This is a genomic window from Actinomyces sp. S6-Spd3, from assembly GCF_000758755.1.
In the GTDB taxonomy this organism is placed as follows: Bacteria; Actinomycetota; Actinomycetes; order Actinomycetales; family Actinomycetaceae; genus Pauljensenia.
Genome location: NZ_JRMV01000275.1, coordinates 57,148 through 172,490, shown reverse-complemented (window position 1 = coordinate 172,490; position 115,343 = coordinate 57,148). Strand labels below are relative to the sequence as shown.

Genomic DNA, 115,343 nt, shown 5'->3' with positions numbered 1-115,343 from the left:
AACATGACCGAAACCCAGACTCATGGGGATAATCACCAGGCTCCCCACACTCGCGCGCGAATTCTGGTGACGTATTTCGACGGCGCGATGGATGCGGGCGCTTCCGGCCGAATGGCTGTTGAACAGATGCTTCGCTCCCTTCCCGCAACGCATGTTGCAGACTTTGATGCTGAAGACTTCATTAACTACCGTTCGCATCGCCCGGTCATCACAGTGAAGAGCTGGGTGACGGAAGAGGTAGAAACTCCGAAGATCTCTCTTGACCTTTTGCGTGATGACCGCGGAGAGTCTTTCCTGCTCCTCCATGGTCCTGAACCCGATTACCGCTGGGAGACTTTTGCATCCCGCGTTCGAGAAATCATTACCGAGGCCGGGGTTGAGGTGGTTTTCGGGATGACCGGGATCCCTTCCGGTGTTCCTCACACGAGGCCGACTCCCGTCCACGTCCATACGACCGATCCTTCGCTTGTTCCCGCGCAGCCGCATATGTCGGCGCGAATCCAATACCCCGGGTCGATGGTGTCTTTCCTTCAGTGGCACCTGAAGAAAGCCGGGATCGATGGAATGACTCTTCTTGCGATCGTTCCCTATTACATGTCGGAATCGGCCTATCCCGCGGCTTCTTCTGCTCTGCTTCGTAAGCTCTCCGAGTTTTCAGGTCTCTCGCTTCCCGTGGGGGATCTTGAACAGGGAGCAGCGGAGGACTTTGACGCTTTTGCTGCCCTTGTGGATGCTAATCCCGAGGTTCAGCACACAGTCCGTGCCCTTGAGGAACACTACGATTCCTTCTCCGGCGACGGCTTAGGGATTCCTCTTAATGCGGTGCCCTCAGCATTTACCGTTGGTTTAGGGGCTGAAAAAGAAACTGAGATAACGGGGATCTCCGATGCCATCGAGGCCTATCTTGCCTCAGTGACCGAAGGGGCGACGGGAAACACTGAGCCCTCTGAATCCGACGAGAAAGTTATTGAAGAAAAGCCCTCTGTTGACGATCTTCTTGCCGAGGCCCTCAAACGCGTTGCCGAGCGCAAAGAAGGCTCCGACTCGGCCGTGGGTGCACACGTGCCTCGCCACCGCGGCAGTGCTTCCGCTGCGGAGGACAGTCCCGAACGCGCCGAAGGGCCTGCGCCAGAGAGCCAAGAGGGCTCTGCCGAATAAACCCGAAACTAGGTGCCTGCCAACTCGCGGGGCGCCGGGGAATCTCTGTGAAGGCTAGGCCTCGTCGGATCCCCAGCCGATTTCCGCGTCGCTCATGGCCCGCGTCCCAGCCTGCCACTTCGATAGGTCTTTGCCGCGCAGAGGGCGAGCGGGAAGAGGAAGCTTGCGAAGAAGACGGTCGAGCTCGGCCTCGTTAACGGATTGCGGCGAATACTGAGCGAGGAAGACGATATTTCCTCGTCGTGCTCCGCGCCCGACTTTGGGGTCGCACAGGGCTTGGACATCTGCGAAGCTCTCCCGCATACCTGCCAGGTCAATGCGTGCGTTGTCGCTACCTCCGTGCGCGCTGTTGGCCAGCAGAAGACCACCTTCGCGAAGAACGCGATGACACTGCGCAGTGAACTCAAGGGTTCGCAGCTGAGAGGGGACAGATTCCCCGGCGAATGCGTCGCGGACAATGACATCAAAGGAAGAGCCTCGAAGAGAATCAATGACCGCGCGCGCCTCGCCGATTCGTATTTTGAGGATAGGAGAGCGTGGAAGATCGAAGGTCTCGCGCGCAAAGCTTGCGATCTTTGGAGAAATCTCAACAACCGTATGACGCGATGAGGGAAAGAGTAGCGACCATGCCCAGGGGAGCGCGCAGGCCGCGCCTCCCAAATGAAGAACGCGTAGCGGTGCGGACGAAGGAAATGTTGCTTGGAGCGCACAAGTTGCGTGCTGCATGTACTCAAAATCGAGATAAGTGGGGTCCGACGTGTCGATGCAGGATGATTCGGCGCCATCGACAAGAAGTGTTGCGCGCGGGCCGTCCCACCGTACCTCAAGTGATGGGGAGTCTAGAGTACTCATAGAACAACTCTAAGCGGGAAGGAGGATCCGATGTCGAACGCTCCGCGCGATAAGCGTCGCAAACGCTTTTGGGGAGACGATGATTCTCAAACGAATATCTTGCACATTGACATGGATTCTTTCTTCGCGCAGGTTGAGATTCGTCAGGACCCATCGCTTGTCGGTAAGGCCGTCATCGTGGGGGGAAGTGGGAATCGAGGGGTTGTCACTTCTGCGACCTACGAGGCCAGGGGCTTGGGTGTGCGCGCCGGCATGCCTATTGCTCGTGCACGTGCACTGTGTCCGACAGCAGTATTCATTCCTGGGCACTTCGAGCTCTACCGCATGTATTCGCGCAAAGTCATGGAGATCATCGGGCGTTTTAGCCCGCTTGTTGAGCAAGTGAGCGTCGACGAGGCTTTTGTTGACGTCAAGGGGTCAAGGCTTCGTTTCGGAACCCCCACTCAGATCGCGCGAGATATCCGTACCCAGATTCGAGGGGACCTCGGCCTGCCGGCGTCGGTGGGGATCGCCTCGACGAAGTCTGTGGCAAAAATCGCCTCCTCGAATGCGAAGCCTGACGGGCTTTTGTTGATCCCCGCCGAGGCCACCATTGAATTCCTTCACGGACTTCCAGTTGGCGCCTTGTGGGGAGTGGGAGCCAAGAGCGGGCAGATCCTTGAACGTGAGGGGATTCAAACCATTGGGCAGCTTGCTGAGCATCCTGTGCAGCGCTTGGCTCGTCTCCTTGGGGCCGCGGCTGCGCACCAGCTTCATGATCTTGCGTGGGGAATTGATCCGAGGCCAGTTTGCGTCTCGCGTGAAGAAAAGTCAGTTGGTATGGAGAGAACCTTCGAGCTTGATATTCGTGATCGAGGCGTTCTTGAGCAATTTATTACCAAGGCTGCACATGAATGTGCCCGCCGATTGCGCGAAGGCGGGTGGGTATGTCGTCAAGTTGCGATCAAAATGCGCGGTGCGGACTTTTCAACGATCACTCGTCAGCAGCGCCTGGCTGCTCCTACTGACTTGGGAAGAGAAATTTCGAGGATTGCGCGCGAATTATTTGCTCGTGAGACTCTTCCGAGCGGGGGAGTGCGACTTTTTGGGGTGCGAGCAGAAGGACTCATTGCTCGAGAAGAAGGTTTTGAAGTCACGCTTGATCAGGACGAACGCCCTGAAGCTGCTGAGCGCGCCATGGATCAAATTCGTGGGAAGTATGGGGCAGGGGCAATCTCGATTGCATCTTTGCTTGACGAAAACAAGTAGAATGACCCCATGGCACTTTCTGATTACGAGAAGCAAGTTCTTGAGGAGATGGAAGCACAGTTCGACCATCAGCCTTCCTCCTTCCGTGATCACGTGCGCGAAGACGCTCATTCGCCGCGTTCTTCTTCGAAACTTTCCCCCAAGCGGGTTGCTGTTGGCTCCTTGATGATTGTCGCGGGTTTGCTGATTTTGGTTGCCGCTGTCTCTCTGGGGTACTCGGTGCTCTCTTTGATCGTTGGGGTCGCGGGTTTTCTTTTCATGCTTGGTGGTGCTTGGTATGCCTTGCAGGCTCCGCGGGTTTTGCGCCCTGGAGCGAAGAGGTCTTCTTTTATGCAGCGTCAAGAGGAACGTTGGGATCGCCGTTCCGCAGATGAATAACTGATTTTTTTCGGGTGGATGTCTGGTGAGTGTGCTCGCCAGGCATCCATTTTTTGTTATCGGGTTACGGTCACGCGGTAGGCCGCAGCGTTTCCCCACTTTCCTCCACCTCTAGTTGCTTGAGCATATTTGTGCTGGTCAGAAGCGATTCCTGGGTTTTTTGACGAGAAACGCTGAAAATTTCCCCCACTTTCCTCCACTCCTATTTTTCATTGATATTCCGCCGATTTGTCTAGTTAATCTGTTGGTTCAGTGTGGGAAAAGGTCCCAAAATGGCAAAACGTGGAGTAAAGTGGGGGAAGATGTCACGGAGGGGAAGGCGGTGAATGATGTTCCTTGGCACTTACGAGCCCAAGCTCGACGACAAGGGACGCGTGATTCTGCCTGCCCGATTCCGGGAGGACATGGAAGGTGGCATTGTTCTGACTCGAGGTCAAGAACACTGCATCTACGCCTTTCCCGCCCAAGAGTTTGAGCAGATGACGGTGGAACTTCGACGAGCGCCACTGTCATCCAAACAAGCGCGCGACTATGTTCGCGTGCTGCTCTCGGGGGCGTACAAGGAGGTTCCGGATAAGCAAGGAAGAATCACTCTTCCCCCGGATCTTCGTAAATACGCCGGTCTTGACCGCGAACTCACCGTCATTGGTGCCGGGTCGCGCGCAGAGATCTGGAATTCACAGGCGTGGAACGACTACCTGTCCGTCCAGGAAGACGTGTTCTCACAAACTGAAAACGAAATTATCCCAGGAATGTTCTAGCCCGTCATTCCAGGTCTCCTCCCGATGTTCTGACGTCACTTCCCCGATGGCAGAGCACGGTGGGGGACCTGGAACGACGGGTACCCATCACACAGAAGGAGGGCAGAAGTGTCTGCTGACCGCGATGCCTCGCGCTTGCACGTTCCTGTCCTCCTCAACGAGTGCTTGGACATGCTTGCTCCCGCTATTGAAACTCCCGGAGCGGTCCTCATTGACGCGACCTTGGGGATGGGTGGCCACACCGAAGCAGCGCTCAAGCGTTTCCCTCAACTGACCGTCTTCGGCATCGATCGTGACCCCGCAGCAATTGAGCTTGCATCAGCAAGGCTTGCGCCCTTCGGCTCCAGGTTCCGAGCATTCCATACGACTTACGACAACATGGCTGAAGTTGCCGATGAAGCGCCGGGAGCAATGGTTGATGGCATTCTCATGGACCTCGGCGTTTCTTCTCTTCAGCTCGACGAAGAAGAACGTGGCTTCTCGTATTCGCACGACGCACCTCTCGACATGCGAATGAATCCCACCGTCGGAGTGAGCGCTGCCCAGCTCTTGGCCTCGGCCTCGAAAGACGAAATTACGCGGATCCTGCGGGTTTACGGGGAAGAGAAGTTCGCCTCGAAGATCGCTGCGCGCATCGTTCGTGACCGGGAAACTCAGCCGCTCACGCGAACCTCACAATTGGCGCAGATCGTTCGAGACTCGATCCCGGCGGCCGCGCGACGCACCGGAGGAAACCCCGCGAAGAGGACCTTCCAGGCCTTGCGAATTGCGGTCAACGATGAGCTCACGATTCTCGAGGCCGCACTTCCCGCAGCTCTCGAACGACTTCGTGTGGGCGGAAGAATCGTCATCGAGTCCTATCAATCTTTGGAAGATCGCTTGGTCAAGGACATCTTTCGACGTGGGGCAACAGACCAAGCCCCCGCGGGGATTCCCCTCATCCCCGAAGAACTTCAAGCTCGCTTGCAACTCCTTACTCGAGGAGCGCAGTTGGCTGACGACACAGAAAAATCCCATAATCCGCGTTCCGCATCCGTGCGGATGCGCGGCGCACAGATGATACGTCCCTGGAAGGAAAGACCATGAGCGGAGCCACCGCGCGCGCACGCGCGACCTCTCGTCCGGCCTACGTAGGTGAGGAAATTCGACCACTTTTGACGGTGGTCAACTCCACGCGTCCTCGTCGCTCGGTCATTCCCATGACGATCATCGCGCTGGTCATGATCGCAATCGCTATTGTGGTTCCCATGGTGATTAACACCCACATGGCGCAGACCTCGTACGAGATTCGCGAGTACCAGATTCAGCTCAATGAGCTTGAAGCACAGTCATGGACTCTGCAGACTCAACTTCAAGAAAAGGCTTCTCCCGTTGAACTGGAGAAGGCTGCGAAGGCACAGGGAATGGTACACGCCGGCAAGCTCGGCACTATTCGTCTATCCGATGGCACAGTTGAGGGCGGTGTCGCCGCGCGATGAGGTTGTGGCAGCGCACACGCAAAGCGAGTGATACCACTGCGAATCGCGCCCGTGGAATCGGGAGGATGTTCACCGTCCTCTTTGCGTTATGCGTTCTTCAGCTATTGGTTATCCAAATTTTCCAAAGCGCGACTCTTTCATCGGAAGGCGAAAGAGTTCGCACAGCTGTCAGTGAAATCGGTGCAAAACGCGGCAACATCCTCGATGTGAATGGCGTTGTCTTAGCAGATTCAGTTCAGGCCTATCACATTGCCGTCAACCAGCGAGCAATCACGACCTACGAACACAAAGACGACGACGGTAAAGTAGTCGGTCGAGGCCCAGCAGAAGCAGCCAAGCAGCTCGCCCCGCTCTTAGGGATGAGTCGCGCCGAATTGGGCGGCATGATGCTGGGGGATTCCACGTATGTCTACCTCAAGAAAAATGTCGATGCGGTGACATACCGTGAGATCCGCAAGCTCGATATCACTGGAATTGAATGGGAGTCGGTCTTCGACCGCGTCTACCCGAACGGTAATACCGCTGCTCCGATCGTTGGCGCGGTCAATGCTCAAAGCGATGGCGTTTCAGGGCTTGAAGCGTACTTCAACAATTTCCTCCAAGGAACAGCAGGGGAAGAAGCTTACGAGATCTCGCCCAACGGTGCGATTATGCCCGGTGGGAAGCGCACGACCAAAGAGCCTCAAGATGGCGGTTCAGTACGGACAACCCTCCACGCTGACCTTCAACACCTCGTTCAAGACCGTCTTGACGAACGCGTGCGTAAGCACAATGCAGACTGGGGAGTCGTCGTCATTTCTGATGTGTCGACGGGACGTATTCTTGTTCTTGCCGATTCGGGGTCCACGACGCCGGATGCCGCAAAACCTCAATCTGTCATGGGGGTGCAGGCTCCCTACGAACCGGGTTCGGTGGGCAAGCTGCTAACTGTGGCCTCGGCCCTGGAAAAGGGAACGACTACGCCAACGAGTCAATACAGCGTCCCGTATAGCATTAACCCTCCCGATGCCGGCGGTCCGATCAAGGATTACCACGAGCACGGAACTGAGACTTTGACGTCGACCGGTATCCTTGCGGAATCCTCGAACGTTGGAACGATTGAGATTGGCGAGCAGGTGGGCGATCGTGATCGCTACGACTTCATGACGAAGATGGGTCTTAACCAGCCCACTGGAATCGAGCTGGCGGGCGAGTCTCAGGGCATCATGCGAGATTTCGACAATATTCAAGGCCGAGATCGCTACACGATGATGTTCGGGCAGTCCTACGCTGTTACCGCGGTCCAACAGAATCAACTCATTCAGGCAATCGGAAACCGTGGTGTGATGATTGCGCCTCGAATTATCGACTCGACGGTCGATTCGCAGGGGCGTGCCGAGAAAGCTACGGCTCCTCAGCCGAAGCAAGTCATGTCGGCGGATCGCTCAAAAGAACTCATCACCATGATGGAGTCTGTTGTCACTGATGAATTGGGTACTGGCCAGCTAGCAAAGGTCGAGGGCTACCGCATTGCTGTGAAGACGGGTACGGCAGACATCAAAGTCAATGGAGCTGACGCGGTCGTATCAAACACTGCCGGTTTGATTCCCGCGGAATCTCCGCGTTTGGCAATTTCGGTTGTTTTGTACAACCCGCGTGTGGGCGGTTTGTCTTCGGATTCTGCGGCTCCTTTGTGGGGAGAAGTAGCAACTGAGGCAGTGCGAAACCTGGGAATTCCTGCATCTACAGAAACCGCCCAGCTGTATCCCACGAGGCCCTAGTACGCTAGTGTGCAGTAAATGGGTGAAACCCTAAGGAGAAGCATGCATAGGTCCAGCAAGTGGATCGCTCAAGCATTGGGCGCACAGCTCCACGGCACTGATGTTGACGTGACCGCGACAGTTGAAACGGATTCTCGAGAAATTACCCCGGGTTCTCTTTTTGTCGCTCGTCGCGGTGAGACAAGCGATGGGCACCAGTATCTTGAAGCGGCGGCTTCGCGTGGTGCAGTGGCAGCAATCGTTGAACATGTCTGTGATTCGCCGCTTCCCCAAATCGTTGTTTCAGACTCAACCTTCGCCTTGGGAGAGCTTGCTCGCGCCTATCTCAGCGAGTTGCGCCAGTCCCAGCCGCTGGACGTGATCGCAGTGACGGGTTCGGCTGGTAAAACCACGACAAAGGATCTTCTCGCCGCGATCATGAGCGAGGATGCGCCAACCGTTGCTCCGCAATTGTCTTTCAATAACGAGGTGGGGCTTCCCCTGACAGTTTTGCGTGCCGATGAATCGACGCGTCACCTGGTCCTCGAAATGGGCGCGTCGGGGCCCGGTCACATTGATTACCTCACGCGTATCGCGCCCCCTGACGCCGCGATTGAACTCATGGTGGGACACGCGCACTTGGGTGGCTTCGGCTCTGTTGAGGGCGTTCGCGATGCAAAGGCAGAATTGATTCGAGGCCTCGTTCCTTCGGGGGTGAGCATTCTCAATCGCGATGACCCGCATGTGATGGAGATGGCTCCACAGGCTCCGGGACGTATCGTCACTTTCTCTGCTGCCGGAAATGCGGAGGCTGACCTCTGGGCTGAAGACCTTCACCTTGATGAGCAGGGGAGGGCTGTCTTTAATCTTCATCTCGACGGCTTGACTTTCCCGATGCATCTTGGCTTGGTCGGTATCCATCACGTCTCAAATGCTTGCGCGGCAATCGCAGGCGCGTGGGTTTTGGGTATCGCGCCGGAAAAGGCTTGCGCGGCTGTTAATGGCCAAGGGGCGTCGAGTCCTCATCGCATGAGCATTCACGAACTCGAGCTTGACGGTCGCCACATCACTCTCATCGACGATTCCTACAACGCGAACTTGGATTCCTTCCGAGCAGGATGCCGTGCTGCTGCGGATCTGGCAGTAAGGCGCCCCCTGGTCATTGTCGCCGGTGGAATTCTTGAACTTGGCGAGGCCTCGGAAGAAACGCATCGCGAAGTCGCGCGGTTCTTTGAAGATGCGGGTGCGCGCTGCGTGCTTGCTCTCGGCGATGAATCTCAGTTCTACTTCAGTGAGCGAGGCGAGGACGACACACATCGTCGCTTCCGGAATGTTGACGAGGTAATCGACGCTCTGCGCGGCATACTGGAAGATAATGCCGTCGTATTCATTAAGGGATCCAACGGCTCCGGTGCATGGAAAGTTGCCGATCGCCTAGTGGAGGAGGGCACTTTATGATTGGGCTCATTATTGCCTTTGCGGTTGCTTTAGTCCTTTCGATTTCCCTCACCCCGGTTCTGATCCATTACCTGATCCGGCACCAATACGGGCAGTTTATTCGCCAAGACGGGCCGACCGCGCACATGACAAAGCGCGGGACACCCACAATGGGTGGCCTGGTTATTATCCTGGCGACGGTCATCGCCTGGCTGGCTGGAAACCTGATTAATGGCCATTCGCCTTCTTGGTCAGGCTGGCTTCTTGTTTTCCTCTTTGTTGGTATCGGATTCATCGGTCTTCTTGATGACGCCCTCAAGATCATGCACCAGCGCTCTCTGGGGTTGCATGCATGGGCAAAGATCGTTGGTCAGGTTGCTATTGCCTCACTCTTCACGTGGGGAATCTTGGTCAGGCCGAATGTTCATGGTCGTACTCCTGGAATCTTCGATATCTCAATGACGCGCCCCCTGGGATTGACCTTCACGCAATGGGGAATTCTCGCTGCCGTGGTTCTCATTGTCATTTGGGTGAATTTCATCGTCGCCGCATGGTCGAACGCAGTGAACCTGACAGACGGCTTGGATGGCCTTGCTGCTGGTGCGGGTATCTTTGTTTTCGTCTCCTACACCTTTATCTCTTATTTCCAGCTGCTCCAATCTTGTTGGGGCGATACGGTCAATATTTCCGCTTGCTACACCACACGTGATCCTCTTTCGATCGCAATCTTCTGCTCATCTTTGGTTGGTGCTCTTGCCGGGTTCCTGTGGTGGAATGCGTCTCCTGCTCAAATCTTCATGGGAGATACCGGCTCGCAAGCAATTGGTGCGGCGCTCGCCGGAGTGTCGATTCTGACCGACACAGAGTTCCTTGCCGTACTGATCGGCGGTCTCTACGTTCTGACAACGCTCTCCGACGTTATCCAGATCAGCGTCTTCAAGATGACCCACAAACGAGTCTTCCGTATGGCTCCTTTGCATCATCACTTTGAGCTCAAGGGCTGGAAAGAAATCACGATCGTTATTCGTTTCTGGCTCATTGCCGCGCTCTTCGCGGTGATGGGTGCCGGTTTGTTCTATGCAGAATGGGTGTCTCGACTGTGAATTGGCAGGGCCGTTTCGCAATCCTTGGGTGGGGAGTATCAGGAAAGGCATCTGCTCGCGCGCTGCTTGCGCGTGGCGCGCAGCTGCGTGCGTTTGACGGGCGTAGCCCCGATACCTCTTCTCAGGGTGAAGCGCAGACTCCCGCTCAGCCAGACGAGCTGACTGGCGTTGAGGTCGTCTACAAGGCGGATGCTCAGGCCCTCTCACGCGAGGCAATTGCATGGAACCCTGATTGCATCGTTGTTTCTCCTGGAATTCCCGCACACCACCCGATTTTTTCTGCTTCTCAAGATGCAGGAATCCCTGTCATCGGTGAGGTTGAACTTGCGTGGCGTCTACAAGAAGATTCTTCTCATGCGGGACGGCCCTGGCTGTGCGTGACGGGGACGAACGGCAAGACCACGACCGTTGGCATGCTGGGTTCTATTTTGCGTGCCTCCGGAGCTCGAGTCGCTGAAGTTGGCAACATTGGTTTGCCGATTTGCGAGGCCGTTGATACCGACGCGGAGGTTTTCGCCGTCGAGCTTTCCTCCTTCCAGTTGCACACGGTTTCTACGGTTTCTCCTTTGGCTTCGGTGTGCCTCAATGTTGACGCTGATCACCTTGATTGGCACGGTAGTGCGGAAGCCTATGCGGCGGACAAAGCAAAGGTCTACCACGCAACGCAAGTAGCTTGCTTCTATCCCTCTTCTGATATCGAGATCGAGCACATGGTCGCCGAGGCAGACGTCATTGAAGGTGCTCGCGCTATCGGTCTGACCCTTGGGATTCCGTCGATTTCTCAAGTGGGATGGGTTGAAGATGCGCTGGTGGAACGAGCTTTCGTGGAAAGGCGCCATATGCAGGCGCAATTCCTCGCCGAAGTTGATGACCTGCGTATTGCATACCACGATGGGGTAACAGATGCCGCGCGCATGGATGCCACTGCCGCCGCTGGCCTCGCTCGCGCTTATGGAGTGAATCCGGAAGCAGTTGCTCAGGGGCTTCGTGACTTCCATCCTGCTGATCACCGACGTGCGGTGATCTCTCACGCCGCGGACGTTACGTGGATTGATGATTCCAAGGCAACAAATGCTCATGCCGCTGCGGCTTCTCTGCGTGGAATTACTCCAGGAACAGCTATCTGGATTGCCGGGGGAGATACAAAGGGCCAAGAATTTGGCGACCTTGTCGCAAAAATTGCTCCTCAACTGCGCGGAGTCGTTGTCATTGGGGAAGACCGCAGTGCGATCCTTCGTGCGCTCGCGCAATATGCGCCGACAGTTCCCTTCGTTGAAGTTGATGGACACGAAGACTGGATGTTCTCCGTTGTGAATGAGGCCGTTGCCCTCTCGCGCCCCGGAGATACTGTTGTGCTTGCACCGGCCTGTGCGTCGTGGGATCAATTCCGCTCTTACGCCCAGCGCGGGGAGGTTTTCCGCGAGGCGGTCGCGCGCCTTGAAGCTAATTGGGCTGCCCAATGACCTCTCTTCTTGAGCGTCTCCATATTCCTCGCTTCGAATTTGCACGGCGAAATGAGGAAGATAAGGTCTACTCGCCTGTAGCGACCTACTATCTCATTGCTCTACCTGCACTGATTTTGACGCTATTCGGCTTGGTCATGGGCTTTTCTGCATCAGCAGTTACGACGATCTCCCAAGGTGGTAGCCCATACAGTACCTTCGCTCGTCAGCTCGCAATTACCGGAATCTCATTCTTAGTCGCAGCGATCATCATTCAACGTATTCCCTCATCGCTGTGGTACCGAGCGGCACCTCTGGTTTTCCTGATCGCACTCGGTTTTCAAGGCCTCGTCTTGACTCCTTTGGCTGCTTCTCAAGGCGGCAATACCAACTGGGTGTCTCTCCCAGGGCTGGGAACCTTCCAGCCATCTGAGTTCCTCAAGCTTGCTCTGATCATCGCCCTTGGAAGGGTGCTGACTCGAGAAGGCGCAAGGCGCCAAGACTGGAAGCAAATGGCGGTCACGGTGGGCGGCACTGCATTTCTCGCTCTTGTTGACGTCATGCTGGGCAAGGACATGGGAACCGCAATGGTCATGGCAGCGGGAGCTGCCGGAGCAGTGTGGGTTGCAGGATTGCCCAAGCGGTGGTTCCTCACCATCGCAGCAGCTGTGATTCCTTTGGGAGTATTCCTTGTCTTCCAAAACCCAACGCGTTTGAAGCGTATTGCTGCGGTCATGCCGTGGAATCGTCCCGCACGGAACCTGTCTGCTCCCGAACAGATTGACCACGCGCTGTGGGCATTGGGATCAGGCGGCCTGACCGGTCTTGGGCCGGGGGCATCGCGCGAGAAATGGAATTATCTCCAGGCCGCGCACACAGACTTTATCTTGGCGATTATCGGCGAAGAGTTTGGCCTTTTGGGGTCCCTCACCGTTATTACGTGCCTGTGCCTCATGATTTGGGGAATGCTGCGGCTCATTCGCACCACGAATTCATTCTTTGCCGCCATCATCACCGGTGGCGTTGCAACGTGGATTGGGATCCAGGCCTTCATTAATATCGCTTCCGTGACAGGGATGGGTCCCGTTATTGGTGTTCCTCTTCCCCTTGTTTCATATGGCGGATCCTCATATCTCTTTACGGTCTCTGCGATTGCCGTCGTTGCTGCCTGCGCACGCGAGAATGCAGGGATGACAATGGGCCTGAAATTCTCGAGTTTGCGTGACCCCCGCGTCTCATCGCGGCGTCGTCATCCCGGAAAGAAACGTCAACGCTCCACGGAAGGAACACGATGAGTGAGAAGATCGTTCTTGCTGGCGGAGGAACAGCGGGGCATGTGAACCCCCTGCTCGCAACGGCCCTTGAACTGCGTTCACGCGGGTACGAGGTCGTCGCGCTTGGAACGAAACAGGGCTTGGAAACGACCCTTGTTCCGGCAGCGGGGATCGAACTTGTGACAATTGAACGCGTTCCGCTTCCCCGGAAGCCTTCCCTGCAGTTCTTCTCATTGCCGCGTCGCATGAAGCAAGCCATTGCTCAGTGTCGCTCGGTCCTCCAGGGAGCGCAGGCACTTGTTGGTTTTGGCGGATATGTGTCCACGCCTGCTTATCTTGCCGCCCGTAAAATGGGCATTCCGATCATCATCCACGAGCAAAATGCGCGGCCGGGTTTGGCTAATCGCGTGGGTGCTCGCTGGGCCTCGGCTTTGGGCCTGACTTTCCCCTCGACACCGCTGATTGCCAAGCAAGGAATTACGGAAGTGACGGGCTTGCCGCTTCGCCCTGCCATCCAGGAGCTGGCCGCTACTCGCTCCAGTGAGGAAGGACGCCTCGCTGCACGCGAGCAGGCGGCCTCGAGGTTGGGAATTGATCCGAAGATGGAGACTCTCCTCATCACCGGAGGATCTCTTGGCGCTCTCAACGTTAATCGTGCGATGATTGCCGCTGCCGCGCAGCTTCCGCCAAACGTGCAAGTGCTTCACTTGACTGGGAAGGGCAAGGATCAGGAAGTTTCTCAGGCGGTGTCTGCAGCTGGCGTTGCACAACGCTGGCACGTGATTGATTACCTCTCAACAATGGAAGACGCGCTAGCTGTCGCTGACCTTGTTGTCTGCCGTTCAGGAGCAGGCACTGTCGCCGAGATGACCGCACTGGGATTGCCGTGCGTATATGTTCCGCTTCCTATCGGTAATGGAGAGCAGAAGCTTAATGCCGCTGACCACGTTGCTCACGGTGGTGCTCTTCTCGTTGCGGACTCGGATCTGAATTCCCACTACGTTTGTGAGAAGATCTTCCCCCTGCTCGGAAGCGCAGAATTGCAGCAGATGGCGCAGGCATCGCGAGCTCTGGCTCAACCCGATGGCGCGCTTAAACTTGCCGACCTGATCGAATCGACTCTTCATGGGAAGAAGGCTGAAAAGTGAGTACCTCACATCGCTTCCACCTGATCGGTATCGGCGGCGCTGGAATGTCAGTGGTCGCAGAGCTTTTGAAAGATCGAGGCCTTGAAGTCTCGGGATCCGATCAAAAGGATTCACCGGTCTTGGACCACCTACGCAGCGTGGGTGTGAAGGTTTTCGTCGGCCACGATGCTTCGCATGTTCCCGCAGATAGCGTTGTTGTCGTTTCGACCGCTGTCCGAGAGACAAATCCAGAACTTGCTTATGCCCGCAAAGAAGGGCTGAGGGTTATCCATCGATCTCAAGCTCTTGCTCTGGCCGCTAGCGGAATGCGTTTCGTTGCGGTTGCAGGCGCTCATGGAAAAACGACGACCTCGGGAATGCTCTCAATGGCCCTGCGTCAGGCGGGCGCAGATCCTTCGATTGCGGTTGGGTCTGTCATCCCTGAACTTGGTTCGGGAGCTCACTTGGGCAGTGGAGATATTTTCGTTGCCGAGGCCGATGAATCCGACGGCTCTTTCCTGAACTACACGCCGTGGATCGAAATCGTTACCAATGTCGAGCCCGATCACTTGGACCGCTATGGAAGTCGCGAGGCCTTTGAACAAGTTTTCGTTGACTTCGTTGGGTGTCTTCGTGAGGGCGGAACACTTGTGTGCTGCGGTGAGGACGCGGGGAGCGCTCGCCTTGCTCGTTACGCGAAAGGACGCGGTATTGATACCGTGACCTACGGGCGTGAAGGACAGGAAAGCCCTGAACTTGGTGCGCCCTGCGATGTCGTCATCAAAGACGCGACAACCGATGGACACATCGCATCGGCTCAAGTTTTGTGGAACGCAGAAACGGTCGAGATTAATCTGCGCGTCCCGGGCCTGCACAACATTGTGAATGCGGTGGCCGCGTGGATTGCTGGCGTTCGTTTGGGTATCGAGGGGCATCTCATGGCTTCCTCGCTCACTGCTTTCAGCGGGACTTCTCGTCGTTTTGAATTCAAGGGGGAAAACGGCGGACGTCGGCTTTACGATGACTATGCGCATCATCCCACTGAGGTCGCAGCAGCCATTACCCAAGCCCGCAGTGCAGCCGGGAATGGGGAAGTAAGCGTTGTCTTCCAGCCTCACTTGTATTCGCGAACCCAATCTTTCGCGGGGCGTTTTGCTGATGCGCTTTCGCATGCTGATCACGTCTATGTCTGTGATATCTACGGAGCACGTGAAGACCCCGTTCCGGGCGTTGACTCGACTCTCATCACTTCGCACCTGCCGAAGGCACGCTACGTCCCTGACATGCATGAGGCCGCTCGTCTGGCTGCTCGAGAGGTTACTGAAGGGGGAATTCTCCTGACCATGGGTGCCGGATCGATTACCCAATGCGATCAGGATGTACTCGATGAGTGGGAACACGACGGCGCTGGGAGCGCTCAGTGAAACAACCCCCTCGTCCTCGTCGCAGCCGCGCCTTTCCTCCTCAAGAACCGGCGAGCGCTCCTGAATCCGCTCCCGAAGACGATCGCCGAGGCGCAGCTGAGGTGGTCGAGGCCCCGCAGGCCTCGATGCGGGGTGAAGAAAGCGGAAGTGAGCGTGAGGCTCATTTTTCAACGGGTGCACGTGCTTCGCGGATTCGTCGGGGGAGCGAAGCGCGTGATGAGCGCACGGCGAGACGTGAACGCAATCGTGAGTTGCGTCGTTCGCGACGCGAAGCAGCAGCTCGTCCAACCAGTGGTGACCTTCTTCGCCGTCCTATCGGTCAGTCGGATGCTGCGACAGTTTTAGGCTCGAGTGATGAGAGCGCGACTGCAGACTTGGGCGAGCGCCGAAAAGAGCGTCAGTTAGCGCAGCGTCGATTAGTGCTCACTCGGATCGCGACGGTATCTGCTGTATGCGTAGTGGTTGCTGCGCTTGTGTGGGGGATCTTTTTCTCTCCGCTTTTCGCGCTGGACACGTCCAAGGTTTCGATTGAGGGCTTGGGCGAAGATGGTGCAACAACCTCTGAGGTGCAAGCCGCGATTCAGCCTTTTGCTTCTACTCCGCTCCCACGTCTATCGACCTCAAAAGTGAGTGCTGCTATTGGCCAGGTGCGTTTGGTTCGTGAGGCTCAGGTTGAGCGCACGTGGCCACGAGGCCTAAAGATCACGGTGCGCCCGCGTCAGGCGGTTCTTGCGGTAAAGGAGGGGGCTGCTTGGTCCTTGGTGGACGATCAAGGCGTGAGTTTGTCCTCCTCTCCTTCCATGCCCGAAGGAATGGCGCCGACAACTCTGCCTGATGGAGACGAGCGTTCGCGTGCTGCCGGTGAGGTTGCTGCAATTTGGGCGGCAATGGGAGACGAATTGCGTTCTCAAATCACGATGATCACTCATGACGGTCAGACCGTATCGATGACATTGTCGAACTCGCGGACTTTAAATTGGGGAGTCGCTAGCGAGAATGATCTGAAAGCAAAAGTGGCTCAGGTTTTGGTTTCGCAGCGTCAGGCGCGCACCTACGACGTGTCTTCTCCCGTGCATCCTGTCACTTCTTAAGTTCGAGAAGCGACACGCCCACAAATGACCTTGAAGAAGAGGTGTCCTACCCCTACCGTCTTTCCGTCTAAAAGCAGGTCAAACATCAACCTTCCACTTGAGGTTTAAGGTTGGTGCGCAGAAAGAGGGCAGGGTTATGGTCGCACCGCAGAATCATCTGGCGGTTATTAAGGTCGTCGGAGTCGGTGGTGGCGGTGTGAACGCCGTCAATCGAATGATTGAAGTGGGCTTGAAGGGCGTTGAATTTATCGCCGTGAACACGGACGCGCAGGCGCTGCTCATGTCCGATGCAGAAACCAAGCTTGATATCGGTCGCGATCTCACGCACGGCCTCGGCGCTGGCGCAGATCCTGCGGTCGGTCGCCAGGCTGCCGAAGACCACATTGACGAAATCACCGAAGCCCTCGAGGGGGCAGACATGGTCTTCGTGACCGCGGGTGAAGGCGGCGGTACCGGTACGGGCGCAGCCCCCGTCGTTGCAAAGATTGCGCGCACCGCGGGTGCACTGACCGTCGGTGTCGTCACTCGTCCCTTCTCCTTCGAAGGAAATCGCCGTGCTTCTCAGGCGGATGCAGGTGTGGAAAAGTTGCGCGAAGAAGTCGACACCCTCATTGTGATCCCCAACGATCGCCTCCTGCAGATTTCTGACGCGAATATTTCGGTTCTTGAAGCTTTCCGCGCTGCTGACCAAGTCCTCCTTTCAGGTGTCCAGGGCATCACTGAACTGATCACGACTCCGGGTCTGATCAACGTTGACTTCAACGATGTGAAGTCCGTGATGAAGGATGCCGGTTCTGCCCTCATGGGTATCGGCTCTGCAACCGGTGAAGATCGCGCTCTGCGCGCGGTTGAGTCCGCAATTTCTTCGCCCCTTCTCGAGGCCTCGATCGATGGTGCGCACGGCGTCCTCATGTTCTTCCAGGGCGGTTCCGACCTTGGTCTGCAGGAGATCTACCAGTCCTCGCTCCTTGTTCGCGAGGCCGCGCACCCCGAGGCGAACATCATCTTCGGCTCGGTTATCGACGATTCGCTGGGCGACGAGATCCGCGTGACAGTTATCGCTGCAGGCTTTGATGAGGTTGCGACGCAGGCAGGCCCGATCAGTGAACCCGTCATCGCGCCTCGCCCCGTCCAGACTCGCCCCGAAAAGAGCGAACAGCAGCCGGCACCGCAGCGCCGCCTCGGTGAGGTTGCCTCGACTCATACCGCTGCACACCGCGCAGATCCGGAACTGCCGACTCGTACCAACCAGATTCCGATCGCGCGTCCTACCGAAGAAGACGGATCGAAGGAAGTTCCTTCTTCCCTCGAAGTTCCTCGCGTCTTCGAAGAGGAACAGCATTCGGATGTCTTGGACATTCCGGACTTCCTGCGCTGATGAAGCATACTGACCTGCCCGGTGCCCGCGTCTTCTTCACTGAAGTTGGCGCGGGCACCGACCCATACCGGGACAACTATGGCGCGCATGTTCCCGATGACCCTCGGCTTGTTGAAGAACGGCGTTTCGGACTTTTTACTCAGATCGGGGCACCAATCGTTTGGATGAACCAGACTCACTCGGCCACTGTTGAGATTCTTGATCCTGCGAAGATCTCTTGTTATGACTCTGGGCGCATGGGGGAGTGGGGTCCCATCGAGTCTGACGGAATCGTCGTCGATTCTCGTCAATGGGAAACCCCGCCAGCCCTTGCGGTAATGACAGCAGATTGCATGCCGGTATTGTTGAGTTCACGCCAGGGAGTCATCGGTGCGGTTCACGCTGGTCGGGTCGGCTTCCTTCACGGAATCTTGTCGCACGCCCTTGATGCTTTTCGTTGCTGCGGCGTGCAAAATGAAGAAATCTCTATGCTCATCGGTCCGTGTATCTGCGGCAAATGCTATGAAGTTTCGCCGCAGATGAGAGAAGAAAGCGCCGCCAGCTGCTCCGCCATTGCCTCGCAAACGTCATGGGGCACCGAGGCCTTAGATTTGCCGGGTGCTGCCTTACAGTGGGCCCGCGAACGTGGAGTTAGCGCGTCTTGGGTGGGCGAGTGTACGCTCGAGAACCCGGCCTACCATTCCTACCGTCGTTCCCCCGAATGTGGGCGTTTTGCGTCGGTAATTGCGACATGCCGACACTCTTAAGCTGAAGCGATGCTCTGGGGCATTACCTTGTGCACAGGTCCCATTATTTCAAGGAGAGCATGATGTCAGGCTTCGGAGCGAAAGCACGCCAATTCATGGGTTGGTACACCCCGGAAGAGGTCGATGAGAGCACTTTGGACTTCCTTCCCGAAGAGTTTGAGGAGACAGAGGTGGCTCACATTACGCCCACTCCCGCATCGAATGTCACTCCGATCCACCGCGAGGAGCGTCGTAGCTCTCAGCAGGCCGATCTTTCTCGCATCGTGACGGTTCGCCCGCTGAACTACAATGATGCTCCCGCAATCGCTGAGCCCTACCGTGACGGTATTCCGGTGATTATGAACCTCTCGGAGGTTTCCGATAAGGATGCGCAGCGCTTCATTGATTTCGCTGTCGGTCTGACCTACGGACTCCAGGGTGTTTTTGAGCGCGTGACCGATCGCGTCTTCCTCCTGTCGCCCCACAGCGTTGAAGTTACTGGCGACGTCACCGGCTCCAATCGTTCGGCTACCGCGCTCTTCGGACGCTGACAATGCTGTTCCTGCGGTTGGGAGGAGCGATTGCTCTTCTTGCCGGTCTTTACATGCTCGTGCTGATCACGCGCATGATTTTTGACTGGATTCGCCTCCTTTCGCCGTTATGGCGGCCACGGGGAATCATTCTGCTGATCGCGAATGTGAGCTACTTTCTCACAGACCCTCCGATAAAGTTTCTGCGCAAGATCATTCCGCCTGTTCGTTTGGGAGGAAACCTCTCTATCGACACAGCCTTCATGATCGTCTTCTTAGTGACGATCCTGTGTGAAAACCTTGGTGTTTTTATTCGAGGCTTCGGTGTTTGATCTGTGCAGCTGACGCGCGCTCTCGATCCCGTCGCGCTTGCGTGTCACCCGAGTAATAAGTGAAATATGGGGAAATTGGTGTTATTGTGACGCTAGTTCCGCTATTATTCCAGTGTGTAGTTCGGGTCATCCTCATCGGTGATCCGGTGGTGTAAGTGCACTTGCGCCACGTAACAAGTACCGAGAGGTAAACAAATGGCTCTGCTCACAACCGAAGATGTTTTGAACAAAACCTTCAACATCGTTAAGTTCCGTGAAGGATACGACCAGGTCGAGGTCGACGATTTCCTTGATGAAGTTGTCTCCACGATCTACACCCTCCAGGCTGAGAATCAGAACCTGCGCGAAGAGCTTGAAGCAGCTGAACGTCGCGTAGCCGAGCTGTCGAACGGCCAAGCCACCACCTTCACGGCACCCGAAGAACCCGAACCCGTCGTCGAAGAGGCACCTGCCCCCGCAGCTTCTGTCACCGAGACTGTCGTTGCCGCTCCTGTCGCCCCCGCGACCCCGGAGAGTGCAGAATCTGCAACCTCGATGCTCGCTTTGGCTCAGCGTGTCCACGACGAATACGTGCGCGATGGTCGCGAAGAGTCCGACCGAATCATTGCTGACGCCAACGCAAAGCGTGATGAGATCATCGCCGATGCCCAGAACCAGCACCAGAACATCCTCTCCCAGCTGGATCAGGAGCGCTCGCTGCTCGAAGGAAAGATCAACGAGCTTCGTTCCTTCGAAGCCGAATACCGTGCGAACCTGCGTGACCACCTCGAGGGCCTGCTCAAGGAAGTAAACGCCGGTACGCAGAACTGATTGTCTTTTCGACATCCGTTATCTTCCCTATGACGGTGGCGCCTGAGCGGCGTCACCGTCATAATCTTTATGTGAAGAAAAATAACCGCGCAATGCTCATTTGGGCCTACCTCATTGCAATCCTTGCAATCGCACTCGATCAAGCCTCGAAGTTTTGGGCGTTGAAGAATTTAGGAGACGGCACTGTTCGTCCGCTTCTTGGATCTTTTCTCCGCCTTGAACTAACCGCCAATCCGGGCGCTGCGTTTTCACTGGGATCTCATACAACGATCATCTTCACATGCATTGCCTGCGTCGTTGTTACTGCAATCATTATGTATCTTCCCCGCGTTCGTTCGCGCTTCCTTGCCTTTGGCTGCGCTCTTCTCTTGGGCGGGGCAGCGGGCAACCTCATCGATCGATTTATCCAAAACCCAGGCTGGGGTAACGGACACGTTGTTGATTTCATTGGTTACGGGAACTGGTTCATCGGGAACGTCGCCGATATCTGGATTGTCTGCGCTGTCATCCTTCTCTTTATCGGTAGCTTTATCGGCCCCAAACGTAGCGCTCACTGATCATGCCTGAAACTCGCCTCATGCCTGTTCCTGACGCTCTCGTGGGAGAGCGTATTGACGCAGCTCTTTCGCGAATTCTTGGACTCTCGCGCTCGCGCTGCACTGATCTCATCCTTGAGGGCCACATTCGAGTCAATGGGAATCCAGCTTCAAAGTCACTCAAACTTGGCGATAGTGACCTCCTCGAAATCACCATCCCAGATCCGGAAGTTCCTGTCACTCCCGTTGTTGGTATGGATATTCTCTATGACGACGATGACATCGTCGTTGTGAATAAACCCGTCGGGGTTGCTGCTCACTCTGGTCCCGGCTGGACGGGCCCGACAGTTGTTGGCAATCTTGCAGCAGCGGGATATCGCATCACGACACACGGTCCTGTTGAACGTCAGGGAATCGTTCACCGCCTCGATGTGGGAACCTCAGGTGCGATGATGGTTGCTAAATCGGAACTCGCCTACTCGGTCATGAAGCGCGCATTCAAGGAGCGCACAGTCCGAAAGATTTACCACGCGGTTGTTGCCGGGCATCCCGATCCGGCCTCGGGAACGATCGATGCACCCATTGGTCGTCACCCTTCGCGCGAGTGGCGGATGGCTGTGATCGACGGGGGAAAACACGCGGTGACGCATTATGACACCCTCGAGTTGATGGCGGGTGCGGCGCTGCTCGAAGTCCACTTGGAGACCGGGCGTACGCATCAGATTCGCGTTCACATGGCGGCTGTCGGGCATCCTTGCGTCGGAGATGTTTTTTACGGGGCGGATCCGACGAAGGCGGAGGAACTGGGCTTGGAACGTCAATGGCTTCATGCCGTTGAACTTGGCTTCACCCATCCGCGCACTCAACTTCCTGTAACTGTTCGCGCGCCTTACCCGGATGACCTTCAAAGAGCTCTTGATACTTTGCGTGAAGCCTAAGGCTTGGACTCTCGATTCAATCAGTACGGCCTGAAGAGAAACACTAGACTGGAAACATGGCACCTGTGGACTCGTTCGTGCACCTGCACAATCACTCGGAATACTCGATGCTCGATGGAGCTGCGCGAATCAAACCGATGGTGGCAGAAGCCGTACGTTTGGGGCAGCCCGCAATTGGTCTGACCGACCACGGATACCTCTTTGGTGCCTATGAGTTCTACGACGCAGCAACGAAAGCCGGCATTAAGCCCATCATCGGACTCGAAGCCTATGTGACCCCCGGGACCTCTCGTTTTGATCGCCAAAAAGTCACTTGGGGTGAGCCCTGGCAGCGCTCGGACGACGTATCGGCCTCGGGGTCCTACAATCACCTCACGTTGATCGCCTACTCAACCGAGGGAATGCACAATCTTTTCCGCTTGGGATCTTACGCCTCGGTAGACGGACAATTCGGTAAGTGGCCGCGCGCAGATAAAGAACTCCTCGAGCGCTTCCACAAAGGATTGATTGTCTTCACCGGCTGCCCCTCCGGAGCTGTGCAGACCCGCATGCGTTTGGGACAATGGGACGAGGCCGTGGCGGAGGCTGCGGAACTACGCGATATTTTCGGACCCGAGAACTTCTACGTCGAAGTCATGGATCACGGGATTGAGTTTGAACGCCGTACCCAAAAGCAGCTCCTCGAACTAGCCAAGCTCATGGATGCTCCGCTGGTAGCGACCAACGATGCGCACTATGTGAAGAAAGAAGACCGCGGGATCCAAGACGCGCTCTTGTGTATTAACTCGGGGTCGCGGATTTCTGACCCTGATCGCTTTAAATTCGACGGCGATGGCTACTACATTCGTCCCTCCGAAGAGATGCGCTCGATATGGAAAGAACTTCCCCAGGCGTGTGACTCGACACTTGAGATTGCCGAAAGATGCGAGGTCCACTTCCGTACCACCGCGGAAGGCGCCTCGTATATGCCTGACTTCCCGGTGCCCGAAGGAGAAGACAAGACCTCATGGTTCATCAAGGAAGTTGAAAAGGGACTTCAGGAGCGATTCCCGAAGGGAATTCCAGACGCTGTGCGTAAGCAAGCAGAATACGAGGAAGACGTCATCATCAAGATGGGTTTCCCCGGTTACTTCCTGACGGTTGCGGACTACATCAACTGGGCGAAGAGCCAAGGAATCCGCGTGGGGCCGGGCCGTGGTTCCGGTGCAGGATCCATGGTCGCCTACGCGATGAAGATTACGGAGCTTAACCCCCTCAACCACGGGCTCATCTTCGAACGCTTCTTGAACCCCGAACGTATTTCGATGCCCGACTTCGACGTTGACTTTGACGAACGTCGTCGCGATGAAGTCATCGAGTACGTCAAGCAAAAGTACGGCGAAGACCGTATTTCTCAGGTCGTTACCTACGGTCGAATCAAGACGAAGCAGGCTTTGAAGGACTCCGCGCGTATTTTGGGGCGCGACTTCAAAGTGGGGGAGCAGCTGACGAAGGCCCTGCCGCCATCGGTCATGGGCAAGGACATTTCTGTTGCGGGCATCTTCGACGAGAATGACAAGCGCTACGCCGAGGCGGCGGAGTTCCGTAAGTATTACGAAGAGAACCCGGACATTCACGAGGTCGTCCAATATGCCCTGGGCCTTGAAGGACTGACGCGTCAGTGGGGTGTGCACGCCTGCGCTGTCATTATGTCTTCGCATACGCTCACGGACATCATCCCGATCATGAAGCGCCCGCAAGACGGCGCAATCATTACGCAGTTTGACTATCCGACCTGTGAAGGGCTCGGCCTGCTCAAGATGGACTTCTTGGGCCTGAGAAACCTCACCGTCATCTCAGATGCTTTGGAGAACATCAAGCTCAACGGGAAAGAAGATCCAGATCTAGACCATGTGGCGCTGGATGACCCGGCAACCTACGAGCTATTGGGACGCGGAGACACTCTGGGTGTTTTCCAGCTTGATGGCGGTGGCATGCGCGATCTTCTCAAGCTCATGAAACCCGATAACTTCGAAGACATCTCGGCTGTCGGTGCGCTGTATCGCCCGGGGCCCATGGGCGCAAATTCCCACACGAACTACGCGCTGCGTAAGAACGGGCGTCAAGAGATCACCCCTATTCACCCCGAGCTCGCGGAGCCACTCGAAGACATTCTTGGCACGACTTTCGGTCTGATCGTCTACCAGGAACAGGTCATGCAGATCGCCCAGAAGCTGGCAGGCTACTCTCTGGGACAGGCAGATATTCTGCGTAAGGCCATGGGTAAGAAGAAGAAGGAAGTTCTGGACCAACAGTTCAAGGGCTTCCGCCAGGGAATGATCGATAACGGGTACTCCGAGGAATCGATTCAAGCTCTGTGGGACGTCGTTGTTCCCTTCTCTGCCTACGCTTTTAACAAGGCACACTCTGCGGCATACGGTTTGGTGTCCTACTGGACTGCTTACCTGAAAGCGAATTACCCGACCGAATACATGGCAGCCCTGCTGACCTCAACGAAGGACAACAAGGACCGTCGTGCTCTCTATTTGGCGGAATGCCGTCACATGGGCATCACGGTGCTTCCTCCGGATGTCAATCATTCGATGGGAACCTTTGCTCCTGATGGGCAGGATATTCGTTTCGGTTTGAACGCTATCCAAAACGTTGGAGCCAACGTCGTTGATGCCATCGTGGAGACCCGAAAGGAAAAGGGAAAGTTCACCAACTTCCAAGACTTCCTCGACAAGGTTCCCCAGGTTGTGTGTAATAAGCGCACCATTCAGTCCTTGATTCGTGCGGGAGCTTTCGACTCGCTTGGCTACACCCGCCGTTCGCTTCTCGCCCGCTGCGACGAGGCCGTGGATGCAGTGATCGACCTCAAGCGCAACGAGGCAATCGGGCAGTTTGATCTTTTTGGCGGCATGGGGATGGGAGATGAGCCGGGTTCTTCACTGGCCATCGAAATCCCGAATCTGCCTGAATTCGACCGCCGCCAAAAGCTCGCCGAAGAACGCGAGATGCTGGGTCTGTACGTCTCGGACCACCCTCTGCGCGGCCTCGAAGGCGCGCTGGAGAGACACCAAGACGTCGAAATTGCGCAGATCGTCGGTGGGGAAGAATCCATGGTCGACCGAACGGTGAAGATCGCGGGATTGGTTTCCGCGGTCCAAACAAAGGTCACGAAGCAGGGCAATCCTTGGGCAATTGCAACGATTGAAGATCTGAGCGGTTCAGTGGAAGTCCTCTTCTTCCCCCGTGCCTATGAGACTGTCCAGACTTTCCTTGCTCCCGACTTGGTTGTTCAGATTGAAGGGCGCGTCAATACGCGTGACGAACAGGTATCGATCTACGGACAGTCCATGAATATCCTGGAATTGCGCGAGGACGGTAATGTTCCCCTTGACCTGGAATTGGCAGCATCGCGCTGCACACCTGAGCTTTTGCGTGAACTCAAGGAAGTCCTAGAGACTTTCCCCGGGTCGTCACCCGTCCGACTGCATCTGCGTGAACCCGGACGTGTCACCATCGTTGAGCTGGACTCTTCACTTCGAGTCACGCAATCGGGCCCCTTCTTTAGCCACGTGAAGGCGGTTGTCGGTGCGGATGGTGTTCTAACCTCGCACTGATCGCACGAAACCCGGTAGAAAACGCCGCCAATGGGGGAGCGCGGCATCTTTGCGTGGTGGCCGGTGGCCTCGTCGCTTAATCGACGACGCTCACGCGCGCCGCGTAGGTCCCCGTGGCGGTGTGAAGCTCGACGAGTTCTCCATCCTCAAGGGCATGTCCGCGCCTAGTCTCTACCTCGCCATTGACGCACACATCGCCACTTTGGATGAGTTCGCGTGCCTCGGCCCCATCTTCAACAAGGCCAGAAAGTTTCAGGAACTGTCCAAGGCGGATAGCCCCGCGAACCTCGATTGTGGGGACCGATGACATATAGACTCCTAGGTTTCCAAAGTCTTCTTTTTGCTTCGTATTATCACACGCGCCGCGCACGCGATACGATAGGCCAAGTAATCAACACGAAGTGGGAGGGCCCTGTGTCTGAAGACCAGAATCGGGATCTCGATGCGCAATTTCGCGATCTAGTCGCAGGCATGGAAACCGATTTGGACGCGGGCGGTGTGCCGGAAGATGCGGCGGCCAGCCAGAACCCAACCACTGATGATCTTGACACTCCCGTTGATGAGGCTCTTCACCTTGAGGGGGGAAAGCTCTCCGTCGCATTGATCCTCGCGCCGATTCCTTCCGCTGAGGCCCTGCACTCCCTTCTTGCCCTTTCCGGAATTCACGAGGCCGTGGTCCGTCTGAAACCGTGGACGGGAGTTTGGCTTCGCGTGCAGACCCAGACGACGCAAGAAGACGAACTGAACGTCCTGCTCACTGGGCGTCGAGCGATGCCCGCCGAGGTCGACAAGGTTGCTTCTGTGATCTCGCGACTTTCGAAGTATGGAGCAGTTGCGATCATGTCCTGGCTCGTTGAGGGCGATGGAATCGAACCGGGAGTCTCGGGGCAAATTACCGCTCAACGCTACGTCAATGGCCATAGTGAAGACGATATTCCAGCGGGGCTTTTGCTTGGAGCAATGCCTCAGGCAACCGAGGATTTACTTCTTGGGCGTACGGTTCCCGAAGACTATCCCGATTCGATTCAAGCCGATGGTAAAGGCGGCAAACGAGGCCGTTTCATGTGGTTCAGGAAGCGTTGATGGTGGATATCGGAGAGGCGCAGAAGAACCGTTTGGCTCAGCGCTTAGCGATGGCTTCTCACAACCGTGAGGATTCTGGTCAGCTCTTGGAAGCAACCGCGCGGGCTCTTCAAAGCGGTGAAGACGGTAGTGCGTCTCAGCTTGAGGCACTGGTTCATGCCTTCGAAAACGAACGCGTAATTGTCCCGATCCGCGTTGAAGAAGATCCTCGGGTGACAGGGATTCACGCGGGGGAGGCCGGACATGATCCCGTCGGATTTCTTCGCGTTGAAACGGTGGCAGGGCCAGCGATTGCTGCCTTTACCTCCGCGCAGTCACTGGGCGCGTATGACCCGAATGCTCGTCCCATGGCGCTGAGCTTTCGCCGCCTCGCATTGGCTGCATTAGTTGAGAGCGCAGGCAAGGTTATCGTGGATCCTAGCAGCCGCGATATTCTCATCCCTCGCAGTGCAACGAGCGCGCTTGCTCAGGGAGATCATTGGCTCCCAGCATGGAAAGATCAGGAACTACGGGACCTTCTTTTCCGGCAGGCACAGGATGAATGCTCATCGATTATTGATCTGAGCGTCGAGTATGCGGGAATGGGTGTATGTAGGGTCAGCCTCGTCATTGATCCGCAAGCAGTGGAAGAAGCGGATCGTGCGCAGTTGCGCGAAAGAGTCTTGCACACGATCGACGTTCTGAATTCGAATAAGCGTCTGAGAGCCGTTGCTGATGATATTCAGTGGGTTCCGCGCTGGGGGACACTAGCCGGATAGGGGCATCACAGGGCGAGCATGTGAGAGATTCCATCGCTGTGGCTTGTGAAGGGCCTTCGCGTTGAATGGAATCTTTTGCTAAGATTGTTTCGACCAATCGGGGATTTCGCCCCGATCGTGCAAGCGGAGTTTCTCCCACCTTGATTCCCGCCCGGGTTACCGGGTTGCCCACGTAGAGCCAGGGGATCGGGTTAAACGGTAGCATCCGGACGGATGTTGTTGCCGGGATAAGCCTTCGTGCGCACAGTGGCACGGAGGCATTTTTCGTGTCACGGATACGACTGTGGAAGGAGCCACTCATTAGCGAGCCTCGCATCAATGAGCGGATTCGAGTTCCCGAGGTACGTCTCGTGGGACCCGGAGGAGAACAGGTTGGTGTTGTCCGCGTGGAAGACGCACTGCGTCTTGCCGAAGAAGCGGGCCTCGACCTGGTCGAGGTTGCACCCGACGCTAAGCCGCCGGTTGCAAAACTCATGGACTACGGAAAGTACAAATACGAAGCGGCCCAGAAGGCCCGTGATGCTCGCCGTAACCAGGCGAACACCCAGCTGAAGGAAATCCGTTTCCGACTGAAGATTGATGACCACGATTTCTCTGTTAAGAAGGGACACGTTGAGCGTTTCCTTTCTGCCGGTGACAAGGTCAAGGTCATGATCATGTTCCGCGGTCGTGAGCAGTCACGACCCGAAGCGGGCGTCCGACTCTTGCAGCGTCTGGCTGAAGAGGTGGGAGAACTCGCCACCGTCGAATCTATGCCTCGTCAAGATGGCCGCAACATGACCATGGTTCTTGCGCCTACGAAGCGCAAGTCCGATGCGGTGAACGAGCAGCGTAAGCGTCGTGAAGCCGAGCGTGAAGAACGCCGCGGTAAGCGCGCTGAACGCGCCAGTAAGGACCAAGCTCGTGCGGCCTCGCAAGAGGCTGATGCACAGAAGTAGTGAAGGCAGGGGCTCAGCCCCCGTCCGGAAGAAGAAGGATCAAAATAATGCCGAAGAATAAGACGCATTCCGGTGCAAAGAAGCGTTTCCGCTTGACCGGAAAGGGCAAGATCATGCGCGAGCAGGCAGGCGCACGCCACCTCCTCGAGCACAAGTCCTCCCGCAAGACCCGTCGTCTGGCCACCGATCAGGTTCTGGCCACCGCCGATGTCAAGCGCGTCCGTTCCATGCTGGGCAAGTGACCCGCACCTTCGACAAGGAGATTTAGAAAATGGCACGTGTTAAGCGTTCTGTTAACGCCAAGAAGAAGCGTCGCACCGTACTTGACCAGGCATCCGGCTACCGTGGCCAGCGTTCGCGCATGTACCGCAAGGCCAAGGAACAGGTCACGCACTCATTCGTGTACTCGTACCGTGACCGCAAGGCGAAGAAGGGCGATTTCCGTCGCCTGTGGATCCAGCGCATCAACGCTGCTTCCCGCGCACAGGGCATGACCTACAACCGTTTCATCCAGGGTCTGAACCTGGCAGGCGTTGAGGTCGATCGTCGCATGCTGGCCGAACTGGCCGTCAACGACATTGCCACCTTCAACGCTCTCGTTGAGGTCGCCAAGAAGGCTCTGCCGGCAGACGTGAACGCCCCCAAGGCCTGAGCTTTTGGTGAATAACTTTTCTGAACGCCCGTCCATCCTCGATAATCCTCATGCTGAACGCGTGAAGAAAGTCGCGGCTCTGGCCGGGCGTTCGGCGCGTTTCAAGCACGGGAAAATTCTGGTTGAGGGCCCGCAGGCAGTTCGTGAACTGGTCCGGCATCGTTCCTCCTTCGTCGAGGACGTGTATTACTCTGCATCTGCAGCGCGCCTACACAGCGAGCTTATTTCCGAGGCAACGCAGGCCTGCCGCTGGGTTCATGAAGTCAGTGATGAAGTCGCCCAAGCAATCAGCCGCGACAGCCAGGGAATTTGCGCAGTTGCACGTGCAGAGGCAATTGAGACGTCCCTGCCCGAAATCCAAAGTGGGGATACCCTCGTCGTCATTGCTCAGGGGAGAGACCCGGGTAATGTCGGCACCATCATGCGTACCGCAGATGCGATGGGGGCTCGGGCAATTATCAGCGTCAAGGGAAGTGTTGATTCTTCCAGTCCAAAGGTCATTCGCTCCTCTGCTGGCTCGGTTTTCCATCTTCCCATCGTCCCCGCTGCATCTTTTGACGAGGCCTGCCAGACTTTGCGCGGCATGAATGCTGCAATCCTCGGGACTTCCGGTGCGCAAGGTGCCTACAGCCTGAGCTCATTAATGTCGTATGCCGCCTGGGAAAGACGCGGCTGGCTTGCTCAAACCCACGCATGGGTCTTCGGAAACGAGGCACAGGGAATGAGCGATGATGAAATGGCCGCATGCGATGCTCTGGTGATGATTCCGATGAGCGGCCAGGCAGAGTCCCTCAACGTTGCAAGCGCCGCTGCGATGTGCCTCTTTGCGTCGCAGAGCGTTCGCCTAGGCTAGGTCTTCTGCTGGGACGAAGAATCATTCATAAAAGTGCCCGGTGTTTCTTTTGAAACACCGGGCACTTGGTATATGCGAGAGTGAAGGCTACTTGACCTTCTTGATGCGCATGATGAGCCATGCGGCGACCAAAACGACGATGATCGCAACGATGAAAACGACCGTGTAGGCCGATGTCGGCGTTGTTGTCGTATGAGTGATGTTCTTGACGATGACGACAATTGCAGAGGTCATCAGTGAGCCGATGACCATCGACAGTGTGTTCGCCAGGTTCAAAATTCCTAGGTCCTTACCGGCCTCATCAGGGTTGGGGAGTACCGAAACGTTGAGTGCTTGATCAATTGCGTTGTAAACGCCGTAACCGAGCCCTGCGATGCCTGCGAAGAGGTACATGCCCATCTGGGTATGGAAGATCAAGGGCATTGCGGAACCGATGGCGAAGAGGACGCTTGCAAGCGCCACGGGGAGCTTACGACGGCCGATGTAGTCGGTAATCGGACCCGCGCCTAAAGCCGCGACCAGTGAGACTACCAGAGTAATCACTGCCATCGAGGCAATGAGCTCCGCCGCAAGTGTGGTTGCATTGGAATTACCTGCGAAGATGTAGTCCTTAGCGATGTAGAGCAGGTAGGTGTTGATCATCCAGTAGCCGCCCATCATCAAGGTGCGGCCAACAAGTGCGTAGTAGAAATCAGGAGCGTTCTTAGGTGGACGGAAAGATTCTAGGATGCGCTTCACCGAGAAGCTCTCATCGGATTCGCCTCGGTTGTCGCCTTCGCGAGGCCAGATAATGACGGTGACAATACCGATAGCAGCGAAGACGGCTGCACCGAGGAGCCATCCGTGTGTCAGCCCGTTATCGACTTTCAGTAGGCGCGCGCCAACAAGGTTACCAATGGTCTGTCCAGCGGCGATGCCTGCACCGTAGAAGCCCGAGATCGTGCCTCGAACCTCGTCGGGGATGCGGTCAGACATTGTTGCCACAAAGGGAGCAAGCATGACGTTGTATCCCAGCTGGGCGGTGCACCACAGCAATAGGATCATCGGGAAGGAGTTCTGGTTCAGTGCAAGCAGGGCCATTGCACCACCAGCAATCAAACCGCCCAGAATGATCCACGGAGTGCGCTTACCGAAGCGAGAACGCGTCAGATCAGAGAAAGTACCGAAAATAACGTTCGCAAGAAGTGCGACTACGGAACCAACGGCGTTGATCGTACCCAGCATCGACTCTTTGCCAGCGGCGTTAATGTTCTCAAGAACGGCCGGTAAAATCACGGAGGTCAAGGCAACCCAGGGGATCGCGCAGGCAACCGCGCTCAAGGTAAAACCAATGCTCAAGCGAATGAGCTTGATTCGCTTTGTCCTCGATTGAGGAGTGCTTGTAGCCATGATGAGTTCCTTCGGGGATGACTAGTTAGCGACGGGAGGATTGGCAAGAAGATCATCGGTCGTGTGCTCGCCTTGGCCATCAGTCCACGACAGCGAAGCAATAGAACCGGTTTCCGACGGGGCGGCCGGATTGAAAGTGAGCTTTGCACTCGTGCCGGCGCCTTCCCACGCCAGCGTCAGCACTTCGCCATCTCGCTGGTAAGAGAAGGTTCCGTCAAAAGCTGGAAGAGTATTGCGGAACGCGCACAAAGCGTTGAGCGCCTGAACAACTGGGCGCTTGAGGTTCTCTTCAACTTCTTGTGCCGTGTAGTAGTGGCGGTTGATGTCACGCCCGACATTGGTGCGCTTGAGCAGTTCCATGTCATTGGCGCCGGCCATTGCACCCACGTAGTAGACCTGGGGGATTCCCGGGAGGAAGAACTGAACTGCACGAGTTGCCAGGTAATGCTGGTCATTGCAGCCCAATGCCGAGTAGTAGGTCGAATTGACCTGGTAGAGATCCAGATTCGAGGCCGCAGCCCCCGTTGCTTCGCGAGATTCTCCTTGGGTGTTTGCGTGGATTGTTTCGACGAGGCGGTCAACATCAGGATCGGGAACCAGTCCCTTGAGGGAGCGATCCAGCTGGTCTGAACCGATGTCGATGACGCCGATTCCGTCGTGAGTATCCAAAACGGTCACGGCGTTATTCGGACGCACGTTGATCCAGTGCTCAAGAGCATCGACGCTGCCCGAGAAGATTGAGTGGAGCAAGAGCGGAGGAAGGGCGAAGTCATAGACGCGGTCGACCTTGCTGGCAATGTCGATTTGCTTCTTGTAGTAGGAGTGAACCTCAATAAGGGTTTCGAGGCCCCTCTTTGCGCCCTCTTCCTTGATACGTTCGATCAGTCTGAAGGTCTTAGGAATCATGAAGCAAGATGTACGCGCTTCCTTCGCCCCGTAGCCTACGGCGTCGAGGCGAATTGAAGAAACATGGCTTGCCCCGAGCTGATCGAGGATTGACATCAGGTATCCCCAGCCCTGGTCAGAATCGGTATCGATGTCAACCTGTTGCGGAGTGAAAGTTGTCCAGACCAGTCGTGTCTTATTGCCCCATGTGTAATGGGTGAGGGGAAGACCGGGGCGAGGGCGATAGATGCCAGCGACTTCTTCTTCGGTCACGCCTTCGGGGAAGACGCTGGACAAGGTCAGGAACATCGGGGCGAAGGGGCTGTCTTCGCCGTTCTTCATGACATCTTGGAACTGTTCTGATTCCCAGGAAACGTGATTGACGATGGTGTCAACCATGATTTCGTGGCTCTTTGACAGTTCTGCAACGTCGTCCCAAGATCCAAGCCTTGGATCAACCTTGGTGTGATCGACGGGGTCAAATCCTGCATCGGCGCCATCAAAGGGAGTGAAGAAAGGGAGAATGTGAACGCCTTCGTACACCCCCGAGAAATGCCGACGCAGTGTTTCCGTCAGCGAGGAAATCGTCTTGCCGCCGAAACGATCGGCGTAGGTGATGAGCTGAACCTTATTTTGCATGGTTTTCCCTATTCTGGTGGTGTGCGATCAGCGCACAGGCCTCCTCAAAATGGTGTTCCCAAACACATAACATCTGTGAACGTTTTTAGAATAGCGGTTAGTTAACTAAATGCTTCATGGAGTCCACGATCTGCAGCAAGCAAATAAATGCATTTTTGCTGGAAAACTTCTGGGAAGAGTATCTCTTCATCTCTCAAACCGTCTTTGACCTGCACTTTCAGGGAATGGGGTTGCTCAGGTTGATTCTATGGTGGCTGGGATCAAAGGCAGGGTAGTGGAGAGAAGGTAAAGAAAAAGGCCGAACTCGCAAAGCGAGCTCGGCCGATCTCAGTCTGAATCAGGCAGCGCGAACGACTCGATCAGACTTCAGGCACTTGGTGCACACGTTCAGGCGCTTGGGCGTCCCATCGACCAGGGCGCGAACGCGCTGAATGTTCGGATTCCACCGGCGGTTGGTACGAACGTGCGAGTGCGACACGCTCTTGCCGAAGCCGGGTCCCTTACCGCACACGTCACAAACGGCAGCCACGATGTTCTCCTCGGTTTTTCTTACACGATTAGTTGTCTTGACCTTGAAGATCAAGAGGCCATTGGTGACAGGTCACCGCAGGCAACTATGACACCTTATCTGATTTCGCCTCAAATAACCAAGTCCACGGGGGAAATATGCGTGTCAGGTGGCACACATGTGTGTGGGCGCGAAACAATGTCATCATCCCCTTCAACCCACAACAGTACGTTACAAGACGTCGATCAAAGGATAAGTGGTGTCTTTAGACTCTGGAGTGCTCGCACGCAGCTTTCGCATTGCAGCAGACGAGATGACAAAGCTTGCGCCTTTTATCGATGACCTCGATGGTGTCGGTGGTGGCGATTGCGATACGGGAACAAACGCCCGAGTCACTTTTGAAGCTCTCGCCCATTCCCTCAGTGGATTTCCCGAAGATGATCCTTTGTCTGTCGGGCTGGATGTCGCACTCCAAGCCGGAGTACGTGCTTCCTTGGGACACTGCGGAATACTGATCGTCTCCATCTTGCAGTCTTGGCGTGTGGCTCTTGGAGAACAAGAACTCACCCCCATTCGCCTGCGACGTATGCTCGTCGCAACCGCATCTGCCTCCTCAACTATCAACGGTCACACCGCGGCCTTCGATGCGATGATCGCTGAAGCTTCCTCAGAGCTCATGGGACTTGGAGATACTCTGCCAGAAATTCCCGAGGAACTCTCCGCCTTCTGTGCCGCTGCGCAATTTGGCCTCGTCGAGGCCACCGGTGCTTCGACGGGAACAATCGATGCAGGAGCCGCTGTCGTCGCACTCATGCTCAGTGCTCTTGACGCAGCATGTCGCGATGATCTCGGAATGCTCGAGTCTCTTGCCGCGATGCTTGCTGAACTTGCCGGACAAACTGCGAGCCGCGTGCGTCCCGGCGCTCCCGCTCCCGATCGTGCCTTCACCGTTGACGTGATTCTTCAAGGAACTCAAGACGATTGCGAGGCGCACTGTCGTCACCTCGATGCTTTAAACGCCCGCTACTCGTGGATCGGTCAGTCTGATCTCTTCGGGCTGGGGGAGTGGCGCTTCCATATTGATACTGCCGCGCCTCTTTCTGTTCGCCCGCACCGAGGACGCACCCTGCGTTTCCATGTCGCCGATGCGCGGCCTGACGAAACAATCGGTATCGATACTTTGGCCGATGGCGTGACGCACCGCGGGATCCGACTCCTCGAGCGCCAACCGATCCGCCGAGTAGAACGCGCTGCAGTAGTGGCTTGCACTCGCATCCCCGGAATGGTTGAAGACCTTGCACTGTGCGGTGCGCACGTGTTCCTCGACCCTCAGCTTGAAGACCTCGAAGCCTTAGTCCAGCCCGCCCGCTGTGCCTCCAGTGGTGTGGAATTGATCGTTCCTAGTGATCGTGACTGTCTTGCTTTGGCGCAGAGGATCAGCGTGTCTTACGAGCGCTTGGGTGCAGAGCCGGAACTGAGCGTTCTCATCGCCTCGTCGCACAATGAATTGGAAGCACTCGCGGTCAGTCGCGCCTGCGCACCCCTTTTCGTTCCCCAGCCCGGGGGACGGCAAGTGGCTCCAAGGCTTTGCGCGCTTGTTGAAGAAAACGCGCAAAGCGCATTACTCGCCCAGCATTCCAGGCCGATCGAAGCGGATTGGCAAGTCGAGGACATCTCACGTGCTGTGCAAGAACTTATCTCCTACGCCCCTTCTCGGTGGGCTCTCCTAGCCGGTAGTGAAGACTCAGGCACTCTTATCGCCGTGCTGCGCCAGCTCTTAGACGGATTAAACCTCGAAGTGAGCGGTGCAGATCTTGAGGTCATCGACGCTTCTCCCCAGGTGCATTCTCTTGTGCAGGCCCTGTCGTGAATCCGCTTGATACCCCGCTGAATCTGCGCCTTCCTGCCAAGCTCGCGAAGAAACTTGAGAAGGCGGGGATCAATACTGTCGGAGACCTGCTTCTTGAAGCGCCGAGGCGGTACTACCACTGGGGTGCGCTGACCCCCATGCATATTTTGCGCAGCGGTGAAGACGTCACAATCTTGGCGGAAGTCGTCAGTACTCGCCTGATCCCGAATCGCTCGCGGGCAGGAGTGCGCCTCGAAGTGCTCCTCACGGATGGCACAAGCCAGATGAGTGCCACCTTCTTTGCTGCAAATCCCTACAAGCTCAGCGTTCATGAACGCCTACTTCAACCGGGAGAACACTTTCTTTTCGCCGGGAAGGTCGGATCATATCGCGGGAATCTGCAGCTGGTGCATCCCGAATTCGAGGGAGTCGAAGACGATCAAGATGATCGTTCCCTCCGTGAGAGATCGCACCGTCCAATCCCCATTTATTCCTCTAAAGGCGGCATCACCTCGTGGGTGATCGCCCGAGCGATTGCTGTTCTCCTTGAATCGATTGATCTCGATTCAATCCCAGACCCTATTCCGGATAGTATCCGCAGACGCTACGATATTGATCCCCTTGGCCGGTCACTCCTCCTTCTTCACCAAGGAACAAGTGACGAAGAAGTGGCACGAGCGAAGAAGAACTTGCGGTGGAGGGAAGCCTTTATCCTCCAGGCTTTTCTTGCGCACAGACGTCTAGGCAACAATGCGATGCAGGCATGCGTCTCGCCGCATTCCTCGCCCGAATTGACCGCCTTCTTGTCCTCTCTTCCCTTTACCCTGACCGATTCCCAAAAGAAGGCGATTGAACATATCGGCGCGGGACTGGCGGATTCTCACCCGATGCAGCGTCTCCTTGAAGGAGACGTCGGTTCTGGGAAAACCGTCGTTGCACTGGCCGCACTTATCCAAGTTGTCGCTGCCGGGCATCAGGGTGCTCTTCTAGCTCCGACCGAAGTTTTAGCTAAGCAGCACGTGGATTCTTTGCGCGCTTTGCTTGCCCCTCTTGAAAAGGCCGGTTTTCCAATCGACCTGCGCCTTCTCACGTCCTCGACACCCGCTCCAGCTAGGCGCGAAATTGAACGCTTGCTTGCCTCCGGGGCGCCGCTCATTGTCGTTGGCACCCACGCCTTGCTTTTTGCTCGTAATCTCTTCGCCGACCTCGCTTTGGCAGTGATCGACGAGCAGCATCGTTTTGGTGTCCAACAGCGCGATGCCCTTCGTGAAAGCCGTAGTGATGGCTTGCTGGTCCACCAACTGGTCATGACTGCAACGCCAATCCCAAGAAGCGTCGCCATGACGATTTTCGGCGATCTCGATGTCACCGTCATGAAGGGACTTCCCAAGGGACGTCAGCCCGTCGCCACCTACGTCGTTGACGCGGGGAATGAAGCGTGGATGAGTCGAATGTGGCAGCGCGCTCGTGAGGAAATCGACGGAGGTGGACGCGTTTATATCGTCTGTCCCCGCATCGACGACTCTGATACGAGCGATGCGCTCGTCGATTCTGAATCTTCTGTTCCCCTGGCCTCGGTTTCCCAAACCCTGCTCGGCCTTTCCAAGATCGAACCCTTACGCGGGATTGGTGCAGCAACTTTGACTGGGCGTGACAGTGGCGAGGATAAAGAAGCCATCATGAGTGCCTTCGCAAGTGGTGAGTGCCCGATTCTTGTGGCTACTACCGTCATCGAGGTCGGAGTCGACGTTCCCGAGGCGACCATGATGATCATCTTGGATGCGCAGCAATTTGGCCTTTCTCAGCTCCATCAATTGCGCGGGCGCGTTGGGCGCTCCTCTCGAGCGAGCGTGTGCATGGCAGTTCATCCCAGCGCGATCACCGATACTTCCGCCAAGCGCCTCGAGGCTTTCGCCTCCACGACAGACGGCTTTGTCCTTGCCGAGGCCGATCTTGCGTTGCGTAGGGAAGGGGATGTTTTGGGATCGGCTCAGTCTGGAAAATCCTCTCGTCTGCGTTTCTTAAGCGTTGTTCGCGACGGGGAGATTATTGAGGAGGCGCGTTCGTGCGCGCAGGAGCTTCTTGCCTCCGATCCTGACCTGAGTGAGCACACCGAGTTGCGACAAGCTCTCAATGACGCTTCAAGCGAAGAGCTCGTGTGGATGGAGCGTAGCTAACGTAGTCTTAAACCATGACTCGAATTATTGCTGGCACTTTGAAAGGACGAATCCTCCAGGTTCCTCCTTCAGGGACTCGGCCGACCTCCGAACGCGTGCGTGAGGCAATTTTTTCGCGTCTCGAACACATGGGCGTTATCGAGGACGCAAGGGTCCTTGATCTGTATGCGGGAAGTGGTGCTTTAGGTTTCGAGGCCATCTCGCGGGGGGCTACATCCCTGACCTTGGTGGACTCATCAGCGGCAGCGATTCGCACTTTAAAGAAAAACCTTCCGCTTGTGCCCGAAGCCCTGGTCATTGGCGCAGATGCTCTTTCTGCGGTCTCTAATCGCCTGAGTGGTTCATTTGACCTGGTCTTTGTTGATCCGCCCTACGATGTGGCAAGCCAGGACATCACTGAACTTTTAAAAGCTCTGCTTCCTTTATGTTCTCCAGATGCCTCCATCGTTGTGGAACGATCGACGCGTTCTCCCGAAGTTGAGATTCCAGAGGGATTGATGTGTGAAGACCGCAGGGACTGGGGAGAAACTCGAGTCTTTTTCCTTGCGCCTCCACTTGACGAACAGGACCACGAGAGCGAATGAAAGCCGTTATTCCAGGGAGTTTTGACCCCCTTACAGTGGGACACCTCGACATCATTACGCGCGCTTCGCGCATTGCGGATCACGTGATCGTTGCGGTCGGGGTGAACCCGGCCAAGGCCTCGGCAAGCGAAATGAAATGCCGGCTTGAAAGCGCTAGAGCGGGGGTTGCTCATCTGCCCAATGTTGAGGTTCTCCCGATGCGCGGACTGCTTGTTGATTTTTGCGCTGAAAATGATGTTGACGTAGTCGTGAAGGGGATTCGCACCAGCGTGGATATGGACTCCGAGATGACTCAGGCCGTAACGAATAGGGAAATCGGTGGGGTAGAAACACTGTGGATTCCTACCGATCCGCGCTATCAGCATGTCTCCTCGTCATTAGTGCGTGAACTTTTTGGCTGGGGAATGGATGTTTCTCGGTATGTTCCTTCCTCAGTTTTGACTCTGTGGGGAGAAAATAGAGACGTAGTGTACGCGCATCGAGCAACAGGAGGACACAATGACTGAGACCCACGATGAGCAGGCGGATTCGGCGCAGCAGTGGGAGGACCAGACAGTCTACGGTCCCTCGACCGTCATTGCTGCTTTGGATCGAATCGAAGATCTCCTTGAAGCTGCGCGTGCAGTCCCGCTTTCGGCGTCCGTTATGGTTAACCGAGCCGAGCTATTGGATCTTCTTGACCAAGCACGTGAAGCTCTTCCCGATGATTTGAAGGCTGCGGATGCGGTTGTGGCCGATGCCGACGCCGTGCTGGTGCGTGCTGACTCAGCTGCGGAAACAACTATTGCCGAGGCGAACGCGCGTGCTCGTTCGACAATCGACGAGGCCCGTGAGAAGGCGGACCAGCTGGTCGCCGAGGCTGAAGAGCAAGCGCAGCGTACCCGTGAAAAGGCCGAGGAAGAAGCAGCTCGAGTTCGCGCGCAGGCCCAATCGGATGCGGAGAATACGCTGGCCGATGCAAACGCCCAAGCGGAGCGCTTGATCTCAAGCGAAAACATCAAGCAGATGGCCGAGGAACGCGCGCGTGAGATCGTTTCGCAGGCTCGTGCCCAGGAAAAGCAGATGCGTACCGGCGCTGATGAGTACGCCTCGGCTTCGCTCAGTGAGCTGTCCTCGCTGCTCCAAGAACTCCAACGCCGCACCGATGCCGGTCGGCGCGCCATTGCCGAGCGCAATGGTCGTGATTTGACGAATGTGACTTTAGAACATGAGTGAACGTCCTCTAGAAATTTCCCTTCGCGATCTTTCTCGCTCGCCGGGATCAATGCGCGACTATGAGCTGATGTGGGAAGTCCCCGAGGACCTGGGGACCTCCATCATGCGTGTTGCTCCGGGCAGTGAGCTTCCTATTGATGTTGCAATCACCTCGGTTGATGACGGTGTTTTGGTGCGTGTACACGCTGACGTCGACCTTGAAGGTGAATGCGTACGATGCCTTGACGAGGTGCATCGTCACCACAGCGTCGATATTGATGAGCTATTCTTCGAACCCAAAGCTGCCCAGCGCCTTCGCCAGGAAAACGATGAAGAAGCCGATGACTTCCTGACGATCTCGGCGAAAGATACGATCGATATCGAATCGATTGTGCGCGATGGGATCGTCACTTTGATGGAAGACCGGCCACTGTGCAAGCCCGATTGCCAGGGACTGTGCCCGGGGTGCGGAGAAAAGTGGGAGGATCTGCCCGAAGATCACGAGCACGTCGTGATTGATCCGCGCCTTGCGGGGCTCGCGGGGCTTTTTGATCAGCTCTCGCACCGGGATGAGAACTGATGGCTCGTCGATCTAAACTCCCAGTTCCACCACGCCCTCAAACCGATACGTTGCTTGAAGCATGGGGGACCCCGGTACGCCAAGATCTCTTGGACCTTGCACTCATCCATCGCTCCTACGCAAACGAGGCAGGGGGCATCGCGCATAACGAGCGTCTGGAGTTCTTGGGAGACTCTGTTCTTTCCATCGTTATTGCCGATGAACTTTTCCATCGTCACCTTGATGTACCGGAATCTGAGCTCTCACGCATGCGTGCCGCAACCGTTTCTCAGGAACCTCTTGCGCAAGCTGCGAGGCACATTGAGCTGGGGGAGTACATTTACCTTGGTCGCGGGGAAAGCACACACGGAGGACGCGACAAGGATTCGATTCTTTCCGATACCTTTGAAGCTCTTGTCGGGGCAACCTATTTAAGCGTTGGCCTTGAAGGAGCCAGAGAGACGATTTTGCGTCACCTTGGTTTCCTTCTCGTGCATGCAGTCGAACGCGCCGCAGAACAGGACTGGAAGACGACTCTCACCGAGTTTGCCTTCACCCACGATATGGGGGCTGTGACCTACGAAGTGGAGGGCGAAGGCCCCGACCACCAGAGGGTGTTTACTGCACACGCGCACGTCGCCTCGCGAACTGAGCAGGTTGGCCAGGGTGTCGGATCCTCAAAGAAACATGCTGAAAATGCTGCTGCTGCGGACGCTGTTGCCCGTCTGACCAGGCAGCGCTCGCGGAAGAAAAAAGAAGGAGAAGCCCGTGGCTGAAACAGAAGAAGCAATTGAAACTCCCATCCGCGTCATGATCGTTGATGATCATGAGATCGTTCGCCGAGGTATCGCGGAGATCGTCGATCGTGCAGATGACCTTGAAGTCGTTGCAGAAGCTGGAACGGTCCAAGATGCCCTGCGTCGAGCGCAATTGGTCAGTCCCGATGTCATCCTTGTCGATCTTCAACTCCCCGACGGTACCGGGATCGACATCATGGAATCCCTCGGTCAGACAACCCCTGAGATCCGTCCGATCGTTCTGACTTCCTTTGATGATGACGAGGCCTTGGCTGAGTCCCTCGCGAAGGGCGCACGTGCCTACGTCCTCAAGACCGTCCGTGGTGCGGAAATCACCGATGTGATTAAGGCGGTGGCGGAGGGACGTATTCTTCTGGATGAGCGCACGCTGACGCGTCGACGTGCAGATCACGATGATCCGACGGCTGATCTGACTCCTTCAGAACGTAAAGTTTTGGAGCTGATCGGGGACGGACTGTCGAACCGAGAGATCGGTGCAAAACTTGGGGTTGCTGAAAAGACCGTCAAGAACCACATCACGTCTTTGCTCTCGAAAATGGGGCTGCAACGCCGCACTCAAGTAGCAGCGTGGGTTGCCGGGCAGCGCGCTGCCGCTTGGCGTAACTGAAAACTCCGTTTAGGACAGGGGGACGCGCCAGGTAATCCTGGTGCCTTTCCCCTCTAAGCCTGTCCCCAAAGTGAATGTCCCACCGTTCAGGCGCGCGCGTTCTGCCATGTTCGCAAGCCCTGAATTCCGTGTGTGTTCGGGGTCGATTCCAACCCCGTCGTCTGCAATGGACACAGTGAGGCTTCCTGAGTTTGTGTCTCCGTGAAGGTCAACACTGACAGCGCCAGCCGTTGCGTGAGCATGACGGGCAATGTTTGACAGTCCCTCACGAACGACAGCGACCGCGTCATCACTGCGTGAGTCGTCGACCCTAGAATCCACCAATTCCACGAGGCAATCTTCGCTCTCTGCTTGCTCGTTGACGGCTTGGCCATCAACGGATATCAACAGTGAGGGGGCAAAACCCAAGAAAGAACGCGAAAGAGAAGACTCTCGGCGGATACGCTCCACTAGGCCCACATTGGAATCTGGCTCACGCAGGTTGTGAACGATCGCGCGGATCTGGCGCACGGCCTCGTCAATGGAAGCCAAGGAGAGGTCGAGGGCGTGAATGACTTCGCTGACCTCAAGCTGTTCTTCACTGACTTTTTGCTTGGTAGCGTCCAACTGCATTCCCGCAGCAAAGAGCTGTTGAATTGCGAAATCGTGAAGATCCCGACCGATACGGTCGCGCTCATCCAGAAGCGAGGCGACGTCTTCCGCGTGACGCGCTGAAGCAAGTTCCAAAGCAAGAGCAGCTTGAGCAGCGAGGGACTCAGCGAGGGCAAGTTCGGAGTAGTCGAATTCTGGTTTGCCTGGTAAGCGGAGCAAAATGAGGACTCCCGCAGGCTTTCCTCTCCCGCGTAGAGGAGCATAAAGCGCAGGTCCGAATTCGGTGAACTCGGGGATACGCATAGTCTGAGCGCGGGCGAGGGAATCAACGATCATGCCGGTTCCCTCATTAAGCACCGACATCGCGCGGCCCTCGGGTGGGAACATCACGCCGAGGAGGCGATCCGCGTGATGCCCATCGGTGATTTCCGCAGCCCACGTGTCTTTGACCGAAGGCAGAACGATAATCGCCGTATCTGCTTGCGAAACCTCGCGAACGGTCTGGGCAATCAGAGTAAGGCCTTCTTCTTCATCCGCGCCCTCAAGCATCGAAGTCGTGAGCTGTTGGGAAGCGCGGATCCACCTAGCGCGGCGTCGCGCATCTGCATACAGGTGAGCGTTTTCAACAGCAATTCCCGCGGCGGATGCTAGCGTCTGGACAATGCGTAGCGCGCTCAGTCCAAATCCTCCCAGGCGATTAACCAAATACAGGCGGGCATAGACCTGGCCTTGGAAGGTCACTGAAACGCCGAGGAAATTCTCGAAACCCGGGAGGTTTTCAAGCAGGCTCGGATCGTTCAAAATAACGTAGCCCTCGTCGGTAATACGCTCGACGAGTTCGTCGGGAAGCTGGTCCGGTGAAGCGTTTCCGGCGGGGGCATCACCGAATTCGACGGACATCGTCGTATCGCCCCAGGTGTCCAGAACTGACAATCCTGCGTAGCGCGCACCGGTTAATGCGCATGCGCGTTCGACGAAGTTTTCCAGAATTCGCTGGAGGTCGAGGCTCGAGGTCACATCGAGTGCGGCCTCAAGAAGTCGAGAGTCGGTCCTCTCAGGGCTCATTGGTCCTCCTGACTCAGTGCCCAACGGAAGTGCTCGTTGTTTTGAACGAGCTGCTCGAAAGTTCCTCGCGCAGTGATCTGCGCTGGGCGCTTGCGAGGATCTCCATCGGGATACCCCATCAGGATAATCTCATCGGCCAGTTGAAGAGCACTCAAACGGTGCGTGACGATGAGTAAGCCGCGCTGACGGGTACGTTGCGCCAAAGTGCGCATGAGCGCGTCGGCTGATTGGGGATCCAAATGCTCACTGGCCTCGTCGATGAGAATGATAGGCGCGGGGGAAGCAAGAGCTCGTGCGACCAAGAGTCTGCGGCGCTCTCCACCGGAAACTCCAGTCGCGCCGGCGCCTATGAGGGTATCGATTCCTTCCGGCAAAGAAGCGCACCACTGCTCGAGGCCGACTGCGCTGAGTAAGTCGAGGGCCTGTTGTTTGTCCAGATCTGGGTTTGCGACGCGGAGGTTCTCAAAAATGCTTGTCGCGAAAATATGGGCATCTTCAGCGGTCACTTGGAGAACTGATGAGCTCTCCTCGTGGGGAATGTCCGTGAGACTGACATCGTTGAGGGTAAGGCTTCCCTCTCGCGGCGGAATGAGACCCGCAAGAGTGTAGAGAAGTGTTGTTTTCCCGATCCCCGAGGGGCCGACAATTGCTATGGACCGTCCACGCTCGACTTCGAGGTCGAGTCCTTCAACAAGCTCGGGGCTATTCGGCCACGCGATCGAGAGGTTTTCAGCACGCAGAAGCGGCGAGCTCACCATTTCTGGCGTGATCGTTTCCTTGTGCTTTCCCGAGGCCGCGTGGGCGCCTTGCGTGGAGTCAGCTGTTTCTTGGCCAGCATTCTTTGCAGATAGAAGAGCCCTGGGCCCGATGAGTTCATCAATGCGCGCTGCTGCCTGTGCAGAACGCACGAGCTGGGCGACAGCGGAATTCATTTGAGAGGATGCTTCGAAAGAAGACAGGGGAGTGAGTGCAATAACGGCTAAAGCCACCGCACTGAGGATCTGAGCGTTGACGCTGGGGATCCCTACGAGCAAGGCTCCGACAACGGCGCATCCCATTGCTGCTCGATCAATGAACTGAGCCCAAGCGGAGGCGCGCGCTGCGCCCTTTCGTGAGGACTCAATACGGTCCTCAGCGCGTTCAAGCTCTGCCTGAGCGCGGCCGACCAATCCATTGATCGCCAACTCGTCATAACCGTCAATAACTGTGACAAGGGCAGAACTCAAAGAGCTACGTGCCTCAATACCTTCGACTTGGGCAGCTCGTTGTGCGCGAGCGGTGACAAGAGGAGCGAGCACACCCGAAGCGATAAGACACAGTGCCAAGATCACTGCCGCCCCCGGTGATAAGAGCGCCAGGGCCCCGACGGTTCCACAGCCAACAATGGCTGCGACCCCGGCCGGAAGAGCCGATTTCACGATAAAGTCGCCGACTTCATCAACATCGGAACCGATGCGTGCAAGAAGGTCTCCGCGACGCAGGGAAGTGACGTGGCTCAGATCTGCCTGCGTAATTTGGTCATAGAGGTGCAGACGAAGGTGATCCATTCCCTCGAGAGCGACTCGATGGGAGACAAGGCGTTGAATGTAACGCAGGAGTGCACGTGAGACACCGAAGAGGCGCACCGATGTAGCGGCAACGGAAAGAACCAGAACAGGGGGCATCTGGGAAGCACGCGCAATAAGCCAAGCAGAAGTGGCACCAAGTGCAATCGAGGACCCAATGCCCAGACTTGCAAGAAGGAGAGCAGAGACAAAACGCCATTTGTCAACGCGCAGCAAAGAAATAGCCCAGCGTAGGGAGGAGCGTTCTTGAGGAGTGAGGATCCGCATGACTACTTGCCTCCTTCCACTTCTTCGAGTTCTTCTTCGTTCATCTGCATGCTGTGGATCTGAATAATCTGATCTGCTGCCTCGATTAACGCCTGCCTGTGTGCGATAGCGATGACCGTTCGGCCTTGACCGCGCAGGGTTTCAATCGCGCGGAGAACAACTTCTTCACTGGCGGCATCGAGGTGCGCGGTTGGCTCATCCAAAATCACGATGGGCGTGGTGGCCAGGAGCGCACGCGTCAGGGCAAAACGTTGTCTTTGCCCAACGGATAGGCCAATACCTCCCTGGCCAATAGGGGTATCCCACCGAAGAGGAAGCGAATCGAGAACGTCGCTGAAAGCACACAGGGAGGCTGCGGCCTCGAGATCATCATTCGAGGCCGGGGGAAGCTGCTCGCGCAAAGTTCCCGGAATCAAAGTGGGGTGTTGCGGAACCCAGGTGATGGTCTTCCACCATTGCTCGCGACTAAGAGCACGCACATTGATATCTGCGCCCGAGGCTTGAGTGCGTAAACAAATCTCGCCGTGATCTGGATCGATGAGCTGCATCAGTGCATAGATCGTGCTGGTCTTTCCTGCGCCCGAAGGTCCGACGAGAACATTGAGCTTACCCGGAAGGACAACGGCATTGGCACCGGCAGGCGCCCACACGCCGCGAGCAGCAATCGAGAGATCGCGGATCACAATCTGCGTCCTCGACCAGTCAATTGAGTCGAGAGTAGAGGGAGACAGTGAATCTTCCTCAGTGACTGCGGAGGTTTCGAGGATGTCAAAGGCTCGCTCGGCTGCTGCGACGCCGTTCGCGGATGCATGAAATTGCGCACCAACCTGGCGAAGAGGCTCGAATACCTCTGGGGCTAGCATGATGACCGCGAGGCCCGTGAAGAGATCGACGTTCCCGAAAACCATGCGCATACCGACTTCAACGGCTACCAGCGCGACGCATAAGGTGGAGAGGAATTCAAGAACTGCGCCCGAGAGGAAAGCAACGCGCAAAGTCCCCATAGTTGCTCGCGTGTTCGAGGCGGACAGTGCGGCAAGATGCTTTCGAGGGGCACCTTCGCGACCGAGTGCTCGAAGGGTGGGTAATCCGGCAATGAGATCAAGCATCTGCGCGCCGAGTTGTTGCATTGATTCAAGCTTTGCTGAGGATGCATCCTGCGTGAAACGGCCGATTAGCGCCATGAAAATGGGAATTAAAGGAACGACGATCGCTGCAATGAATGCCGACCAAAAATCCAGATAGAGAATCGTGGCCAAAGCGAGGGGAGTGACGGTCGCAGTAAGGACAAGCTGGGGTAGGTAGTCGACGAAGTAGGGAGAGAGATCACTTAAGCCACGCGTAAGAAGTGTCGAGGCCTCGCTGCCGTTTGTTGCTCGCCAACGTGGACCCAATTGCGCGATGTGGTCGATGACGCGTGCACGTAACTCGCGGATCGTTCGGTCTGCAGCGCGGTGGCCAAGGGCCTCGCGAATCCCGATGAGGGCTGCCCGGAGTGCAACTATTACGGCGAGGATGCACAAGGGCATGCGCAGTTGTGCAAGAGTTGCCCCAGAAGTGACCGCGGGGGATAGGGCTGCAGAAAGCGCAAGAGTCTGTGCGATCACAAGAAGCGCCGTCAAAATGCCAAGGATCGAAATGACGATGATGTGGCGACGGGCGCTTCGTGCGTATTTGAGCAGTCGAGGGTCCAGGGGGCGCATTCCTCTATTTTCTTTCCTTTGAGGGGGAGATGCTCGCTGAAAAAACTGGTGGCCCCGGTTTCCCGAGGCCACCAGCTCTGCGGGGATCAGCCCGCGAGGAAATTCTGATCCAGTCTGATCTTGTCGAAGATCAAACCGGTGTCCGTTGACACGTCCTTTGTTGAAACGCGTGAACGGAACTTCCAGTAGGACCACACAGTGTAGGCGAGAACCACGGGGACGAGGCACAAGGCCACGATCGACATAACGATCAGCGTTCCCTGGGTCGAGGATGCCTGCTCGATGGTCAGTGAGTAAGCGGGGTTGATACTCGACTTCATCACCGCGGGAGCCATCGCAGAGAAGATCCACGCGACAGCACCTGCCATTGCAACGCAGGAGAAGAGGAATGCCAATCCTTCACGACGCAGCACCTTCTGAGAGAAGGCTGCCTGGGCGATCAAGCACAGGGCTGCAACGAGAAGCGGGAGCCATGCGAAGACATTCGTCGAGTATGCGAATTGTCCCCAGATGACCCAGATTGCTGCCAGAGCGGTGGCCGCAACCGAAGCGGGAGCCGCAAATGTATTTGCTCGCTCGCGCAAGTCGCCTTCGGTCTTGAGTGCCAGGAATTGTGCACCGTGTGCCAAGCACAGGGCAACCAGTACGACTCCACCAAGGAGGGTGTAGGGGGTGAGGAGAGAGAAGAACCCGCCGGTGAGCTGGTGAACAGCCGTTGCCAAAGATGCAGGAACATCCTCGGGGGCAACCACCGCGTTGGTGCCGTGGGTGACAACTTCGATCTTCATTCCCTGAACCAGGTTGGCGAAGGCAACACCGAAGAGGAGCGGAACGAGGAGAGCTGATACTGCGTGGGTACGATCCCAGACGCTGCGCCACTTCTCGGACTTGATCTTCGAACGCCACTCGATTGCGCACACACGCACGATGAGAGCGAGGAGGATCAGGAAGAGTGCCAAGTACATTCCGGAGAACATCGTGGCGTACCACTCGGGGAACGCTGCGAAGGTCGCTCCACCGGCGGTGAGAAGCCACACTTCATTGCCATCCCAGTGGGGGCCAATGGTACGGAGCGCTTGAGTGCGTTCGCGATCGTCGCGGGCGAGGAATCCTTGGAGCATTCCAACGCCGTAGTCGAAGCCCTCGAGAACCAGGTACATGGTCCACAGGACGGCGATGAGGATAAACCACAAAATACTAAGTGTCATGGGTCTTCCTTTCCTCAGTACCCGAAGGAGAGTGCACCAGCGGTCGCTTCCTCATCGGATGCGTCCTTGGAGCGGGAGTGGAGGCCTTCGGCGGCGTAGCGCTTCATGAGGATGAACCAAATGACGCCGAGGACTGCGTAAACGATCGTGAAGACAACCATCGAGAAGAGAACCTGCCAAGCAGGGACAGTGCTGGAGACACCAGCGGAAGTCATCATCATGACCGAGCCGATGGGATCGCCGCTTTCAAGTCCTGCGAGGTTAGGAACAACAACCCAAGGCTGGCGTCCCATTTCAGTAAAGATCCAACCGAAGGAAGCAGCCAGGAAGGGCATCGGGATGGAGACAAGCGCGAAAGTTCCCAACGCCTTCGATGCAGAAACCTGTCCCTTGCGTGTTGCCCACAGGCCCCACAGCGCCAAGAGAGCTGAGAAAGCACCCAGGCCGATCATGATGCGGAAAGACCAGAAGGTCACCATCTGCGGGGGACGGAAATCATATTGGGATGCATCGCCATAGGTCTTGACGAAGTCTGCATTCGAATTCAGGAGTTCGACCATGCGCTTTTGCTCGTCGGCAACGCCCTTGACGTTGGCCGAGAAAGAATTGTGCGACATGAAGGCGGCAACGCCGGGAACTTCGATGAACTTGGTGGGCTGAGCACCATCCTCACCCAGCGGGCATTCGCCGAACTGTGCAACGGTGAATGCTGCGCCCTGAGTGTCGACACAGACACCTTCTGCAGCTGCCATCTTCATGGGCTGAATCTCGACCAGCTCCTGGCCTTGGAAGTGGCCGGTTGCTGCAGTTCCGATTCCACCGATCAGGATGACGGCGAGGCCGAAGCGCGCGATCGGGCGCCACATGCGTGCGGCTTCCTTTGCGCCTTCTTCACCGCCGAGGCGCTTTGCGCGAGTCATCCACCACACGGAAAGACCTGCAACGAAGGTACCGGCAACGAGCCATGCGGAGGTAATGACGTGGGTGTATTCCCACACAAGAACCGGGTTGGCAACGACCTTGAGGAAGCCTGCGGCTCCATCCAGTTCTGCGCGTCCGGTTTCGGGGTTGAATCGTGCGCCCACGGGGTGTTGCATCCAGGAGTTTGCTCCGAGGATCCACAGGGCGGAGATCATGGTTCCGATCGATGCCAACCAAATGCAGGCAAGGTGCCAGCCCTTGGAGAGGCGTCCCCAACCGAAGATCCACAATCCCAGGAAGGTTGATTCAAGGAAGAAGGCCAAAAGGGCCTCGACAGCGAGCGGAGCACCGAAGATGTCGCCAACGTAGCGGGAATACTCCGACCAGTTCATGCCGAATTGGAATTCCTGCACGATACCGGTGGCAACACCGAGGGCAAAGTTAATCAAGAGCAACTTGCCGAAGAAACGGGTTGCCTGAAGCCATTCCTCTTTACCTGTCTTGTGCCACACGGTCTGCATAATTGCGACCAGGAGCGACAGACCGATGGTGAGAGGAACCAAGACGAAGTGGTAAACGGTCAGGATACCGAATTGCCATCGTCCCAGTGTCAGCGCATCGAGTGCAGCTGGAGCAAAGGTCATGGTCATAATCCTGTCTCAGGGAAATTGTGTTCAGGGTGTGTCATAAGTTCGTCACAGATGTGGCAAAACTTTAACGACGTTGTGTCAACAAATATAGAACGCAACCGTCTAAAATGCTGCTTTTCTGAATAATCAGGGCACTGTGTCGTTTTCTTCAGCGGTGCCATGGGTGACGCATTGAGCTCGGCGCGAACCGCCGAATGGCAGCTCAAGCATGCCTGCGCACCCTATGAGACAATAGGGAAGACGAAATGGTTGGAGCGCACTCTCTGATCATCACAGCGCTTGTTTCTATGAAAACGCGCATGCCTGTGGTCGCCTCATGCGACTTCGAAGAGACTTCCGCTTAAACGCGTGTAAATACAGACCCAGCAGTGCGAGCTCGGTCAACATACTGACATTGTGAAAGAAGAGGCCATGCCTGAAACGCCAGCAGCAACCCTGCTTTTCCAGGCTCCGACATTCCAGGAACCGACTTTTTCTGCACCGCCAAGTGTGCCCCAGCAAGAAAGTGAAGAAAAACCTCAGCGTCGTTCACGCACCCGCGCGGCGCGGAGTGAAGAAAATGCTGAGGAAGCGACGCCCAAAAAGCGTACGCGTACGCGCAAGAAGGTAGCTGAGGAAGAAGCTTCAACCGAAGCTGTGCAGACGAAGCGTCGTCGTGCCAAGCGCAAGGAAACAGAAGAAGAAGCTCCGGCCTCGGAAAAAGAAGCGGTAACGCAGGACGCTCAATCTTCGGAAAGCGAAGAAAATGCAGAAGGCGGCGAAGAAACAAGCCGTCGTCGCCGTCGTCGCCGCGTACGCGCATCCGAAGCTCAAGACGTTAACGATGAAGTTCAAGCCCTTAAGGGCTCGACGCGTCTGGAAGCAAAGAAGCAGCGCCGTAAAGAAGGGCGCCGCGAAGGACGTCGTCATCACCGCATCACCGAGTCCGAGTTCTTGGCTCGACGCGAGTCCGTGAACCGCAAGATGGTCATTCGTGACCAAGGTGGACTCGACCAGATCGCAATCATCGAAGACGACCTCTTGGTTGAGCACTATGTTGCGCGCCGTACCCAAAAGACTGCCGTCGGCAATATCTATATGGGACGCGTTCAAAACGTTCTTCCCTCAATGGAAGCTGCCTTCGTTGATATTGGCAAGGGGCGCAATGCGGTCCTGTATGCAGGCGAAGTCAACTGGGATGCTGTCGGCTTGGAAGGAAAACCTCGCCGCATTGAATCTGCTCTTAAACCGGGCGATCCTGTCCTTGTTCAGGTGACGAAGGATCCCATCGGGCACAAGGGTGCGCGTTTGACCAGCCAGATCACCTTGGCGGGACGCTACCTGGTTTTGATCCCCGGTGGTTCCATGATGGGTATTTCCCGCAAGCTCCCCGAACGTGAGCGCATTCGCTTGAAGAAGATCCTCAAGCAGGTCGTCCCTGACTCTGCGGGCGTGATTGTGCGAACGGCTGCCGAAGGTGCAAGTGAAGAACAGATCCGCGATGACGTTCGTCGTCTGAGCAAGCAGTGGGACGATATTGAGTCCAAGCTTTCCTCGACGAAGAATGCGCCGGTCCTTCTGCGCGGCGAACCGGAGCTTGCTGTCCGCGTTGTTCGTGACATCTTCAATGAGGACTTCTCCGAACTCATTATTGAAGGTCATGAGACCTATGAGACGGTGAAATCTTACGTTGATGAGCTTTCGCCCGAGCTTTCTGACCGAGTTCACAAGTGGGTCGGAACCGAGGACGCTTTCCACGCCTACCGTGTGGACGAGCAGCTTGCCAAGGGAATGGATCGCAAGGTGTGGCTGCCCAGTGGCGGTACCTTGATCATTGACCGAACCGAGGCAATGACGGTTATCGACGTCAATACCGGTAAGTTCATCGGTGCTGGCGGAACTTTGGAAGAAACCGTTACGCGCAACAATCTCGAGGCCGCAGAAGAGATCGTCCGTCAGCTGCGGCTGCGCGATATCGGCGGCATCGTCATCATCGACTTTGTCGATATGGTCTTGGAATCTAACCGAGATTTGGTTCTGCGTCGCTTGGTTGAATGCTTGGGACGCGATCGGACTCGTCACCAAGTCACCGAGATTACCTCTCTTGGTTTGGTGCAGATGACGCGTAAGCGTGTGGGGGAGGGGCTCGTTGAAGCCTTCTCAACCACCTGCGAGGCGTGTGAAGGTCGTGGCTTCATTGTTCACCAGCATCCCGTTGAAATCCAAGGGGCCACTGAGGAAGCACCGAAGCGTTCGAAGAAGACTCAAACCCGCGCCCGGGTCGAGGAATCTCCCGAACATGAACGCGCTCGAGAAGCGCTCACTGCGATTGCTGCGGCGACTGTGCGCGATGATTCCTCGTCCCACCAGGAATCAGGTGCTCACAGTGAACAACCTTTGGCAAAGGACTCTGATTCCAGCGTTCATGAGGCTGAAGAATCCACGCCGAAGGATGAGGCCACAGTGGATGAACAGTCTGGGGTGAACGCCCCGTCGGCAAAGCGTCCGCGTCGTTCTCGCCGGGCAACGCGTCCTCAAGTGGAAGAAAGCGCCGAGGTCTCTACGCCTGAAGAAAAGCCTGAGGCGGCACCTGTAGCGCAGGATGATCCCGCCCAGCTCGCGAGTGACTCTGAGCGTGAGGAAAACGGAAGTGCACAGTCGGTGGCTGCCTCGTCGCAGACTCGGGAAAAACCAGCACGTCCAGGACGAAGCCGCAGGCGTCGTGCAGCAATCGAAGCAAGTGAACCAGTAACGGTTCATCTTGATCTTCCTGAGCCGGCTGCTCCTGTTGCTGCAGTCCAAAGCGTTCATGACATTGTGATCGATGTGCCTGCTCGCTCCGAAGACAGCGCTCCCATTAAGCGCTCTCGGAGGCGTCGGGTCGCTGTTAGTGCGCCCGCCGCACCGGGTGAAGAACAGTAACAGTGCCCAAGCACACACCCAAATTCTGAAAGTTTTCGCTCTAGCGGTTTGCTTGAGAGTCGATTTTCAGCTAAATTTGATCGTCGGCGCAACGAGCGCCAACGGGCTTAGTGTTTCTTGAAGAGGAACGTTGTTCGAACGTGGAAGCCAAGTCCGTCCAAGTTTTCGAGAAGAGATGAGCTTCAACGTGGTCTACGCGATCGTCAAGGCCGGCGGCCGGCAGGAAAAGGTGTCCGTCGGTGACGTCGTCGTCGTCGACAAGCTGGCAGATGAAATTGGTGCCAGCATCGAACTCCAGCCTTTGATGCTGGTCGATGGCGATGCAATCACCGTCGAGCCCAGCGCACTGGAGAAGGTCACGGTCAAGGCAGAGGTTGTTGACTCTGCTAAGGGCCCGAAGATCTCCATTATTAAGTACAAGAACAAGACCGGTTACCGTAAGCGTCAGGGCCACCGCCAGAAGCTCTCGGTTATTAAGATCACTGAGATCGCCTGAACCGTTCGATATAGAAAGTAGACGTCGAGATGGCACATAAGAAGGGCCTTGGCTCCTCCCGCAACGGCCGCGACTCGAACGCCCAGCGACTGGGCGTCAAGCGTTACGGCGGCCAGCTGGTCAACGCCGGCGAAATCATCGTTCGTCAGCGCGGCACCCACTTCCACCCCGGTGAGGGCGTTGGTCGTGGCAAGGACGACACCCTCTTCGCGCTGCGCGCGGGTGCGGTTGAGTTCGCAACCCGTCGTGACCGTAGGGTTGTCAACATCGTTGAGCCGGTCTCTGCCTGAGACCGACCGCTGATTGGGGGCGTCCGGCACAAGGCCGGATGCCCCTTTTCACTATCCTGATTCGCGCTGGTGCGCACTGGCCAAGACGGGGGACACCACAGTGGCAAGCTTTGTCGATCGAGTAACGATTTTCGCCCAGGGAGGCAACGGCGGCCACGGCGTTGCCTCGGTCAAGCGCGAGAAATTTAAGCCCCTGGGCGGCCCTGATGGTGGTAACGGCGGTAACGGCGGCTCCGTCATCCTCGAGGTAGACCCGCAGGTGACCACTCTTCTGACCTATCACCGCAATCCCCACCAGCGAGCGGAAAACGGTACTCAAGGCATGGGTGACTTCCGTCAGGGAAGGAACGGCGCGGATACAATCCTCCCGGTTCCAGACGGCACTGTCGTCAAGTCAAAGCGCGGTGAGCTGCTTGCTGACCTCACCGGCGCGGGAAGTCGATTCGTCATTGCCGAAGGCGGCCGAGGAGGCCTGGGCAATGCGGCGCTCGCCTCGAAAAAGCGTAAGGCTCCCGGGTTCGCGCTCCTTGGAGAGCCAGGGGAAGAACACAATGTCGTTCTTGAACTCAAGTCTGTTGCTGATGTTGCCCTTGTCGGCTACCCCTCGGCAGGCAAATCCTCACTGATCGCAGCGATGTCCGCTGCGCGCCCTAAGATTGCCGATTATCCTTTCACGACGCTTGTTCCCAATCTTGGGGTTGTTCAAGCAGGGGATTCTCGCTACACCGTTGCCGACGTTCCAGGACTCATTCCCGGGGCTTCCAGCGGTAAGGGACTGGGATTGGACTTCTTGCGTCATATCGAACGCTGCGCCGTGATTGTGCACATTCTCGATACCGCAACTTTTGAAGTCGATCGCGATCCCGTCTCTGACCTACGCACAATTGAAGCCGAACTGGCCGCATACGAGGGTGATCTGGGCGAAATTGAGGGTTATGTTCCCCTCATGCAGCGCCCCCGCGTCATTGTCCTCAACAAGATCGATATTCCCGATGGCCGCGATCTTGTCGATATCGTTCGCCCGGATCTCGAGGTTTTCGGCTGGCCGATCTTCGCGGTTTCCGCAGTGACCCACGAGGGCCTTAAAGAACTTTCTTTCGCGCTTGCTTCCCTCGTTGACGAGCACCGCGCCAAGCTGCCCCAGATTGAATCTGCGCGTCAGGTTCTGCGGCCTCGTCCGGTGGGAAGCAAAGACGAAATCACGGTGCGCGCGGTTGAACATGCCGGTGAACTCGTCTACCAGATTCGTGGAACCAAGCCCGAACGCTGGGTGGTGCAAACCGACTTTTCTAACGACGAGGCCGTGGGCTACCTTGCCGATCGCCTTGCGGGAGCAGGGGTTGAAGATCAGCTCATGAAGGCGGGCGCTCACGCCGGCGATACAGTCGTCATCGGTCGCCTCGACGGGGGAGTGATCTTTGATTGGGAGCCCACGCTGACAACCGGACCGGAACTACTCGGACAGCGAGGCACTGATCTTAGACTTGATCGCAACGAGCGCCGCACGACCGCCCAGCGTCGTGAGCGTTATCGCGAAATGATGGACGCGAAGTCTGCAGCACGAGAAGAACTGTGGACCGAGCGCTCGACTGGCGTGTGGACTGATCCGGAGGATGAGCGCTAAATGACTCCAAGGCACATCGCGGTGCAGCAGGCACGCCGAATTGTTGTCAAAATTGGTTCTTCTTCGCTGACCCGTGAGGATGGCGGACTTGACCTCAATCGAATCGATTCTGTCGCCAGACTTGTTTCTGCCAAAGCACGGCGAGGCTGTGAGATTCTGATCGTCTCTTCGGGCGCTGTTGCAGCGGGCCTTGAGCCTCTTGGACTCTCCTCGCGTCCTAAGGACCTAGCAAGCGTCCAGGCGGCCGCGGCAATGGGCCAGGGGTATCTCATGGCGCGTTGGTCATCCGCTTTCCAAGCTCACCACCTCCACGTCGCGCAGATTTTGCTCACCGCAGCCGACGTCATGCAGCGCGAGCACTATACGAATGCAATGTCTGCACTCGATAAACTCCTTGCTTTTGGGGTCGTGCCGATCATCAATGAAAATGACGCGGTCACGACTCGTGAAGTGCGTTTCGGTGATAATGACCGGCTTGCGGCATACGTGGCGCAGATGGTTGGTGCGGATGTCTTGGTCTTGCTGACAGACGTTGACGGACTGTATACAGCACCTCCCTCGCAGCCCGGGGCTCGTTTGATCACCGAGGTTAACGCGACCGATGAACTTGGTGGAATCGACGTGCGCGGAGCTGGTTCCAGCGTGGGGACAGGCGGAATGGCGACAAAGCTCCATGCAGCCTCCATGGCCCAGCACGGAGGGATCGGCGTGATCCTCACCAGCGCAGATCGTTTGAACGAGGTTCTTGACGGACAAGCGGTGGGTACGTGGTTTGAACCCACGAGAAACCGTCCCGCCTCGCGAACCTTGTGGATCGCCCACGTTGCTCCCTCTGCGGGGCAGATACTGATTGACGCCGGCGCACGCCGCGCGATTACCCGGGGAAAGAAGTCTCTTCTCCCTGCAGGTATTACTGATGTTCTTGGGGTCTTCTCGGCGGGAGAAGTCATCGATATTGTTGATGACAGTGGATTGATTGCTCGAGGGATCTCCCGCTACGACTCAGATAGCTTGGCCAAGCTCATGGGCCATATGCAGGAAGAAAAACAGAAGGAACATATGCGTCCGGCTGTTCACCGCGACGATCTTGCCGTTCTTGTTCAGGAGTAAAGGTGAGTAACGAACTGGATATTTTTGAGCTGACCGATCGTGCACGCCGCGCGCAGCGCAAACTTGCCACCTCGACAAGTGCGCAGCGTAACGCCCTATTGCGGGCAATTTCTGCCGCTCTGATCGCTGAGACGGAAGAGATCCTTGAGTCGAATGCGCGTGATTGTGAGCGCGCGCTTGACAAGGGGATGGCTGAAGGCCTCGTTGATCGTCTACGTCTTGATGACTGCCGCGTGCGCTCTATCGCACAGTCCGTTCTTGACGTTGTTGGCCTTGAGGATCCGGTTGGAACAATTATTCGTGGGGGATGCACCGAAGACGGTTTGCGTGTCTCCCAGATCCGCGTTCCGATGGGCGTTGTCGGCATGATCTACGAGGCGCGTCCCAATGTGACCGTCGATGCTTCCATCTTGGCCCTCAAGTCGGGCAACGCCGTGATCCTTCGCGGTGGAAGCGCTGCACTTTCAACAAACGAGACCCTCGTCAAGGTCATTCGTCGGGCAATTGAATCATGTGGATTCTCGGCCGACTTGGTCCAGACCGTTGATTCCTGGGGACGTGAGGGTGCACGTGCGATGATGCGCGCACGCGGTGGCATTGACGTTCTTATTCCCCGAGGCGGTGCGGGCCTGATCCGCGCGGTTGTCGAAGAATCCACCGTCCCCGTCATTGAAACGGGAACTGGCAACTGCCACGTCTATGTTGATAGCGGCGCTGACGTTCAGGCTGCGCTGGCCATCATCATGAACGCGAAGACCCAACGAGTCGGCGTCTGTAACGCTGCAGAAACACTTCTGGTGCACCGTGATATGGTCGCTTCGTTCCTCCCTCTTGCTCTTGAAGAACTCACTGCTGCGGGCGTTACGATTCACGCTGACGAGGCTACCCGTGAGTGCGCTGCTGTGGGCGATTTAGTCAGTTCGCAGCTGATCTGCGCTGCAACGGAAGAAGACTGGGCAACAGAGTACCTTTCGATGGATTTGGCCGTGCGCGTTGTTGATTCGATCGAAGAAGCAGTTGAGCATATCCGCACATACTCTTCCGGTCATACCGAGGCGATCTGCACTCCCTCACTGAAGGCAGCGCACTTCTTCCGCTCCAACGTTGATAGTGCGGCTGTTGCGATCAACGCCTCGACACGTTTCACCGATGGCGGTCAGCTGGGATTGGGCGCCGAGATCGGCATCTCCACCCAAAAGCTTCACGCGCGAGGCCCAATGGGATTGGCTGAGCTGACAACCAGCCAGTGGATTATTGAAGGTGACGGAGCGGTACGAAAGTAAAGGGAGGGGAGTATGCCAACTCTGGACGCGGCCTCGGGAAAGATCCGACGCTCAATCGGGATCATGGGCGGCACCTTTGACCCCATCCACCACGGGCACCTCGTGGCTGCATCCGAGGTTATGGATGTCTTCCAACTCGATGAGGTCATTTTCGTTCCCACCGCAATGCAGCCCTTCAAAGCGGGGAGGAGGGTTACTCCCGCGGAACATCGCTATTTGATGACGGTAATTGCAACCGCATCGAACCCGCGTTTCTCGGTCTCCCGGGTCGATATCGACCGCGGTGGAACGACCTACACGATCGATACTTTGCGTGATCTCAAAGGTATCTATCCGGATGCAGATTTCTACTTCATTACGGGAGCAGATGCTCTGACGCAGATCGTTCAGTGGAAGGACGTTGATTCCCTCTTCGAAATGGCCCATTTCATTGGGGTGACGCGGCCCGGGCACGTCCTTGATGCGAAGAAACTCCCCGCATCCTCCGTGTCTTTGCTGGAAGTTCCGGCAATGGCGATTTCCTCGACAGACTGTAGAAGGCGCGTCGAGCGGAATAAACCGGTGTGGTACCTCGTCCCCGATGGCGTCGTTCAATACATCAATAAGTACCGTCTGTATCGTGCCGAGCGCTAAAGTGCGATGCACCCGCCGGCCGTCGGCGCTCTCGGTGGCTCGCGGGACCAGATAATGGCAGACTGAAAGAAACGAAAGGATAACTGTGGACGTTCAAAGCGACGATCTCATCACAAGTGCGCTTCGAGGCGCTGCCAATAAGCTTGCCCAGGATCCTGTGTTGATTGATGTCTCTCAGCGTCTCGGGATCGCAGAGTCGTTCTTGGTGGTCTCTGCCCCAACTTCGCGTCAAGTTCGCGCGATTGCCGAAGAAATCATGGATGAGATCGGGCGCGACTGGCATGTCGTTCCCAAACGCATTGAAGGACGCAGCGAAGGAACGTGGGTTCTGGCCGATTATGGCGATGTTGTGATCCACGTGATGAGCCAAGAAGATCGCGAGTTCTACGCCCTTGAGAGGCTGTGGGCTGATCAAAGGATCACTCATCTAGAACTTCCCGATGTGGCTCCCGGTGCAGTGCGACCGGTTATGACTCCCGCACAAGTGATTGAGGGGATTGAAGAGTGAGCACCAAGGAAACTGAAGTTTCTGCCGAGGCCGTGGCTGGTTATTCGCGCATTAGTGGCGCCCGTCGGATCGTCTTTCTCCGTCACGGACAAACCGATTACAACGTCGAGCACCGCTTTCAAGGGATCATTGATATCCCGCTCAATAGCATTGGGCATGAGCAGGCACTCGAAGGCGGGCGAGTTTTGGCAAAGCGCCTCGCTGGGGGCGGCCGTATTGGCGGTTTGAATGCTGATTACGTGTCTGCCTCGGAAGTGAGGATTGTGTCTTCGCCCTTGGAACGCGCCTTGAATACCGCTCAAGCCTTGGCACGCGAACTTGATGCTCTCGGTGTTGAGGTGGGGGAGATCGCGATCGATAAGCGACTTCTTGAACGCTCCTACGGTGTTTTCGAAGGATTGGATTTCGACCAGATTGCAGAGCAATACCCGCAGTGGCTGCTTGAATGGCGCCAGACGGGGGAGAGTGCTGGCGCTGGGGTTGAACCCGGTGGCGTTGTGGGAGATCGCGTTCGCGAGGCCGTGCTTGAACACGCTGCGTCTGTTCCTCAAGGCGGTACTTTGGTTGCGGTTTCTCACGGTGCGGCTATTGCCCGTGGGGTGATGTCCACGATCGGTCTAGATCCTCGAGACTTCGACTGTATCCGCGGTGTCGATAATGTGCACTGGTCAGAACTTGTCCTTGCTGGCGGAGGCGGTTCGGGGGCATCTGGCGCTGCACGTTGGCGCTTGGCCTCGCACAACGTTGGGGCTGCCCCGGAGGTCTTCGGAGCTTAACTGAACGGGGCAAATGTGTCAGCTCGCACAGCTCCTTAATTTTGCCTCAAGCGACTTCGTCCGCTATTCTTAACAGGTCCGAGCGAGAGATCGCAACGACCTTGGGGCTATGGCGCAGTTGGTAGCGCGCTTCCATGGCATGGAAGAGGTCAGGGGTTCGAATCCCCTTAGCTCCACAGTCTCCGCCACAATCCTGAGGATCTCAGTGATTGTGGCGCTTTTCTTTTATTGTCGCGATGCGCGTGTGAATACGTGCGTGAATATACGCGTCCTGGATGAATCCAGAGTTCTTCGGAAAAGGGCATCAGAAAATCTGCTTCCCGAATGAAAACGTATGCAGATTACGATTTGGTGAAGCTTTGGGGGACAAGTCCCTATTTATTGACGAGATTGTCGCAAATGCTGTACTCTCTCCGGTGTGGAAACGTATCCACAACTCCGAACTGTGCATAGACAACATATTGCAACGGAAGGCTCAATGATGCGCGCACGCTACGCTGCTCTCCCCGCCGCACTCCTGGCACTTTCTCTCGCCGCCTGCTCTGCCCCCGAAGGCCAGAGCACCCAGGGAGGCTCCGCCTCGGCAGATACCCTGAACATTGCCTGCTCCCAGCAGGAAGATTTCTGCCAGGCGATCGTCGCCGCCTACACCAGGGAAACCGGTCAGAAGGCCACCTACGTTCGCCTGGGTGCCGGCGAAGTCCTCGCCCGCCTCGAAACCAACCCCGGTGAATTCGACGTCTGGTCCGGCGGCCAGGCCGAAAACCACCTCGTCGCCAACGACAAGGGCAAGATCGAAAAGTACGTCTCGAAGAATGCCTCCGCACTGCCCTCGCAGTACAACAACGCCGAAGGCATCTGGTCCGGCTTCTACACCGACTCCATTGCGTTCTGCTCCAACAAGAAGGAACTCGAACGCATCGGCGCACAGGCTCCCACCTCCTGGCAGGACCTGCTCAAGCCCGAATTCAAGGGGCGCATTGCCATGCCGCACCCTGCCACCGCAGGCGTTGGCTACATGGCCATGTACACCGTCGCCACCCTGAACAACGGCGACCAGGAGAAGACCGTTTCCTACTTCAAGGAACTGGTTCCCAACATCATGCAGTTCTCCAAGTCCGCAGCAACCGGTACTGAACAGGCCGGACGCGGTGAAGTGGTCGTCGCCATCGCTCTCGACTCCGACTGCGAAAAGGCCAACAAGGCCGGATATTCCGACCTGGTCACCACCTACCCCTCGGAAGGCACCGGCTACGAAGTGGGCGCAGTCTCCGTCCTCGCGGGTGCACGCAACCCCGAAGGCGCCAAGGCCTTCATGGACTGGTTGCTGACCACCAAGGCTCAGGATCTCTACGCGGACGTCCCCTCCTTCGCAGCACCTACCCTGCCCGACGCCAAGGTCGGTCCGAACGTCCCCAAGCAGGACGTCGTGAAGCACGTGGACTGGGATGTACGCAAGGCAGCTGACTCTCGCGCCAACTACATCGGCATCTTCGAAAGCCAGATCGCCGGAGCAAGCTCCGCCAAGTGAGACCACGGGGTGCGCGAGAACCCACTGAGGAACTCGCGCACCCCGTGTGCGTCTCTCCTGCCGTTTTCATTGGAGACAAGCTATGAGCATTCCACAGCTGCGTAAAGGTCGGCAGCTCGACATCCCCGTCGCCCTCATCACCACGGTGACCATTATCGGGCTGATTCTCCTCCTGGGAATCCCCGTTGCTAAACTCATCGGTATCGGCGTGTCCGAACGCGGGCTGGCAGCTATCACCCAATCCTTCGGCGCCAACGTCGACACCCTGGTGAACACCCTGGTGCTGGGACTGTGCGTCGGAATTGTCGGAACCTTCATCGGATTCGTCACCGCATTCGCCCAAGTGTTCCTCACCTTCCCCGGGAAGAAGCTCCTGCACTGGGTGACCCTCCTGCCCACGATTTCCCCGCCCTTTGCGACGGCCACCGCCATCATCACCCTGTTCGGTAAGCGCGGCATCATCACCTACGGAATCTTCGGCATCGAGAACAACATCTACGGCCTGGTGGGTCTGGTCATTGTGCTCTCCCTGACCTTCGCGCCCGTGGCCTACCTTAATATCCGCGGCATGATGGAAAACTTCGACAACTCCCTGTTCGAAGCATCCGCCACCCTCGGAGCGCAGCCGCTGAGTACCCTGGTGAAAGTCACCATCCCCATGGTGGTTCCCGCAATGCTGGCCTCCTTCCTTGTGCTTTTTGTTGAAGGCATCGCTGACCTGGCAAACCCCCTGGTACTGGGCGGTGACTTCCGAGTCCTGGCCAGTCAGATTTACTTTGCCGTCGCAGGAAGCGGTGACATCGCAAGTGCCGCAGGAATTGCCCTGGTGCTGCTCCTGCCCGCACTCACGGTGTTCGCCGTTCAGAAATACTGGTCGAACCGTAAGTCTGTGATCACCGTGACCGGTAAGCCCGTGGGCTCCCTCAAAGAGGTCACTGCGTCCAGCGTCAAGATCCCCATGCTCATCCCCGTCTACGGGTGGATCGTCTTCGTCATCGTCGTCTACATGACGCTCTTCGTGGGGAGCTTCGTCAAGATCCTCGGCGTTGACAACACCTTCACGATGGAACACTTCTGGTACGTCCAGCGCCTGGGATCCTCCGCAATTGTCACAACGCTGTCGATGACCCTGGTCGCCGCTCCGATCGCAGCCGTCATGGCGCTGATTATTGCGTGGCTGGTCGTCCGCAAGTTCCCGAAGATCGGTAAAATCTTGGATTTCTGGGGCATGCTCGGTATAGCAATCCCCGGCACCGTCCTCGGTCTGGGATTCGCCCTGGCCTACTCCAACCCCACGTGGCTGTTCGGCAAACAGATTCTGCCCACTCTGGCAGGTGGCTTGGCCGTCGGAAGCGGCGCCATCGCCATCATCCTGGTCTACATTGCGCGCGCCATCCCCACCGGCCAGCAGGCCTGTATTTCCGCGCTCAAACAGATCAACCCGCAGGTGGAAGAAGCCGCGCGATCCCTGGGAGCCAGCCAGGTGTCTACCCTGGTGAAAGTGACACTTCCGCTGGTGCGTTCCGGCATCGTCACCGCCGTCACCTACGGCATCACCAAGTCCATGACCATGATCACCGCGATCATCTTCATTACGACGCCTCAAACCAAGGTGATGACCTCCCAGATCTTGGACGAGGTTGATGCCGGGCGTTTCGGCCACGCCTTCGCCTACTGCACCTTCCTCATCGGCCTCGTGCTCATCATCTTGATGATCGCCAACCTTCTTATTAACCGACTGAATCGCTCCACCAGGACGGTAGTGAAATGACGACTGAACACCACACGCAGGCAGGCGCACTCCAGCTGCGCTCTGTCACCAAAATCTACGATGCCAAGCAGGGGCAGCACCGAGCTGTTGACAGCATCAACCTCGACATTGAGGCCGGAAAATTCGTGACCTTCCTGGGACCGTCCGGCTGTGGGAAGACCACGACCCTGCGTATGATCGCCGGATTTGAGGACGTTACGGAAGGCGAAATCACCCTGGACGGCCAGTCCCTGGTGTCTGTCCCGCCCGAAAAGCGCCCCATGTCGATGGTGTTCCAGTCCTACGCGCTCTTTCCACACCTGACGGTGAAAGACAACGTGGGATTCGGCCTGAACTACCAGAAGCTCCCCGCCGCAGAACGTGAGCAGCGGATCGCTGACGGTCTGGCGCTCATGGGGATCGAACAGTACGCTCACCGCTACCCGCATCAGCTGTCCGGAGGCCAGCAGCAGCGCGTTGCCCTGGCGCGAGCACTCGTCATGGAACCGAAGATCATCCTCTTCGACGAACCCCTCTCGAACCTGGATGCGCGCCTGCGTCTGCGCATGCGCAGCGAAATCCGTGCACTCCAACAGCGTCTGGGACTTACCGCGATCTTCGTGACCCACGACCAGTCCGAGGCTCTCACCATGTCCGACATGATCGTGGTGATGAGCGCGGGCACCATCGAGCAGGTCGGGGAGCCGCGTGAAATCTACCATCGCCCGGTGAATCGCTTCGTGGCCTCCTTCATGGGAACTGCATCCTTCGTGGCCGGTACGGTCAGTGAGGTACGAGGCGACCGCTACCTGGTGGCCACCCCGCTGGGTGATCTGGACACCGCGGGAGTCCCCGGACTTGGTGTTGGCGATCACGTGGAGTTGGTCGTCCGAGCAGAAAACACCGCGGTCGGCCTGGATGCACCCGGGAACGAGCAGGCAGGGGAGGGCAGCGACGTGGTTCTGGAAGCCACAGTGCGCTCCGCAGCCTTCGACGGCTCGGTCAACACCTACGTCCTGGACACCGCGGCGGGCACCCTCGAAGGCCGTTCTCACGGCATGAATGAACTTCATGCTGCCGGAGAGAAGGTCACCTGTGTGATTTCGCGCGAGTCCCTGTGGGTGATTCCCGCGGATTCCTCGGAGAAATAAAGGTCGGAACCATGCGACGCTTTTTTGATCGTGAGGATACGCGGTGGCGCCGAGGAAATGGTGCGCTCCACTTCTACCTCGCGCCCCCCGAGGATTCCCCCCTGTGGGACTTGGTGCGCGAGGCGGAAAAACCCCTGTCAGCGCTCCCACAGATCGGTATCCAACCGCCGGAGTGCATCCACGTGACGGTGCAACGCCTCGATCTGTATCGAGACGAGATCAGTGACGCCCAATGGGAGAAACTGCGCTCGCAGATGGATCGCCGCATGGCGCAGATCGACCCCTTCACGTTGACCTTCGCTCCGACGGCCGTCCAGGAATGGGCAGTGGAAGTGATTTCCCCAGAGAACCCCTCATTTACGAGGCTGATCGACGCTGTGCGTGACAGCATCGTTGACGCGGGGCTGGGGGAGGCGCTCACGGATCCGCCGTTCGGCCCTCATTTCAGCCTGGCCTATGCGGTTGCGGGGACGAGTAGCGAAGAGGATCGGGCGCTTGCTGATGCTCTTCACGCTTTGAAAACCGACAATTCGATGGAGTGCTCACAGATCGCTCTTGTCGAAGTCGATCAAGACCAAGAGGCCGGTATTTTTTCCTTCCGTCCTCTGTATACTTGGACGGTCGGAACCCCGCGCTGACGTCGGGGAATACCCACCACTCACTGAAAGACGGATGTTCGAGGATGCCCAGAAAGAAACGAGCCAGCATCATTGATGTGGCTCAAGCAGCGGGAGTGTCGCAGGCGACTGCCAGCCGCGCACTTTCTGGGCATCCCGCCGTCAGTTCCCAAGCGCGCGTCGCTGTGCGCCAAGCTGCCGCCCGCCTCGGATATGTGCGAAACCTCGGTGCTGCTGGGATCGCCAGTTCCAGCACCACCACTGTCGGCCTTTTGGTGCGCAACATTGGACACAGCTTCTATGGGAAAGTTGCAGAAGAACTCCAAGCGCACACCGACGAACTCGGGTTAGAACTGTTGATTACCGCCGGAGGTGACAGCGAAGAAGGCCAGATGCAGGCCATTAACAACCTCGTGGGACACGGGGTGGGCGTGGTTATCGTTGCTTCTGGCCGAGTATCGAACGAGGCCATGCAGTATGCGGCTTCCTTCGTCCCGCTCATTACTATCGGCTGTGGGGAAACCCGCCCTGAATTTGATTCTGTGCGCATCGATCCCGCGTATGAAGCGATGCTGGCGCAAAAAGTTGTGGCCTATGGACACCGGAAAGTTGCTGTCACCGCCACCAGCCACCCCCTCGCGGCCACCCTGCATGCCCGTACCGCAACCTTCATTACCCAGCTGGTTGTCGACGGCGTCCAGCCACATATCGTGACGTCTCACAGCGACTACGGTGAGGATCTTTTCGACGGCATTGACCGGGCGATTGATGCCGGGTGTACTGCGGTCATTGCGGGAAGTGATCTGATTGCGGTGAAAATTTTGGAACACTTGGCGTCGCGAGGGATTGCCTGCCCGGAGCAGGTGTCGGTGACGGGCTTTGACGCGACCGGTCCGTATTCTTCACCGCTTTTGAACCTGACGACGGTTGCACAACCGGTGCGCGAATTGGCGAGGCAGACCGTGCTGCTCGCGCAGGAACGCCTAGCCGGTTCCGAGGCGCGCAACGCCTCGATCCTGGTGCCCGGAGAGTTCATCGAAGGAGGAACTCTGGGGAGCCCTCCTGAGGTCAAATAGGGATCTTTTCTCGTGAAAACGGACTGTGGGTGGAGGGGATCTATAGCTTTCTCCTCCACCCACAGACGTCGCTAGCGAACAATCACTCGATCAATATCAGGAGCCCATGGGGTGTTCCCTGAGATGGTCACAGTATTTGTACCGGAGTGGAGTTCGACTGGGATATCAACGGTTCGGACGATTTCCCATCCGCTGGGCTGCCCGTCATTTCCTTTTCCGGAACGTGGAGGTGTCACCACAATATTGCGGTCGTTGACGCGTAGCAGGAAAGAGCGAGGATCTTCAGAGAGGTATCCGACTGACAGTGTGTAAATTCCTGCCCGGTCTATCAAGATATTCGGAAAAGTGATTGCGCCGTTACTTCCCAGATTTCCTACTTTGCGACCGCCTGAACAGCCGGGGCACGGGGAGATCGATGCCTGCCCGGACGTATGAGACAACTCGGCTTCAAATAACGTTCCCGTGTGATCTTCGCAGGGGAGAGGAGTGCGGGAAATATGAATGCTGATACCGCCATGACGAAGCATGCGCAGATCAAGTGAGTCCCGTGAGGTTACTCGCTGGATGTTTGAGCATCCAGCGGATTTTTGTATGGGAAAAGAGTTTAAACGCGCATGCGTGGCGATAAGAAGTCGTCACTGGGAGTAGTCGCTGAATAAAGCAGGGGGGAGTCGGATTGAATCCGACTCCCCTCAAACTGTAGGTGAGCGACGCTCAGTGCACGTCGAGTGCTTCCTCAGCCTCTGCCTCATCAATGGTAGGAGCGCTATCTGTGCGCGAAACCATGCCGCTTGTCCAACGGTACAGCGCGAAGATTGAACCGAAGAAGAAGAGCGCACCGATGATGGTCGCTGGCGTTGCGAAGGAATCGCCCAGAACGGCAAGCGGTTCTTCGCTTCCTGTGGCGCCAACAATGCCTGCGTAGATCACGCCAAAGAGGCTTTCGCCGACGATCAGACCGGTCGCCAAGAGCGTACCCATTCGACGTGCGCGCTCGGGATCCTTGCGCTTTGCGGACCAACGGTCGTAGAAGAAACCGATGACGCCGCCAACGGGGATCATAATCGTCAAAGAAGCGGGGAGGTACATGCCCATGCCGACCGCGAGAGGCGGAAGAGCAAAGCGGCCCTTCGAGCTCAGCTTGAGAAGCTCATCGACGATGATGATACCCACGCCGATGATTGCACCCAGACCCAAGAGACTCCAGTCTTGAGTGCCGCCCACAACTCCTTGAGCCAGCGAAGAAATCAGAGAGGCCTGCGGGGCTGCAAGTGCATCTTGACCTGCTCCAGGAGCTCCCTGGAAACCGAAAGCGTTCTGCATGAGGTTCAAGACCGGAGGAATGATGAGAGCACCGAAAACAACACCGATGACCAGCGCGACCTGCTGCTTCCAGGGAGTTGCACCCACGAGCTGACCAGTCTTGAGGTCTTGCAAATTATCGTTCGAAATCGTTGCGATACAGAAGACAATCGCGGCGGTAAAGAGGGTGTAGGCGATGAGGGCAGTGGTTTCCGCGCCGGAAGAACCGTGTCCGTGAACGGCAACGATTGCCAGAGCGGTCAAGACTACGACCAAAATACCCACGCCTGAAACGGGACTATTTGACGAGCCGATGAGGCCGGCCATGTAACCGCAAACTGCGGCGACCAAGAGTCCTGCGAGCAGAGTGAAGATCACAGAAACAGCGATGAGCATCGCTGTATTGTGAGCAATCTCGGTGCCGTGGGTGAAGATCCACAGCAAACCGCCCACGGGAATCATCGACAGAACAATCACCAGCGCGACGATCGTAATCGGAATATCGCGTTCAGTCTGGTCGAGTTCGCCGCCCGCGTGACGGGTGCGAGAAGAACGCATGGCATCACGGATTCCCTTGATGATGGGGGAGATGATCTTGACAAGAGTCCAGATTGCCGCGACGGCCATGACGCCGGCGCCGATGTAACGCACCTGGCTAGAAAAGACCGTGTCGACAATGTCAGACAGTGGTGAACCGTCAAGCTGCCCGACACTGAAGTAAGGAATCAAGATGAAGAAACTGACGAACATGCCGATGAGCATGGCAATGCCGACAGTCAATCCCACCAGGTGACCGACGCCGATCAGCGCCAGCGAGAGCGAGGTACCAATCGAGGTTGCACCTGCACCTACACGGAAGGTTGCTGACAGCGACGAGGCCGCAACCTTCATGTAGGACAGCAAGGACATTGCGGCAGAGCAGATTGCCCCCCAAATAATTGCGCGCAAACCAAGGCTGTTGTCGGCTGACTTCTCGTGGGAGTCGCCAACCTTGAGGATTTCTGCTCCGGCAACACCTTCGGGGTAGGGAAGGTCCGAACCCGTAACCAACGCGCGGCGCAAGGGGATCGAGTACATAACACCCAAGATGCCGCCGACCGCGCAGACGGCCATTGTCGTCCAGTAGGGGAATCCGCTCCACCAGCCGACAATCACCAGACCGGGGAGGATGAAGATTACTGCGGAAAGCGTTCCGGCAGCGGAAGCAATTGTTTGGACAATGTTGTTTTCTTGGATAGTGTGATCCGAGAAAAATCGTAGAATTGCCATGGAAATGACGGCTGCCGGGATGGAGGTCGCGAAAGTCAATCCAACTTTCAATCCCAGGTAGACGTTCGCGGCGGTGAAAACCAAAGTAATAATTCCACCGATGACAATTCCTCGGAAGGTCAATTCCTTAAGTGACGAGCGTGAGCTCGTTGCGGGCGTAGACACGTGAATCCTTTCCGTGTGCTGACGCATCGGCCGCACCCTGCGGTCATATGTGTCGGTCCTTGTAGTGATTGACAGTCTAAGCGCCTTATGAAAATCCCGTTCAATGTATGGTCGCAATTTGGGAAAATCTGCTGACCAGAGTCGAAAATGAAGTGAAGAACACAGAAAAATAATGACAGCGCAGCAAAAAACATATTCACGTGCCGCGGTTTCAACTTCCCTGGCATTCGTCGGCATTCTCGCCATGAGTTTAACTATGCGCTCTGGGGCGACCTCGACCGGGCCGCTTCTGTCTACGATCTCTCAGGCCTATTCGGCTCGAGAGGGGGCCCTTGGAGTCCTCTCTGCTCTTCCCTGCCTTGTCTTTGCTGGTGTTGGACTTCTCGCTGTTCCCCTCTCAAAGCGTTGGGGGATGAGCGCTGTGCTGACTACGGGCACTGCACTCAGTGGCCTCGGCTTGCTTGTGCGTCCCTGGGCGGGCAACTTTACGCTCTTTTGTCTTCTGAGCGTCGTTGCACTCATCGGCCCAGCCCTTGCGAACGTCCTTGTCCCTGCCTGGATTAAATTCCACGAGGCCGGACGGCGAACGCTGCTCGTCACCACATACGGAACGGTCTTGCTGATCGGAGGAGCGGCAGGTTCTGCGTTCGCCGTGCCGCTTTCTGGTCATGATGGCCAGCTCTGGCGGTCTTCACTGGCGAGTTGGGCGATTTTTGCTGTTATCGCAGGGGCAATTTGGATCAAGATCAGCGGTCTTGTTCGTCGAGATTCTCCCGATGGAGGCACCCGAAGCGCGGAAACTTCCTCCTCTAATGCGACCAAGCGGCGCCCGATCTATCACTCGAGGACTGCAATTGCCTTGGTCCTCGGATTCGGACTTCAAGCATTGAACGCTTATGTTCAATTTGCATTTCTCCCGCAAATTTTGATGAATGCCGGCTACTCTGCTGGATTTGCGTCCATCATGACAGCTCTTGTGAATTTGTGGGCAGTCCTTGGTGGCCTGGTCATTCCCTTCATGATTGACCACATGGGGACGCATATCCCATGGCTTTCCATTATTTTCGGTCTGCTGACATTCGTCGGCTGGATCGGTTTGGTGCTGGTGCCCGGGTCTTTCGCATTTCTCTGGGTGTCCTTGTTGGCAATCGGGGGATTCACCTTTCCCCTCATCATCGCCCTCATTCCTGCCCGGTCTCGCGACGCAGCTGTGACGGCCGAACTTTCAGCCTTGGTGCAGCCCATTGGCTACGTGATTGCTGCGCTTGGCCCTATCGGTTTCGGGATCCTCCTCCAATTCCTTGGAAGCGAGACTATTCCCTTGCTGGCGATGGCAGTCACGGGCCTGCTCATGGGAGTGACGACCTACGTCGGATCTGGAACGGGAATAATCGATGACGAACTTGCCGTCCTTGGCAAGTAAGTTCAGTGAGCACCGGAGAATGTGCGGTGCGAATCGCCGAGCAATATAAGAAGTTGGGGGCTGCCAAAGAAGCAGCCCCCAACTGATGAATCCTGTGATCAGGCGTCAGCCGCCTGAGCGCCGAGCATGCGCTCGGTGGTTGAAATCTGCTCGCGCAGGAGTCGAATCAAGGCCGCGGAGGCATCCTGGTGCGACTGAATCCAACGCGTTCCCTGCGCAACCAGATCAAGGCCTTCCACGTAGCAGGCGAGGGCCTTCGGGAACATCAAAGTGACGATGTCCTCTGCAATGTGGAAGGTGTGATCTCTCCAGATCTGTTGGAGGGAGTCGAAGTAATCGGCAACGACCGGGACGTACATCTCGGGAGTTGTACGAGCCTGCGCCCAGAAACCAGAAACCATCGCCCAGCGAGTATCGTTCGGGATCGAGGTATCACGCAAAACTGCATCCCAGACCTGCTGCTTCACAGCAATGTCGGCAACTGCAGCGCGGGCAGCAGCTGCCTTCTGATGTCCGGTCATCGTGTCATCTTCGGCCTCAAGAGCCGCGATCTCAGCTTCGCCAGCAACCCCGCCGCGGACAAGTGCCGTGAGCAGTGTCCAACGCAGGTCGACGTCGAGGTCGAGTCCCATGAGGGTTTCGGTGCCCTCGTACAGGCCACGCACCGCCTCGAAGTGCTCGGGGAGAATTGCGCAGTGTGCGAGCTCGCGGACGAAGAGCTGCTGTTCGTCGGAGTGAGCGCTAGCAGTGCGAGCCATGATGAGTAGCGCCGAGGCAACACGCTCTTGCAGTGCACGGCGACGCGCGGGTGCAACATAGGTTTCAAGTGCCTGGTCGAGGTGGCGCAAGTACAGTCGCAGCATGGTTGCGTTGCGCTCTGCGGGTAGTGCGCTGAGCAGAAGCAGCAGGTAGTCGCGCGCGGGCATTTCACCATCGCGGGTCATATCCCACGCGGAAGCCAAGATCACGCCTCGGGTCAACGAATCCTCAAAGCGAGCGATGTTGCGGATCGCAAAGTCCAAGGACTGCGGATCCAAGCGAACCTTCGCGTATGCCAAGTCCTGATCGTTAATCAGAATGAGGTCGGGGCGTGCGATGCCAGTTGCCTCGGAGACAACGGTGGAGGAACCATCGACGTCAAGCTCTTGGCTGAAGACGCGTTCGATAGATCCATCCTCTGCCTGGCTGTAACCCGAAACAATGAGGCGGTGGGGACGCAGTGACGACCCTTCGGAGAAGGGCTCCTGAATGACCTTGAGCTGGGTGATCGCACCGTTGTCATAGACGTCGATCTGTGGGCGCAGCAGGGTGATTCCGGCTTCTTCAAGCCAGACGCGCGACCACTGCTTGAGATCGCGGCCCGATGCCTTTTCTAGCTCGCCCAAGAGGTCTGCCAGTGTTGCGTTCGAGTAGGAGTGCTTCGTCAGGTACTCGTGCAGACCAGCAAAGAAGTGTTCGCGGCCGACGTAAGTGACCAACTGACGCAGGACCGAGGCGCCCTTCGCGTAGGTGATTCCATCGAAGTTCACTTCGACGTCGGCGAGATCGCGGATTTCAGCGGTGATCGGGTGAGTGGTCGGAAGCTGATCTTGGTTCATGCCCCAGTCCTTGCGGAGCATGAATCCAGTCCAGCCTTCGGTGTATTCGGTGGCCTCTGCAAGAGCCAAGTGGCTCATGAACTCAGCGAAGGACTCGTTGAGCCACAGGTCATTCCACCACTTCATGGTGACCAAGTCACCGAACCACATGTGAGCGAGCTCGTGGAGAATCGTATTCGCGCGAGCTTCGAGGTCAGCGGTCGTGGGACGAGTGCGGAAAATGTATTGATCGCGGAAAGTGACGCAGCCAGCGTTTTCCATTGCTCCCGCGTTGTACTCGGGAACGAAAATCTGATCGTAGGTCTTGAAGGGGTAAGGAATCCCGTAAGCGTCCTCGAAGAAAGTGAATCCCGCACGCGTGATATCCAAGATTCGATCGGAATCCAGAGAATCAAGCAATGATGCGCGGCACCAAACACCCAGAGGAATCGTGCGACCATCGCTGGAAACGAGTGAGTCGGTCACGCCCTGGTAGGGGCCGGCGATAATCGCGGTGATGTAGGTCGAGATGCGTTCGGTCTCTTCGAAACGGTAGGTCCACGAAGACTCGTTCATCTCAGGTTCAGGAGTCGCCGAGTTCGAGAAGACCTTCCATCCGGCGGGCACCGTTACCGTGAAGGTGAAGGTCGCCTTCAGATCGGGCTGTTCGAATGTCGTGAACACGCGACGAGCATCCGGAACTTCGAACTGGGAGTAGCAGTAGGCCTGCGAGTCAGCGGGGTCGACGAAGCGGTGGAGGCCCTCACCGGTGTGCATGTACTGGCAGTCAGCCTCGACCGTCAGGGTATTGTGTGCAGCGAGTTGCGGAAGGGCAATGCGGTGATCTTGGTGGATGAGCGGATCCAGGTGCTCACCGTTGAGGACAATCGAGTGAACATTGTTCGACACCAAGTCCGCGAAGGTTGTTTCTCCTTCGGTCGCGCTGAATGTCACGGTTGTGCGCGAAAAGAAATCCTTGTCTCCGCGCGTGAGGTCGAGTTCGACGTCATAGTGATCTACGCAGATCACGTCTGCGCGCTGGATGGCTTCCTCGCGCGTCAGGTTCAGGCCAGGCATTGCTCACCTTCCGATTGTGTTGACGATCAGGACGCGCGGATGCGCGTAAACGTCTTAATTTTTACATGTTTGCCCTTGTGGCGCGAACCTTGCCGCGCCACAAGGGCAATTGTTGTATCGAATTGAAACCTTGGTTGTCCTGGCTACCAGATGTGGACGCGCTCTTCGGGGGCGATCCACAGATCATCACCGGGGGCTACATCGTAGGCCTCGGCGAAGGGGTCCATATTCGCAACGATCTGATTGCAGCGGAATTCTGCGGGGGAGTGAGGATCGATACTCAGGAGCTGTTTGGCGTACTCGCGGCGGATCGCCGTCCTCCATCCGCGAGCCCACGCGGTGAAGAAACGCTGAGCTGCGCTTTGCCCGTCGATTTCAGGGGCAGATTGCGGGGTGAGTCCCTGCTGCGCAAGTCGAGCAACATAGGCCTGCCATGCGATGGAAAGCCCCGCCAAATCGCCGATGTTCTCTCCCAGAGTGAGTGCTCCGTTGACATGGAGCGGGGGTTCTTCCCCTTGGAGATCCCGTGGGGTAAGCGCGTCGTATTGATCAACGAGGCGCTTGGTGCGTTCCTCGAAACGTTCCCGATCTTCATCGGTCCACCAATTCTCCAAGTTACCTTCCGCATCGAAGCGTGAGCCTTGGTCGTCAAAACCGTGCCCGATCTCGTGCCCGATCACTGCGCCGATTGCGCCGAAGTTCGAAGCATCATCTGCATCCGGATCAAAGAATGGCGCTTGCAGGATTGCAGCGGGGAAGACGATTTCGTTCATCGTCGGGTCGTAGTAGGCATTGACGGTCTGAGGCGTCATGTGCCATTCGCTTCGATCGACGGGGCCACCGAGTTTATCCCAGCGGCGCTGAACGTGGAAGCGGGTTGCTGCCTCGACGGCATCGACCAGAGAGTCTGAATCGAAGTGCAAGGATGAGTAGTCAATCCATTGGTCGGGATAGCCGATCTTGGGAGTAAAGGTACTGAGTTTCTTCAATGCTTGAGCGCGGGTTTCTTCGCCCATCCACTCGCAGTGGGTGAGTGCTTGCTCATAAGCGTCGAGAAGGCTGCGGACGAGGCCGTCCATGATTTCTTTATTGGCGGGCGGGAAATGGCGGGAAACCCAAATTTCGCCCATGGCCTCGCCAAGGAGGGAAGAGACCAAGGAAAGGCCGCGCTTCCAGCGAGGGCGCAGTTCCTGGGTTCCTGAAAGAGTTCGTCCGTGGAATTCGAAGGAGGCATTGACGAAATCTTCGGAGAGCAAGGAGGCATACTCGTCGATGAGGGAGTGCTCCATCCACATCTTGAGGACTTCAAGATCGGTGTTATGCCACAGCTGAGTCGCACCCTCAAAAAACTCCGGATGCGACACGTTGAGTGTCTCGATCTTTTCCAAGGGAAGCTTTGCGGCCTTCGCCCACAGGTCCCACGGGAACAACGGGTATTTTTCACGCAGCTCATTCCACGTCATGGGGTGGTCAGCTAAGAGCGGATCGCGGTTTGAGACTGCATCGCGGTGGAGAGAGGCAACTTGTGTTTCGAACTCGCGCACAGCACGCGCGTGAGACATGGCGTCTTCTTCACTGGTCCCGACCAGAGTAAAAAGCTTGGCGACGTAGGCTTCCCAGGCTTCGAGAACTTCGCGATGCTGTTCTTCGCGGTAGTAGGCCTCGTCTGGCAGAGAGATACCGCCCTGGTACAAGTCGAGCATGTGCTGACTTGAATTGTGTGCGTCGGTGCCGACGTAGCTTCCGAAGAGGCCAGCGATTCCCTCGTAGCGGAAGGTTCCCATAAGCGCTGCGAGTTCGTCATGGCTCGTTACTGCTCGCAGACGTGTGAGCTTGTCAGCGATGGGGGAGAATCCTGCTTGGTTGGCAGCGTCTTCATCCATAAATATTCCGTATAAATGGGCGATAAGTTCCCCGTTGTGACCGGGAACTTTACCGGCAGCTGCTTCCTCTGCGATTGCTTTTTCCCACAGCTCAGATTGATCAAGGAGCTCATGGAAGGTTCCGTGTATGGGGCGATCGGCCGGAATTTCGTGGGTCGCGAGCCACTCGCCGTTGGTGTAGCGGTAGAAATCGTCCTGTGGACGGTAAGTCTGCTCTTCAGTCATAAAGACACTGTACGTTGCGGCTCCTATGCGGCGCACGCCCGATTTCTTAGGAAGACCTAAGTTTGCTGTGAATGATTACAGGCTTCAATGAGTAATGTGCACATATGTGCAACACGCCTTGGGAAGATGTGCAGAGGCCCCAAAAGGGTCATGATTAATAAGGAAACAATCAGAAACTCTCTAAGGAACAACGTAACACTATGAGGACGATGGAGACTGATGTCGTAGTCATCGGTGGTGGCTCGACCGGTGCCGGCGTTGTCCGCGATGTTGCAATGCGCGGATTCCGTGCCATTCTTCTTGACCGGGCCGATATGGCTCAAGGAACTTCTGGCCGCTACCACGGATTGCTCCACTCAGGCGCACGCTACATTGCGTCCGACCCTGAATCGGCAACCGAATGCGCGGAAGAAAATGCAATCGTTTCCCGCATCAATGCTGATGCCGTGGAGAAGACCGGCGGTCTCTTCGTGACAACCTCTGTCGACGATGAAGACTACGCCGATCAGTTCATCGCTCGCGCCAGAGCCGCTCATGTTCCTGCAGAAGAGATTTCTCCCGCCGAGGCACTTCGTCGCGAGCCTCGACTTGATCCGGGACTCAAGCGCGCATTCGCAGTACAAGATGGAACCGTCGACGGCTGGCGTATGGTCTGGGGCGCAGCACGCTCGGCCATTGCCTATGGAGCGGAGATCCTCACCTATACCCGTGCAACCGGGATTCAACGCAGCCAAGACCGTATCGAAGCGGTCTACGCGCGCGATGAACGATCGGGCGAAGACATCCGAATTGACTGTTCCTTTGTCTTGAACTGTGGTGGTCCCTGGGCCGGACAGATTGCGGCCCTCGCGGACTGCCATGGAGTGGAAGTTGTCCCCGGTGCGGGAATCATGATTGCCATGAATCATCGTCTTTCGCACAATGTCATCAACCGCTGCATTTGGCCCGCTGACGGCGACATCTTGGTTCCCGTCCACCCGGTCTGCATTATCGGAACGACCGACTTGCGCGCGGAAGACCCCGACAAGCTGCCCATTCTTGCCGACCAAGTCCAGCAGATGCTCGACGCGGGAGAAACCCTGATTCCTGGCTTCCGTAAGTCCCGTGCTCTCCATGCCTGGGCAGGAGCTCGCCCGCTCATCAAAGACACTCGCGTCTCCGAATCAGATACCCGTCACATGGCCCGAGGAATGCACATCGTCGATCACCTGAGTCGCGATGGCGTTGATGGCATCTTGACCATTGCCGGCGGTAAGCTCACGACCTACCGCCTCATGGCAGAACGCATCGTCGACATCATGTGTCAGCAGTTGGGGGAGGAACGGCCCTGCCGTACCGCCGACGAAGTTGTTCCCGAGGCAGAAGGACACTCCAACTACTACATCGGCCACCGCCTCGACGATGTTGAACACCATGGCGAGTCTCCCTCCAGCCAAGAGATCATCTGCGAATGCGAACTGGTCACCCGTGAAATGCTCGAACGCACAATGGACGTTCTTCCCGGCGGCCAACTCGATGACGTGCGCCGTCAAGTTCGCCTCGGAATGGGACCATGCCAGGGAGGTTTTTGCTCCCAGCGCAGTGCGGGAATTGCACATGAACGCGGTGACATCGACGCGCCTCGGACAAATGAACTGCTTCGCCTCTTCCTTAAGAACCGCTGGATCGGACTGTGGCCCATTCTCTTCGGTAAACAAGCCCGCCAGGCTGCTCTGGACAACTGGATCCACGAAGGAACCCTAGACGTCGAGCACCTGCCCACCGCTCCCGACGCCATTCCTCATGAATGCGCGTACTGGGATGCTGTCGAAAGTGGGGAAGAAGCCCTGGAAGATGGAGAAGAAAAGGAAGGACTCACCCATGCGTGACGCAGTCGTTATCGGAGCAGGCCTTGCCGGTCTTGCTGCCAGCATCCGACTGGCGCAGCGCGGGGCTCAGGTCACTCTTGTCACCAAGGGAATCGGTGGACTCCAACTGGGGCAGGGGACAATCGATGCTTTGGGCTACGCCCCGGAACTCGTTGAACGTCCACTAGACGCAATCACGCAGCTCGCAGCCGATCACCCTACTCACCCCTACGCGCGCCTTGGGGCATCATGCGTTGAACAATCGCTTGAGTGGATTCGTGAGCTTCTTGGACCCGAGCGCCTCCTTGGCTCGGCCGATACGAATGTCCGTATTCCAACAGCGCTTGGCGCACTGCGTCCGACCGCCTTGTACCAGCCTTCGATGCAAGCCGGTATCCCCGTCGGGCAAAGCTATGTGATCGTTGGTTTCAAGCGCCTGAAGGACTTCTACCCCTCCCTTGCCGCCGAGAACATGCGTCTCCAAAAAGACGCCAACGGGCAAGCGATTGTGGCGCGTTCGGCCTATGTTGATCTTGATATTCGCGGGCAAGAACGAGACACAACCGGCACGAACTTTGCGCGCGCGTTGGACCATAAGGAGACCCGCGAACGCCTTGTCGCACTTTTGAAAGAAGTCGTGCGACCTGGCGAAACCGTTGGCCTTCCTGCCGTTCTTGGTCTGAACGATCCGGGCGCTTGGCGCGACATCCAAGACATGCTCGGCCAGCCCGTGTTTGAGATTGTTCTTCAGCCGCCGTCGGTCCCCGGCATGCGCCTGAACCAAGAACTTACCGAGATCGCTAAAGCAAACTGCCGCGTGATGCTGGGATCGTCCCTGGTTTCATACGAGGTCGAGGACCAGCAGGTGCAATCCGTGACCATCTCGACCGCTGGGCACGCTCGCACGATCCCGACCAAGTCCGTGATCCTCGCTGCGGGAGGGTTCGAATCGGGAGCACTTGAGATCGATTCTTACGGCCACGTGAGGGACACGGTCATGGGTCTTCCACTGACAGGTGTTGATACGAGCTTGCTCAATGGTGACTTCTGGGGCAGTGAACAGCCTCTCTTCAAGGTTGGCTTTGAGGTCGACGACAAGATGCGCGTGTGCACTCCGGGAGCGGGGCCTGTCTACTCCAATGTCTATGCGGCTGGGGGGAATCTGGCCGGTTCGACGCGTTGGAAGGAAAAGTCAGGCGATGGTATCGCTCTGGCAAGTGCGCTGCGCGCAGCCGATTCGATTGTGGAGGTTCTTCAATGAGTCTGGAAATTGTCCCCGGCATCGAAGAAGCCGATGTTTTGGGGCTCGAGGGTGATGACTTCGGTCTTCGTGCTTCCCTTGACGCCTGCGTGAAGTGCACGATCTGTGAAACGCAATGCCCTGTTATGCGCGTGACTGATCTTTTCGCTGGCCCGAAGTACTCCGGTCCACAGGCAGAACGCTACCGTCAAGAAGGCCAGTTCGTTGATCATTCGATCGACTACTGCTCCTCGTGTGGAACATGCTCTTTGGTGTGTCCTCAGGGCGTGAAGGTCACCGAAATGATCCACCATGCACGAACCGACATGAAGAAGAAGCAGGGAATCCCGCTTCGCGACCAACTCATTGGACGCACAGGCCTGATCGGTAGCGTCATGACACCCTTCGCTCCCATCGCCAACTGGGCGCTGGATGTTAAGCCGATTCGCGTTGCTATGGAAAAGATCATTGGCGTTCACCGCAATGCCCCCATGCCTCGTGCCTATGGCCGCACCTTCGAAAGCTGGTTCAAGAAGCACACTCCGCTTCCCAACTCCGGCACGAAGGGACAAGTGATCTTCTTCCACGGTTGCGCGGGACAGTACTTTGAGGTCGAAACCTCCATCCACTCCGTGCTGGTACTTGAGCACTTGGGCTACGAAGTCCTTGTTCCGCCGCATGGATGCTGTGGCTTGGCTCTGCAGTCAAACGGTCTTTACGACGAATCGCGTAAGTATGTCTCGCGTCTGACCCATGACCTGCGTAAGGCGAATCGGGACGCACCGATTATCTCTTCTTCTGGTTCGTGTGGTGGAATGCTTCGCCATGAGGCTCACGACATCTTGGAAATGGATACCCCTGAACTTGAAGATGTTGCTTCGCGTACCTGGGACATTTGTGAGTTCCTCATCGACCTCTACGATCGCGGCGAGCTCGACATGAACATGGAACGCATCGACGTGACCATTCCCTACCACGCGCCCTGCCAGCTCAAATCGCAAGGTTTGGGGATGCCTGCGGTAGAACTCATGAGTTTGATCCCCGGGGTGACGGTGAAGGAATCCCAGCAGCCCTGCTGTGGCATTGCCGGAACCTACGGAATGAAGAAAGAAAAGTACGCGATCGCACAAGCGGTGGGAGCTCCGGTTTTCGACTTCGTCAAGCAGGTTAATGTTGAACTCGCGGCCTGTGACACCGAAACCTGTCGCTGGCAGATTCGCACGGCAACCGGTGCGAATGTTGTTCACCCGATCTGGCTGATTCACAAGGCCTACGGTCTACCCGAAGGCTGAAATGAAAGAGAATATCCCCGGATGCGCAGATGACGACGCGCGCCCGGGGATATTACTGTTGCACCATGAGTGTCTCTCGTCGCGTCGTTGTCACCGGAGCTTCCAGCGGAATTGGAGAAGCCACCGCCCGTCTTTTGGCAAAGCGGGGCTGGAACGTCGTTGCTGTGGCCCGGCGTCGCGAACGCCTCGAGGCCCTCTCCGGCGAGATTGGTTGTGAGTATTGGGCGGCGGACCTCACCGACCAAGCGCAGGTGGAGGAAATGGCCGCGCATGTCCTAGAGGGCGGCCCCATCGATGCTCTCGTGAACAATGCGGGTGGAGCCATTGGCGTTGATCGGGTCGCAGATGCAGATCCTTCCAAGTGGAGTGCGATGTTCGAGCGTAATGTCCTCACGGCCTTGCATTGCACGCGCGCATTTCTCCCGTCGATGCGCGAGCGGGGAGGCGACCTCGTCTTCCTGACGTCGACCGCCGCCCACGACACGTACCCGGGAGGTGGCGGCTACGTTGCCGCCAAGCACGCCGAGCGCATCATCGCGAATACCTTGCGTCAGGAGCTGGTGGGTGAACCCGTTCGTGTGATCGAAATTGCCCCGGGTATGGTGCGCACTGAAGAGTTTTCTCTCAACCGCCTCGGCTCTCAGGAAGCTGCCGACCGCGTGTATGAGGGGGTTGCTGAGCCCCTCGTCGCCGAGGATATCGCCGAGGCAATCGTGTGGACCCTGGAGCGGCCGCGTCACGTCAACATCGATTCGATGATCGTGCGCCCGGTTGCGCAGGCGACGAATACTCTTGTGTCTAGAACTGCGCCCGAGGTTTAGAGCAGACGCGCCGGTAGCGATTGTTCCCTTGACTTTTGGTTATGCGCGTAGCGTGGCGAAGGCACTCACGCTTGCAACTCCGATCAGGAGAACAATGAACGCCCATGCGAGCGTGGTAGAACTTACCCGACGGGTAAGCTTTGCCCCGAGGATGCCTCCGCACATCGAGGCCGCAGCGAAGCACGCGACCATCGCGCCGGCCTCGGCGCTGATATCTAAAGTTCCCCCCAGCGCGCGCGAAGCCAAGCCGAAAAGCGCTGTGATGAGCATGATCAACAGGGATGTCGCTGATGCTTTCTTCATCGGGTAGCGCAGAACAAGGTGAAGCGCAGGAACGATAGCGAAACCTCCACCCACGCCAAAGAAACCGGTGAGAAAACCTGTCACGCTGGCTAAAAGAACCACTAAGGCTGCCTTCTTCAGTGTCGAAGCAAGCGTGCGCGGGGAATCCACCGGCGCGGCCTCGTCAAGTGATGAAGGGGAGGGGGAAACGTCGGCGCGTGCACGCAACTGTCTATGCACCATAAAGATCGCAACAAACGCCAGAAGAACGCAAAACTCCAGCATGAGCGTTCGCGCTGATACCAGGGGGTTGAGCGCGGATCCGCCCCAGGTGCCGACGATTCCAGCGAAGGCGAAAAGGCTTCCTTGCTTCCAATCAACGTGACCACTGGAGGCGCGAGTAATGAGCGAAACGCAAGCGGTTGCGCCCACGATGATCAGGGATAATGTCGCAGCTTGATGAGGGTTTTGACCCAGGAGATATACCAAGACGGGGACCGACAAAATGCCGCCACCCGCGCCGAGCGCTCCGACAACGATGCCGATCAACACACCAATGAGCGTGGCTTCAATGAGCACGATGTTCCTCCTTGGGTGGGATATGGACTCCCAATGACTGAGCGACCAGGGGATTCATGATTTCTTGAGCGCCTCGTCCACGCGAAATCAAGAAGGCCATTGCGCGAAGTGCGGGCAGCGCGTGCGCGTAAAAGGTCTTATACCCCTCACACAGGTAGTTGTGGTCCGGGCCATTCTCTTGAGCAATAAAACGATCCTTGGGGCAGCCTCCCCAACACAAACGCAGGAAGGGACAGCTCCAGCATTCATCATCCAGATCTTGCTTCTTCGTATCAAAAGCACGCATCTTTTCCGAAGTTGCAAGGGTCGCGAAATCCTGTGAATCGATATTCCCGACAAGCCACTCCGGCTCGACCCAGTGATCACAGGCGTAGACATCGCCATTAAACTCCATTGCCATATTCGCACCGCATGAAGGCGCATGAACGCATACACTCGCGGAACCAAAAAGCGCAGAGAGCGAAGAATCAAAGTCTTGGACAAAGACCTGTCCAACGTCACGAACAATCCACTCGTCGAAAATATCGGACAGGAAGCGACCATACGACGAAGGAGTGGTCGATCGTGAGGTCACGCAGTCTCCATCTTGACGATACAGGAGCGCAGAGCTTCCACTTCGCCACCCAAGTTCGGCTTGGCGCAGGTGTTCGCGGGGAACGCGCTCGACGATGGGGATAAATTGCATGTACTGCGCCCCGAGTTCATCGCGGAAATAGCGGTAGACCTCAAGGCCATGGTCTTCGTTAGCAGCGTGGACCGTGCACAAGATGTTGGTGTCGACTTCGGCGTTGCGAAGCTGCTCCCACCCGCGGATCACCATCGAGTGAGTTCCGTGCCCGCCACGGTTGAGACGGTAGGCGTCATGGAGTTCTTTCGGGCCATCGATCGAGATTCCGACCAGCACGTCATTGTCTTTGAAGAAACGCGCCCACTGCTCGGTAATCAAGGTGCCGTTGGTTTGGACAGCATGATGGACCACTTGTGCGGGGCGTCGATACTTCTCGCATAGTTCAATGAGGCGTTCGAAGAAGGGGAGTCCTCGCAAGGTTGGTTCGCCGCCCTGCCAGAGCATCGTGACATCTCCATCGGGGCTTGCCGCTAGGAAGTTCTTGACGTAGGTCTCTAAAGTTTCTTCGCTCATCGACTGGCGTTTTTGGTCGTAGAGGAGTTCTTTCGACAGGAAGAAACAGTACTGACAGTCCAGATTGCAGGCGGCGCCCGTTGGCTTTGCGACAACCGAGAAGGGGATAGGGCGAGCGGGGGAGAGCGTCATCGGGTTCCCTCGTGTTCCTTCTTGATTGACGAGGCCGTAGTTGTCGCCGCATAGGCAGCTGCTTGCGCGGCGGCGAGGGGGCCAAGTTCAGCGCGAACGACGTCGATATTCCATTTCATTGCGGGGATTAATTCTCTTTCGAGGCCGTGGGCAAGCATATCGGAGACCTGGGGGATCGCCTCGGGAAGTTCCCCAGCCACGATGATCGCACGGGGATTGATGAGAAGAGCAGCGTTTGCGCAGCAAGCGCCGACGGCATCCATCGCATGTTCGAGGATTGACAGAGTTCTGGAATCTCGATTGCTGACTTTCATTGCCAATTCGCTCAAAGAGGAGACATCGCATTGAGCGCAGAGTGCGGGAATGGATGCAAGGGTTTCTAGGCACCCCTCTTTTCCGCATGCGCATGGGGTATGAACGTCGGGAACGCGCATATGTCCCAGTTCCCCTGTGAACCCGAGATCTCCGCCAGAGAGGTGGTATGAAACCACCAAGCTGGCGCCGATGCCGTTGGAGAGTCGAACGTAGAGGATTGATGGGTACCCCTGTCCTGCTCCCCATAATGCCTCGCTCAGGGCACAAAGGCGCGCAGTTGTATCGATGAGAATGCTTCCCTTCCAACGACGCGAAATGATACCGGTGACGCTCTCGCGGCTGGGGTAGGGGGAATGCGGCGAGTGAGAAACATTTGAGCCCATGGGCACGGGGAGACCAACACCAATGGTGTGTACATAGTCGGTAATGATGCCGCGGGTGCGTGCACGCTCAAGGAGTAGCGCCCCTGTGGCGTCGAGCGCCTCAAGATAGTTGATGGGATGCGAGGCGGGTATTGATTGGGCGATCAGGACATCGCCGCCGCGGTTGAGTAGAACTCCAGCGAAAGACGCTCGGCTAATGACAATGCCGAGCGAGTATGCACATGAACGTGCTGATGTGAAGAGAGCTGAAGGGCGGCCTGCTCCAGTCTTTTCTTCTCCTTTGAGGGAAATAACAGCGTGTGCATCGATAAGCTTTGTGATCGCACGCCCCAGCGTTGTTCTCGAAACCCCAAGGGCCTCGCATAGTTCTGCACGTGACGCGGGGGGATTTTCGCCGAGATAACTGGTGATCTGATCTTCCAAAGAGGGCACGGCGGCGTGAAGATCGTAGTCCATGTCCTCTCCTTTGATGCAGTGTGGTGTGGGCCTCCCGCACGCCCCGGAAGGCCCACACCGAAGGTGTGTTACTTACCCATGACCTCGTCAAGATCGCTTCGGGCGGTGTTGACCAGCGGAATATCGAAGTCCGTCATGGCCGCCATCCACTTTGCGAAGGAGTGATCCCCGCGCTCGCGGAGTTGGAGGTATAGGTTCGTTGCGAGTTCACGGCGAATGTCGTCGTAGACAGGCACCGTGTATACATTGTTCATCTCTGCGGGATCAACTCTCAAATCGTAGAGCTCATTGATGGACTCCGGTGAGATGATGAGCTTGAATTCCTTGGTGCGCAGCATTCGCTGTTGTAGCGGGAAGTGATGTCCGTGGAATTCGCAGACGATGTCTTCACGCCAGCCGGGCACGTCTTCACCTCGCGTCAGGTCAACGATCGAGCGTCCGTCTTCGACCAGCGCTGGGTCGAGTCCAGCGATATCGAGGACGGTTGCGGGAAGATCGATCAAAGACACGAAGGCGTCGGATTGGCCGACCGCGGAAACCCCGGGGATGTGTGCGATGAAGGGGACGTTGTAGATGTCGTCGTACATCATCGGTCCCTTGTCGTTGAGGCGGTGGGAGCCAGTGAATTCTCCGTGGTCTGCGCAGAAGAAGACTGCGGTGTCATCGAGAATTCCGAGTTCGCGTGCCACATCCATGATTCGACCGATTTCGAAGTCAATCATGGCGACGTATCCCCAGTAGACAGCGATGAGCTTCTTCCACTGATCGTTGTCGAAGGACGATGTCGACCAGTAGGTCGCGTAGTTCTGCTGGATCTGCGGTTTACCGATGAGCGAGTCACCGAAGTTTTCGGGCAAGGTGACATCGTTCGGATCGATCAGGTCGAACCACTCGTCGGGGAGGAAGTAGGGAAGGTGCGGGCCAAAGAAGTGAACGTCCAGGCTGAAGGGCTGTCCGTTTTCCTTCCAATCGGCCGCATATTCGCGTAGCTTCTCGATTGCTCGATCGGCCAAGAAACGCTCGAAGGTTGCTTCTTCTGGTTGATCGAGGCGTGCTGCGATGATATGTCCATCGCGGCCCCCCGGGAGCTTTCCTCGCCAGAAGTCGTGTGCCCGAACTGGCGGAAGGCCATGTTCGTTGAGCCACGCGACGTACTTTTCGTTTGCGACGGGATTTTCTGCACCCCAGTAGGTATCGTCGTCGGCGCCGAACTTGTCGGGGAGGTTCGCTCCGCAGTGATACTTTCCAACGATGCCAACGTTGTAGCCCGCGTCCCGAAGTGCCTGAGTGTAGGTCCAGGTTCCAAGGGGAATCATCGTTTGGTAGGCGATGTTCCACTCAGGGTTGGCCAGTACCAGGTGCTTTCCTGGGCGCTTTCCTGTCAGAAGTGATGCGCGTGCGGGCGTGCAGATCGCGGTGGGAGTGAAGCAGTTGGTGAAGGCGAAACCGTTGCGTCCCATCTCGTCAATGACGGGAGTTTGGGCGTGTGGGTTACCAAGGCAGCCGATCGTATCCGTGCGATGCTGGTCAGTCATGATCACCAGGACATTGCGGACATTGTCCGGGATGTCACTGGAGCGTTCATATGCGTCAGACATGATGATCCTTTCACTTCTCGGAAGCAGCGAGTTTGTCCATGTCTTCGAGTTCAGTACCGGTGGTTTCCTTCAGGTACTTTGCGGTGAAGATGACGGCTAGGACGCCGAATGCGCAGTAGATCCAGTAGGTGCCTGCCGGCGACCACGAAATCAGGAAGGGGAAGAGCAAAACGACAAGGAAGTTGACGAAGAAGTCTGCTCCCGAGGCCATGGACATTGCGCCACCGCGAATCGAGTTGGGGAACATTTCGCCCATGACGATCGAGAAGATCGGTCCCCACGAGGAAGTGAAGCCCAACAGGAAGGTGCACAGCGCTGCGACTGCGAGGAATGCCAAGACCGGGTTGTCTGCAACGTCGGGCTTTCCGTCCACAACGGGTGCCAGTGTGAAGACGGTTGCAACGACGCCAAGGGAAACAAAGATCAGCGTGCCTCCGTAGATGAGCATCCGCTTACGTCCCACGTGGTCCACAAGCAGAATGCCAGAGACAACACCTACGATCTTGAATCCTGTGATGAGCAGGGTTTGCTGCAATGCCATTGATTCGTTGAATCCCACTGCCGCGAAGAGCGAGTTTGAGTAGAAGAAGACGCCGTTGATGCCGGTGAGCTGCTGGAATGCGGCGATCATCATGCCAACAAGAACCAGTCCGCGCCACTTCGAGGAGAAGATTTCACCAATGCTGAGCTTGCGTCCGCCAGTTTCTGCCATTGAAGCAGAAATTGCTTTGACGCGTGCTGCCGGGTCGTCTTCACCGCTGACCTTTGCGAGGACAGCTTCAGCTTCCTTGGTCTTCCCGACCGACACCAGGTAACGAGGCGACTCGGGGATTTGGGCGGTAAAGATCACGAAGAGGAGAGCGGGAATGATGAGGCATGCGAAAAGAACTTGCCAGGTCTGCAGTCCCCAGAAGGCGGGCTTCGCAGCGCCGCCGGTCAGGCGTACGACACCCATATTGATGAGGCCGGCGAAGAAAAGACCGAGGATGATGGCCAGCTGACGGAAACCGATCAGGCGGCCTCGGATGTCAGCAGGTGCAATTTCTGCGACGTATCCGGGTGCAACGGTGGTTGCTGCACCAAAACCAATGCCGCCCACAATGCGGGTGAGGAGGAGGAAGGGATATCCGAAGCTTCCCAGAACTGGTGAGATCGGTCCAAGGAGTGCTTCGAAGAGAAGGAAGGGACCAACCCACATCAGGGTTGTTTTGCGTCCGATCTTGTCAGAGATACGTCCTGCTCCAAGTGCGCCGATGAGGCCGCCGATTACGCCCGCTGCGCCGGCAACGCCTTGGAGGAATGGGCCGAGGTGGAAGGTGGTGCCGACCGCTTTAATTGCGGCGTTGAGGACCATTCCTTCGAATCCGTAGAAGAATGGGCCCAAAGTAGCGATGAGTGCCAGGAAAGTGGCGTATTTCCGCGCCCGACGCTGGGTTTCGGTCAGCGGAGCTGTCGTACGTGAGGTTGACATGAGGTCCGTCCTAAAGGGGAGAGGAATGAACTCATCGGATTGATCCGTGATGCCTCATCTTTGAGGTACTTACACGCTAACCCTGAGTGAATTTTGGGCGTTGACGTGGACAAAATTATTTTTGTGATGCGCGTCATATAAGTTGCTTTTCTCTTCACAGGAAAACCTTAGGTGCGACATAAAACAGGCATAGAGGTGGTCCGTAGCTTGATGACCAAGACGACAGGGCAGACGCCCCAGAGGAAAGGAACGCACATGAGTGCAGAAGATATGAACAAGGACCACCTGGACGAGACCCGAGTCATCGACGCTCAAGCTCATGACTCGCAGGATCAGGATGCGCATGCTGATAAGACGACCTACGTGAATGTTGCCTACCAGAAGGAAGACGGAACCTACGAAGGTGCTTGGCTTCCCGCTGATGAGGTTGTTCCTCACGAGGCCGCGGCAAAGCCCTCGTGGAAGAAGAAGGCTGCAGCCGCCGGCGCAGCAGCAGCTTTCTTGGTTGCAGGTTTTGGCGCGGGTTGGGCAACGAGCTCGGTTGCATCTCCCGCTCCCGCGCAGCAATCGCAGGCCGCGCCCGGACAGCCCGGTCAGGGTGGTCCTGGTGGCCAGCAAGGCCAGGGCGGTCCCGGTGGACAGGGGATGCCTGGCGGTCAGCAGGGTCAGAACGGACAGCAGGGCATGCCCGGCGGTCAGGGTGGCCCCGGCGGACAAAATGGCCAGCAAGGCCAAGGTGGCCCCGGTGGACAGGGGATGCCTGGCGGTCAGCAGGGTCAGAACGGACAGCAGGGCATGCCCGGCGGTCAGGGCGGTCCCGGCGGACAGCAGGGCCAGGGTGGTCCGGGCTCTCAGAACGGATCCTCCAAGAAGGGATCCGAGAACTCAACTGCAAAGAAGAAGGCGGCAGAAAACTCTTCTCAAAGCTCTGACTCCCAAAACTCTGATTCCTCGTCTAAGTAATGAGGGACTCCCGGTAGGGGTGCTCGACGCTACCATGGCGTCTGGGCGCCCCTACTTCTTTTCGTAGACGAAGGGGGTATCGGGCGGATTAACGGGAGTAATGTTCGTTGCCTTCAGATAGAGAGCTTTTGAGTTGCGGACTTCTAAGGTTCCTTGAACGCGAACCCATTGATCTGCCTGCGGCACGAATGAGGTTGTGTTATTCACGGCAAAACCTAAGGCATAAGCATCGGCCGCACAGCACCACATGGTCATTCGGGATAAGCCGAAGCTGTCATCGGGACCAAAAGGAGGCATCCCTGCCTCTGAAGAGGCTTTATCTTTTGGCAAGACGAAACCGGTCACCTCGATTGTTTTCCCATCCCACTGATCGGGGTGAGTCACCATATCGATGACGCTGTCGTAGTAATTATTTGTGTCGATCACGTGGTCGGCGTGGAACTGTGCTGCGGAAGAAGAATCTGAAGATGAGGGGACAGGCACCTGTGAAATAGCGGTCGTTGAGTTCGTTGACCCAAGGAAGCTTGAAGGGGCCAGAGAAAAAGGCAGGGACCAGGCAACGAGTGGAATGAGAAGATAAGCCGCATTCGCGCGTGTTCGGTGAGTGTGTTTTTCCTGCCTGCGTGCAAGAAGATCCACGATCGCCCACACGGTGAAGACGACACACAAGAAAATGATGAGCGGAAGGAAACGAGGCGGGAAGAAATAGACCCATCGCCTCGAAAGGAAGAGGAACCCTAAGCTTGCCGCGGCAAGCACAAACACCAAAGCGCGTGCCCTCACAATGTGCCTCCCAAACCCCACCAGGTCAAGATAAGCCCGGCCAGCGCAACAACTGCGGTGATGGTTGCGCAGATGCGAAGAGTAAAGCGCGTCGAGAAAACCGCTGACAACATGAAGACGTTCTTCACATCAAGCATGGGGCCCATGAGCATGAAGGTCATGAGCGCTCCTGGGGGAAGCAGACTTGTCATGCTCCGCGCGACGATCGCATCGGATGATGAACACTGAGAAAGAATGAAAGCCATCAACATTGCAACGGCAATGGAGACATATGAGGAAGTATGTCCCGTCATAAACCCAGCAGGGAGAAGCCCCTGGATGACGCTGGAGAGAGCGGCACCGATCAACATATAGGGCACGACCCGTAGGAAGGCCGAGGCCGACGCGGAAGAAAATGAAGAAACGCGTCCTTGCGTAGCGTGCGCCGCGTGAGCGCCGCATCCATGTGAACAATCGCAGGAGTCATCCGACTCGCTCTGGCGCAAAACCGCCGTCAGAGACGGCATGCGGATGCTGAGCAAAAGAGCAATTGTCATGGTGCAGACGATGGCGGCGGCCAATCGTAGCGACACTGCTTTCAGCGATGGGCCAAAGGCATACCACGTTGAAAACAGGACAAGCGGGTTGATGGATGGCGCCGCAAAAAGAATGATGAAAACAGTGCGCGGGGGAATGCCTCGTCGGAGCAGGGTGCGTACAAGAGGAACGGTTGAACAATCGCAGACGGGAAGAAGCGCGGAATAGAAGAAAGCAACGACGCAACCCGCAACGCGGCCTCGTGGGAAGAGGCGTGCAAGTTGGCGAGGGGAAAGAAAAACCTCGATCGCAGCGGCAATGAGGGAGCTGATCGCCAAGAAAGGTAAGGACTGAAGAGTAATCCCCGAAAAGATTGCAATCATGCGGGAAATGGGGATACCTGCAGCAGTCAATGCCTCTTGGAAGCGGTAGGCGCACACCAAAGCAAGGCATACGAGTGCTGTGACAGCCGTCGAGGGACGGGAAATGTCCATGTACTTTCATCCTGCTTTCTTAAGATGGCATGCACCGTTAACTCTATCGCGATGCTGATCTCATTTTTGTGCTTGAGGCGAGATAGAAGTGCCTTGGGAGCGTGCTTTGCGTAAACTAGGACAGGCGTTGATCCGGCTACATCAGTAGGAATCACCGGGGAGCATTCGGAAGAACGGGCGAAAGCCTTAGTAGAACCGAACGGGTAAGCCCGTCACAGCTGTTAATGAGCGGCTACGCAGCGCGTAGCAAGCGGGGTGGTACCGCGGGAATCGGCAACGCTGATCCTCGTCCCTGTGGACCTGCGACACAAGGACGAAACATGACGAAGCACGGCTTCTACCCGCGCCATCGCGATGAGCAAGTGGATCCAAGCCCGTCCTTCCCTCAGATGGAAGGACAGACCCTGGCTTTCTGGGCCGCTGATGACACCTTCCGTAAATCCATTACTCGCCGTCCCGCCGGTAAGGGCGGTCAGAACGAATTCGTGTTCTACGACGGCCCGCCTTTTGCAAACGGCCTCCCGCACTACGGTCACCTGCTGACTGGCTACATCAAGGACGTTGTCGGTCGTTACCAGACGATGCTCGGACACCACGTTGAGCGCCGTTTCGGCTGGGATACCCATGGTCTTCCCGCAGAACTTGAAGCACAACGTCAGCTGGGAATCGAAGACGTCACCGAGATTACGCGTCCCGGCGGAATCGGTATCGAGGCCTTCAATGCGGCCTGCCGTTCCTCCGTGCTTCGCTACACCAAGGAATGGGAAGAGTACGTTACTCGTCAGGCCCGTTGGGTGGACTTCGATAACGACTACAAGACCTTGGATATGTCCTACACGGAATCGGTCTTGTGGGCATTCAAGCAGCTCTACGACAAGGGCCTTGCCTACCAGGGCTACCGCGTTCTGCCGTACTGCTGGCATGACCGCACTCCTTTGAGCAACCACGAGCTCAAGATGGACGACGATGTGTATCAGGATCGTACTGATAACACCGTTACCGTCGGCCTGCGCTTGGAAAAGAAACTGCGCGAAGACTCTGAGCGTCCCGAGCTGGCGTTGATCTGGACGACTACGCCGTGGACCCTTCCCTCGAACGAGGCGATCGCTGTTGGTCCGCAGATCGACTACGTCCTAGTTCAGGTTGCTGCTGATCATGCGGGCAACTTGGCAGGGGAGCGAGTGCTGATTGCGGCAGACCTGGTTTCCGCTTACGCCAAGGAACTGGGCGAAGACCCGCAGGTTGTGGCCTCGTACAAGGGTTCGGAGCTGGTGGGGCTTCACTACCACCCGATCTACGATTTCTTTGATACTCCGGAAAACCGTGCAGAAGGCGCAGCGCCTGGCCCCAACGGTTGGTCGATCATCGCTGCCGACTACGTGACGACGACGGATGGTACCGGCCTCGTTCACCAGGCTCCCGCATTCGGTGAAGACGATATGTGGACCTGCATGGAATACGGAATCGGTGTGGTCCTGCCCGTCGATGAAGGCGGCGTTTTGACTTCTGAGGTTCCTGACTACAAGGGCTTGCAGATCTTCGATGCAAACCGCTACGTGGTTGCCGACCTGCGTGACCAGAGCGGCCCGATCGCCCGTCGCGCGCCTGAAATTCGCGCCGTGCTGGTCCGCGAGAAGTCCTACGTGCACTCTTACCCGCACTGCTGGCGCTGCCGCAAGCCCCTCATGTACAAGGCCGTCTCCTCGTGGTTCGTACGCGTGACCGAGATCCGTGATCGCATGGTGGAGCTCAATCAAGAGATCACCTGGACTCCTGCACACATCAAGGATGGCATCTTCGGCAAGTGGCTGGAGGGCGCTCGCGACTGGTCGATTTCGCGTAACCGCTTCTGGGGCGCACCGATCCCCGTGTGGGTATCGGATGACCCGCAGTACCCGCGTACCGATGTTTACGGCTCGGTTGCAGAGCTGGAAGCCGACTTCGGCGTGAAGGTCACGGACTTCCACCGTCCCTTCATTGATTCGCTCACCCGCCCGAACCCGGATGATCCGACGGGCAAGTCGACGATGCGTCGTATTTCCGACGTCTTCGACTGCTGGTTTGAGTCGGGATCCATGCCCTTCGCGCAGGTTCACTACCCCTTCGAAAACCAGGAGTGGTTCGAAAACCACTACCCGGGCGACTTCATTGTCGAGTACATCGGTCAGACGCGCGGCTGGTTCTACACGCTGCACGTCCTTGCGACCGCGCTTTTTGATCGCCCGGCCTTCCGCTCCTGTGTCTCCCACGGTATTGTTCTGGGCGACGACGGCCTGAAGATGAGCAAGTCCCTGCGTAACTACCCGGACGTGGCCGAGGTCTTCAACAAGTATGGTTCCGATGCCATGCGTTGGTTCCTCATGTCCAGCCCGGTCGTGCGCGGCGGAAACCTCATGGTCAAGGAAGAGTCGATCCGCGATACGGTTCGCCAGGTGCTCCTGCCCATTTGGAACACCTACTACTTCTTTACCCTGTACGCCGGCGCGTGCAATGGGGGAGCGGGCTACGAGGCCAAGCGCCTTGACCTCTCAGATCAATCGGTTGTCGATGGCTTGCCTCAGATGGACCGCTACCTGCTCGCTCACACGCGTTCTTTGGCTGAGGACGCTCGCGGCGCATTGGACGCCTATGACGTTGCTGGTGCCTGCGACGCGATCCGCGACTACCTGGATGTTCTGACGAACTGGTACGTGCGTACTCAGCGCCAGCGTTTCTGGGATGAGGACAACGCTGCATTCGATGCCCTCTACACCGCTTTGGTGACCCTCATGGAGTTGGCAGCTCCCTTGCTGCCGCTGCTTTCTGAGGAGATCTGGCGCGGCCTGACGGGTGGGGAATCCGTGCACTTGGTGGACTTCCCCGTGATTTCCGAGGCCGTGGCTGACTCTGCGCTTGTCGAGGCCATGGACGAGGTGCGTTCCGTCGTCTCCGCTGCTCACGCCCTGCGTAAGACTCACCAGCTTCGCGTGCGTCAGCCCCTGGCGTCCCTGCAGGTTGTTTCGCAGCACTACAAGGAGCTGGAGCCCTTCGCGGATCTCATCGCTTCCGAGGTCAACGTCAAGTCTGTGGTGTTTGCTTCTCCGGAGACGTCGGGCCTGAGCGTGCGCACTGAGCTCTCGCTCAACCCGCGTGCCTTCGATCCTGCTTTCCGTAAGCTCACCAGCCAGCTGTTCAAGGCTCAGAAGTCCGGTGAGTGGGAGGTCTTGGGTGATGGGTCATGCCGTTTCGCTTCGGTGGAAGTTGATGGCGCTCCCGTGCTGCTGACCGGTGACATGTTCTCGGTGTCTACCTCCGTGGACGCGGCCGAGGGCCAGGTCGCGGACGTGCTGCCGTCGGGTACCTTCGTCGTGCTCGATACGGAGCTGACCCCCGAGCTCGAGGCCGAGGGCTACGCCCGTGACGTCGTGCGCGCAGTTCAGGATGAGCGTAAGAATGCCGGCCTGCACATTGCGGACCGCATCGACCTGACGCTGACGGTTCCGGCTGATCACGTGAGTGATGTCGAGACTTGGAAGGACATGATTGCCTCCGAGACTCTGGCATTGTCTGTGTCGGTTGAGGCCGGCGACAAGCTGGCTGTGAGCGTCTCCAAGCACTAAGTCTGAGTGCTTTCAAGCGCGAAGACCGGGGGCGGGCCACACATTAGTGCGGCCCGCCCCCTGTGCATCATTGCGGTGTGCTTTATCCAACCGCGTCGACAGCTTCTTTTGCTGTCTTTAGGCCGACGCCGGTGCGATCTCTGTACGCCTTGACGGCCTCAAGCTTGCGTCCATCTAGCACCAGTGCGCGTTCGGATGGACTCAGTGCTAAATCGATGGATTCTCCGGAGGCTTTTAAGAGTCGTTCGAGATGTGCGACTCGCTCCTTCAAGCGCTCATTTTCTTCGCGCAGTTCGTCAAACTTGCGTGCATCCCCGATCCAGATACCCATGTATGCCCTCCTTTGGGCCGTGTCTTTGTGATACGGGTGATTCTATCAAGGAGCTTATCCGCAAGAAAGGCATCATTGTGTGCCAGATAACAGAGTTATAACGTTTTATGAAAACGTTTTAACTCGCCTCAGTTCACGCGCTACAGTATCGACATGGCCTCACGGGTCCGACTTGTCGACGTTGCACGAAACGCTGGAGTTTCACCGACTACCGCTTCACTCATCCTCAGCGGTAGTCGCGCAGACGCGTTCGCTTCGGCAACCCAAAAGAAGGTTCACGAGGCCGCTCGAAGCCTTGGCTACACTCGTTCAATCCTTGGCTCTTCCCTGAAATCCGGTGCCACGCGGACAATCTGCTTTTTCTACACCCCTCCCATGGACCGCTTCGTCGAGCGATTCCAACTGCACGCGAGCGCGCGCCTCGAAGAAGAAAGTCTCCACCTGGTATCGATCCCGGTGTGCATCGGTGACGAACAGCAGATCGTCAACGCATTGTCGTGCGGGCTCTACGACAGCGCCTGCCTCGCCTGCAATCCAACTAGCGCCGAGGCCTTAATGGATCTGCTCCCCACACCGCCTATTCCCACCATGATCTTTGGCACCCTCCCGCCAAACCCCTCCTACATCGGGGTAACCATTGACGAAACCGCGGGGATCACGCAGGCTCTCAGTGGCCTCGAAAAAGGGGGAGCGAAGAAGATCGCCTACCTCACCCAGCGCCGAAGCGCCGAGGAACTCGAAAACGAACCGCGCTGGCACGCATACACGAAATACCTCAGCGATTCACACCTGGGTACTCCTCAAGTTTTGGCGTACACGGAGGGGAGCATTCCCTCTGCTTTCCAGTGCGCCACCACGATTTTCACCGGTCGGGACGACCTTCCCGATGCGGTGTATTGCGATTCCGACCGAGTTGCCATTGGCGCAGTCCTTGCAGCAACTCAATGCGGAATCGCAATCCCCGATGACCTCCAAATCATCGGCACAGGCGCCTCCGTCGATGGCGGCGACCTTCACCCCGCACTGTCCACAATCGGCCTCGACAACCGAGACCTGGATAGCGCGGTCACTTTACTGTCCACACTCAGCGGTGAAGAACCGGAGTCGACAACGCTGACCCTTCGGTGGCACTACATGCCCCGAGGGACGACGCACTAAACGAGAAAGAACATAAGGAGCGCAACGATGCGACACAGCTCTTCTAAGCGGCTCAGCCGCACTCTGTCGGTATGCGCGGCTTTTGCCATGGCCGCTTCTCTTGCCGCGTGTTCAACGCCTGGTGGAGTTGGACAACAGTCCTCTGACTCCTCGAGCGAATCCTCGCAGTCGCTGGGAATCCAGGGCGATCGCACCGGTAAAGAAATCCTGATCTACATGTCGGCTGGCCGCGATTACAAGGCCTACACCGACACCTTCGCGGCCTTCGAGAAGGAACACAACGTCAAGATCAACGTCCAGTACTACCAGTGGGGCGACCTGCAGCAAAAGCTCACCGCTGACTTCCTCTCGGGCCAGACCCCTGACCTCGTCGAAGAAAACGGCGGCTGGTGGTCCACTCGCTGGGGTGCAGACGGCAACATCATGTCCCTGGATCCCTTCCTCCAAAAGGAACCCGGATTCCTCGATGACTTCGTCGAATCAGGCCTTGCAAACCGTCAGGCCGACGGTAAGACCTACGGTATTCCTCTCCACGTGACCATGGGCGGCCTCGTCTTCGGTAACAAGGAAATGATGGACAAGGCCGGCGTGACCATGCCCAAGACTTGGGAAGAACTACGCGAAGCCTCCAAGAAGATCCAGGAATCCGGCGTTGAGTACGGTCTGGCACTCAACAACGACGCCTCCTACACCGTTCCCTTCCTCATGCAGGCCGGAGTCACCTTCACCAAGGACGGCAACGAGCCCATGACTCCCGCAGCCAAGGCAACCGAAGCCATGCAGTTCCAGTACGACCTGATCTACAAGGACAAGCTGGCCCCGGTCCCCGTCGCCTCGAACGACTACGCGGCACCGCGTAAGGTTTTCACCTCCAAGCGAGCAGGCTTCATCCTCACCGGTCCCTGGGATATCTCAGCAGTGCGCAAGGAAGATCCGAACTTCCCGCTGACCGTTGGTGAACCTCTCAAGGGCGATGTTCAGAAGACCTACCTGGCCGGCTCGGGCATGATGATCCCCTCGAAGTCGCAGAACGCAGAGCTCGCATGGCAGCTCATCAAGGACATGACCAGCCTCAAGGTCCAAGAAGCCGTCACCGCTGAGACCGGAATGGCAATGTCGCGTAAGTCGTGGGCGAACTCCGACGTTGTGAAGAATGATCCGATTCTCTCCGTCGTCGCCAAGTCGCGTGACTATGCAGCGACACCCGACAAGGCATTCTGGGGTAACGAGAACGCCGCGAAGATCTCGGATGCTCGCAAGGTGATGTACGAAGAGATCATCCTCAACGGAAAGGACCCAGCTGCTCAGGTCCAGACCTACGAGACCACGGTTGCTGGACTCCTGAAGCAGTAACTCATGTCCGTCTCGTCTCGGAGCCGGGGGCGTCGGGGAGGGATGCGCGCACGCCAAGCGCGTACCGCGTATCTCTTCCTGACCCCCGCGGTCATCTACTTCGTTCTCTTTATGTTCTGGCCGCTGATCCAGGAATTTCAGCTGTCCTTCACGCGCGGCTTTACAACGCTGCGCCCCGTGGGATGGAAGAACTATTCCTCGATCATCCGTGACCCCGAAGTACAGCACGCCTTCGGAATCACCCTGATCTACGCGGCCTCCGCACTGATTCTGGGTGCCTGCGTGGGCTTGCTCCTGGCTCTCATCCTCAACCAGAAATTCCGTGGGCGCACCCTTGCGCGCACGATGATCCTGACCCCCTACATGACCTCGGTGGCCATCGTTGGCTTGATGTGGCGCAATATCTTAGACCCGACGACGGGTATCTTGAATTCGGTGCTCTCCAGCCTGCACCTTCCCACCCAGCAGTGGCTGACCACCGCGCCCTTGGCAACCCTTGTCGGGATTACCGTCTGGCAAGAAGCCGGCTACTTCATGCTGCTTTTCTTGGCTGGCTTGCAGGGTATCGATCCTCAGATTTACGAGGCCGCGCGCCTCGATGGTGCATCCCCGTGGAAGCGCTTCTGGTCCTTGACTCTTCCACTCCTCGCCCCGACGACGCTGTTCGTCGGTCTGGTCGGAATGATTTCAACGCTCCAGCAATTCGGCCTCCCGTACTTGGTGACCAACGGCGGACCTGGAAATGCCACGAGCTTGTACGTCTACCAGGTGTATCGTGAGACCTTCCAGAGTGGAAACCTGGGCTACGCCTCTGCCATGAGCTTCGCTTTCTTGGTAGTCATTATGGTTTTGTCCTTGATCCAGATTCGGACGGGACGAAGGAAAGAGGCACTATGATGTGCGTACCTACCCCGCCCCCGGCCTCGGCAGTCATTAAAAAGAAGAAGAGCATCGCTGAGGATGAACTCTTCCCGGGAGCACGCCTGATTTCGCTGATCTTCATTTGGATTGCCGCCGCGATCGCTGTTGCCCCGTTGCTGTACATGATCTCCTTGGCTTTCCAATCCGACGCGGAAGTTTCCGGTGGATCAGCGGTGTTGATCCCTGCGAAATGGCAATGGGAGAACATCGGGAGGCTCTTTGCAGCAGCGCCTTTTGGCCGTTTCCTCTTCAACTCGATCTTGGTCGCCGGACTGATCACCTGCTCGCACATCGTTTTCGCCCCGCTGGTCGGATACGTTTTCGCGAAGTTTGATTTCCCGGGCAAACAGGTCTTCTTCATTGCGATCTTGTCGACCATGATGATCCCGCTCTTCGTGCGTATGATCCCGCTCTATGTGTGGTTCTCGCAGATCGGATGGCTTGATACCTATCAGGGTCTGGTTATGCCATTCCTCATGAGCGCTTTCTCGATCTTCCTCATGCGCCAGTTCATTGCGGGTGTGCCCGACTCTTTGATTGAGGCTGCTCGCGTTGACGGGGCCAATGAGCTGCGGATCTATCGCTCGATTGTTCTCCCGCAGTGCAAACCCGCACTGACGGTCCTGGGATTGTTCACCTTCGTTTTCCAGATGAATGAATTCCTGTGGCCTTTGATTGCGACCAGCTCGCTGGAGATGCGAACAATTACTATTGGACTATCAATCTTTAAGAGTGAATCTTTCACCGCTTGGAACCTGACGGCAATGGGATCCCTCATGCTGTTTATCCCCGTGTGCTTGCTCTTCGTCCTCACGCAGAAGCACATCGTTCAGGGCATCGCGATGACGGGTATCAAGTAGGAGTTACCGTGAGTGAGAACCATCCGAATATCGTCCTCATTGCCGTTGATCAATGGAGGGGGGATTGCCTATCGATTCTTGGACACCCCGACGTGCGCACCCCCTATCTTGATCAGCTAGCTGGGGGAGGAGCGCAGATGACGCAGGCCTACGCGGCTTGCCCCACCTGTATTCCTTCTCGGATGGGACTCATGACCGGGACCGCCCCGACCACGCACCGCCGAATCGGCTATCAGGACGGAATTACCTTCGATATGCCGGTTACGCTCCCCGGGGCGCTTCGCGATGCCGGGTACCAGACTCAGGCAATCGGCAAGATGCACTACTGGCCTGAGCGCGGTCGCATCGGCTTTGATGATGTCATTTTGCACGACGGCTATCTTCACTACTCGCGTCACCGCGAGCGCGATTGCCGGATGTACGACGACTACCTGACGTGGCTGCGCGAGCAAGAGGGAGCAGGTGCTGCGGAGGACTACATCGATAATGGCCTCGAATGTAATTCGATGGTTGCGCGTCCCTGGGATAAGGCAGAAAAACTGCACCCCACGAATTGGGTCGTCACCGAGGCAACGCAATGGCTCTACCGGCGCGACCCCACCTGTCCCTTCTTCCTCTACCTGTCCTTCCATCGTCCGCACGCTCCGCTTGACCCGCCTCAGTGGGCTTTCGACAGTTATGACCAGGACGAACTCACTCTTCCGGGCGAGGACAATTGGTCGGATGAGTTGATGAGTGAGGAAAGACGGGATTGGGATCCGACCGCCCTCGCTGCTCACTATCGTGAGCGGGACGTGAGGCTTGCGCGCGCCGGCTACTACGGGCACATGACGCACATCGATTCTCAGATTTCTCGCTTCATCCAGACGCTAGGGGAGTTCGGCCTTGCTGAGAATACGGTGATCGCTTTTATTTCCGACCATGGGGATATGATGGGCGATCACGGTTTGTGGCGAAAAGGTTACCCTTACGAGGCCTCCTCGCACGTTCCCTTCATTTTGTACGGTGCGGGGATTACGCCTGGTGCACGCGTAGATAGTGTGGTTGAGATCCGTGACGTGATGCCGACCCTGCTCGACGTTGCCGGTGTGGAGATTCCTGAGGAAGTTGAGGGCCGCTCTGTCCTTCCCTTGATTGCCGAGGCCGACGATGAAGTTCCGTGGAGAGAGTACCTTCACGGGGAGCATTACTTGTTTGACCAATCGATACAGTGGATTCGTTTCGGAGCCTACAAGTACGTGTGGTTCTCCGGCTGGGGAGTCGAACAGCTCTTCAACCTCGATGAAGACCCCGAGGAATTGATCGATCTGTGCAAACTTTCCGCCGATGCGCGAAGCAGTGAAGTTGGCGAGGCGCTTCTTCGTGGAAGAAACTATCTGATCGCGGAGCTTCAGGGACGCGAAGAAGGATATGTCTCTGAGGGACGTTTAGTTCCCGGGTGCGAGGCCGTGAAGGTCCTGACGCATTCCTATCCGCTTCGCGAAGAAGCACGTTAGGTCTACAGCCAACCCGCTGCCCGCGCCAAGGATGCGGCCTCCGCGCGGGTGCGTGCCTCCATCTTGAGCATCGCTGAGGAGACGTGGTTACGCACGGTTCCTTGACTGAGTCCCAGCGTACGGGCAATGTCGGCGATTGTGCCGCCGCGCTCAACTTCGCGTAGAACGTCTGCCTCACGCGGGGTGAGTGATGATGAACCGCTTGAGAGTGCCTCCACTGCAAGACTCTGGTCAATCGCACGACCGCCTGCTGCGACTGTGCGTACGCCCTCGGCCAAAGCCTCGACCGGCGCGTTCTTCACCATGAAACCCGTTGCCCCCGCATCGAGGGCGCGTTGCAGGTAACCCGGCCGGCCGAATGTCGTGACAATCAGTACGCGTACCCCGGGGAAACGGGCGCGAATTGCTTCAGTTGTCGTGATGCCGTCCATGTGAGGCATTTCGATGTCGACAATTGCGACGTCGGCGGGAGAGGCTGGGCGTGCAGAACTCGTCGGTTTTGCATCGGGCGAAGCGTCTTGCGTTGCTAGACGAGTCAGTTCCTCAAGAGCCTGCACTCCATCGGCGGCCTGAGCGACTACCTCGATGTCACGCTCCAAGTTGAGCAGCCCCGCCAAAGCTCCGCGAATCATTGCCTGATCGTCGGCCACGAGCACACGAATTGTCACGCTCACCTCCTGCGTAGCCATCTGGGCTACTAGGTTAGCGCAGTTGGGGGCGCTATTCCTTGCGCTGGTTCACCATATTGGAGGATGGTTCCTCTTCGCCGAGAGGCATAGAGGGGAAAGTGAGGGAAATCGTCCACGTATGTCCCGATGCGCCCCAGGTCAAGGTTCCCTCATCACCGACGAGCTCGGATAGCCCAACGAGGCCTGATCCAGATCCTGCTGTAGAAGCGGCGTAGGCGGCAGAATAACCGTCATTCCAGACGCTGACGCTGTCTTGAGATAAATGAATACGGACGAGGGAAGGGCGGGCGTGAAGGAGAGCATTCGTGACTCCCTCGCGAATGACATGGGCTGCAGCCGCCGAGCGCGGTCTCGACGCAGGTTCCCCATCGTTTGTGATCTCGGCATCAATGCGCGCGACCTCGAGCAAAGATCGTGCCTCTTGGAGTTCCTCGGAGGGGGATAGTGCGCGCGTGGCCGCAACGATGCGGCGAACGTCAGCCAAGGCCTCGTTTGATTGAGCAGTAACTGAACGGATTTGTTCACGCGCTTCCTCATTGTGTCCCTCGTCCAAAAGACGACCGGCCAATTCAGAAATCATCGTGATGCCCATCAACGAGTGACCCAAGATATCGTGCAGGTCAGTGCTCATGCGGGCTCGCTCAGCTGCCTTTGCGCGCTGGATTGCATCTTGGCGGCGTAGACGTTCGCGAGTCGAGCGCTCCATACGCCAGCGAGCCATGCCCACAAAGATGCCAACCAACGCTAGGTAACACCCCGCCCACAGGGGTTCACCCTCCGCGTAAGCAAATACTCCAGCGATCGCAACGATTGGGACGATCCCTGCAATCACGTAGCGGCTTGGTGCTTGGAACACCCACGCAACCAGGAAGAAGGAAGTCAACATGAAGGCGTAGGGGACACCGACGCGGATCGCGTAGACGAGATAGCCCAGCGTTGTGAGCGCCAGTGCCCCATGGGAGAGGATGAGCGGCCTCGTGAAGGAGTTGCGAGCGGGCAAGGGATTGGCCAGCCACGTCGCCGAGTTAGCAAGCGCGAGGAGCACGCACAGTCCGATGATGCTCGCGCGCTGCGTTGAGGAAGGCAATTCCATGGCGTAGGCGAGGGGAAAGCCTAAGAACAGCATCCACGGGGCCGCCCACGCCAGGGAAATTAAACGTTCCTTCATGGCAATAGCCTAGCGAGCCGTGTCGTGGGATGCGCCCCACCAGGCAATTCCAGCCGTAATAACCGCCCACCCGGCGATGTTGAGCCAGGCGGATGTGGTCATTGGTACGGTTCCGGCCACCGCATAGACCGCTTGCACGGCGCCGTACAGGGGAGTGAAGGGTGCAATCTGAGAGACGAAGGGCGGCAGCTGGTCGAGTGGGATGAACATGCCTGACACGAAGGCACCCATGAGCATGACGAAAGCGGAGGCACTGTAGGCGTTCTCGCCCTTGATCGTGTATCCGCAAGCCAAACCAATGAGCGCACCCAAGGCCGAGAGAGCAACGACGACGAGCCCGCTGATGATCCAGGCACTCGTCTCCATCTTCGAACCGGTCGCAAGCCCCACGCTGAAGCAGATGAGTGCGATGAAAGCGCTCAGTGCCACCAGAGCGGTCAGGCGTACCACGAGGATCACCCACGGCTGGATGGGGGTCAGGGCATACATGCGTGAGATGCCGGTCGTGCGTTCAACGGAGAGCGTCGCGCCAAGAGACCCGCCCACCAGGATGACGCCGTAGGTGGTCATCATGACGACCATGGCAGCGGCGAGGTTCCCGCGTCCGGTCTGTGTAGTGCGCGCGGCCTCGGTCATGCCGAACATCGCGTACATGAACAGTGGGATGGCCAGTGCGAAGGCCATGTTCCACGGATTGAGGATGTGAGAGAGGAAGGTCGAGATCCAGAGTTTCCCCGCGCCCTTGAAGGGGGAGGGGATGGGGCGACTGGTTGCTCGTGCGGGTGCGTGGGTGGTCATGATGCCTTCTTCGTATGGTGTATCTGCGTTCGTGGGCGAGGCTTACTCTGCGTCCGCGTGGGAGGTAATGCGCTCGAAAACGTCTTCAAGGTCTTCGTTGTCGGCGACGACTTGCTCGGTCGGTGCGTCGAGGAGCACACGTCCCTCATCGATGATGACGATGCGGTCTGCATCCTTGCGGGCCTCGGTGAGGTAGTGCGTGGCGAAGAGGAGGGTGCGACCTTCTGCGGCCTCGGCACGCATCGTCTCCCAGAATGCGCGGCGGGCGAGCGCGTCCATTCCCGCGGTTGGCTCGTCGAGGATCAGGAAGTCGGGGTTGCCCGCCAGTGCCAGGGCGAGGCGTACACGCTGGCGCTCGCCTCCAGAGAGCTTGTCGATCGGACGTTTGGCCAACTGAGTGAGTTTTGTGCGTTCGAGGAGCTCGTCGGTAGGGATCGGGTTGGCGTGCATTGAGGCCACCAGATCGATGGTGTAGCCGACCCTGCCGTCTCGAGGCATTGAGCCAGTTTGGAGCATTGCTCCGACGAGGGAACGGCGCACGGCCTCACGTGGACTTATTCCGTAGACGCTGATCTCACCCGAAGTTGGTGTGGCCAAGCCAAGGACGATGTCGAGGAAAGTGCTCTTGCCTGCGCCGTTAACGCCGAGGATCGCAACGATTTCGCCGGGCATCAGGGTGAGGTTGACTCCTCGCAGTGCCTCGACGGGGCCGAAAGACTGGTGGATGTTGGTCGCCTGCAGAGCAGGGGCTGCTTCTGTATTCATGGTTCAAGTGTGTGCGCCCATGAATGAGGCCAGAAGTGTCCTTTGATGCAGGAGTCCCCATGACAAATGTCATGGGGACTCCTGCGCGGATAACACGCCTACTAGGGATGCTCAGAGCTCGTCGGGTCTTTGGATGAATATCCTAGGGCTGAGGTTTTTCGTCGAAGATGATCTCTTCTGTTATCCAGACATCGCTCCAGCGAGGGTGAGTTATTTTGCACTGCGCGTAGTACTTTTGGTTTCCTTCGAAAACATTCATGTACACGCTGTAGTAAGCCATTCCCTTATCGTCTGCGGTCTTTCTGATGGAACGTTTAGAGGTAAGGCTAATATTTCGTTGGAGGTTCTCTTTAAGTGCACGACTGCACTGTTGCTCGACAATCGCTTCTTCGTCTGCATCAGTGCTTTCGTAATGAGGCTGAGTCGCGGAAACTGACGGTGCCACAGAATTTGAGGGCGTTGGTCTTGATGTTTCTTGCACAGAAGGTGATGGGGCAAATGGAAAGCTACGCCACAAGAAAAAGACAGCGGTTATCGCGATGATGACGAGTGCAACCCAGATTATGACAGGCTTCTTTGTCGGGGACTTTGCCGGTTCTGGATGCGGAGATTGTTGTGCTTGGCCGTATCTTTTGAGCGGAGCGTAAGTTTCGACATGTGGAAGATGTGGAGATGCCTGAGGAACGGGGGAGTCGGCGGAAGGCATGAGACTAGGCATGGGTGATCCTGACAACAGGAGTAGGTGTCGGTGAAGAACTATCCGAGATTGTTGGAGTCGGCAAAGGAGTGGGGTCAATTTTCACGTTGGTCGTGTCAAACGAAAAACTGATGCTTTGGACTTCTTTACTCAACACGGCTGTGCAAGTCACGTCATAGGTTTGCACAGCTTCTGTTCCAATGGATCCTGAGACTATTCCGGTCATCATGTATTGAGTGCCGGCTGAGCCATATGGTCCGAGCTTCGTAATGTTCAGTGCTCGGATGCCTACCAGTGAGAAGCCGGGAGTATTCTTGATCTCCATGCTGCACCGGCTAACAACTTGTCTCCCAATCGATTCTCCTACTGGTTGTTCAGGGGAGGAAGACGGTGAGGAAGTTGCGCTCAATGAGCTTGGTCCCGGTGTTGGAACCGGTGAGGCTCCCCGCGTGGAGGAATGCCACAGGAAGAAGCCAATAATCAGTGCAAGCACTATCGCAACTGCAATCCACACAATTGCTTTACCTTGGGGGTTTCGCGGTTTTAGCTGCGTAGAGTGAGGCGTCTGCTGCTCCGTATACTGCCCATGCAGTAGTATCGGTCTGCTACCCTGCGGGAGCGGTGAAGCTTCTTGCCCAGCCGGGTATCCGGATTGCACGGTGGAATCAGGCATGCGTCCCTCGTTCATTGCTGCGGATTCGGGTCGACAAAGGCTTTGATCTCATATGAGTCACTTGCCTTCACGTGAGTAGCTGTGCACTTCATGTGGAAAAGGGCCGACGAAAAATCGGTATCTTCCTTGTACTTTCGTTCTGCATGTACCGTTCCGTCAACCTCGTATTCTTCATCGCCGTTGTCGCGTGTTCCGGTTTTCTTGAGATAATCCGTAGAGACAGCCTTGGATTGGTAATCATCGCGGAGAGACTGAGCGGCTGCACTCGAACACTTGAAAGTAATCATCAGCCATGTCTTTTCATCGATACCGTCATCTCGGTTCTTCGTCGTTGGTGTCGGGGTGGGGAAGAATGATTGAGACGCGGCGGGAAGCAGGGTGAGATCGACTGCCCCGTCAACGTTGAAAGTATCGCTGGCCTCGACATAAGTGACAGGGCAGGTGATTTCGTACCTGCTTTGGACTGAGGATCCCTTGGCATAGCCCGTCACCGTGGCGGTGTAGGTGTACTTCACCTTCCCGGCGGTATTTTTATCGGTAATTCTGAGCGTCTTGGTTTTGATCTGGAGGAGGAGGTCCATCTTTCCGGATGTCTGTGACGCATTGGCGCATTTACTTTGGACCTTCTCAATAGTGTCTTCATCGATGCCATCGTCAATAGGATGGGGTGGAATCCAGTCGGGGAGAGACGCTGACGGTAATGGAACCGATGATGACGTGCTTGGAGTCGGTGCTGGTTGAACCTTCTGAGTGGAACTATTGCGCCACATGAAGAAGACAACAATCAACGCCAAAATGGTGAGAGCTGCGATCCACGTAACGATTGGTCCCTTAGCGATGTTTTCTCTTGGAAGCTCATCGTGAGGAGGCATTGGCAGCTGCTGCTCGTCCTCGGATGTCCGATATTCTCCATCCTGAGGAACAAATGGAGTTCCTTGGGGAGCGGAATCTCCCGAATTTGGGGTGAAATCAGACATGCGCTCTCCTTTCTGTGAGCAGGATGCAAATTGACAGCGCCGATGTCCTTCCTAGCAAGATCACTTCTCGCCGTGGAACGAAAAATGCCCCTCACTCAATCGGATCTGTCCCAATCGATGAATCCTCTGTCTTCCACAGGTCATCATCTTTTACATGGACGACCGTGCAGCGAGCCTCATACTTAGTTTGTCCTTCGAAGGCATGGCCCTTGACGTTATATTGCTGGTCACCATTCGAACGCGTTTCGCCGATCTGAATTTCGTCGACAAAGACGACGTTAATGGGGCGAGTGCTGTTCAGTTTGGCAGTGATCGAACAAGATTTTTCAATGAGCATCGCAGTTTTGTCATCGATTCCCTCGTGGCGAGTTTTAGATGGGCTTGGTGAGGAAGATTTTGCCGTGGGAGATTTTGACGCAGTCGTTGAAGTCTTGGGTTTGGGTGAAGGAGAAGTCGGCTTGGGTGTCGGCGTGGAAGAAGTGGGAACGGGTGTGGGGGAAGAAATAGACGGAGTGGGCGCGGGCGAAACGCTCGTGCTCGAAGACCTCCACAGGAAGAAGGCAAGAAGGAGTACAAGAACCGCAACTACTGCGATCCACACGTATAGAGGGCCTTTGTTGAATGATGAGCGAGGCGCAGGCGGATATGGTCCTTGTTGAGGCTGGAAACCTCCCTGTGGTGCCTGATACTGGCCTTGAGGATATGGAGCTTGGGGATAAGAACCTTGGGGAGTGTACCCGCCGCCGTAGGGTTGGGGGCTTGGGGATCCTGGTGCCGGAGTGAAGTTAGACATCGAATAATTCTCTTTTACTACTACAGATGGCGGACATAGCTTATCTAGTTACTCCCCTTGCAGATCCTAGGGGAGTAACTAGATAAGCTCCTATTTGACGGGATTTTCGTGCACAGTGATCTCTTCCGTCGCCCAGATTTCACTCCACCTGGGGTGAGCGACCTTGCACTCAAGAAGGTACTGAGTATCGCCTTTATATCCGAAGACCGAAACATCGAAACTCATGTCTCCATTTGGAGTCTCAGACCGATACATGTCATCGACTTCGGTTCGGTCGTACTTCTGGTCAACATACTGTTTAATGGCATCGGTGCAGCTCTTCTCAACGAGAATTGCCGTGTTGTAGTCGATGTCGGGGAAACGGGTAGGTGTCGGCTTAGCAGAAGTCTTTTTCTTCGTTGGAGAAGCTGAGTGCGACGCGCTTGTCGTTGATTCGCTTGGAACGGGTGCCGCGGACGTCGGCGTAGGAGTCGGCGGTACCTGAGGCGTGAAACTGCGCCACAAGAAAAAGACAGCGACCAACGCCAGGACCGCAACAATCGCAACCCAGATCATGACCGGACCTTTATTAACTGGCGGCTTTGGAGGAGCAGGATACGGGGATTGCTGGGGCTGGTATTGTCCCTGGAACGGCGGGTAAGCGCCGTCTTGTGGAAACTGTGGTGCTCCCTGGGGTTGAGGGTATTCGGGGTAAGGCGTGAAATCACTCATGGGGTCTTCTTAACAACAGGCGTCGGAGTTGAACTATCTGAGACAGCGGGGGTTGACACAGGCGTGGGCTCAATCTCGACGCTGGTGGTATCGAAGACAAAGCCAACCCCGGCCGCTGCTGGATCGTCTGCCACAACGGCGGTACACGTCATTCGATAGGTTTCTATGGCATCGGATCCGTTTGATCCCGAAACTAGGCCGGTCATCATGTATTGAGTGCCGACATCACCGTAGCGTCCGATTTCTTTGATCGTCAGCGCCCTAATTCCCTCAAACTTGGGGAAGCGAGGGGTGTTTAACACGCCGATCCTACAGTTAGCAACCACATCATGTCCGATGAAGTCATCAACTTTTTCTCCGGTGTCAGAAGAAGCAGTGGCGTTCGATGATGGTGATACCGGGGTCGGAGTCGGAGATGCTCCCGGAGTTAAAGCTCGCCAGGCGAAGAAAGCTGCGACCGCAAGAAGAGCGATGACAACTGAAATCCAGACAATGAGCTTGATGCTGCGCTTTGGAGTTGCCGGCAGTGGGTTCGGCGTTTGCGGAGAGGGATATTGTCCCTGAGGCGGTGGATACACGCTTCCTTGGGGGAACTGCGGGCTACCTTGGGGAGCCGGGTAGCCCGGGGTGGGGGAGAAATCAGACATGAGTTCCTCGTTCATTGGATCGGATTCGGGTCAATCTCTGCCTTCACGTCATATGAATCATCTGCCTTCATATGAGTAGCGGTGCACTTCATTTGGAAGAGGCTTGAAGAGAAATCGGTAGATTCCTTGTACTTACGTTCTGCATGAACTTTTCCAGTCAGCTCGTACTCCTCGTTGCCATTACTCAACGTCGCGGTTTTCTTGAGGTAATCGATTGACACTGCCATGACTTTGTAATCGTCACGAATAGATTGCGTGGAAGCGTTTGAGCACTTTTCAAAGATGATCATCCATGTTTTCTCATCGATGTCATCATCGTGGAACTTCCTAGTCGGTGTCGGAGCCGGCGAAGAAGATTGTGAAGGATCGGCAAGCGGCGTAAGACCCACATCTCCTACAACAATGAACGTGTTACTTGATTGAGTGTGAACAACGCTGCAGACGATCTCGAAGCTGCTCGTTGAAGATGAACCCTTTGCGTAGCCGGTCAAGGTGCCCGTGTACGTGTACTTCATGTCGCCGTTGCCGAACTTTCCTTCAAAGTGCACTGACTTTGTTTTAATCTCCTTGACGGCGTCCACCTTCCCAGACTTGGTAGCCTCGCTCCAGCACGCACCGCGGCTCCCCGAAATGGTTTCTTCATCGATCCCATCATCGACGGACTGTGAAGGGTTCGGATTGGGGGTGGCAGATGAGAAAGACGAGGGATCAGGGGCACTTGGACTTGGCGACGGTGAGGTACCGCGGCCGGACGTGTGCCACAAGAAAAAGACAACAACCAATGCAAGAACGGTCAGTACCGCAATCCATGCGATGATCGGCCCCTTTGAACTGGGGTTCTTCTCAGGTTCGACATACGGAGCTTGAGGAGCCTGATAAGGAGCTTGTGGCTGCGGGTAGGCTCCGCCTTGAGGGATCACAGGAGGGCCCTGGGGAGCTGGGTATCCGGAATTTGGTGGAAAATCAGACATAAGCTCCTCGCACATCTCCCTCGTTTAACGATTAAGTGGTCTCAGTCTACGTTCCAGCACGCATCTGGGTGAAATCTCTTCCTTCCCATCCACGCAACGATACCCACAAACGCGGCGCCCCCATGGCCTCGTCGATAGAATAGGCCCAGCTCAACTTAGGGAGGACTCATGACCGGGGAATCATTCTTCGCGCATCATTCGCATGACGAGGCAGAGCAAGCCGCTCCCGCTTCGCAAGAAGAGCAGCGTCCGGGGACAATTCCAGCTGACCTCATTCCCTACCTCGAAGAAGCTGACCGCGTCGACGAAGAGGACTTCGATAATGAGTCAGCAGATAGTGAGCCCGACGAACGCGATCTTGCCCTCGAGGCGCTGGCGCTGAACTCGATGCTCCTAGGCCCAGACCCGTCAATCCTCGCTGAGCTTGAAGGCGACTACTCCCAGTGGGGAGAAGATTGGGAAGAAGAACTTGCTGAGCGGCGCGCAGAAGACGCACACCGCGAAGCTTTGACGGATGCTGCCCATAGTGCTCGGATGGAAGCGCGCGTTGAGGAAATCTACCAAGAAATCATCGCGAGGGTCCCCGAACATCAGGTTCAACCGACCTTGGATCGTGTGAAAGAAACGCTCGATATCTTGGGTGATCCCCAAAATAGCTATCCCAGCGTGCACATCACCGGCACCAATGGAAAGACCTCAACAACGCGCATGATTGACGCGCTTTTAGCGGCAAGCGGCGTGCGAACCGGACGATTCACCTCTCCGCACCTCGTTGATGTCCGCGAGAGAATCACCATCGAACAAGAATCGATCTCTGCAGAAGAATTCGTGCGCACGTGGGACGATATTGCTCCCTATATTGAAATGGTCGACCGTGCCCACGCCGAAACAGATGGAACCCGACTGTCATTTTTTGAAGTCTTCACGGTTATGGCTTTTGCAGCCTTTGCTGACCACCCCGTTGACGCTGCCGTCGTCGAAGTTGGAATGGGAGGCAGATGGGACGCGACGAACGTTATCGATGCTGGAGTCAGCGTCATCATGCCGATCGCGATCGACCATGAAAAGTGGCTTGGATCGACCATTCGCGAGATCGCAGAAGAAAAGGCAGGAATCATCAAGCCCGGTCAGATCGTGATCGTTGCCCGCCAAGAGGAAGAAGCCTTGCGGGTGATCGAAGAGCGTGCGGCCAGCGTCGATGCAATTGTTCGCCTTGAAGGTCGAGACTTTGAAGTCCTTGATCGTCAGCTTGGGGTCGGTGGGCAAATGATTACCGTCCGTACCCCTGCAGCAGTCTATGAGGACGTTTTCGTTCCCCTATTTGGTAGCTACCAGGCGAATAATGCTGCAGCTGCGATCGCAGCCGTCGAGGCCTTCATGGGCGGGCGTGCGCTGGATGCTCGCCTTGTCGAGGCCGGGATGCTTGCCGCTACTTCACCGGGGCGCCTTCAAGTTGTGCGCCACTCGCCGACGATTATTGTGGACGCCGCGCACAATCCTGCCGGTGCACACACCCTGGGTGAATCCATTTCCGAGGCCTTCGACTTTGAACGCATTGTTGGCGTCTATTCGGGGATGGGGGATAAGGATATCGAAGGAGTGCTCGGCGAGGTTGAGCCCTACCTGGACTCCCTTGTGGTTACACAGATGCCCGGAGTGCGCGCAAAGCCGGCCGAAGAAATTGCCGAAATTGCGCGCGATGTTTTCGGGGAAGACCGCGTGGAAGTCCACGAGGATATTCTCGAAGCAATTGCCGCTGCCGTTAACCTTGGCGAGGCCGGGGACGAGAGTGCACCCGCAACCGGCGTTGTTGTTTTTGGTTCGGTTCTCTTAGCTGGAGAAGTCCTGCGTCTCATGGGAATTCGCCCCTAGTAATTTCATGGCGAGCATGGCATGATTTTGAGTAAATCCAGCTCAGGGGGTAGATAGGGTTGACTCACTCGCGCACAGAGCTTGCCGTGAGCTCATCGCCCTCTGTTCCTGTTGCCGTGATTTCTGGTGGTGGCGGGGGACATGAACCGATGGATTCAGGTTTTCTTGGCCAAGGGATGCTCAGTGGCTGCGCGACCGGAGAACACTTTACTGCGCCTTCTGCCCCGGATATTGCTCAGCTCATCACTCGAATGATCGAAGAGACCCCTGCGGAAGAAGTCCTTGCTATCGTCAAGAACTACACCGGGGATGTGCTCAATTTTCAACTGGCAGTGGAGCTTCTTGAAGACACGGGCGTTGCCTGTACGCTGGTATACGTTCATGACGATCTAGCAACTCGCGGGGTTTCGCAAGGAGCGCGAGGAATTGCAGGCACAGTCTTATACGAGAAAATTCTTGGTGCCGGCGCATCGCTTGCAATGACAAGCGAGGAGCTCGGTCAGCTTGCAGCCGAAATTGAACAGACGATCGTCAGCTATGGGATTTGTTTCCGTGCCCCTACAACGCCCGACGGAAAGCTCTCCTTCGATCTTGCCAAAGGGCATGCCGAAATGGGAGTTGGAATCCACGGAGAAAAGGGCGTTTCAACGCTTCCGTATTCGACGCGCTCCGAGGTCATTTTTCAAGCCGTTAAGGAAGTTTTTAGCCAACTTCCTCCAGGCAGCGAAGAAGTGATCGTTCTGGTGAATAACTTGGGGTCTGCCCCTGAGGAAGACCTGAAATATGCGTGCTCCGCAATAGAAGAATATGCACGTTGCATTGGCGAAACTATCGCTCGTATGAAGAGTGGGCGTTTTGTCACCAGTGACGATATGGACGGTCTGTCGCTGACCTTAATGCGCGCGCGTCCGGATATCCTTACCCTTTATGATGCTCCGACCCTTGCCCCCGCATGGAGTGAATGAAATGAACACCATCAACACACAGTGGTTTACCCAGTGGATGCGCCTGTGCGCCGCCTCCTTGCTTCGCGAAGAAGAACGCCTGACCGAACTTGACCGTCAAATCGGTGACGGTGACCACGGTACGAACATTACGCGTGGTTTTACCCAGGTTGAGAACGCCCTCGCAGATTCCGAGTGGAATTCGCTGTGCGAAGGACTCACCTTGGTTGCGAAGACTCTGATGACTCATGTTGGGGGAGCCTCCGGGCCCCTATACGGCACTGGTTTTCTCAGAGGTGGCCGTGCCCTTGCGCAGAATTCTGATTGTCCGGACAGTGAGGCGATCACAGTCTTGTATGAGGCTATTGCAGAAGGAATTTCACAGCGCGGTAATGCAAGTGCTGGCGATAAAACCATGCTCGACGCATGGCTTCCCGCGGCCCAAATCGCACGAGAATTGGCCTCGCAAGGAAAAAACGTTAACGAGGTACTGCAAGCCGCTGCGCATGCCGCACAGCGTGGAGCTGCACTGACCGAGGGGATGAAGGCGCTCAAAGGACGTGCGTCTTATCTTGGAGAACGCTCGATCGGACACGTGGATCCGGGGGCTGTTTCTTCAGCAATCATCATCATGCAGGCAGCCCGTGCTGCCGCCGACGATTAGGACATAACAATGGCGTGTGTTGCATTCGTGATCATCTCGCACAGTCAGGAACTTGCTGAAGGCGTTGTTGAACTTGCCTCTCAAATGGCTCCCGACATCCATTTCGAGCTTGCTGCGGGGGAGGATACTGGCGGTTTAGGCACGTCTATGAGCAAGGTCGAAGATGCCCTTGATCGAGCGCTCGCACGCATTCATAAACCCGGTAGCGACTCGTGTCGGCGCGGTGTGCTTCTCCTGACAGACTTGGGTTCTTCGACCATGGTCGCCCAGACCGTCCTTGAGCTACGCGGTAACCCGAAAGATTGCATGTGCGTGACTGCCCCCTTGGTTGAAGGGACGGTTGCTGCTGCGGTCGCAGCCCACGGTGGTAGCGGGCTTGCCCAAGTCGCGGTTGCTGCCTGTCAAAGCGCCATTGACTTGGCGGAGCGCGCCCGCACTGAAATTGCGCAAATCACGAGTGTTGTTCTGGAGCCATCTTCTTCCCGAGTTTTTGAAATTACCTCGCAGCAGATTCTTGAAGAAGAAATGACAGTCAGTGACCCTGCTGGCCTGCATGCCCGTCCTGCCGCACTTCTTGTCCGAGCTCTTGCTCCAATGGATGCGCAGGTCTGGATCAATGATGTTGATGCCTCCTCTGTTTTGGAGCTCATGTCCTTGGGGGTTCGCCAGGGCCAGCACATCCATGTCCGCGCGCAGGGCCTCGAGCGCGAAGAAGCAATGCGATGCGTCCGGGAAATGCTCCAAGGACACGGAAGTTGATCGAAATTCTGCTGAATATCTTCAGGAAGCTTTAGGCTTAGATTCGTGCACCTTAAAACACTTTCACTGAGAGGATTCAAATCCTTCGCAAGTGCAACGACTCTACGTCTGGAACCCGGGATCACCTGTGTGGTTGGTCCGAACGGTTCTGGAAAGTCCAATGTCGTCGACGCTTTAGCGTGGGTGATGGGTGAGCAAGGTGCTAAAACGCTTCGCGGCGCGAATATGGCTGACGTCATTTTTGCCGGAACATCAGGTCGCGCACCCTTGGGACGAGCACAGGTTGACTTAACCATCGACAACAGTGACGGCCTCCTTCCCATCGACTACTCCGAAGTCACCATCAGTCGCACTCTTTTCCGAGGCGGTGGCAGCGAATACGCAATTAATGGAACTCCGGCCAGGCTCCTGGATATCCAAGAATTGCTTTCTGATACCGGTATGGGCCGTCAAATGCACGTCATTGTCGGGCAAGGGCAGCTCGACACGATCTTGTCGTCAACGCCGGAAGAACGCCGCGGTTTCATTGAAGAGGCTGCGGGGGTTCTCAAGCACCGCAGGCGAAAAGAACGCGCATTGAAAAAACTAGGGGATATGGATCAAAACTTGGTCCGGGTCCTCGACCTCACCTCAGAAATCGAGCGTCAGCTGCGTCCTCTTGCGCGCCAAGCGAAGATTGCACGTCGAGCCTCGCTCATTCAGGCGCGTGTACGCGACGCAAAAGCGCGTCTTCTTGCCGATGATCTGATGATTGCTCGAGATCGGCTTCAGCGCGGATCTGATGATGCTGACGTCCAGCATGAGCGCCTAGCACATCTGCAAGAAGAAGAAACACTCAGGAGCGCCGATATTCGACGCCTGGAAGAAGAGGAGCGCCTCCGGCACCCGCAGGTCGCACAGGCAATGGAAGAATGGCAATCGCTCACTGCAATTGCCCAGCGTCTCGATGCCACCATGACGATCGCTCGTGAGCGTGTGTTGACTCATTCCCAACCGGAATTGGCCCCTCAAACCGAAGACCCCGCATCCTTGGATGAACGAGCACAAGCCGCCAGCCACGAGGATGCACAGATTCTTCAACGAGTTCAAAGCGCCCAGAGTCGAGTCGACGAAGCTCTTCGTCTTCGCGGCGAAGCCGAACGCCTCGATGACGAGGCCCAGCGTGCCTTGGCACAAGCAAACCGACTTCTCGCCGACTATCGCGAGGCCAGTGCGCGCCTCAGTGCGGGTCTTGCCTCGGCATCGTCACGCTTTGATGCCGCCCAGGCGGAAGCAAAGCGCGCAAAGACCCAGGTAGACGCGGCCCGAGAGCGTGAGGCGAAGGCCGCTCAGGAGGCGCAAGCCTATTCGGAAGATCATCCCAGCAACGATTCACTCGCCTCGAAAGCACTCAACGCTGCACAAAAAACTCGAGAAGAAGCACGCGAGAAGGTCGATGCGCTGCTTGCACGTGAACGCGACGCTCGAGCTGAACGCGCACGTTGGGAAGCGCGCCGCGATGCACTCGCTCAAACTCTCACTCCCAGCGACGGTACCGCCTCGTTTATGGAAGCCAAGGGATCGATGGGTGATCTGCCCAGTGGCGTCCATGTCGATGCCGGATATGAGAATGCAATTGCTCAGCTGCTTTTCCCCTTCTCGGACGCCTTGGTGATGGATACACACGAGCACGCCTGGGAGAACGTTCGCGATGCCGACGAGCGCGGCCAGGGACAAGTCCGTTTTCTCATCGCAGATTGCGCGGCGACTAACCGCAAGCCGGCCCAACTTGAGGGAATTCCGGGCAAATGGGCCAGAGACGCCGTCACCTCGGAGCGTTTTTCTGCTCTCCTCGATGTGCTCCTTGACGGTGCGTGGGTGTCGCAGACCATTGAAGAAGCGCGAATTGCTATTGTCCGCCCAGAAATTGAGTGCGTAGCAACTGCGCGCGGGGACCTCATGACGAATTCATCCGTGCTGGTAGCGGGGGAGGAGAGCGCTTCACCCCTTGCCTTGCGGGCACAGTATGAGGAAGCAGCGGCGGCTGCCGCGGAAGCATTAAAGCGGGAAAGTGATGCTCAAGAGCAACTGAGTGAAGCCAACGCTGCTCTGGACCAAGCTGTGCGTGGAGCAAATGACGCACTCAAGGCGCTTCGTGAAGAGGACGCACGTCAAGCGAAGATCGCACAGGAGGCGGCTCGCGTTCACAGCGGCGCTCGTGCCGCTCACGCGGAAACAACGCGTGCCGAAGAGACCCTGAAACGCGCCGAAGAACAACTTGAGCACGCGCGCATTGCCCACGAAAATGCGCAGGAACGTGCGCGAACCGGCGCACTTGAAGCTCCCGATGTTGATCTCGAGGCCGCGACTCGCCTCGCCGAAGAACGTGCAGCTGCAGCGCGCGCGGCACGGGAAGAAGAGACGCAGGCGCGCCTTGCTTTGCGTGCAGCAGAAGAAGAATCACGAGGCGCAGCCTCGCGCGCCCGTAATCTTCGACAGGCCGCTGCCCGTAGTCGCGAGGAAAGGATTGCCTACCAGCGCAGGGAAGAACGCCGCAAGCGTGAACTCGCACGTGCTCAAAGCGTTCTAGAAGAGGCACAGCGGGGCTTCGAATATGCGCAAAGGGCAGTTGCCGCGGCAAAGGGACGCCGCGACGCCATCGAAGTGGCGCGGCGTGAAGATTCGGAGAAACTCGCGGGAGTTCGCGCTCAACTCGATGCCGTTCGCGCTCAAATTTCTGAGCTCACGCTTGCCTCCCAACAGGCTCAGATTCTGCGCGCGGAATTACGGATGCGTGTCGAGCAACTTGAGGGGCGTTCTTTGGAGGAAATCTCCATGGAAGCAGATGACCTGATCGAGCACTATGGTCCGCATAACCTAGTCCCCATCCTCACCGAGGACGCACTCAACCAGGTCAGCCCTAAGGACGTTGAATCGAATGAGGAAGGACAGCCTGCCCAAGAAACAGAAGATTCTGTGCCTTCACGGCCCTATGTACGCGAAGAACAGGTCAAGGTCCTTGATCAAGCCCTCAAAGAACTCGAGAAACTGGGCCGCGTCAATCCTCTTGCTTTGGAAGAACATGCGGCTTTGGCTAAGCGGCACGAATTCCTTGTCGCCCAAGTACACGACCTCAAAAAATCTAAGGCGGATCTTCTCCATATCGTCGAAGATGTCGATCGCCTGGTTCAAGAAGCCTTCGAAGATGCATGGAAGGACACAGCGAAGCACTTTGAACACACTTTCAATGTTCTCTTCCCAGGTGGAGAGGGCCATCTTGTCTTGACTGATCCCGATTCGATGCTCGATACGGGGATCGAAATTGAGGCCCGACCTGCTGGCAAGAAAGTCAAACGCCTCTCGCTCCTCTCTGGCGGCGAGCGTTCTCTTGCTGCCTTAGCTTTCCTCGTTGCGATCTTTAAGGCTCGCCCCTCTCCCTTCTATGTGATGGACGAGGTTGAGGCGGCCTTGGATGACATTAATCTCTCGCGCTTGCTGGAGATCTTCAAAGAATTGCGCGCGACCTCGCAGCTGATTGTGATTACACACCAGAAGCGAACAATGGAAATCGCTGACGCTCTGTACGGCGTCACCATGAGGGACGGTGTGACTCGCGTGGTCTCTCAACGCCTGAATGAATAGGGCGTGCACTTGGCATAGCTGCGTCACTGATGGGAAAGTTAAGACATGATTGAAGGAATTGCGGTCTACATCGTCACCATGATCGTCATGCTTGCTATTGCCTCAGCGGTCATCTTGGGCTTCGCCCTGCACAGGCGTAGTGCTGATCAATGGAAAGACCATTTGAAGAGTCAATCCAGCCAAGAGATTCCGACCCAGATTCCCGAGATCAGCGTCCGTGAAGAGAATATGAGAAACGTGCTTGATAGCTCTCGTAGTTCTCGCGGTTACATGGTTGCCGATGGCCTCCCTGGTTTCGAGGCTGTTGAAGCAATGACCGAACGTATTGAAGACATTGCAAGCCGTCGAGGCTCTCACGCGAAGTCTCGCCCTCGCCAGCAAGGAGAATCGCAAAGCGGTGCCTCCAGCGACGTTGCGCCGACAGAAAAAGCCTAAAAAGGAAGACCTGAGGAAAGATTGACCCATGCAGGCTCTCATGGATTTTGTTCATAACCCGGTGGCACCCATCATTTTGGTGGGAGTCATTGTTGTGCTCGTTGGTGCGATTCTTGCCTTCGCGCGCTCGCGTAAGCCGAAGGATGCCCAGCTTCCTCCCGCTACGCCTACACAGGTGCCTGCCGAGGCCGCGCCTGAAGAACCCCGTGAAAGCGAGGTGGGCGACTCCGATCAAATTCGCGCCGGGCCGGTTGCCGACGAAGAGACCGCTGCGGAGGGGGACGCGGGCGTTGAGCCTGCCTCGGCCTCGGAAGAAGAACCTGCCCAAGAAGTTGAGGTTCCCGAGTCGATTCCTTCGCGCATGGGACGCCTCCGTGCGCGTCTGGCGCGCTCCGGTGCGCTGGGCAAGTCCCTACTTTCCCTTCTGTCTAGGGGAGACCTATCGGCTACCGATTGGGAAGAGATTGAAGACTCCCTGCTGATCGCGGACTTGGGATTGGACGCAACCGAAGAGCTCATGGAGGCTCTCCGTACGCGCGTCAAGGTTGAAAATACCTCGGATCCGCAGGTCGTTCGTGCTCTCTTGCGCGAAGAACTGCTCAAGCTTGTTGGGCCAGACATGGACCGCTCCG

The 115,343-nt window shown here is 56.8% G+C and carries 102 protein-coding genes and 1 tRNA gene (1 of these 103 running past the window's edge); 71 read left to right on the top strand and 32 right to left on the bottom strand.

Annotation, left to right across the window (positions count from 1 at the left end):
- The first annotated feature begins 3 nt into the window (after positions 1–3).
- Positions 4–1,158: a PAC2 family protein gene (locus HMPREF1627_RS05035; RefSeq protein WP_052040848.1), complete on the top strand. Its 1,155-nt coding sequence runs from the start codon at positions 4–6 to the stop codon at positions 1,156–1,158.
- A 54-nt stretch (positions 1,159–1,212) separates the two neighbouring features.
- Here HMPREF1627_RS05035 and HMPREF1627_RS05030 read toward each other — a convergent pair whose 3' ends face one another.
- Positions 1,213–2,010: a spermidine synthase gene (locus tag HMPREF1627_RS05030; RefSeq protein ID WP_034501625.1), complete on the bottom strand. Its 798-nt coding sequence runs from the start codon at positions 2,008–2,010 to the stop codon at positions 1,213–1,215.
- 30 nt (positions 2,011–2,040) lie between these two features.
- On the opposite strand from HMPREF1627_RS05030, the gene dinB reads away from it, so the two are divergent.
- The 21 genes from dinB (at position 2,041) to dnaE (ending at position 25,366) form a co-directional block, all read left to right on the top strand.
- Positions 2,041–3,258, top strand: a complete 1,218-nt coding sequence (dinB, locus tag HMPREF1627_RS05025; protein WP_034501624.1) for a DNA polymerase IV — start codon at positions 2,041–2,043, stop codon at positions 3,256–3,258.
- 9 nt (positions 3,259–3,267) lie between these two features.
- Entirely contained in the window at positions 3,268–3,636 is a 369-nt protein-coding gene (locus HMPREF1627_RS05020; RefSeq protein WP_034501623.1) for a DUF3040 domain-containing protein, read from the top strand.
- 329 nt (positions 3,637–3,965) lie between these two features.
- Positions 3,966–4,397, top strand: coding sequence for a division/cell wall cluster transcriptional repressor MraZ (mraZ, locus tag HMPREF1627_RS05015; protein WP_034501622.1), 432 nt, complete (start codon positions 3,966–3,968; stop codon positions 4,395–4,397).
- A 108-nt stretch (positions 4,398–4,505) separates the two neighbouring features.
- Positions 4,506–5,483 carry a 16S rRNA (cytosine(1402)-N(4))-methyltransferase RsmH gene (gene rsmH, locus HMPREF1627_RS05010; RefSeq protein ID WP_034501621.1) on the top strand — a complete coding sequence of 326 codons (978 nt, stop codon included), beginning with the start codon at positions 4,506–4,508 and terminating at the stop codon, positions 5,481–5,483.
- Complete coding sequence (locus HMPREF1627_RS05005; protein WP_034501620.1) at positions 5,480–5,875, top strand: hypothetical protein; 396 nt, start codon at positions 5,480–5,482, stop codon at positions 5,873–5,875. Before rsmH ends, HMPREF1627_RS05005 begins: the two co-directional genes overlap by 4 nt.
- A 65-nt stretch (positions 5,876–5,940) precedes the next feature.
- Positions 5,941–7,635, top strand: a complete 1,695-nt coding sequence (locus HMPREF1627_RS05000; RefSeq protein WP_052040847.1) for a peptidoglycan D,D-transpeptidase FtsI family protein — start codon at positions 5,941–5,943, stop codon at positions 7,633–7,635.
- 42 nt (positions 7,636–7,677) lie between these two features.
- Positions 7,678–9,072 carry a UDP-N-acetylmuramoyl-tripeptide--D-alanyl-D-alanine ligase gene (locus HMPREF1627_RS04995; RefSeq protein WP_034501619.1) on the top strand — a complete coding sequence of 465 codons (1,395 nt, stop codon included), beginning with the start codon at positions 7,678–7,680 and terminating at the stop codon, positions 9,070–9,072.
- Positions 9,069–10,154, top strand: a complete 1,086-nt coding sequence (gene mraY, locus HMPREF1627_RS04990) for a phospho-N-acetylmuramoyl-pentapeptide-transferase (protein WP_034501618.1) — start codon at positions 9,069–9,071, stop codon at positions 10,152–10,154. The genes HMPREF1627_RS04995 and mraY overlap by 4 nt, the downstream gene beginning before the upstream one ends.
- Positions 10,136–11,617, top strand: a complete 1,482-nt coding sequence (murD, locus tag HMPREF1627_RS04985; RefSeq protein WP_034501617.1) for a UDP-N-acetylmuramoyl-L-alanine--D-glutamate ligase — start codon at positions 10,136–10,138, stop codon at positions 11,615–11,617. Before mraY ends, murD begins: the two co-directional genes overlap by 19 nt.
- Complete coding sequence (locus HMPREF1627_RS04980; RefSeq protein ID WP_034501616.1) at positions 11,614–12,891, top strand: FtsW/RodA/SpoVE family cell cycle protein; 1,278 nt, start codon at positions 11,614–11,616, stop codon at positions 12,889–12,891. The genes murD and HMPREF1627_RS04980 overlap by 4 nt, the downstream gene beginning before the upstream one ends.
- Positions 12,888–14,018 carry an undecaprenyldiphospho-muramoylpentapeptide beta-N-acetylglucosaminyltransferase gene (gene murG, locus HMPREF1627_RS04975; protein WP_034501615.1) on the top strand — a complete coding sequence of 377 codons (1,131 nt, stop codon included), beginning with the start codon at positions 12,888–12,890 and terminating at the stop codon, positions 14,016–14,018. Before HMPREF1627_RS04980 ends, murG begins: the two co-directional genes overlap by 4 nt.
- Positions 14,015–15,421: a UDP-N-acetylmuramate--L-alanine ligase gene (gene murC, locus HMPREF1627_RS04970; protein ID WP_034501614.1), complete on the top strand. Its 1,407-nt coding sequence runs from the start codon at positions 14,015–14,017 to the stop codon at positions 15,419–15,421. The genes murG and murC overlap by 4 nt, the downstream gene beginning before the upstream one ends.
- A complete protein-coding gene (locus tag HMPREF1627_RS04965) occupies positions 15,418–16,512 on the top strand; it encodes a cell division protein FtsQ/DivIB (protein WP_034501613.1) in 1,095 nt (364 codons plus the stop codon). Before murC ends, HMPREF1627_RS04965 begins: the two co-directional genes overlap by 4 nt.
- Before the next feature lie 136 nt (positions 16,513–16,648).
- Positions 16,649–17,890, top strand: a complete 1,242-nt coding sequence (gene ftsZ / locus HMPREF1627_RS04960; RefSeq protein WP_034501612.1) for a cell division protein FtsZ — start codon at positions 16,649–16,651, stop codon at positions 17,888–17,890.
- A complete protein-coding gene (locus HMPREF1627_RS04955) occupies positions 17,890–18,636 on the top strand; it encodes a polyphenol oxidase family protein (RefSeq protein ID WP_034501611.1) in 747 nt (248 codons plus the stop codon). The genes ftsZ and HMPREF1627_RS04955 overlap by 1 nt, the downstream gene beginning before the upstream one ends.
- A 59-nt stretch (positions 18,637–18,695) precedes the next feature.
- Entirely contained in the window at positions 18,696–19,166 is a 471-nt protein-coding gene (locus HMPREF1627_RS04950) for a cell division protein SepF (RefSeq protein WP_034501610.1), read from the top strand.
- A 2-nt stretch (positions 19,167–19,168) separates the two neighbouring features.
- Complete coding sequence (locus HMPREF1627_RS04945) at positions 19,169–19,477, top strand: YggT family protein (protein ID WP_034501609.1); 309 nt, start codon at positions 19,169–19,171, stop codon at positions 19,475–19,477.
- 195 nt (positions 19,478–19,672) lie between these two features.
- The gene (locus HMPREF1627_RS04940) at positions 19,673–20,287 is read left to right on the top strand and encodes a DivIVA domain-containing protein (RefSeq protein WP_034501608.1); all 615 of its coding nucleotides are present in this window, start codon (positions 19,673–19,675) and stop codon (positions 20,285–20,287) included.
- A 71-nt stretch (positions 20,288–20,358) separates the two neighbouring features.
- On the top strand, positions 20,359–20,844 hold the full coding sequence (gene lspA / locus HMPREF1627_RS04935) for a signal peptidase II (protein ID WP_234305250.1): 486 nt from the start codon (positions 20,359–20,361) through the stop codon (positions 20,842–20,844).
- A gap of 2 nt (positions 20,845–20,846) precedes the next feature.
- Positions 20,847–21,761, top strand: coding sequence for an RluA family pseudouridine synthase (locus tag HMPREF1627_RS04930; protein WP_034501606.1), 915 nt, complete (start codon positions 20,847–20,849; stop codon positions 21,759–21,761).
- A 56-nt stretch (positions 21,762–21,817) separates the two neighbouring features.
- Positions 21,818–25,366, top strand: coding sequence for a DNA polymerase III subunit alpha (dnaE, locus tag HMPREF1627_RS04925; RefSeq protein WP_034501605.1), 3,549 nt, complete (start codon positions 21,818–21,820; stop codon positions 25,364–25,366).
- 76 nt (positions 25,367–25,442) lie between these two features.
- Here dnaE and HMPREF1627_RS04920 read toward each other — a convergent pair whose 3' ends face one another.
- Positions 25,443–25,676 (bottom strand): RNA-binding S4 domain-containing protein, encoded by a 234-nt coding sequence (locus tag HMPREF1627_RS04920; RefSeq protein WP_034501604.1) that lies wholly within the window; start codon positions 25,674–25,676, stop codon positions 25,443–25,445.
- A gap of 161 nt (positions 25,677–25,837) precedes the next feature.
- Between HMPREF1627_RS04920 and HMPREF1627_RS04915 the strand changes: the two genes are divergently transcribed.
- The 6 genes from HMPREF1627_RS04915 to HMPREF1627_RS04890 all read left to right on the top strand — a co-directional run bounded on the left by HMPREF1627_RS04915 (position 25,838) and on the right by HMPREF1627_RS04890 (position 29,650).
- The gene (locus tag HMPREF1627_RS04915; protein ID WP_052040852.1) at positions 25,838–26,449 is read left to right on the top strand and encodes a hypothetical protein; all 612 of its coding nucleotides are present in this window, start codon (positions 25,838–25,840) and stop codon (positions 26,447–26,449) included.
- Positions 26,449–27,207 carry an SseB family protein gene (locus HMPREF1627_RS04910; protein WP_034501602.1) on the top strand — a complete coding sequence of 253 codons (759 nt, stop codon included), beginning with the start codon at positions 26,449–26,451 and terminating at the stop codon, positions 27,205–27,207. The genes HMPREF1627_RS04915 and HMPREF1627_RS04910 overlap by 1 nt, the downstream gene beginning before the upstream one ends.
- 266 nt (positions 27,208–27,473) lie before the next feature.
- On the top strand, positions 27,474–28,145 hold the full coding sequence (infC, locus tag HMPREF1627_RS04905; protein ID WP_072456100.1) for a translation initiation factor IF-3: 672 nt from the start codon (positions 27,474–27,476) through the stop codon (positions 28,143–28,145).
- 47 nt (positions 28,146–28,192) lie between these two features.
- Entirely contained in the window at positions 28,193–28,387 is a 195-nt protein-coding gene (gene rpmI / locus HMPREF1627_RS04900) for a 50S ribosomal protein L35 (protein WP_034501600.1), read from the top strand.
- 29 nt (positions 28,388–28,416) lie between these two features.
- Positions 28,417–28,797, top strand: coding sequence for a 50S ribosomal protein L20 (gene rplT / locus HMPREF1627_RS04895; protein WP_034501599.1), 381 nt, complete (start codon positions 28,417–28,419; stop codon positions 28,795–28,797).
- Positions 28,798–28,804: 7 nt separating this feature from the next.
- The gene (locus HMPREF1627_RS04890) at positions 28,805–29,650 is read left to right on the top strand and encodes a TrmH family RNA methyltransferase (protein ID WP_034501598.1); all 846 of its coding nucleotides are present in this window, start codon (positions 28,805–28,807) and stop codon (positions 29,648–29,650) included.
- 87 nt (positions 29,651–29,737) lie between these two features.
- Here the strand turns inward: HMPREF1627_RS04890 and HMPREF1627_RS04885 are convergent, their stop codons facing one another.
- The 3 genes from HMPREF1627_RS04885 to rpmB all read right to left on the bottom strand — a co-directional run bounded on the left by HMPREF1627_RS04885 (position 29,738) and on the right by rpmB (position 33,092).
- Positions 29,738–31,039 carry an MFS transporter gene (locus HMPREF1627_RS04885; RefSeq protein ID WP_034501597.1) on the bottom strand — a complete coding sequence of 434 codons (1,302 nt, stop codon included), beginning with the start codon at positions 31,037–31,039 and terminating at the stop codon, positions 29,738–29,740.
- Positions 31,040–31,060: 21 nt separating this feature from the next.
- A complete protein-coding gene (gene gtfA / locus HMPREF1627_RS04880; protein ID WP_034501596.1) occupies positions 31,061–32,563 on the bottom strand; it encodes a sucrose phosphorylase in 1,503 nt (500 codons plus the stop codon).
- A gap of 337 nt (positions 32,564–32,900) precedes the next feature.
- Positions 32,901–33,092, bottom strand: a complete 192-nt coding sequence (gene rpmB / locus HMPREF1627_RS04875) for a 50S ribosomal protein L28 (protein ID WP_019127135.1) — start codon at positions 33,090–33,092, stop codon at positions 32,901–32,903.
- Positions 33,093–33,330: 238 nt separating this feature from the next.
- Between rpmB and HMPREF1627_RS04870 the strand changes: the two genes are divergently transcribed.
- From HMPREF1627_RS04870 to HMPREF1627_RS04835, 8 genes are read left to right on the top strand one after another with little or no spacing between them, the layout of a single operon-like run.
- Complete coding sequence (locus HMPREF1627_RS04870) at positions 33,331–34,941, top strand: hypothetical protein (protein WP_034501595.1); 1,611 nt, start codon at positions 33,331–33,333, stop codon at positions 34,939–34,941.
- Positions 34,938–37,097 carry an ATP-dependent DNA helicase RecG gene (locus HMPREF1627_RS04865; RefSeq protein ID WP_034501594.1) on the top strand — a complete coding sequence of 720 codons (2,160 nt, stop codon included), beginning with the start codon at positions 34,938–34,940 and terminating at the stop codon, positions 37,095–37,097. The genes HMPREF1627_RS04870 and HMPREF1627_RS04865 overlap by 4 nt, the downstream gene beginning before the upstream one ends.
- Positions 37,098–37,111: 14 nt before the next feature.
- Positions 37,112–37,681 (top strand): 16S rRNA (guanine(966)-N(2))-methyltransferase RsmD, encoded by a 570-nt coding sequence (gene rsmD, locus HMPREF1627_RS04860; RefSeq protein ID WP_034501593.1) that lies wholly within the window; start codon positions 37,112–37,114, stop codon positions 37,679–37,681.
- Positions 37,678–38,187 (top strand): pantetheine-phosphate adenylyltransferase, encoded by a 510-nt coding sequence (coaD, locus tag HMPREF1627_RS04855; protein WP_034501592.1) that lies wholly within the window; start codon positions 37,678–37,680, stop codon positions 38,185–38,187. Before rsmD ends, coaD begins: the two co-directional genes overlap by 4 nt.
- Positions 38,180–38,896: a DivIVA domain-containing protein gene (locus tag HMPREF1627_RS04850; RefSeq protein ID WP_034501591.1), complete on the top strand. Its 717-nt coding sequence runs from the start codon at positions 38,180–38,182 to the stop codon at positions 38,894–38,896. The genes coaD and HMPREF1627_RS04850 overlap by 8 nt, the downstream gene beginning before the upstream one ends.
- Complete coding sequence (locus HMPREF1627_RS04845; RefSeq protein WP_034501590.1) at positions 38,889–39,455, top strand: YceD family protein; 567 nt, start codon at positions 38,889–38,891, stop codon at positions 39,453–39,455. The genes HMPREF1627_RS04850 and HMPREF1627_RS04845 overlap by 8 nt, the downstream gene beginning before the upstream one ends.
- Positions 39,455–40,210, top strand: a complete 756-nt coding sequence (rnc, locus tag HMPREF1627_RS04840) for a ribonuclease III (protein WP_034501589.1) — start codon at positions 39,455–39,457, stop codon at positions 40,208–40,210. The genes HMPREF1627_RS04845 and rnc overlap by 1 nt, the downstream gene beginning before the upstream one ends.
- Before the next feature lie 34 nt (positions 40,211–40,244).
- On the top strand, positions 40,245–40,859 hold the full coding sequence (locus HMPREF1627_RS04835) for a response regulator (RefSeq protein WP_034501685.1): 615 nt from the start codon (positions 40,245–40,247) through the stop codon (positions 40,857–40,859).
- 9 nt (positions 40,860–40,868) lie between these two features.
- Here HMPREF1627_RS04835 and HMPREF1627_RS04830 read toward each other — a convergent pair whose 3' ends face one another.
- The 5 genes from HMPREF1627_RS04830 to HMPREF1627_RS04810 all read right to left on the bottom strand — a co-directional run bounded on the left by HMPREF1627_RS04830 (position 40,869) and on the right by HMPREF1627_RS04810 (position 48,823).
- Complete coding sequence (locus tag HMPREF1627_RS04830; RefSeq protein WP_034501588.1) at positions 40,869–42,515, bottom strand: GAF domain-containing sensor histidine kinase; 1,647 nt, start codon at positions 42,513–42,515, stop codon at positions 40,869–40,871.
- A complete protein-coding gene (cydC, locus tag HMPREF1627_RS04825) occupies positions 42,512–44,347 on the bottom strand; it encodes a thiol reductant ABC exporter subunit CydC (protein WP_034501587.1) in 1,836 nt (611 codons plus the stop codon). The genes HMPREF1627_RS04830 and cydC overlap by 4 nt, the downstream gene beginning before the upstream one ends.
- 2 nt (positions 44,348–44,349) lie before the next feature.
- A complete protein-coding gene (gene cydD / locus HMPREF1627_RS04820) occupies positions 44,350–46,050 on the bottom strand; it encodes a thiol reductant ABC exporter subunit CydD (protein WP_034501586.1) in 1,701 nt (566 codons plus the stop codon).
- Positions 46,051–46,136: 86 nt separating this feature from the next.
- Entirely contained in the window at positions 46,137–47,258 is a 1,122-nt protein-coding gene (gene cydB / locus HMPREF1627_RS04815; protein WP_034501585.1) for a cytochrome d ubiquinol oxidase subunit II, read from the bottom strand.
- A 14-nt stretch (positions 47,259–47,272) separates the two neighbouring features.
- Positions 47,273–48,823, bottom strand: coding sequence for a cytochrome ubiquinol oxidase subunit I (locus HMPREF1627_RS04810; protein ID WP_034501584.1), 1,551 nt, complete (start codon positions 48,821–48,823; stop codon positions 47,273–47,275).
- A gap of 417 nt (positions 48,824–49,240) precedes the next feature.
- Here HMPREF1627_RS04810 and HMPREF1627_RS04805 point away from each other — a divergent pair, with 417 nt between their 5' ends.
- The 15 genes from HMPREF1627_RS04805 to HMPREF1627_RS04735 all read left to right on the top strand — a co-directional run bounded on the left by HMPREF1627_RS04805 (position 49,241) and on the right by HMPREF1627_RS04735 (position 64,575).
- Positions 49,241–51,730 carry an Rne/Rng family ribonuclease gene (locus HMPREF1627_RS04805; protein ID WP_034501583.1) on the top strand — a complete coding sequence of 830 codons (2,490 nt, stop codon included), beginning with the start codon at positions 49,241–49,243 and terminating at the stop codon, positions 51,728–51,730.
- 175 nt (positions 51,731–51,905) lie between these two features.
- Complete coding sequence (gene rplU, locus HMPREF1627_RS04800) at positions 51,906–52,226, top strand: 50S ribosomal protein L21 (RefSeq protein WP_034501582.1); 321 nt, start codon at positions 51,906–51,908, stop codon at positions 52,224–52,226.
- A 29-nt stretch (positions 52,227–52,255) separates the two neighbouring features.
- A complete protein-coding gene (rpmA, locus tag HMPREF1627_RS04795) occupies positions 52,256–52,516 on the top strand; it encodes a 50S ribosomal protein L27 (RefSeq protein WP_009748005.1) in 261 nt (86 codons plus the stop codon).
- A 100-nt stretch (positions 52,517–52,616) separates the two neighbouring features.
- On the top strand, positions 52,617–54,140 hold the full coding sequence (gene obgE, locus HMPREF1627_RS04790) for a GTPase ObgE (RefSeq protein WP_034501581.1): 1,524 nt from the start codon (positions 52,617–52,619) through the stop codon (positions 54,138–54,140).
- Entirely contained in the window at positions 54,141–55,250 is a 1,110-nt protein-coding gene (gene proB, locus HMPREF1627_RS04785) for a glutamate 5-kinase (protein ID WP_034501580.1), read from the top strand.
- Between the two features lie 2 nt (positions 55,251–55,252).
- Positions 55,253–56,533 carry a glutamate-5-semialdehyde dehydrogenase gene (locus HMPREF1627_RS04780; protein ID WP_034501579.1) on the top strand — a complete coding sequence of 427 codons (1,281 nt, stop codon included), beginning with the start codon at positions 55,253–55,255 and terminating at the stop codon, positions 56,531–56,533.
- A 12-nt stretch (positions 56,534–56,545) separates the two neighbouring features.
- Entirely contained in the window at positions 56,546–57,166 is a 621-nt protein-coding gene (gene nadD / locus HMPREF1627_RS04775) for a nicotinate-nucleotide adenylyltransferase (protein ID WP_034501578.1), read from the top strand.
- An 85-nt stretch (positions 57,167–57,251) separates the two neighbouring features.
- A complete protein-coding gene (rsfS, locus tag HMPREF1627_RS04770) occupies positions 57,252–57,674 on the top strand; it encodes a ribosome silencing factor (RefSeq protein WP_034501577.1) in 423 nt (140 codons plus the stop codon).
- Complete coding sequence (locus HMPREF1627_RS04765; RefSeq protein ID WP_034501576.1) at positions 57,671–58,450, top strand: histidine phosphatase family protein; 780 nt, start codon at positions 57,671–57,673, stop codon at positions 58,448–58,450. Before rsfS ends, HMPREF1627_RS04765 begins: the two co-directional genes overlap by 4 nt.
- A 103-nt stretch (positions 58,451–58,553) precedes the next feature.
- Positions 58,554–58,626 (top strand) — tRNA-Ala (locus HMPREF1627_RS04760).
- A 302-nt stretch (positions 58,627–58,928) separates the two neighbouring features.
- Positions 58,929–59,981 carry an ABC transporter substrate-binding protein gene (locus tag HMPREF1627_RS04755; protein WP_034501575.1) on the top strand — a complete coding sequence of 351 codons (1,053 nt, stop codon included), beginning with the start codon at positions 58,929–58,931 and terminating at the stop codon, positions 59,979–59,981.
- An 82-nt stretch (positions 59,982–60,063) separates the two neighbouring features.
- A complete protein-coding gene (locus tag HMPREF1627_RS04750) occupies positions 60,064–61,752 on the top strand; it encodes an ABC transporter permease (RefSeq protein ID WP_034501574.1) in 1,689 nt (562 codons plus the stop codon).
- Positions 61,749–62,882: an ABC transporter ATP-binding protein gene (locus tag HMPREF1627_RS04745; protein WP_034501573.1), complete on the top strand. Its 1,134-nt coding sequence runs from the start codon at positions 61,749–61,751 to the stop codon at positions 62,880–62,882. Before HMPREF1627_RS04750 ends, HMPREF1627_RS04745 begins: the two co-directional genes overlap by 4 nt.
- Positions 62,883–62,893: 11 nt before the next feature.
- On the top strand, positions 62,894–63,520 hold the full coding sequence (locus tag HMPREF1627_RS04740) for a 2'-5' RNA ligase family protein (protein WP_034501572.1): 627 nt from the start codon (positions 62,894–62,896) through the stop codon (positions 63,518–63,520).
- A gap of 44 nt (positions 63,521–63,564) precedes the next feature.
- Positions 63,565–64,575: a LacI family DNA-binding transcriptional regulator gene (locus HMPREF1627_RS04735; protein ID WP_034501571.1), complete on the top strand. Its 1,011-nt coding sequence runs from the start codon at positions 63,565–63,567 to the stop codon at positions 64,573–64,575.
- 71 nt (positions 64,576–64,646) lie between these two features.
- Here the strand turns inward: HMPREF1627_RS04735 and HMPREF1627_RS10770 are convergent, their stop codons facing one another.
- The gene (locus HMPREF1627_RS10770) at positions 64,647–64,811 is read right to left on the bottom strand and encodes a hypothetical protein (RefSeq protein WP_157884993.1); all 165 of its coding nucleotides are present in this window, start codon (positions 64,809–64,811) and stop codon (positions 64,647–64,649) included.
- A 478-nt stretch (positions 64,812–65,289) separates the two neighbouring features.
- Positions 65,290–67,311: an OPT family oligopeptide transporter gene (locus HMPREF1627_RS04725; RefSeq protein ID WP_034501683.1), complete on the bottom strand. Its 2,022-nt coding sequence runs from the start codon at positions 67,309–67,311 to the stop codon at positions 65,290–65,292.
- 172 nt (positions 67,312–67,483) lie between these two features.
- On the opposite strand from HMPREF1627_RS04725, the gene HMPREF1627_RS04720 reads away from it, so the two are divergent.
- Complete coding sequence (locus HMPREF1627_RS04720; RefSeq protein WP_034501569.1) at positions 67,484–68,734, top strand: MFS transporter; 1,251 nt, start codon at positions 67,484–67,486, stop codon at positions 68,732–68,734.
- A 98-nt stretch (positions 68,735–68,832) separates the two neighbouring features.
- Here HMPREF1627_RS04720 and pepN read toward each other — a convergent pair whose 3' ends face one another.
- Together pepN and HMPREF1627_RS04710 are read right to left on the bottom strand one after the other, a co-directional pair.
- On the bottom strand, positions 68,833–71,388 hold the full coding sequence (pepN, locus tag HMPREF1627_RS04715; protein ID WP_034501568.1) for an aminopeptidase N: 2,556 nt from the start codon (positions 71,386–71,388) through the stop codon (positions 68,833–68,835).
- Positions 71,389–71,531: 143 nt separating this feature from the next.
- Entirely contained in the window at positions 71,532–73,496 is a 1,965-nt protein-coding gene (locus tag HMPREF1627_RS04710) for a M13 family metallopeptidase (protein WP_034501567.1), read from the bottom strand.
- A gap of 200 nt (positions 73,497–73,696) precedes the next feature.
- On the opposite strand from HMPREF1627_RS04710, the gene glpA reads away from it, so the two are divergent.
- The 4 genes from glpA to HMPREF1627_RS04690 all read left to right on the top strand — a co-directional run bounded on the left by glpA (position 73,697) and on the right by HMPREF1627_RS04690 (position 78,696).
- Positions 73,697–75,364 carry an anaerobic glycerol-3-phosphate dehydrogenase subunit GlpA gene (gene glpA, locus HMPREF1627_RS04705; RefSeq protein ID WP_034501566.1) on the top strand — a complete coding sequence of 556 codons (1,668 nt, stop codon included), beginning with the start codon at positions 73,697–73,699 and terminating at the stop codon, positions 75,362–75,364.
- Positions 75,357–76,604 carry a glycerol-3-phosphate dehydrogenase subunit GlpB gene (gene glpB, locus HMPREF1627_RS04700; RefSeq protein ID WP_034501565.1) on the top strand — a complete coding sequence of 416 codons (1,248 nt, stop codon included), beginning with the start codon at positions 75,357–75,359 and terminating at the stop codon, positions 76,602–76,604. The genes glpA and glpB overlap by 8 nt, the downstream gene beginning before the upstream one ends.
- Positions 76,601–77,875, top strand: a complete 1,275-nt coding sequence (locus tag HMPREF1627_RS04695) for an anaerobic glycerol-3-phosphate dehydrogenase subunit C (RefSeq protein ID WP_034501564.1) — start codon at positions 76,601–76,603, stop codon at positions 77,873–77,875. Before glpB ends, HMPREF1627_RS04695 begins: the two co-directional genes overlap by 4 nt.
- 65 nt (positions 77,876–77,940) lie before the next feature.
- Positions 77,941–78,696 (top strand): SDR family NAD(P)-dependent oxidoreductase, encoded by a 756-nt coding sequence (locus tag HMPREF1627_RS04690; RefSeq protein ID WP_034501563.1) that lies wholly within the window; start codon positions 77,941–77,943, stop codon positions 78,694–78,696.
- Between the two features lie 39 nt (positions 78,697–78,735).
- Here HMPREF1627_RS04690 and HMPREF1627_RS04685 read toward each other — a convergent pair whose 3' ends face one another.
- The 5 genes from HMPREF1627_RS04685 to HMPREF1627_RS04665 form a co-directional block, all read right to left on the bottom strand.
- Positions 78,736–79,557 (bottom strand): sulfite exporter TauE/SafE family protein, encoded by an 822-nt coding sequence (locus HMPREF1627_RS04685; protein WP_034501562.1) that lies wholly within the window; start codon positions 79,555–79,557, stop codon positions 78,736–78,738.
- Positions 79,547–80,830, bottom strand: coding sequence for an anaerobic sulfatase maturase (locus HMPREF1627_RS04680; RefSeq protein ID WP_034501561.1), 1,284 nt, complete (start codon positions 80,828–80,830; stop codon positions 79,547–79,549). The genes HMPREF1627_RS04685 and HMPREF1627_RS04680 overlap by 11 nt, the downstream gene beginning before the upstream one ends.
- On the bottom strand, positions 80,827–81,984 hold the full coding sequence (locus HMPREF1627_RS04675) for an ROK family transcriptional regulator (RefSeq protein WP_034501560.1): 1,158 nt from the start codon (positions 81,982–81,984) through the stop codon (positions 80,827–80,829). Before HMPREF1627_RS04675 ends, HMPREF1627_RS04680 begins: the two co-directional genes overlap by 4 nt.
- A 68-nt stretch (positions 81,985–82,052) precedes the next feature.
- A complete protein-coding gene (locus tag HMPREF1627_RS04670) occupies positions 82,053–83,582 on the bottom strand; it encodes a sulfatase-like hydrolase/transferase (RefSeq protein ID WP_034501559.1) in 1,530 nt (509 codons plus the stop codon).
- Positions 83,583–83,592: 10 nt separating this feature from the next.
- Positions 83,593–85,053, bottom strand: a complete 1,461-nt coding sequence (locus HMPREF1627_RS04665) for a sugar porter family MFS transporter (protein WP_034501558.1) — start codon at positions 85,051–85,053, stop codon at positions 83,593–83,595.
- Positions 85,054–85,308: 255 nt separating this feature from the next.
- Here HMPREF1627_RS04665 and HMPREF1627_RS04660 point away from each other — a divergent pair, with 255 nt between their 5' ends.
- A complete protein-coding gene (locus HMPREF1627_RS04660; RefSeq protein ID WP_234305249.1) occupies positions 85,309–86,016 on the top strand; it encodes a hypothetical protein in 708 nt (235 codons plus the stop codon).
- Positions 86,017–86,067: 51 nt separating this feature from the next.
- Here the strand turns inward: HMPREF1627_RS04660 and HMPREF1627_RS04655 are convergent, their stop codons facing one another.
- Together HMPREF1627_RS04655 and HMPREF1627_RS04650 are read right to left on the bottom strand one after the other, a co-directional pair.
- A complete protein-coding gene (locus tag HMPREF1627_RS04655) occupies positions 86,068–86,799 on the bottom strand; it encodes a TIGR03943 family putative permease subunit (RefSeq protein WP_034501556.1) in 732 nt (243 codons plus the stop codon).
- A complete protein-coding gene (locus HMPREF1627_RS04650) occupies positions 86,796–87,809 on the bottom strand; it encodes a permease (protein ID WP_034501555.1) in 1,014 nt (337 codons plus the stop codon). The genes HMPREF1627_RS04655 and HMPREF1627_RS04650 overlap by 4 nt, the downstream gene beginning before the upstream one ends.
- A 320-nt stretch (positions 87,810–88,129) precedes the next feature.
- On the opposite strand from HMPREF1627_RS04650, the gene ileS reads away from it, so the two are divergent.
- Entirely contained in the window at positions 88,130–91,408 is a 3,279-nt protein-coding gene (gene ileS, locus HMPREF1627_RS04645) for an isoleucine--tRNA ligase (RefSeq protein ID WP_034501554.1), read from the top strand.
- A gap of 82 nt (positions 91,409–91,490) precedes the next feature.
- On the opposite strand, the gene HMPREF1627_RS04640 is transcribed toward ileS, so the two are convergent.
- The gene (locus HMPREF1627_RS04640; RefSeq protein WP_034501553.1) at positions 91,491–91,739 is read right to left on the bottom strand and encodes a hypothetical protein; all 249 of its coding nucleotides are present in this window, start codon (positions 91,737–91,739) and stop codon (positions 91,491–91,493) included.
- 153 nt (positions 91,740–91,892) lie between these two features.
- On the opposite strand from HMPREF1627_RS04640, the gene HMPREF1627_RS04635 reads away from it, so the two are divergent.
- The 5 genes from HMPREF1627_RS04635 to HMPREF1627_RS04615 are packed head-to-tail and all read left to right on the top strand — an operon-like array spanning position 91,893 to position 97,527.
- Complete coding sequence (locus HMPREF1627_RS04635; protein ID WP_034501552.1) at positions 91,893–92,897, top strand: LacI family DNA-binding transcriptional regulator; 1,005 nt, start codon at positions 91,893–91,895, stop codon at positions 92,895–92,897.
- A 27-nt stretch (positions 92,898–92,924) separates the two neighbouring features.
- Positions 92,925–94,250 carry an ABC transporter substrate-binding protein gene (locus HMPREF1627_RS04630; RefSeq protein WP_034501551.1) on the top strand — a complete coding sequence of 442 codons (1,326 nt, stop codon included), beginning with the start codon at positions 92,925–92,927 and terminating at the stop codon, positions 94,248–94,250.
- A gap of 3 nt (positions 94,251–94,253) precedes the next feature.
- The gene (locus tag HMPREF1627_RS04625) at positions 94,254–95,147 is read left to right on the top strand and encodes a carbohydrate ABC transporter permease (RefSeq protein WP_234305248.1); all 894 of its coding nucleotides are present in this window, start codon (positions 94,254–94,256) and stop codon (positions 95,145–95,147) included.
- Entirely contained in the window at positions 95,144–96,031 is an 888-nt protein-coding gene (locus HMPREF1627_RS04620; RefSeq protein WP_034501549.1) for a carbohydrate ABC transporter permease, read from the top strand. The genes HMPREF1627_RS04625 and HMPREF1627_RS04620 overlap by 4 nt, the downstream gene beginning before the upstream one ends.
- An 8-nt stretch (positions 96,032–96,039) precedes the next feature.
- Positions 96,040–97,527 carry an arylsulfatase gene (locus tag HMPREF1627_RS04615; protein WP_034501548.1) on the top strand — a complete coding sequence of 496 codons (1,488 nt, stop codon included), beginning with the start codon at positions 96,040–96,042 and terminating at the stop codon, positions 97,525–97,527.
- A 2-nt stretch (positions 97,528–97,529) separates the two neighbouring features.
- Here the strand turns inward: HMPREF1627_RS04615 and HMPREF1627_RS04610 are convergent, their stop codons facing one another.
- From HMPREF1627_RS04610 to HMPREF1627_RS04580, 7 genes are all read right to left on the bottom strand, one after another.
- Positions 97,530–98,195 carry a response regulator transcription factor gene (locus tag HMPREF1627_RS04610; RefSeq protein ID WP_034501681.1) on the bottom strand — a complete coding sequence of 222 codons (666 nt, stop codon included), beginning with the start codon at positions 98,193–98,195 and terminating at the stop codon, positions 97,530–97,532.
- 52 nt (positions 98,196–98,247) lie between these two features.
- The gene (locus tag HMPREF1627_RS04605) at positions 98,248–99,384 is read right to left on the bottom strand and encodes a sensor histidine kinase (protein WP_034501547.1); all 1,137 of its coding nucleotides are present in this window, start codon (positions 99,382–99,384) and stop codon (positions 98,248–98,250) included.
- A 9-nt stretch (positions 99,385–99,393) separates the two neighbouring features.
- Positions 99,394–100,182 (bottom strand): ABC transporter permease, encoded by a 789-nt coding sequence (locus tag HMPREF1627_RS04600; protein WP_034501546.1) that lies wholly within the window; start codon positions 100,180–100,182, stop codon positions 99,394–99,396.
- A 42-nt stretch (positions 100,183–100,224) separates the two neighbouring features.
- Complete coding sequence (locus HMPREF1627_RS04595; protein ID WP_034501544.1) at positions 100,225–100,947, bottom strand: ABC transporter ATP-binding protein; 723 nt, start codon at positions 100,945–100,947, stop codon at positions 100,225–100,227.
- Between the two features lie 142 nt (positions 100,948–101,089).
- Positions 101,090–101,665 carry a hypothetical protein gene (locus HMPREF1627_RS10495; RefSeq protein WP_157884992.1) on the bottom strand — a complete coding sequence of 192 codons (576 nt, stop codon included), beginning with the start codon at positions 101,663–101,665 and terminating at the stop codon, positions 101,090–101,092.
- Between the two features lie 663 nt (positions 101,666–102,328).
- Entirely contained in the window at positions 102,329–103,294 is a 966-nt protein-coding gene (locus HMPREF1627_RS04585; protein ID WP_034501542.1) for a hypothetical protein, read from the bottom strand.
- A gap of 91 nt (positions 103,295–103,385) precedes the next feature.
- Complete coding sequence (locus tag HMPREF1627_RS04580) at positions 103,386–103,631, bottom strand: hypothetical protein (RefSeq protein WP_034501541.1); 246 nt, start codon at positions 103,629–103,631, stop codon at positions 103,386–103,388.
- Between HMPREF1627_RS04580 and HMPREF1627_RS10490 the strand changes: the two genes are divergently transcribed.
- A complete protein-coding gene (locus HMPREF1627_RS10490) occupies positions 103,624–103,953 on the top strand; it encodes a hypothetical protein (protein ID WP_157884991.1) in 330 nt (109 codons plus the stop codon). The genes HMPREF1627_RS04580 and HMPREF1627_RS10490 overlap by 8 nt on opposite strands.
- Before the next feature lie 224 nt (positions 103,954–104,177).
- On the opposite strand, the gene HMPREF1627_RS04570 is transcribed toward HMPREF1627_RS10490, so the two are convergent.
- The 3 genes from HMPREF1627_RS04570 to HMPREF1627_RS04560 are packed head-to-tail and all read right to left on the bottom strand — an operon-like array spanning position 104,178 to position 106,416.
- Positions 104,178–104,798, bottom strand: a complete 621-nt coding sequence (locus HMPREF1627_RS04570) for a hypothetical protein (protein ID WP_157884990.1) — start codon at positions 104,796–104,798, stop codon at positions 104,178–104,180.
- Positions 104,795–105,445: a DUF3824 domain-containing protein gene (locus tag HMPREF1627_RS04565; protein ID WP_158705813.1), complete on the bottom strand. Its 651-nt coding sequence runs from the start codon at positions 105,443–105,445 to the stop codon at positions 104,795–104,797. The genes HMPREF1627_RS04570 and HMPREF1627_RS04565 overlap by 4 nt, the downstream gene beginning before the upstream one ends.
- A gap of 11 nt (positions 105,446–105,456) precedes the next feature.
- The gene (locus HMPREF1627_RS04560; protein WP_034501537.1) at positions 105,457–106,416 is read right to left on the bottom strand and encodes a hypothetical protein; all 960 of its coding nucleotides are present in this window, start codon (positions 106,414–106,416) and stop codon (positions 105,457–105,459) included.
- 168 nt (positions 106,417–106,584) lie between these two features.
- Between HMPREF1627_RS04560 and HMPREF1627_RS04555 the strand changes: the two genes are divergently transcribed.
- From HMPREF1627_RS04555 to ftsY, 7 genes are all read left to right on the top strand, one after another.
- Complete coding sequence (locus tag HMPREF1627_RS04555) at positions 106,585–108,288, top strand: bifunctional folylpolyglutamate synthase/dihydrofolate synthase (protein ID WP_034501535.1); 1,704 nt, start codon at positions 106,585–106,587, stop codon at positions 108,286–108,288.
- A gap of 86 nt (positions 108,289–108,374) precedes the next feature.
- Positions 108,375–109,253, top strand: coding sequence for a dihydroxyacetone kinase subunit DhaK (locus tag HMPREF1627_RS04550; protein ID WP_081940764.1), 879 nt, complete (start codon positions 108,375–108,377; stop codon positions 109,251–109,253).
- 1 nt (position 109,254) lies between these two features.
- The gene (gene dhaL, locus HMPREF1627_RS04545) at positions 109,255–109,896 is read left to right on the top strand and encodes a dihydroxyacetone kinase subunit DhaL (protein ID WP_034501534.1); all 642 of its coding nucleotides are present in this window, start codon (positions 109,255–109,257) and stop codon (positions 109,894–109,896) included.
- Between the two features lie 9 nt (positions 109,897–109,905).
- Positions 109,906–110,655, top strand: coding sequence for an HPr family phosphocarrier protein (locus HMPREF1627_RS04540; protein WP_034501533.1), 750 nt, complete (start codon positions 109,906–109,908; stop codon positions 110,653–110,655).
- Positions 110,656–110,700: 45 nt separating this feature from the next.
- Positions 110,701–114,276 (top strand): chromosome segregation protein SMC, encoded by a 3,576-nt coding sequence (gene smc / locus HMPREF1627_RS04535; protein WP_034501531.1) that lies wholly within the window; start codon positions 110,701–110,703, stop codon positions 114,274–114,276.
- Between the two features lie 45 nt (positions 114,277–114,321).
- Positions 114,322–114,711 (top strand): hypothetical protein, encoded by a 390-nt coding sequence (locus tag HMPREF1627_RS04530; RefSeq protein WP_052040845.1) that lies wholly within the window; start codon positions 114,322–114,324, stop codon positions 114,709–114,711.
- A 28-nt stretch (positions 114,712–114,739) separates the two neighbouring features.
- Positions 114,740–115,343 carry the beginning of a signal recognition particle-docking protein FtsY gene (ftsY, locus tag HMPREF1627_RS04525; RefSeq protein WP_034501530.1) on the top strand. 644 nt of this gene lie beyond the right edge of the window, so the window shows 604 of its 1,248 coding nt (coding positions 1–604); the start codon lies at positions 114,740–114,742; the stop codon falls past the right edge of the window.

Coding starts and splice junctions, on each gene's coding strand:
- HMPREF1627_RS05035 (WP_052040848.1), top strand. CDS start 4: ATGACCGAAACCCAGACTCATGGGGATAATCACCAGGCTCCCCACACT.
- HMPREF1627_RS05030 (WP_034501625.1), bottom strand. CDS start 2,010: ATGAGTACTCTAGACTCCCCATCACTTGAGGTACGGTGGGACGGCCCG.
- dinB (WP_034501624.1), top strand. CDS start 2,041: ATGTCGAACGCTCCGCGCGATAAGCGTCGCAAACGCTTTTGGGGAGAC.
- HMPREF1627_RS05020 (WP_034501623.1), top strand. CDS start 3,268: ATGGCACTTTCTGATTACGAGAAGCAAGTTCTTGAGGAGATGGAAGCA.
- mraZ (WP_034501622.1), top strand. CDS start 3,966: ATGTTCCTTGGCACTTACGAGCCCAAGCTCGACGACAAGGGACGCGTG.
- HMPREF1627_RS05005 (WP_034501620.1), top strand. CDS start 5,480: ATGAGCGGAGCCACCGCGCGCGCACGCGCGACCTCTCGTCCGGCCTAC.
- HMPREF1627_RS05000 (WP_052040847.1), top strand. CDS start 5,941: ATGTTCACCGTCCTCTTTGCGTTATGCGTTCTTCAGCTATTGGTTATC.
- HMPREF1627_RS04995 (WP_034501619.1), top strand. CDS start 7,678: ATGCATAGGTCCAGCAAGTGGATCGCTCAAGCATTGGGCGCACAGCTC.
- mraY (WP_034501618.1), top strand. CDS start 9,069: ATGATTGGGCTCATTATTGCCTTTGCGGTTGCTTTAGTCCTTTCGATT.
- murD (WP_034501617.1), top strand. CDS start 10,136: ATGGGTGTCTCGACTGTGAATTGGCAGGGCCGTTTCGCAATCCTTGGG.
- HMPREF1627_RS04980 (WP_034501616.1), top strand. CDS start 11,614: ATGACCTCTCTTCTTGAGCGTCTCCATATTCCTCGCTTCGAATTTGCA.
- murG (WP_034501615.1), top strand. CDS start 12,888: ATGAGTGAGAAGATCGTTCTTGCTGGCGGAGGAACAGCGGGGCATGTG.
- ftsZ (WP_034501612.1), top strand. CDS start 16,649: ATGGTCGCACCGCAGAATCATCTGGCGGTTATTAAGGTCGTCGGAGTC.
- HMPREF1627_RS04955 (WP_034501611.1), top strand. CDS start 17,890: ATGAAGCATACTGACCTGCCCGGTGCCCGCGTCTTCTTCACTGAAGTT.
- HMPREF1627_RS04950 (WP_034501610.1), top strand. CDS start 18,696: ATGATGTCAGGCTTCGGAGCGAAAGCACGCCAATTCATGGGTTGGTAC.
- HMPREF1627_RS04945 (WP_034501609.1), top strand. CDS start 19,169: ATGCTGTTCCTGCGGTTGGGAGGAGCGATTGCTCTTCTTGCCGGTCTT.
- HMPREF1627_RS04940 (WP_034501608.1), top strand. CDS start 19,673: ATGGCTCTGCTCACAACCGAAGATGTTTTGAACAAAACCTTCAACATC.
- HMPREF1627_RS04930 (WP_034501606.1), top strand. CDS start 20,847: ATGCCTGAAACTCGCCTCATGCCTGTTCCTGACGCTCTCGTGGGAGAG.
- dnaE (WP_034501605.1), top strand. CDS start 21,818: ATGGCACCTGTGGACTCGTTCGTGCACCTGCACAATCACTCGGAATAC.
- HMPREF1627_RS04920 (WP_034501604.1), bottom strand. CDS start 25,676: ATGTCATCGGTCCCCACAATCGAGGTTCGCGGGGCTATCCGCCTTGGA.
- HMPREF1627_RS04915 (WP_052040852.1), top strand. CDS start 25,838: ATGGAAACCGATTTGGACGCGGGCGGTGTGCCGGAAGATGCGGCGGCC.
- HMPREF1627_RS04910 (WP_034501602.1), top strand. CDS start 26,449: ATGGTGGATATCGGAGAGGCGCAGAAGAACCGTTTGGCTCAGCGCTTA.
- rpmI (WP_034501600.1), top strand. CDS start 28,193: ATGCCGAAGAATAAGACGCATTCCGGTGCAAAGAAGCGTTTCCGCTTG.
- rplT (WP_034501599.1), top strand. CDS start 28,417: ATGGCACGTGTTAAGCGTTCTGTTAACGCCAAGAAGAAGCGTCGCACC.
- HMPREF1627_RS04885 (WP_034501597.1), bottom strand. CDS start 31,039: ATGGCTACAAGCACTCCTCAATCGAGGACAAAGCGAATCAAGCTCATT.
- gtfA (WP_034501596.1), bottom strand. CDS start 32,563: ATGCAAAATAAGGTTCAGCTCATCACCTACGCCGATCGTTTCGGCGGC.
- rsmD (WP_034501593.1), top strand. CDS start 37,112: ATGACTCGAATTATTGCTGGCACTTTGAAAGGACGAATCCTCCAGGTT.
- coaD (WP_034501592.1), top strand. CDS start 37,678: ATGAAAGCCGTTATTCCAGGGAGTTTTGACCCCCTTACAGTGGGACAC.
- HMPREF1627_RS04850 (WP_034501591.1), top strand. CDS start 38,180: ATGACTGAGACCCACGATGAGCAGGCGGATTCGGCGCAGCAGTGGGAG.
- HMPREF1627_RS04845 (WP_034501590.1), top strand. CDS start 38,889: ATGAGTGAACGTCCTCTAGAAATTTCCCTTCGCGATCTTTCTCGCTCG.
- rnc (WP_034501589.1), top strand. CDS start 39,455: ATGGCTCGTCGATCTAAACTCCCAGTTCCACCACGCCCTCAAACCGAT.
- HMPREF1627_RS04835 (WP_034501685.1), top strand. CDS start 40,245: ATGATCGTTGATGATCATGAGATCGTTCGCCGAGGTATCGCGGAGATC.
- HMPREF1627_RS04830 (WP_034501588.1), bottom strand. CDS start 42,515: ATGAGCCCTGAGAGGACCGACTCTCGACTTCTTGAGGCCGCACTCGAT.
- cydC (WP_034501587.1), bottom strand. CDS start 44,347: ATGCGGATCCTCACTCCTCAAGAACGCTCCTCCCTACGCTGGGCTATT.
- cydD (WP_034501586.1), bottom strand. CDS start 46,050: ATGCGCCCCCTGGACCCTCGACTGCTCAAATACGCACGAAGCGCCCGT.
- cydB (WP_034501585.1), bottom strand. CDS start 47,258: ATGACACTTAGTATTTTGTGGTTTATCCTCATCGCCGTCCTGTGGACC.
- HMPREF1627_RS04810 (WP_034501584.1), bottom strand. CDS start 48,823: ATGACCTTTGCTCCAGCTGCACTCGATGCGCTGACACTGGGACGATGG.
- HMPREF1627_RS04805 (WP_034501583.1), top strand. CDS start 49,241: ATGCCTGAAACGCCAGCAGCAACCCTGCTTTTCCAGGCTCCGACATTC.
- rplU (WP_034501582.1), top strand. CDS start 51,906: ATGAGCTTCAACGTGGTCTACGCGATCGTCAAGGCCGGCGGCCGGCAG.
- rpmA (WP_009748005.1), top strand. CDS start 52,256: ATGGCACATAAGAAGGGCCTTGGCTCCTCCCGCAACGGCCGCGACTCG.
- proB (WP_034501580.1), top strand. CDS start 54,141: ATGACTCCAAGGCACATCGCGGTGCAGCAGGCACGCCGAATTGTTGTC.
- nadD (WP_034501578.1), top strand. CDS start 56,546: ATGCCAACTCTGGACGCGGCCTCGGGAAAGATCCGACGCTCAATCGGG.
- HMPREF1627_RS04755 (WP_034501575.1), top strand. CDS start 58,929: ATGATGCGCGCACGCTACGCTGCTCTCCCCGCCGCACTCCTGGCACTT.
- HMPREF1627_RS04750 (WP_034501574.1), top strand. CDS start 60,064: ATGAGCATTCCACAGCTGCGTAAAGGTCGGCAGCTCGACATCCCCGTC.
- HMPREF1627_RS04745 (WP_034501573.1), top strand. CDS start 61,749: ATGACGACTGAACACCACACGCAGGCAGGCGCACTCCAGCTGCGCTCT.
- HMPREF1627_RS04740 (WP_034501572.1), top strand. CDS start 62,894: ATGCGACGCTTTTTTGATCGTGAGGATACGCGGTGGCGCCGAGGAAAT.
- HMPREF1627_RS04735 (WP_034501571.1), top strand. CDS start 63,565: ATGCCCAGAAAGAAACGAGCCAGCATCATTGATGTGGCTCAAGCAGCG.
- HMPREF1627_RS04720 (WP_034501569.1), top strand. CDS start 67,484: ATGACAGCGCAGCAAAAAACATATTCACGTGCCGCGGTTTCAACTTCC.
- pepN (WP_034501568.1), bottom strand. CDS start 71,388: ATGCCTGGCCTGAACCTGACGCGCGAGGAAGCCATCCAGCGCGCAGAC.
- HMPREF1627_RS04710 (WP_034501567.1), bottom strand. CDS start 73,496: ATGACTGAAGAGCAGACTTACCGTCCACAGGACGATTTCTACCGCTAC.
- glpA (WP_034501566.1), top strand. CDS start 73,697: ATGAGGACGATGGAGACTGATGTCGTAGTCATCGGTGGTGGCTCGACC.
- glpB (WP_034501565.1), top strand. CDS start 75,357: ATGCGTGACGCAGTCGTTATCGGAGCAGGCCTTGCCGGTCTTGCTGCC.
- HMPREF1627_RS04695 (WP_034501564.1), top strand. CDS start 76,601: ATGAGTCTGGAAATTGTCCCCGGCATCGAAGAAGCCGATGTTTTGGGG.
- HMPREF1627_RS04690 (WP_034501563.1), top strand. CDS start 77,941: ATGAGTGTCTCTCGTCGCGTCGTTGTCACCGGAGCTTCCAGCGGAATT.
- HMPREF1627_RS04680 (WP_034501561.1), bottom strand. CDS start 80,830: ATGACGCTCTCCCCCGCTCGCCCTATCCCCTTCTCGGTTGTCGCAAAG.
- HMPREF1627_RS04675 (WP_034501560.1), bottom strand. CDS start 81,984: ATGGACTACGATCTTCACGCCGCCGTGCCCTCTTTGGAAGATCAGATC.
- HMPREF1627_RS04670 (WP_034501559.1), bottom strand. CDS start 83,582: ATGTCTGACGCATATGAACGCTCCAGTGACATCCCGGACAATGTCCGC.
- HMPREF1627_RS04665 (WP_034501558.1), bottom strand. CDS start 85,053: ATGTCAACCTCACGTACGACAGCTCCGCTGACCGAAACCCAGCGTCGG.
- HMPREF1627_RS04660 (WP_234305249.1), top strand. CDS start 85,309: ATGAGTGCAGAAGATATGAACAAGGACCACCTGGACGAGACCCGAGTC.
- HMPREF1627_RS04650 (WP_034501555.1), bottom strand. CDS start 87,809: ATGGACATTTCCCGTCCCTCGACGGCTGTCACAGCACTCGTATGCCTT.
- ileS (WP_034501554.1), top strand. CDS start 88,130: ATGACGAAGCACGGCTTCTACCCGCGCCATCGCGATGAGCAAGTGGAT.
- HMPREF1627_RS04640 (WP_034501553.1), bottom strand. CDS start 91,739: ATGGGTATCTGGATCGGGGATGCACGCAAGTTTGACGAACTGCGCGAA.
- HMPREF1627_RS04635 (WP_034501552.1), top strand. CDS start 91,893: ATGGCCTCACGGGTCCGACTTGTCGACGTTGCACGAAACGCTGGAGTT.
- HMPREF1627_RS04630 (WP_034501551.1), top strand. CDS start 92,925: ATGCGACACAGCTCTTCTAAGCGGCTCAGCCGCACTCTGTCGGTATGC.
- HMPREF1627_RS04625 (WP_234305248.1), top strand. CDS start 94,254: ATGTCCGTCTCGTCTCGGAGCCGGGGGCGTCGGGGAGGGATGCGCGCA.
- HMPREF1627_RS04620 (WP_034501549.1), top strand. CDS start 95,144: ATGATGTGCGTACCTACCCCGCCCCCGGCCTCGGCAGTCATTAAAAAG.
- HMPREF1627_RS04605 (WP_034501547.1), bottom strand. CDS start 99,384: ATGAAGGAACGTTTAATTTCCCTGGCGTGGGCGGCCCCGTGGATGCTG.
- HMPREF1627_RS04600 (WP_034501546.1), bottom strand. CDS start 100,182: ATGACCACCCACGCACCCGCACGAGCAACCAGTCGCCCCATCCCCTCC.
- HMPREF1627_RS04595 (WP_034501544.1), bottom strand. CDS start 100,947: ATGAATACAGAAGCAGCCCCTGCTCTGCAGGCGACCAACATCCACCAG.
- HMPREF1627_RS10495 (WP_157884992.1), bottom strand. CDS start 101,665: ATGCCTAGTCTCATGCCTTCCGCCGACTCCCCCGTTCCTCAGGCATCT.
- HMPREF1627_RS04585 (WP_034501542.1), bottom strand. CDS start 103,294: ATGTCTGATTTCACCCCAAATTCGGGAGATTCCGCTCCCCAAGGAACT.
- HMPREF1627_RS10490 (WP_157884991.1), top strand. CDS start 103,624: ATGAGCATCGCAGTTTTGTCATCGATTCCCTCGTGGCGAGTTTTAGAT.
- HMPREF1627_RS04580 (WP_034501541.1), bottom strand. CDS start 103,631: ATGCTCATTGAAAAATCTTGTTCGATCACTGCCAAACTGAACAGCACT.
- HMPREF1627_RS04570 (WP_157884990.1), bottom strand. CDS start 104,798: ATGAGTGATTTCACGCCTTACCCCGAATACCCTCAACCCCAGGGAGCA.
- HMPREF1627_RS04565 (WP_158705813.1), bottom strand. CDS start 105,445: ATGTCTGATTTCTCCCCCACCCCGGGCTACCCGGCTCCCCAAGGTAGC.
- HMPREF1627_RS04560 (WP_034501537.1), bottom strand. CDS start 106,416: ATGTCTGATTTTCCACCAAATTCCGGATACCCAGCTCCCCAGGGCCCT.
- HMPREF1627_RS04555 (WP_034501535.1), top strand. CDS start 106,585: ATGACCGGGGAATCATTCTTCGCGCATCATTCGCATGACGAGGCAGAG.
- dhaL (WP_034501534.1), top strand. CDS start 109,255: ATGAACACCATCAACACACAGTGGTTTACCCAGTGGATGCGCCTGTGC.
- HMPREF1627_RS04540 (WP_034501533.1), top strand. CDS start 109,906: ATGGCGTGTGTTGCATTCGTGATCATCTCGCACAGTCAGGAACTTGCT.
- HMPREF1627_RS04530 (WP_052040845.1), top strand. CDS start 114,322: ATGATTGAAGGAATTGCGGTCTACATCGTCACCATGATCGTCATGCTT.